Below are 109,034 nucleotides of genomic sequence, written 5' to 3' on the forward strand. Positions count from 1 at the left end.
CGTGCTCATCGAAGGCATGGCAATTGCCGGGCTTGCGACGGGTGCTGCGAAAGGCTTCGTCTATACGCGCTCGGAATATCCGCATGCGATCGCCACGATGACGGAGGCGGTGAAGATTGCCCGCAAGGCCGGCATTCTCGGCACCTCGGTGCTCGGCTCCGGCAAGACCTTCGACATGGAGATCCGCACCGGTGCGGGCGCCTACGTCTGCGGCGAGGAGACGGCGCTGCTCAACAGCCTTGAAGGCAAGCGGGGCGTCGTGCGCGCCAAGCCGCCGCTGCCGGCGCATCAGGGCCTGTTTGACTGTCCGACCGTCATCAATAACGTCATCTCGCTCGCCTCTGTGCCTGTGATCATGGAAAAGGGGGCTGTCTTCTATCGCGATTTCGGCATGGGCCGGTCGCGGGGCACCATTCCGCTGCAGATCGCCGGCAATGTGAAATATCGCGGTCTCTATGAAACCGCCTTCGGCCTGTCGCTCGGCGATATCGTCGAGAAGATCGGCGGGGGTACGGCGTCCGGCCGGCCGGTGAAAGCGGTGCAGGTGGGCGGGCCGCTCGGAGCTTATTTCCCGCGCGCGCTCTTCGACACGCCGCTCGACTACGAGGCCTTTGCAGCCAAGGACGGCCTAATCGGCCATGCCGGTCTCGTCGTCTTCGACGATACTGCCGATATGCTGAAGCAGGCGCGTTTCGCAATGGAATTCTGCGCGGTGGAAAGCTGCGGCAAGTGCACGCCCTGCCGCATCGGCTCGACACGCGGCGTCGAAACGGCCGACAAGATCGCGCAAGGCATCGATCCGGAAAAGAACCGCGAGCTGTTGGCCGATCTCTGCAATACGATGAAATTCGGTTCGCTCTGCGCGCTCGGCGGCTTCACGCCCTATCCCGTCATGAGCGCCATGACGCACTTTCCCGAAGATTTTGCTCCGACTCCTCTGATAGAAGCGGCCGAATAGATCATGTCTCTTGTTCACGAAATCGACTACGGAACGCCGGCTTCGAAATCCGAAACGATGGTGACGCTGACCATCGACGGCCGGCAGGTGACGGTTCCTGAGGGGACCTCGATCATGCGCGCCTCGATGGAGGCCGGCATCGAGGTGCCGAAGCTCTGCGCGACCGATATGGTCGATGCCTTCGGTTCCTGCCGTCTCTGTCTGATCGAGATCGACGGCCGCAACGGAACGCCGGCCTCCTGCACCACGCCGGTGGCTTCGGGCATCGTCGTCCATACGCAGACGGAGCGGTTGAAGAATATCCGCCGCGGCGTCATAGAGCTTTATATCTCCGACCATCCGCTCGACTGTCTGACCTGTGCGGCCAATGGTGATTGCGAGCTGCAGGATATGGCAGGCGCCGTTGGTCTTCGCGACGTGCGTTACGGCTATGAGGGCGACAACCACGTCAAGGCCCGCAATAATGGCGAGATCAATCTGAAATGGATGCCGAAGGACGAGTCCAATCCGTACTTCACCTTTGATCCGTCGAAGTGCATCGTTTGCTCCCGCTGCGTGCGCGCCTGCGAGGAGGTGCAGGGTACCTTTGCACTGACGATCGAAGGGCGCGGTTTCAGTTCGAGCGTTTCGCCTGGTATGCACGAGCATTTTGTGGATTCCGAATGCGTATCCTGCGGCGCCTGCGTGCAGGCCTGCCCGACGGCGACGCTGACGGAAAAATCGGTCATCCGCATCGGCCAGCCGGAACATTCGGTTGTTACCACCTGCGCCTATTGCGGCGTCGGCTGCTCCTTCAAGGCGGAAATGCGCGGCGAGGAGCTGGTGCGCATGGTGCCGTGGAAGGACGGTCAGGCAAACCGCGGCCATTCCTGCGTCAAAGGCCGCTTCGCCTACGGCTACTCGACGCACAAAGACCGCATCCTCAATCCGATGATCCGCGAGAAAGTGACTGATCCCTGGCGTGAGGTGACGTGGGATGAGGCCTATGCGCATGTCGCCTCCGAATTTCGCCGCATCCAGTATCAATATGGCCGCGAAGCGATCGGCGGTATCACATCGTCCCGCTGCACCAATGAAGAGACTTATCTTGTCCAGAAGCTGGTTCGCGCCGGCTTCGGCAACAATAATGTCGATACCTGCGCCCGCGTCTGCCATTCGCCGACAGGTTATGGTCTCGGTCAGGCTTTCGGCACCTCGGCCGGCACGCAGAATTTCGACAGCGTCGAGCAGTCCGATGTGGTCGTCATCATCGGTGCTAATCCGACCGATGGCCATCCCGTCTTCGCTTCGCGTCTGAAGAAGCGGCTGCGGCAGGGTGCCAAGCTTATTGTCATCGATCCGCGTCGTATCGATATTATTCGCTCGCCGCATGTGGAGGCATCTTTCCATCTGCCGCTGAAGCCCGGCACCAATGTCGCAATCATGACGGCGCTTGCGCATGTGATCGTGACCGAAGGTCTCTACGATGAGAAATTCATCCGCGAGCGCTGCGACTGGTCAGAGTTCGAGGATTGGGCGGCTTTTGTCGCCGAGCCGCAGCATAGCCCGGAAGCCGTGGAGAAGTTTACCGGCGTGAAGCCGGAAGATCTGCGCGGTGCTGCCCGGCTTTTCGCGACCGGCGGCAATGGCGCCATCTATTACGGTCTCGGCGTGACCGAACACAGCCAGGGCTCGACGACGGTCATGGCGATCGCCAATCTTGCCATGGCGACCGGCAATATCGGCCGTCCCGGCGTCGGCGTGAATCCGCTGCGCGGCCAGAACAATGTGCAGGGCTCCTGCGACATGGGATCCTTCCCGCATGAGCTGCCGGGGTATCGCCACATCTCAGACGATGCGACGCGCGATATTTTCGAAAAGCTCTGGGGCGTGAAGCTCAACAACGAGCCGGGCCTGCGTATTCCGAATATGCTGGATGCTGCCGTCGACGGCTCCTTCAAGGGTATCTATATCCAGGGCGAGGACATCCTGCAGTCCGATCCCGATACCAAACATGTCGCCGCCGGTCTTGCCGCGATGGAATGCGTCGTCGTGCAGGATCTCTTCCTGAACGAGACGGCGAACTATGCGCATGTCTTCCTGCCGGGTTCGACTTTCCTCGAAAAGGACGGCACCTTCACGAATGCCGAGCGCCGCATCAACCGCGTGCGCAAGGTCATGACGCCGCGCAACGGCTATGCCGACTGGGAAGTGACGCAGAAGCTCGCTCAGGCCATGGGCCTCGACTGGCACTATGCGCATCCGTCCGAGATCATGGACGAGATTGCCGCGACGACGCCGAGCTTCGCTTCGGTCTCTTACAACTATCTCGAAAAGATGGGCTCGGTTCAATGGCCTTGCAACGAGGCGCATCCGCTCGGTTCGCCGATCATGCATGTGGACGGGTTCGTGCGCGGCAAGGGCAAGTTCATCCGTACGGAATACGTCGCGACCGACGAGCGCACCGGTCCGCGCTTCCCGCTGCTTCTCACCACCGGGCGTATTCTCAGCCAGTATAATGTCGGGGCGCAGACACGGCGCACCGATAATGTCGTCTGGCATTCCGAAGACAGGCTGGAGATACACCCGCATGATGCCGAGCAGCGCGGCATCCGCGATGGCGACTGGGTAAAACTTGGCAGCCGCTCGGGCGATACGACGCTTCGCGCATTGATCACCGATCGCGTAGCACCGGGAGTCGTCTATACGACCTTCCATCATCCGGATACGCAGGCAAACGTCATCACAACCGACTTCTCCGACTGGGCAACCAACTGCCCGGAATACAAGGTGACGGCGGTGCAGGTCTCGCCCTCCAATGGCCCGTCCGAGTGGCAGGTCGAGTATGACGAGCAGGCCCGTCAGTCCCGCCGCATCGCCAGCAAGATGGAGGCGGCGGAATAATGACGCAAAGGCCGACCCGCATAGGCGTGACGGAGATCGCCCGAAGGGACGGCATCATGGTGCGGGGCGAGCGCATCGTGCCCGAGGAAGTACCGATCGCATTTTCCTATGGCGGCAGCTCGCATGCGGTCATGATGGGCACGCCTGCCGATCTCGAGGATTTTGCTGTCGGTTTCAGCCTGACGGAAGGCATTATCACTGATCGCAGTCAGGTCGCCGGTATCGAACTCCTCGAAGACGAGAAAGGTATCGACGTCCAGGTGACGCTTCTCGACGACGTCGAGGATGCGCTGAGAAGGCGCAGGCGGAGCATGGCCGGCCCCGTCGGTTGCGGCCTCTGCGGTATCGAATCGATCGAGCAGGCAGTCCGCAAAGTGCCTGACGTTTCCAAGGTCGGGCTGTCATTGTCGCATGCCGATATTGTGCAAGCGATCGCGCTGCTCAACGATTCCCAGCCGCTGCATCGCGAGACGCGGGCAGTTCATGGGGCTGGCTTCTATGTTCCCGGTAAGGGATTGATCGCCGTGCGTGAGGATGTCGGCCGGCACAATGCGCTCGACAAGCTCTGCGGAGCCGTCATCAGAGCCGGCGGTACGGGCGCGTCAGGCGCTGTCGCCGTTACCAGCCGCCTCTCCGTCGAAATGGTCCAGAAGACGGCGATCCTCGGCGCGCCCGTACTGATCGCCATTTCCGCGCCGACGGCACTTGCCATCCGCACTGCCGAGGAAGCCGGCATGACGCTTGTCGCCCTCGTGCGCGGCGAGGATTTCGAGATTTTCACCCACCCACATCGCCTGTCGCCCGGAAGCATCGCCGATGTCGCATGATACCAAGACCAAGCTTGTCTATATGGCAAACCAGATCGCAACCTTCTTCAAGACCCAGCCCGAAAGCGAGGCTGCGCAGGGGGTGGCGACGCATATCAACAAATTTTGGGAGCCGCGTATGCGGCGACAACTCTTCGAAATCCTGGAAAAGCAAGACAATGGCCTCGACGCGCTCGTGCTGCAGGCCGTTCCTCTGATCCGCAAACCGGAGCCGGCAGAACAACCGCTTCGATAAACCAACATCGGCGCATGAAAGAGGCGAGGCCGGATAAGCCCGCTTGCATGTGCGCTTGTGACAGCAAGGTCTGAATCAAGGAGGAGTTGTTCATGACTGCAGCGGATACAAGTTCAGGCGGAATTCCGGCAGGCGCGGGCCTGCTGGATCGCGAAAGGATCATCGCAAGGCCCGGCTTCAACCGGTGGCTCGTACCGCCGGCCGCGCTCGCCATCCATCTTTGCATCGGCATGGCCTATGGCTTCAGCGTATTCTGGCTGCCGCTGTCAAAATCCCTCGGCATTACCGCTTCGACGGCCTGCCCGGATCTGACGCTGGTATCGGCGCTCTTCACCACGACCTGCGACTGGCGCGTTGCCGACCTCGGCTGGATCTATACGCTCTTCTTTGTACTGCTCGGTTCGTCCGCTGCCATCTGGGGCGGCTGGCTGGAACGGGTCGGTCCGCGCAAGGCGGGTGTCGTCTCGGCCTGCTGCTGGTGCGGCGGCATCATCATCGCAGCTTTCGGCGTCATTTCGCATCAGCTCTGGATCATGTGGATCGGTGCCGGTGTGATCGGCGGCATCGGCCTCGGTCTCGGCTACATTTCACCGGTTTCGACGCTTATCAAATGGTTTCCGGACCGACGCGGTATGGCAACCGGCATGGCGATCATGGGCTTCGGTGGTGGCGCGATGATCGGCGCTCCGCTGGCCAACCTGCTGATGAACAGCTTCAAGACGGATACGTCCGTCGGCGTCTGGCAGACTTTCCTCGTCATGGCGGCCATCTATTTCGTCTTCATGATCGGCGGTGCCTTCGGCTATCGCATTTCCGCCGGCCGGCTGGCGTCCGGAAGGCTGGACACCACCTGCCGCCAAAAGCACGATGATCACGACCAAGCACGTGCATCTGCGCGATGCCCACAAGACGAAGCAGTTCTGGTTGATCTGGGCGGTGCTCTGCCTCAATGTATCGGCTGGTATCGGCGTTATCGGCATGGCTTCGCCGATGCTGCAGGAAATCTTCGCCGGTTCGCTGATTGGGTTGCCGGATATCGGCTTTGCGCAGCTTGATGCCGGTCAGAAGGCGTCAATTGCGACGATTGCTGCCGGCTTTGCCGGTCTGCTCTCGCTCTTCAATATCGGCGGCCGGTTCTTCTGGGCTTCGCTGTCCGATAAGATCGGCCGCAAGAATACCTATTATACTTTCTTCATCCTCGGCATCGTGCTTTACGCCGCGGCTCCGACACTGGCAGATATGGGCAACAAGGCCCTCTTCGTGCTTGCCTTCGGCATCATCCTGTCGATGTATGGCGGTGGCTTCGCAACTATCCCCGCCTATCTCGCCGATATCTTCGGCACGCAGTTCGTCGGCGCTATTCACGGCCGCCTGTTAACGGCCTGGGCAACAGCGGGGATCGTCGGGCCTGTCGTCGTCAACTATATCCGCGAAGCACAGATCGCTGCTGGCGTGGAGCCCGGACCGGCGCTCTATACGGGCACGATGTACATTCTCGCCTGCATGCTGGCGCTCGGCCTGATCGCGAATGCGTTCGTCCGGCCGCTCTCCGACAAATGGTTCATGTCGGATGATGAAGTCGCTGCATTTCAGGCGAGGAGCGCTGCGGCCAACGCAGGCCCCACAGGCTCTTTCGGCATTGGCACGGGCGGCCTCGACGCCAAGGCGGCGCTTGCCTGGGCTGTGGTCGGCATTCCGCTGCTCTGGGGCGTCTGGGTCACACTGAAGGCGACCCTGGCATTGTTCGGCTGACAGCTCCCTTGCGGGAGCTGTAGGGAGATTGGAGTTGGAGGAGACCGGGCGGGAGGCCTGCTTCCCGCCCGGTTTTTAGGAGGATCATTTGCAGGAACGATCTTGCAAAGCTTGACGAGGTTGGCGTCGAAACTGCTTGTCTCCAACGACATTGCGAGAGCGAACCGCCGGCACACAAGAGAGCTTGAACAACAAAAACCGCCCTCGTGGGGCGGTTCCTCGTTCATGTATATCGCAAAGCGATCAAGCGGCCAGTTCGTCGGTCTCGTTTTCCTTGAACATCTTTGCGAGGTTCAGGAAGCAGATCATGCCGTTTTCGGAAGCGATGATACCTTCGCAGAAAGCACGGTCGAAGGAAGCAGTTACTTCCGGAACGGGTTGTACCTGGCTGGAAGAAATCGTCAGAATGTCGGATACGCGGTCGACCAGCATGCCGATGACCATATTGTGCACTTCGGCGACGACAATGGCGCTGCGCTCATTGGCGACAGTGCTCTTCATGCCGAGCTTATAGGCGAGGTCGATAATTGGGATGACCGAACCGCGCAGATTCATGACACCGATGACGTCTGCCGGAGAGTGCGGGATCGGCGTTGACGGCGCCCAGCCACGGATTTCGCGGATGGTCGTGGTCTTGACGCAGAATTCCTGATCATGCAGGCGGAAGGCAATGATTTCGAGCGTATCGCCGCTGAAGCTAGTGGAATTGATTGTGGCCATTAGAATTCTTCCCAACTGTCGTAAGCCAGGGCAGAAGCGGATGCGCCACCATTGGCGCGGACGAGCTTTGCCTTCACCCCACGCGATGGCTTTGCACTTAGCGAAGCATCGTTACGGTTATCGAAGACATTAACGGAAGAGTGTTGCCCAAATCTAAACTGTAAGACGATATCGCGAAGGTTTTCTGTCTCGGACGAACGTCGGGCGCTTGCCGCCGTCGCCTCCTCCACCTGTGGCGGCATTCTGCTGCGCGCTCTGATCCATAACGTTGATGGCCTTATTGATTTCGGCAAGCCCAGTCGATTGTTCGCGCGAGATTTGACGATTGCCGTAATATATTCTGCTTTACTTCAGGTGAGGGTTTTTTCGATCTGCTCTACCGCCCAATCCACCTGTTCCTTATTAATGACGAGTGGTGGTGCAAAGCGAATCGTGTGGTCGTGCGTATCCTTGGCGAGAAGACCGCGATCCTTCAACGCATAGCAATATTGCCGGGCACCACCGGCCTCCGGCTCCAATTCGACCGCGAGCATCAGGCCACGGCCGCGCACATCTTTGACGATGTTGGAGCGAATGGAGCGCAGACCTTCGAGGAAATAGTCGCCCATCGTCTCGGCGTTCTGGATCATTCCTTCTTCGGTCAATACCTTCAGCGCCGCGCGGGCGACCGCACAAGCCAGCGGGTTGCCGCCGAAGGTTGAGCCATGTTGGCCGGGCTTGAGCACGCCAAGGACTTCCGAATTCGAAAGCACTGCCGAGACCGGATAAAAGCCGCCGGAAAGCGCCTTGCCGATGAGCGTCACGTCGGCTTCGATGCCTTCATGTTCTTCGGCGAGCAGCTTGCCGGTGCGTCCAAGGCCGGTCTGAATTTCGTCGAGGATGAGCGTGACGTTGTTTGCCGTGCAGAGTTCGCGCACGCGGGTGAAGTAACCGGCCGGCGGAATGATGACGCCAGCCTCGCCCTGGATCGGCTCGATCAGTGTTGCGACGGTGTTGGCATTGATGGCGGCTTCGAAGGCCTCGACATCACCGAAGGGAACGATGCGGAAGCCCGGCGTGTAAGGGCCGAAGCCGGTACGGGCGTCAGGGTCAGTCGAGAAGCTGATGATGCTCAGCGTGCGGCCGTGGAAATTGTTGGCGCAGACGATGATCTCCGCCTTGCCCTCCGGGACGCCCTTCACCTCGTAGCCCCATTTGCGAACCGCCTTGATGGCGGTCTCGACGGCTTCGGCACCCGAGTTCATCGGCAGGATCTTGTGGGAGCCGGTCAGTGCCGCCAACTCCTCATAGAGATAGGCGAGCTGGTCGTTGCGGAAGGCGCGCGAGGTGAGCGTCAGGCGGCCGGCCTGCTCGACCATGGCGGCAAGGATCTTCGGATGGCAATGGCCCTGGTTGACGGCCGAATAGGCCGACAGGCAATCGAGATAGCGCTTGCCATCCGTATCCCAGACATGAACACCTTCCCCCCGCGTCAGCACGACATCGAGCGGCTTGTAGTTATTGGCTCCAAGACGCTGTTCGGTGGCGATGAGGTTCGACGAGATGTTCATGGCCAGTGCTCCCTTATGCGGCGCGTGTAGGACGATCGAAGATACGGCGGCCGAAGAGGCTTGCCGTCATCTCTACCATGATGCGGGCGCTCTTGCCGCGGTCATCAAGGAAAGGATTGAGTTCCACGAGGTCGAGCGAGGAGACGAGGCCGCTGTCGGACAGCATCTCCATGATCAGGTGGGCTTCGCGGAAAGTGGCGCCGCCGGGCACGGTGGTGCCGACGCCGGGCGCAAAATCGGGATCGAGGAAATCGACGTCGAAGCTGACATGCAACAGGCCGTTTGCCTTCTCGATCGTTTCCAGGATCTGGCGGAGGATTACAGCCACGCCCTGTTCATCGAGCGAGCGCATGTCAAAGACGTTGACGCCGTGCTTGCGGATTTCGACGCGCTCGGAGGCATCGACCGAGCGGATGCCCACCTGGAAGATCTTCTGGGGATCGACGAGTGCGCGGTCCTTCGGCAGGATTTCGGCGAAATCCGCCAGGCCGCAGAAGAAGGCGACGGGCATACCGTGAATATTGCCTGATGGCGAGGTCTCCGGCGTATTGAAATCCGAATGGGCGTCGAGCCACAGCACGAAGAGCGGGCGATCCTCTTCGGCGGCATAACGCGACATGCCCGAGACGCTGCCCATGGAAAGGCTGTGGTCGCCACCGAGGATCAGCGGGAAGTGGCCGGCTTTCGCTGCATCATAGGTGGCTGCTTCGAGCGCACGCGTATAGGCGCCGACGACGCGGAGATTATGTGCCTTCGGATGATTGGGAAGGTCCCTGGCCGGGACGATGCTGAGATCGCCGGTATCAACAACGGTGTGGCCGAGGTCGGCAAGCGCCTTGTCGATACCCGCGATGCGCAATGCTGTCGGCCCCATGCCCGCGCCTCTGCGGCCGGAACCCTCTTCAAGGGGAACACCAATAAGAGCGACAGATTGAGTTTGTACTTCCATTCCTAGGGCTCCGTTGTGAGGCCTGTTTCGGCCAATAGTGGGATAAAGTGGCGGCGGCAAATAGATGGAAAAATGTCAGAAATGGATTATGATTGCGCAGATTGATAAAGCTAATTTGACAAAGTGAAAACGTGGACGACCTCGACAACGAGCTTTTGAGTGCGCTTCGGCACAATGCACGAATCTCCGTCTCCTCGCTTGCCGCCATGACCGGTGCTTCACGGGCCACAGTGGCCACGCGCATCGACCGACTGGTCGAAAACGGCACGATCGCCGGCTTCACGATCCGCACCGGTCACGAGACGCGTTCGGCCGGTGTTCGGGCGATCGTCATGATCGAAGTGCACGGCAAGCTTGCCGACAAGGTCGCTACCCAACTGCGCGGCTTGCCGCAGGTGCGCGCGCTGCACAGCACCAATGGCAAATGGGATTTCGTCGCCGAGCTCGAAGACCGTGACCTCGTCTCCTTCGACGAGACGCTGCGCCGGATACGCCTCATCGACGGGATCAATACTACCGAAACCAGCATTCTGCTGAAGACCAGCAAGACAAGCTTTTAGGCTTCTGTCTTCCAGGCTGGCCTCAATATTCATGCTCGTAGACGATGCCGGCTTCGCCTGCGCCGTTGCCGCCGGCAGCACCCCGCAGCTTCACGCCGCGGCCGACATCCAGATTGATGATGGCCTTGGCGCCGGCTTCTCCGCCCTGCTGCAGCTCGAAATAGGTCCGTTCGTTGAGGTAACGGCCGACACTGACGCTGGTCCGTCCCTTTTCATCCGTGCTGATGTCGAGGTCGTCGACGCCGAGCTGGTTGCGGAGCCCCTCGAAGAGTGAGGTTGAGCGATTGCCGGCGAGCTGGCTGACAGCATCGGCAAGCTGGGCGATCTGCACCGGCGACAGCCGGGACATGGATTGACCGAAGATGAGCTGGGCCAACACTTCGTCCTGCGGCAGGGCAGGCGACGAGGAGAAGGTTATGGCGGGGTCGGTCGCGAGGCCTGCGACATCCACCGTGAGCGTCGTCGTACCTGACGTGGACGTGGCCTCCAAGTCGAGGGCGGGTGTCAGGTCGCCGGCAAATGTGATGCGGCTGCGATCGGAGAAATTGAGACGGCGATTGAGGATCGTCAGACGGCCGCGGCGCATGGTGAAGGCACCAGCAACTTCGGGCGCGGCAGCCGAGCCGTGGATCGTGATGTTACCGCCGACTTCCGCATCGATGCCACGGCCGCGCACGAAAATCTGCGAGGGTGCATCGAGCTCGATATCCAGCATGATGGTCGAGGATTTTTCCCGGGGCTGCTGTTGAGCATTGTCTCTGAGCTGGGCGAGCACGGCGGGCGGCGCGTGGATATGGCGGATATCGATTTCACGCAGCGATGTCGGCAGCCTCTCCGGCACGGTGATCGAAGCCTTGTCGATGTGAAGCCGGCCGTTCAACGTGGGATTGGAAAGCAGCGGTCCCTTAAGGCCGAGCGTGCCGTCGACCGTTGCGACTACCAGCGTGCCGTCGACATAGACCGCTCGGTCCAGGCGGATGGAAAGATCGGCGGGGAAGGTACCGCTGATACCAACCGAGCCGCTCGCCGAGATCGAGCCGCCGCTTGCGAGCCTGCCGTTCAGCCGCGAAATGACAGCCTGCTGGCCGTTGAACGTGATGGTCGCGCCGAGGCCTTCGAGGGCGAGGTTGCGGCGCACGTCGATCAGCTTTGCGCCATCAGTGGTGACCGTTCCGTTGATGACAGGGGCAGCCGTCGTGCCGCTGACTTCCAGGTTCACATTGGCGACGCCTTCGGCAACGAGACCCTGCTGGGCGAGCTGTGCGCCGAGAACGGCGAAGGGGAGGCTTCCGTTGAAGCGCATCGACATGGCGCGGTTGCCTGTCATTGTAAGAGTGCCGCCGCCTTTCAGCGACAATCCGCCGTCGCCGGCAAGGCTGGTATCGACCGTCAGCTTGTTGTCGGCCAGCTTGCCGTTGGCGCCGAGGGTGAGCGGCGCAAGGCCGGCGCCTTTCGTTTGGCTCGTTTCGGCATTTTTCCAGTCGACCTTGAAATCGACCGACGGAAGGGGAAGCGATCCCGAGGCGGTTGCCGTTGCCGAGATGGCGCCGGCTGCACCCAGGTTCGGAACAAAGCCATTGGCGACGGCCGCCGGCAGATTAGTGACATCGGCCTTGGCATTGACGCCCTTTATGGTCGTTCCGGCTATATCGAGATTGCCCGATGCCTTCAGCGACACACTGCCATTGCCGTTGAGATTGGCATCGAAATCCAGCCGGTCCTTACTGAGTTTGCCCGAAGCGGCGAGCGTCAGACCGGAGAGGCCGGCGGTTCTCGTCTGTTTCGTCTCCGCGTTTTTCCAGTCGATGCTGAAATCGGCGGAGGGAGCGGTCAGCGATCCTGAGGCCGTGGCCGTTGCCGTGATGGTGCCTTCTGCTCCAAGATCCTGAACGAAGCCATTGGCGATGGCAGCCGGCAGATTGGCAATATCGGCCTTTGCATCGATGCCCTGGATCGTGGTGCCAGCCAGCGCAAGATTACCAGAGGCCTTCAGCGAGACGCCGCCCTTGCCATTGAGATTGGCATCGAAATCCAGTCGGTCGCTGACGTATTTGCCCGAGGCGGCAAGCGCCAGGCCAGAGAGACCGGCGGTCTTCGTCTGGTTTGTTGCTGCGTTTGCCCAGTCGAGCTTGAAATCGACCACCGGTTCTGTCGGCGTGCCCGAGGTGATGGCAGTGCCGGAGATTATGCCCTCGGCGCCAAGACCAGGCATGAAGCCATTGGCGAGGTTTGCGGGCAGGCCGGCAATGTCGGCGTTGACGGCGAGGTCGCGAATGGCGGCGCCATCGATCGTCACGCCGCCGTTCGCCTTCAACAGCGCGCCATTGCCGCTGCCGAGATTGGCATTGAAATCGACCCTGTTATTTTCATATTTGCCGGTGGCCTTGGCGGAGAGATCGGTAAGGCCGTTGCTCCTTGTCTGGCGGGTTGCCGCATTCGCCCAGGCCAGATCGAAGGTGACTGCCGGTGTGGGCAGCGAGCCGGAGGCTGACGCCTTGCCGGAAATCGTGCCTTCAGCGCCCAGATCGGGAACGAAGCCGTTGGCAAGGCCGGCTGGAAGGTTTGCGAGATCGGCATCGACCTTCAGATTGCGCACTGCCGTCCCAGCAAGCTCGACATTGCCCGTCGCCTTCAGCGACAGGGCCTTCGGTCCGATGAGGTTGGCATCGAAATCGAGTTTCTGGTCGGCAAAATGGCCGGTTGCCGCAAGGTCCAGTCCAGTCAGGCCGGCCGTCTTGGTGTGCCGCGTCGTGGCGTCCTGCCAGCTGAGCTTGAAATTCGCAGCCGGTGCGGCAGGCGTCCCTGATGCCGAGGCAGTGCCGGAAATCACACCGCCGGCATCGAGATCCTTCACGAAACCGTTGGCGATATTAGCCGGAACATTCGCAAGTTCGGCATCGACCTTGATGTTGCCGATCGTGGTTCCGGTAATAGCGACATTACCGAGCGCTTTCAGCGATAGCCCGCCCTTGCCGGTGAGCGCCGTATCGAAATCGAGCTTGTTATCCGCAAACCTGCCGGATGCATTGAGCGACAGACCAGCAAGCCTGGCTGCCTTTGTCTGGCTTGTCGCGGCGCCTTTCCAGTTCAGCCTGAAATCGGCCGCTGGTGCTGCGGGCGTGCCCGTTGCAGTGACCGCACCCGAAACCGTACCTTCGGCAGCAAGATCGGGAACAAAGCCATTGGCGACCTTCGCCGGCAGGCTGACGATGTCGGCGTTGATGTTGAGGGTCGGGCTGTTCGAATCCGCAAGACCGACGTCGCCCGCCGCCTTCAGGGAAAGACCGTCAGGGCCGCTAATGTCGCCATCGAAGTTCAGCTGGTTGTCGGCGAACGTGCCAGATGTCGAGATGCCGAGAGGAGCGATGCCGGCCCCCCTTGTATGGCTGGTGGCCGCATCCTTCCAGTCGAGCTTGAAATTGACAACGGGGGTGGCCGGTGTCCCGGTTACGTTCACCGTACCGGAAATCGTGCCGTCGGCGGCAAGATTAGGAACGAAGCTGTTGGCAAGGCTTGTCGGCAGGTCAGTGATGACGGCATCGAGCTTCAGGGTCTCACCAGCCGAACCGGTGACCGATACCGAGCCGCTGCCGGTCTTGACGGTCAGACCGTTCAAGCTGGCAACTCCCTTGGTGATGTTGACCTGTGCGGGTGACGCCAGCTCGACCGGAATGTTGTGCGGCTTGGCGGCGAAACGGTCGAGACTGAGATCGATCATGCCGCCTGCCGACTGCACGTTGCCGGCGGCCTGCAGCGGATTGCCGTCATAGCCCGCATCCAGATTGAAGTCGGTGCGGGTCTGCTGCTGGACGAAATCGAGCGCAATGCCGGTGAGCTTATTGGTCCCGACGCCGAACTCGTCGGCCCTTATTGTTCCGCTGGCTGCAAAAGCCTTGATATCGCTGACGGTCACGTCGATCGTCGGCCTGGCGATCGTCAGCGTGTCGCGGCGGATGCCACTGCCGCTGGCGGCGACCTTGAGCGCAATCTTGCCTTCAGTGCCGGTAATGTCGACTGAACCCTTGAGGTCGCCTTCCGCCTTCTGGCCGCCGAGAGCGGCAAGCAGGCTGATATCGGGGAAGTCGAAGGTCAGTGCACCCGCCGGCGTCATGCCTGATGAAAGCGTGAGGTTGCCCGCCAGGCGATTGCCGCCGACATCGGCTGTCAGCGCGGGGACGGAAATCGTTCCGTTCTCGGATTTGACGTCGCCATTGATGCCGATCGGCTGGCCGTCGATCGTGCCGGTCGCGGCAATTTTCGCCTGCGGAGCGGCGGGATCGGCGAAGCCAGTCAGGTCGATGTTGAGATCGCCGACCTTGCGATCGGCCATCTGCAGGCTGGCGGCCTTCACATTGGCGGTAAGTGCAAGGGCTGGAAGCGTGCCGCTTGCCTTGACGCTGTAAGCCGCTTCCCCGCTCGTGCCTGACAACAGCTTGCCGATATCGGGAAGCTTGCCGGCGAGATCGGCCGTCAGCACGTCATCATCGAGCGCGACGTTGCCGCCTGCCTCGATGGTCGGGGATTTGATCGTGATGTTCGACAGCGTCACCTTGGAGGGGATCGTGCCGGCAACCTGGGTTTCGAGGTCGATCGGCGCGTCGAACTTTCCGGCGATAGCCATCGGCAGGGCGGCGGGCTGGACGGTCAATTTGGCATTGCCGGTCAATGCGTTGTCAGCCAGGCGATAGGAGCCGTTGAGATCGGCGCCGATATTAGCGCTTTCGATCGTCGTACCGTTGAAGCCGATGCCGTTGCGTGAAATCTGAAGCGGAGCGACAAGCGTAATCGGTCCCTGAACCGCGCGGCTGAGGTTGGGCTCGGTGAATGTCGCGTCACCCGCGACGAGGCGCAACTGGATATCGCCGGCACTGTTGGCGAGATTGAAAGCATCGCTCTTGGCCGTGAGCTTGACGTTGCCGATATCGGCCTGCGGCATCGTGGCTGAATCCAGCGATCCGCTGGCATTAATGCGTACAGCCTGCGCCTGTCCGGTCATCGCCAGATTGAGACCTGAAATCATGAAGCGCGCTTCGCCATCGGCAAGCGGCCAGCGGAAATCGACTGGACCCGAGGTGCCGAGCACATTGGCATTCAGGCTGTTATTGCCGGCAGGATCGAGCGTACCGGACGCGGCGATGACGACGCTGCCGGTCGCCAGATTGCCGGTCTGAATATCGATCTTGCCGTGATCGTTGAAGGTTGCGGATACATCGATATTCGTCTGGCCCGCAAAAAGCGGCCGGAATGCCATGGGAAGCAGGGAGCTCACATCGCCGCCGCCCTTGAGATCGAGATGATGCAGGCCGTCAGGCGTGATCGCGTGCTTGCCTTCCAGGGAGGCGCGTTGCTGGCCATCGAGGGCAGCCTGCAGCTTGCCGTTCCAGTCTGAAATCGGACCTTCGCCGTCGAGCGCGATATTGACGGCCGGGCTACCGGGCAGGCCGAGAAAGCCAGCGAGGAGGCCGCCCTGCGGTTCGGCAAGCTGGGCGTTCAGCCGCAGGCGGCTGTTTGCCGGGGTAAAGGCGACATCGGCGGAGAGTTTTGCGTCCGGAACCTGGTGGCGGTTGACGTTAACAACCCCTTCACCGCCATCACCATCGGCTCTGAGGTTGCCGGTAGCGGCAAGCGAGAACGCGCGGCCGGTCAGAGGTGCTCCAAGCGCGATATCCGGCAGGGCAATATGCTCGATATCGATCTTCAGCGGCAGCCGGAAGCCCCCGCCGCTTTCTTCCTCCGGAGTAGTTGGCCTCGAAGGCAGAGTGCGGACCGGCCGGCGGCGCACGTCGATGGAGGCGATCGAGACCTGTCTGGCGTGGAAGGTGCCGGTCAACAGCGCCAAGGGATTCCAGTCGACGGAAATGCCGCGGATTTCTGCAAATGTGCCACGCGTGTCCGACAGGGTGATCTCGGCTGCGCGCAGCCCGCCGGTCAGCAGGCCCTCGGGTTCGCGCACCGATATCGTCATATCGCGGTTGGAAAGCGCTGAAGCGACATTTTCAGTGATGATGCGGGCACCGAAGGAGGTGAAGCCGAAGATCGCCAAAGCAATGACGGCAAGGATGGTCGCCGCGCCGAGGCCGTAGCCGATGAGCCGCATCATCCAGTTCATGATTTTCGCCAACATTTGCATAAGAGCGGACACTATCCCGTTTTCATGACAGCTCACAGGTCGGAAAACACTGCGAAATCGGCATTGCTGATAACTGGCCTAGAACGACTGGCCTATGCCGGCATAAATTCCATAATCCGTCCCACCATCGTACTTGTTCAGCGGTACGGCAAAATCAAGCCGGAGTGGGCCGAAAGGGGTTGCATAGCGGACACCAGCGCCCGCACCGGCTCTGATATCGGAAAAATCAGGCGCGATGCCGTCCGAAACCGTGCCCACATCGATGAAAGGAACGATGCCGATCGTGTCGGTGATCTTGATGCGCGCCTCGAAGGAGCCGGTCACGTAGGAGCGGCCGCCGGTCGCGTCATTGTTTTCGTTATAGGGCGAAATCTCCTGATAACCGTAGCCGCGCACAGAGCCGCCGCCGCCGGCAAAGAAACGCTGGGTGGCGGGAATATTCTCGACACCGCCGCCGCCGATCAGCGTGCCGGCTGCGAGCTTGCCGGCCAGGACGACGCCGTCTTCGGCACCGAGACCGAGATAACCTGATATCGAGCCCTCGAAAGCCGAATAGACCGTGCCGTTCATGAACTCATAGCCCGGTTTTGCGGACAGCGTGGCGTGGTAGCCCCCGGTCGGATTGTATTTGTCGTCGCGGGCGTCGCGATCGTAGGTGATCGGCAGCGTGAAGGTCAGATAATTGTTGTTGCCGAACGCATCGTCGTCGTTCTCGAAGCTCACCTCGCCGGCTGCGGAAATAGTGTCCTGATCCGTCAATTCGTAGGAGAGGCCGAGCGAGGCAGTGACAAGCTTTGCATTATAGGCGTCCGGATTTTCCGTCTTCGCGACGATGCCGGCCTTCAAGGTGGCGGACGGATGGATGAAAGCCGGTTTCGTGAAGAGGATTCCGGCGGAGTAATCGAGATCGCCGAGGTCGGACGCTTCGCCGAGCCGCGAAACGGCGCCTTCGATGCGCAGCGATTCTGCCCCCCCGAACAGGTTGCGATGGCCCCAGTAGCCGTTGACGCCGAAACCGTCGATCGTCGAATATTGTCCGCCGATGCCGAGGTAGCGCCGCTTACCTTCGGAAACTTCAATCGTCATGGGCAAGGTACCATCGGAGGCCAGTGCGTCACCCTCGTGGATCGTCACGCTGGAGAACACGCCAAGCGCCCGCAGGCGCTCGCCCGCCTTCCTCAGCGCTACGGGCGAATAGGCTTCGCCCTTCCGCAGGCGGGAGTAGCGCTGGATGAATTCCGGCTTGACCCTTTCCTCGCCAGTCACGCCGACGTCGCCGATCGGTGCAACCGGACCACCTTCGGCAGCGAGAACGATATCGACGGTATTCTTGCTATGGTCGGCGACCACGCGTCGTTCGGTCAGTTTGGCAAAGGGCCTTCCTTCGCTTTTCAACTGGTCGACGATCGTATCGCCGGCCTTGATGATGGCCAGTGAACCAGCCTGCTCGCCGGGAGCCAGATCGTAATCGGCGGGATTGCGGTGCGCAGCATCGCCGCCGAATTGCACTTCATTCACGGTGAAGATCGGGCCAGGGGCTACATCCACTTTCACTGGGACGGGCTTTGAGCGGTCAAAAGTCGGGTTCGGCGGCAGATCGTCTATGTTGCGGCCGTCGATGGTGATCGTCACCACGCCGCCGTAGCGCGCCTTTTCGTAGAGTGTGGCGATCAGCCTGTCGCGGTCGTCGCGGGCTTTCACGACGACGCCTAGATCCCCCGAAACCGGACGGTTCTTATCGCCGACAAGACGAGAGCTGTTCTCCAGCGCCTCTTTGAGGTCGCTATCTGCCGTTCCAGTTTCGAGGGCGACGTCATAGCGCACAGGATCGGGCACCTGCAGGTTCTCGTCCTCGTCCTTGCCGAATATGGTGATGCCAAAAAGCTTGAATGCGTAAGCGTTGCCCGCGAGGACGGGTGAAAACGCAGCCGCAGCTGCGACCACCATCACGGCGCCTGCTCGATACGCAATACCAGTTTTCAGGCCCGTCCCTCTAATCCGCATCCGCCGCTTTTGGGTTATATTAAAATCAAGCTCTGCGTTGCCCAGCCGATAGCAAGCTTAGCGACAAAATCGCGCCACGTGTACCAATTTAATCTGCTGGCGCACTAATTTAGTACAAAAAAATCCCGGACGTGGGTCCGGGATTTCCATCTTTTCCATTCTGATTGCAGATATCAGCGGCAATCGTCGATGTAGCGGCGACCATACTGGTCTCGGTAATAGCATTGGCCGGGCTGCTCTGCGACCCTGCCTATCAACGCACCCGAAACGCCACCGATCGCCGCACCGACCGCCGCGCCGCGCACATTGCCGGTGACTGCGCCGCCGATGATGGCGCCCGACGCCGCGCCGATACCGGCACCTTGTTGTGTGGGCGTGCAGCTTGCGATCGAAAGGCCGACCAATGCGAGTACGAGGATTTTTTTCATCTCTTCTCTCCGAGGTTTTTTGGCGCCCCAGTGGGCGGATGTCGTCCCTAACCTGTTTTTTGTCAGGCTAGCCCGGAAACTATGTCGCAAGAAAGGCTTGTCCACTACCGCGGAGCTTTTTTCGTAAGGCGCGGGTTTCTTTCCACGATTAAAAGCGGATTTTCCGCCGGAATTGACGTCGATCAATTTCCCCGATCACGGCTCGCATATTTTTTATCTGGAATCATTCAAAAGTCGGCGCCTTTTGCCGCAGTTGATGTTAAATCAGAGACGTAAGGGTTGACGTCCGGTTGTCGTCTCAGCAAGAAACAGCCGTACGAACTGGAGCATATGATGGATTTCGAAGCGTTTTTCAAAAACGAGCTGGATGGGCTTCACACTGAAGGCCGTTACCGCGTTTTTGCCGATCTGGAACGCCATCGCGGTAACTTTCCGCGTGCGACGCGCCACACGGCGAACGGCGAACAGGAAGTGACCGTCTGGTGCTCCAACGATTATCTCGGGATGGGCCAGCACCCCAAGGTGATCGAGGCGATGAAGGAGGCCATCGATCACTGTGGCGCGGGTGCGGGAGGCACCCGGAATATCTCTGGCACCAACCACTACCATGTTCTGCTCGAGCAGGAGCTCGCCGATCTGCACGGCAAGGAAGCCGCGCTGACTTTCACGTCAGGCTATGTTTCCAACTGGGCAGCGCTTGGCACGCTCGGTGCCAGGATCCCTGGCCTCATCATTTTCTCCGATGCTTTCAACCATGCCTCGATGATTGAGGGTATTCGCTACGCCAAGTGCGAGAAGGTCATCTGGAAGCACAATGACGTGGCCGACCTCGAGGCCAAGCTGGCCGCTGCCGATCCTAAGGCGCCGAAGCTCATCGCCTTCGAATCCGTCTATTCGATGGACGGGGATATCGCTCCAATCAAGGAAATCTGCGATCTTGCCGACAAGTATGGCGCCATGACTTATCTCGATGAAGTGCATGCCGTCGGCATGTACGGTCCGCGCGGTGGCGGCATTGCCGAGCGTGAAGGCCTGATGGACCGCGTCACCGTCATCGAAGGCACGCTTGCCAAGGGTTTTGGCGTCATGGGCGGTTACATCGCAGCTTCCGCGGCGCTCTGCGATTTCATCCGCTCTTTTGCATCGGGCTTCATCTTCACGACGTCGCTGCCGCCGGCCCTCGCTGCCGGCTCGGTCGCGTCGATCCGGCATCTCAAGGCGAGCCCCTTCGAGCGGGCTCGTCATCAAGACCGCGTGCGAAAGTTGCGCACGCTGCTTGACCAGCAGGGTATTCCGCATATGCCCAACCCGAGCCATATCGTACCGGTCATGGTCGGCGATGCCTCGAAATGCAAGTGGATCTCAGATCTGCTGCTCGACAATTGCGGCGTCTATGTGCAGCCGATCAATTACCCGACGGTACCGAAGAAAACCGAGCGCCTGCGCATCACGCCGACGCCGCTGCATTCGGATGCCGATATCGAGCATCTCGTCGGCGCGCTGCATTCGCTCTGGTCGCGCTGCGCGCTTGCCCGTCACGTCGCCTGAAGTCACGTCGCCTGATTTTTCAGGAAAATTTCTTTATCGGATGAGCCCGGCAGCCCGCTGCCGGGCTTCCTTATCTGCGGCGAAGACATCGTCCATCGTCGCGGCCGCCGGCAGATCAATGAGATCGTCCATCACTTTCTCAGTAATCTCGGCCATGGCGAGGAAGGGCAGGCGGCCCTCGATAAAGGCTTCGAGCGCGACTTCCTTGGCGCCGTTGAGCACCGCGCCCTGCACGCCGCCGCGCGTCATGGCCAGCCGGGCAAGCCGCAAAGCTGGGAAACGTTTTTCATCGGGCGCCTCGAAATCCAGCCGCGCGAGCTTGGCGAAATCCAGCCGCTCGATCGGCAGGTTCGCCCGGCGCGGGTGGGAAAGGGCATAGCCGATTGCGGTGCGCATATCCGGTGCGCCGAGCTGGGCCAGCACGGAGCCATCCGTATAGCCGACCATCGAATGGATGACCGATTGCGGATGGACAATCACCTCCACCTGCTCGGGGCGCAGGCCGAAAAGGTGCTTCGCCTCGATCATCTCCAGCGCCTTGTTGAACAGCGACGCACTATCGATGGAAATCTTCAGGCCCATCGACCACCTCGGATGGGCGCGTGCGGTTTCCACCGTGACATCGGCCATTTCCTCCAGCGAGGATGTGCGGAACGGACCGCCCGATGCCGTCAGAATGATACGTTCAACGGCATGGCGCTGGTTTTCCTCCAGCACCTGAAAGATCGCATTGTGTTCGCTGTCGACTGGCAAGAGCTTGCCGCCGCCTTTTTTCACCGACTCGATGAAAAGATCGCCTGCCGAAACGAGACATTCCTTGTTGGCGAGCGCGATATCGGCACCGCGGCGCGCCGCGGCAAGCGTAGGAGCAAGACCAGCCGTGCCGACGATAGCTGCCATCACCCAGTCGGCCTCGCAGTCTGCTGCCTCCATCATGCCGGATTTGCCGGCAGCGACCGCGATGCCGCTGCCCGACAGTTCGCTCTTCAGTGATTCGTAATGGCGGTCATCGGCGATGACGGCAAGGCGCGCGCCTGATGATCTTGCTTGCTGCGCCAGCAATTCGACATTGCCGTTGCCGGTCAGGACGGAGATTTCGAAATTTTCTCGGCCGCCCAGATGATCGACGACATTGAGCGTATTTTGGCCAATCGAGCCGGTCGAACCGAAGATACTAAGGCGCCGAGGCGCAATCATGCTCGTCATCATAGTCGATTTCGCAAGAAATTGCATATCCGGCATCGGCTCTACAGGGGATCGAAAGTGGCAGCAAGTGTGCGATGCAGCAAATTTCAACTCCAGAGGGGTTTACATAGCTTCGCCACGGTGTGATCCTGATAACATTCCTCACGGGGATGATCATTTGCTGAGGCCGGTTACGGTCGAAAGGCAAATCCGCTGGGCGCTGATGCGTCCAACGAGCAACCGGCAATTTGCGTCACCGGCCGCGGGCCATACCAAATCGAAGACGGAACCGGGATTGCGTGCATGCGCCGTCCTTCATTGCGTTCGACGCGAGCGCTTCCACGTCCGCTCTGCGCTTGTCGGTGCGCGATCGATGTGCAAGCTCAAACGGTGCGATATTATGACGAAAATAAAGATCGCTTGCTTTGTTTTTGCCCTTCTGTCTCTGGCCAATCCGGTATTTGCAGATGATCTGGTGATCTGGTCGCCGGTGAAGGTGTCCGCCCGTTCCTACAAAACGACGGTCGGGTTCCGCCTGCCGATGGAATGGGAGACGAGCGCCGGCGCAGATCTCGCGCTGGCCTCGAACAAGAACGGGGCACCTCTGCCGGATTCCGGCCAGGCGATGCTCTGGGGCAAGCTGCAGAAGGTTAGCGTTACGCCGGCCAGCCGTGCGCAGCAGGATGTGACGCTGCAGGTCGACACGTTGCGCGGCAGCGGTGCGCTTATGCTTAGCCGCTCGCGCAGTTGGATACTCTCCGACTCGCTCGACATGCAGACGACACGTACGGTAAGCCTCGGTTACAACGCGGTCGATGCGCGGCAGGCGACGGTATCGGCTTCGCAGGCGGTCAAGTTGATTTATCCGTGGACCGGCACATCTATCTCTGCCGGCAGCAGCATCAGTGATACCAATGCCGATTTTTCCAGCACCGTTGGCGTCAACCAGAATATCCTGCCTAATCTCGGACTGAGCGCGTCCGTGTCCGATCCGCTTTCGACCGGGCGGACGGGAAATGTCAATTTGAATTATCAGCTTCACTGGTAAGCGAAACCAAAGCCCGTCAGACGCGTTTCTACCACCAGCAAGGAGGACAGAACGATGGTCTTCAAGGAACAAACATTTCATGGTCATCAGCCAGAAGCTGAGGCCGAATATGCCAATCGCGCCACGTTGGAAGCTGCGGTTGCAAATGCGCTGGCTGTCGCCGGTGGTATAGATGCCGCCGATGTCGAGGTTACGGCCGAAGGCGACGAGATCGTTTTGAGCGGCAGTGTCGGTACAGTCGATGAAATCGAGCGGGCAACTGTCATCGCCAGAGCAGTTGAAGGCGTGCACACGGTTCGAAATCGCATTTTGCTTGCGGGTTCGATGAGCAACGTTCGGCATTAGCCATTAAACAAACATTCGACTTCTCGTATTCAGTATAACGGTATCGGCTCCGTCGATGTCGGGGTTGCAGATCGGTCCTTATGAGGCAGACGGCGCATTTGTCTTTCGACGCTCAATCGCCACTGATGGTCTGGCGAAAAGCGCGCCCATTCCATTGCTGTAACCCTCCGATGGACCTGCGCATCCGGCTCCCCACCTACGCAAGAGGCTTCAAGCCATGGCTCAGCTGATCAGCCGAAGCGCTCGGTCAGGAAATCGGCAGGGGCTTTTTCACCGACAAGCCGATCGGTCTTCGGCGTCGCGACCGAGCCATGAGGCTGGTAGCTGATGGCTAGCAGCAGGCTACCGGCGATTGCACAGCCAATTGCAAGCAGGGTCATTCGAATACGCATGACGGGCACTCCTGTTTTTCCGTTAAAACGCGGGGGAAATTCCGAAGTTCCTCGTGCTTCAGAACAGCAAACCCTGGCTGGTCTCCAGCCAGGGTTTTCATGCCTTAGCGGCAGACACGGGTCTTTTCGATCACGATATGGCCGTGCCTATGGAAGCGTTCCATGCGGGTAAAACAATCATGCGAAACACGGCGCGGCGGCAGGTGGCGGCGGTAGTAAGGACGTTCCATCACGCGGTGATATCCGTATCCGTCGTTGTCGGTTGTGATGGTTACACTGGCAGCCTGGGTAGGAAGAGCACCTGCGAGAATGGTAGCCGCAACACATGCGGAAGCGATGACGATATTCTTCATGACTAGCCTCTCTTTCTAAGTTGGTCGGGAGATGAACTCGAACGAAGCGCAGTCAGTTCAATCACATAGCGTTACCAATTATGTCGATGGCAACCTTTGCCCGCCCGAAATCGTTCTCGTGTCGAAGAAGCCGGAGACATCGTCATGGGACAAATCGGAAGGGCCGTCACACTGGCCGTCGCACTTGCCGGCGGCACGCTTTTCTCGCAGGCGCCGGAATTCGCCCAGCAATATCGCCAGCGCATCGGTGGGGCAATCGATGAGCTCAAAATCATCGTCGACGACTTCACGAAACAGGCGGCCCACCATCATCTCGATCGTCAGCAAGCACTCGAGGTCTATGCCCGTTCTACCGACGACTTCCTGCGCGATCGCGGCCTTTCGATGCGCGGTACGCTGGAGCGCTATGAGCGTCTCGTCACCCAGCAATCGGATCTAGGCAGCGCGACGCCGGTCGCCAAGCCCCTCATTCTCATGGGCAGCGCTGATGAAGGGATACTTGCCAATACATGGCGTGACTTCGTGCCCGGGGTCCCCGTAAGCTTCGCCGGCCTCGTCTGGGCAGCGATCGGCTTCTGTGGCGGGTGGATCGTCGCGGCGCTGTTTGGGAAGGGCGTAAAGCACGCGGCCCGATGGCAACCTGCTTATCGGTAAGAGGCTCTCGCGCGGAACTATCGCGCAGTTTCTTCCGAAGTCACCGGCGGCTTGTGAGGAGGAAGGAGATGGATTTTCTCGGCTTTAGCGTTCAACCAGTCAAAGCCTCGGAAATAGCCCTCATCTCCATTCGTTCGCTTCAAAATCTCTTTTCGGTATGGCTCCAAGATCTGATAGCACTTCTGAGTGCTACTTGCGTAACTTGGAATGAACATCTGCCGGAGCGCGAAGCGTCTTTGAAGCAGCAATCCGGCGATATCGTAGCTGGCCGCAACATCTCTTGCCGCAGCCCAATCATCCCATTCCATTCTTCAAATGACTTGTCGGCTAAATCGAGGATGACGCGCGTTCCAGCTGCTTGAATCCTTGGTTCCTGCAAGAGCTTAACGAGCTCCAGGTTGCCGGCTGTTTTCACTTGATTATAGGCGAAGCGAGCCGCCGCAATTGCCACGACAAAAAGGGCCACTTGTGAAAGAAAGTAGGCCGCTTCCAGGTAATCTCGTGATCCTTTGATAATCTCCAGCATGGCTTTTTATAGGCTCTCAGTTGATTTTGCGGCAAAGATCAACCGCGGCGAATCGGCCTGGCGCGGATTCTGTTCATCATCGCAGCTGCGCGCCAGAATTTTTCTCTGTGTCGCATGGATATCGCCGATATTGCAGGGAATCACCGGGAAATGCAGGCAACCTGACTGCAACTTTAATGCGATGCTGGGGCAGATGTTCTCGGCTAGGCGCTTGAAATCAATGGTGATCCCGGCGCGATTCGAACGCGCGACCCCCAGATTAGGAATGTGGGGGAGACCATTGAAACAATTGGCTTGGCGTTCCTCAACAAGGCGTTTCCCGGTGATCGGCCGGGGAACGTCATGGATCAACGAGGAACATCGAAATGAACGATCTTACCAGGCCGATTATCGGCATCGAGAACCGCACCGCGCAGGAGGTTTTCGACATTATGGTCAGTCGCATCAACTCGACCGCCACCCCACCGCCCTCATCACATGTGCGGGGGATCATCGAAGCTGCCGAACGCTTAGCTAATGCAGTTGATGATATGGCGAATGCTGCAAATATGGGCATGTGCGATGAAGCTATCGCTCAGGTACGGGAAGCCATTGCCGCATATCGCGAGAATGGCGGTGACGCATGAAGCTGATGCACGGCGACTGCCTCGACCGTATGCACGAAATCGCAGACCGGAGCGTCGATATGGTGCTCTGTGATCTGCCCTATGAGACGACGCGCAACGAATGGGACTTCGAAGTTCACCTCCCGGCGCTCTGGGCTCACTACAAGCGGATATGCAAGGGCGCGATCGTCCTTACGGCCCAGACACCATTCGACAAGACGCTTGGCGCATCAAACTTGCGAATGCTGCGCTACGAATGGATATGGGAAAAGGGCAATGCTACCGGCCACCTGAACGCCAAAAAGATGCCGATGAAGGCGCACGAGAACATTCTCGTGTTCTACGATCGCTTACCTACATACAACCCACAAAAGACGTTCGGACACGTCCGCAAGACGGCGCTGCGCGAGGTAAACGCTAAGCAGAGCAGTAATTATGGGCGCGTCGAAAGCAAGACGCCATACGACTCGACCGAACGCTATCCGCGCAGCGTCCTTTTCTTCTCGAGCGACAAGCAGCGATCGAAACTCCACCCGACGCAAAAGCCGGTCGACCTGATGGAATATCTCATCCGGACATACACCAATCCCGGCGACGTGGTGCTTGATAACTGCATGGGAAGCGGCACGACAGGCGTTGCATGCCTGAAAACGGGCCGCGAGTTTATCGGCATCGAAAAAGACCTCGGATATTTCGCAACCGCGCAGCAGCGCTTGGCTGCGGAGAGTGAGGCGGCATGAAGATCAGGCCAATCTTCGCTTGGTACGACCTGTGGGTTGGTGCGTTTTACGATCGCGCCAAGCGCCGCCTGTATGTGTTCCCGGTCCCGATGTTCGGCTTTTACGTTGAACGCCGGACCCCCGCACCCATTGAGGGGGAGGTGGGGAGCGACTGACCTCTTGTAGGACTTCCGGCGATCGTCATAGAACGATGGCCGATGACCCCACGCCAACAACTCCTAGCTCTTGCCGCGCTTGAGGCACGGCGCAAAGCCGAGATCAAAAGAATCGAGAGAGAGGAGAAAGAGGCCTCAAGCCGTGTGGCGGACAACCAGCGCAACACAGGCGACATCGACAGTAGGGAATGATGTCGATGCGTGGGTGTTGCGGAACCGGACCTTGACCGTATCGTTCGCCGTAACCACAACGCCCATGATGCCGATGTTCGCCGGCAGCACCGCGGCCAGGTTGAACAGCACATTATCGCCCACCAGCGCGCCCGGAATGGTAATGGTGCCGTCAGCTTCTGCACCAGCCGCAAGAGTCGGGATCGTGATGTTGTTCTGATAGCGCAGGTAATTTGTGATCTTGGCGCCAGTCGGTCGAAGCTGGGCGCCAGTAATCTTCTTATCCGGGGTGGCAGTGTCCGACGTATCGCGCACATAGAGCAGATCGTTGTCGGCGAGCGCATCGATTGCGGGGAGGTTGGTGACGTTGGTCATTGGTCTTTCCTCAGTTTATGCGGAGCCAATGCCGCAAAGCCGACACCGCACCATCGCTCGCCCATGTGACGACAGCGCCGACAGTGAGCCCGGCGAAGGCAATCAGCCCTGAGATGCCGTAGCCGATGGTCTTCATCCGCTTCCACTCTTCAAGAGCCGGCTGAGTGGCAGCATGATTTTTGTCCACGGTCTCCTTCAGGGCTTTTATCTCCTCGCGAAGAGTTGCATCGACTCCGCTGCTTATTTCCACCACCTTGTCGAGAAGGTTGATCTGCCTCATCTGCTCATCGAGCCGTCTGTGGATCACGGCGCGGCTATCGTGGGCATTTTCCTTCTCTTCTTGAAAGTCTTCTCGTATTCGCCTCACGCCCTCTTCAACACGTCCGAGCGCACGCATGATGTCGTCATTGGATGTGGGTACCATCGTTCTTCAATTCTGCCTTGCGTTCGGCGCTTGCCTTGGTCTGAAGATCGCACTGACTTGGGGAGAGTAGGCCGACCGAGCATGAGCCTGCGACGGATCTATCGATGTTGCGCTGATCCTGCAGGGTCTTTCCTTGGGTGCCAGGTAGGCTATTCACCACCACCGACAGTTCCCGCGAGTTGACAGGCGCTCTTTCGGAAGTCCCACATGCCGCCAGCGCGATCGCAGGTATCGTAATTGACAACGCCCTTATTAACGCGAACACGGAATCGAGCATTTTCCTTCTCCTGCTTTGCGCGCTCGCTGCTGGCGCCGATATCTCGCTGGTGCTCAGACCACGCGAAATAAAGACCAGCGATAATCATCACGCCGACCGCGCTAACGATGAGCTTTTCAACAAGACCGAACTGCATCATGCCGGCGCCTGTGCGGACGTGGGCGCCGTCGGTAGGTCGAGCACGTCGGCTCGCCTGTTCCGTTTGCGGGTGGCGTACCAGCGCCATGCGGCGCCAGCTCCGAGCAGGCCGAGAGATGCGAGCGTGAGGTAAAGAAGCGCGTTGTCGACAAACTGATTGCCCGCGAACTGAGCGAGCTGATCCTTGGCGTAAGCGATCGAGCCGGTGACACCGCCACCAGATACGCCGGCACCGCTGGAAATGTCGGCGAGCGCCATTACTGGCGCGGGCTTGGCGTCAGAGATGAATGCCTTGGCATCGCCGCCGGCCACATAGGCGATATCAGGCCCGACCGAGCCGCGAGCCCATGCCTGCCCGACAGCGAGCACGCCGGCAACGCGAGCCATCCAGCCCTTGCCGAATGTGCTGAAGGTCTTCAGAGCCTTGAGGAATGCTTTGCGCCGCTCGATGATGGCAGCAATCAGCGCGTCATCGTCGTTGACACTGGCGGCCGCCAGAAGCGTGCCCTGCCCAATCACGCCATCGATTGCACCCTGATAAAGCCCCATGCCCTGAAGAGCGCGCTGGAGCCACTTCACCGACTGCGAAACTCCGGAATTCACCGAGCCGTCGAACACGACATAGGAGACGCCAGAGCGCAGCTTGTCGCACTTGGCCTGCTCCCAATACCGCTTGCGGTAGATCGCCTGCAGCTCGTTGTCGCGGATGAGTTGGACAGATTGGGGTTCGAGATTGATCGACTGCCGGTACTCATCGTAGACGCGCTGCGTGACGCCCTTCATGGTGGCGCCGCCGGGGTCTTTGGGATGATTACTGAAACCACCCTCATGCACGAGAACCTTCTGAAGGGATCGCTGGAATTCGTCTACCATCGCTTGATCATCCGGCCGTAAGAGATGGCCGAATATCAGCGCTGCAACCATGCGCCGCAAAGCACTGGCAGGAGATGGTCAGCTAGATTGCTTTAGACCGATCTGGAATTCATATTGATGGTTCCGGCCGTCTCGCGCGACATCGTACCAGCCGAGGTAAAGCTTGATGTAGAAGCTGCCGAACAGCGGCACGTCGCGCTTGATGCAAAAGAACTTCTGCCGGCGGCTGTTCTTGAAAAGGAACCACTGCCGGCCCTTCTCGACGCTCATCTGCAAGGTGACCAAGCCATCGGTGGACATGCCCAGGACTTCAGCCTGCCAACCGTGCGCGGGATTGCGGCAGATCCAGCAGGTTCTTTGCCACCAGAGCCGCCAGCCTTTCAATCCATCCTTGTATCCCGCCACGTTCTGGGCAATGCCGCCGTCAAGGTCAGCATCCGTGGTCGAGAACCACTGCAGGAAGCCGGGAAGCTTCGGGCCCGTGAGCAGAGATAATGCCGCGAGCAATGGCGACAGGACGAACGCCAGCAGCACGAGAACGATGTTCGGGAGCCAGTAGGCAATATATCGCGTGATCATAGCTGCGCTGCCGCCTCAAAGAATGCATCGATCTGCTGGGGCGTGAACCCCATGGCAGCGAAACCGGTCTGCATCATCGGGCTGTCTTTGACGAAGGTGCCAGAATACTCATAGGCAATCTGGACATCGCGCGCCTGCAACGCCACCCAGCCGTTCACCTTGTCGAGCAGCCCCTGCTTGAGGAGCTGAAGCTTGAACTGGCGGGAGGAGACGGATTCGACCTTGGGTGTCGGATGCAAGAATGCCTGCACTTCTGCATCATCTTCCGGCAGAGCTTGAAGATCCATGTCAGGCTGAGGTGCCCAGTAAACCTCGCTAATCTTCCCCTCGCTGTTCGTCTTCACATAAACGGTGGTCATGCCCAAAGCCTCTTGCACTGGTAGTCAATCCAGCCGTTGAAGTTGAAGGTTAGGAGGAAGGAGCCCACAGCATCAGTGTACCGTGCGATCTGCCCTGAGGAATTGCATCTCACCGGCCCGTAGGAGGTGAAGGCCTTGTCCGCGCCGTCACTGCCCATGCGAGTGCCAACCATTATCGATTTGTACCCATCTATTGTGGACCCGAAGACGGAGAACCCCTGTGCCGGTCCTGCTGATGCGGTAACATCGGGGGAGCCACCAGCATTGCTAACGGTGAGCTGGAGTGAAATCAGCATATCCACAGAGAAGTTATTGAGGATGCTGCTCACCACTGTCAGTGCTGGCCCAGAGGCGAAAGCTCCGCCGCCATTCGATTGGGTCAAGAAGCTGCCTCCGACGAGATTTACCTTGTTTCCCTCTTGTGAAAACTGGATGATCTGGCCGGAGCTGTTCGTGCAGATGATGCCAACCCGGCCGCCGCTAAAGACTTCCCACCCCGTTAGGTTCGTCATGTTGACGCCGCCGGCCGTAGTAGACAGCGAGGCGACAACATCAAAGGCCCCGTCACTCAGTCGCCGAACGGCGTAAAGGAAATAGGGCTTTGATGCCTGAACGACTCCGGTGTCGAGGATGCCATTGCCCACACCGAAGACCGCGCCAAAGCTACGCGTTATCGGGGCGACAAGCTGGCATCGCTTGCCATTGAGGACGCCATAGCCTGCCGATATGGAGATCTGCGACGTAGAGACGTAGCCCGGAACAAGACCAACGAACCAGTCAAGTGAGGCAAGCTGGGCCGTCACTTCATCCAGCGCGGCATCGACATCGGTTGAGCCGTAGCCGATCATCGCAGCCGTATAGTCTGTGTTCCCGGGCACCACAGCGCCGACGCGGCCATTGAAGGATGACACCCCTGCAACACCGCTGCTGACTGCATCGAGCGCGACCTGCGCCCAGTGGTAGGCCGAGAATAAGCCAGGCTCAACAGCGACGTTCTGTGGGTTGGTAGCCCACTTCTCTGCGAGATCGGCGAACGCTTGAGCGATCTCTGCATTAGCCTGGGCGTTGCCGATATCGGACGCTGTGAAGACGCCCCCCTCTTGGCCGAGGGGAGCCTTGTGGGATCGCACAACGTCTCGAGCTGTTTCCTGCAATTCAGCCTCGACGGTATCGAGCGCGAGGTTCTGGTCTTTTGTCGGGAGCGGCGCGCCATCATTGAAGCGGCTGATGCGGCGAGGCGCGCGCTTGCCGTAGACGACGACAGTCCCAACAAGGCCGGATGCGAAAACGGCTTTTGCGTTGATCGAGACGCCATTGATATAGGTGGCAGTCACCACAAAATCGGTGCGCGGCTGCCCGTCGTGGAGCACCGCAATATCCGCATTGTCGAAAATGGGAAAGCCGGCCGCAAACTCTGTCGTTGGCGAGACCGGAGTGTAGGTGCTGGTGCGCAGATCGGGCGTTGTCGTGGACATGGCGGGAGAGTGCCGTTGCCAGCACGCCCCCGCAAAGCACTCACCGGCCGCCTACAGCCCGCCCCAGATCCGGCGCCCGCGTCGGCAACGCATCGCCTGGCGCCCACCAGAAGGTTTGCCCAAACTCGCGCTTCATGCGCCGTGCATAGCGGTCGAAAGACTGCCGGTAATTCGGATCGATCATCGCCTGGATGTTATCAAAGATGAGGCGATCGGTTGCTGCCTTCGTGTACCAGAGCGATGAGCCGGGAACCCACGCCTTGATATGCTGGGCAAGCGTTTTTCCGTTCACATCCTTGTTGCCCGCAAGCCACTGCGCCACATCGCCTGTCGCGGAAATGATCTCGCCCGGCCCCGGCCCGGTCAGGTATTGGGTGATGCCGTCGCCGCCGCGTGTAACCGAGGAATTGACGAAATCGCCGAGCATGCCGCCGCCGCCACCACGGATGAAAGCCTCAGTCCAGAATCGCGGATCATCCATCGGATTAGGATCGCGGCCGGCGATGAGAGATTGAGCCTGCATGGTCGCAGCGCCGGCAAGCGTCATGGTGAGCAGGAGTTGCGTGGTGCGGTAAGCACGATTTGCCATGCTCCCCTGTGTCAGAACGCGCATCAGGTGCGTCATCATGTAGGTCATGGGGAAGGACTTGAACTGTGTGGCCGATCGCACCGCCTCGCCCAGGATCGTGCCGCGCTGAAGGCCGCCGGTCATTGCCCCGCGGATTCGCGCATCGGGCTCGACCACCGCGAAATGCCGCTCATCGATGATGGCAGACATCAGCCGGTCAGCAAGCCGCTGATCTTCGACGGCATTCACGTCGAAGAAGCGGGCGCCCTCTGCCTCGATCTGTGGCGCGACCCTCAGCTTGTCCCAGTCTTCAGGCGTGAAGCCGTAGCGATCGAGGAACCCCTTGAACATCGGATCGAGCTTCTCGAACGTATTGTCAGCCTGGCGGGCGATGGCACCCATGAACTCCATCGAGAACGCCCGCTTGAGCCCTTCCGTCCACACATTGATGCCGGTGACGCGCATGAGACCATCGGCGATGCGGCCGGTGACACCCTGCCCGATCACCTCATCATCGAAGCGCTTCGTACCAATGGCGGTATCGAGCACCGTGGCGGCGGTGAGGTTGAGCTGCCGCGCCAGTTCCTCAGCGCCGTGCCGGTTGGTGGTCAGGTCCGTGACGAGGCGCGCGAGCACGTTCGCAGCCGGGATGCCGTTATAGTTCGAGGCTAGAATTGCCGTCATGGAGTCGCCGGGCAACGCCGAGATGGTGGCCGAGCCGAGGCGGGCCGCTGTCTGGATGTTGCGAATGCCGCCGCCGATGCCTGCCAGCAGTTCGGATTGAGCAACGCCGAGCCGGCCGGAGAGCGCATCGAATGTCCGCTGCACCGCGGCCGGGCTATTCATCGTGATGCGGTTGGCAATCTTCTGTCCGACGCTCTTGGCGGCATCATCCTCCCGCGCGAGCTGCAGCAGCTTGTCGAAGTTCTGCGCATAGTTCGGGCCGAGCACTTCGGTGAAGGCGATCTCTTTCGCCATGCCCTGGATATGGCCCATCAGGGTATTGAAGAGGCCACCCGAGCCGACGCCGTATTTCTGCATCAGCCGCTTATAGGTGTCGGGATTCTCGAAGCGGAAGACGCGGAGCTGGTTGGAGAAGCCGCCCGCCCCAGTGCCCTGCCCCTTGCCGAGCGTGATATCCTTGAAGGCATTCTGGATAATGCCGGGCACCGCAGCTTTCGGAGCCTCGCCATGTGCGCCGGCATCCATGACCTTCAGGTTGCCGCCCTCATATTCCCGCATCAGGTCATTGAGGAATTCGCGCTCGCCAGCCTTCTTGACCTGCGTGGCGTCCCAGCTTTGCGGCAGGCGCCAGTCTTCGAGAATGGACAGCGGCTTGCCCTCACGCTTCACACGCTCGACGGCATATTTGGCCGTATCGGAAAATGCCTGTGCGGCTGCCTTGGCATCAGCATCGCCAGTATCGACACCATAGATCTCGTCAACCACATTCCAGATGGATTCCGTGTCCTGCCGAAGACCGGCCATCGTGGACCGGTATTTGTCCATCGTGCCATTCATGATGCCGAGCAGCTTCTTGGTGACGGCTTCAGCATGGCTTTCGACGTTGATGGCATCGCCAGTGGTCGCGCCGCCTTCCCAATTATCGCGCACCAGCGCCGACATAAGGCCCGTCGCCTTGCCTTGCGGGTGCAGCTCCATGCGGTTCGCGATCTCGGCCTGCCGGATCGCCTGCTTGGCGGCCATCAGCTTTCGCTCTTGTGCGGCCTGCATCATCACGCGGGCAGCTTCGAGCGCGCTGGCCGCTTCTGCTGACGCCGGTCCCATGTTCGGATAGAGCCGGCCCTGCAAGCCCTCATGCAGCGCAAGGGCATCATCTGCCTGCTTCTGGGTGATGCGCTTCGCCGTGACCAGGCGCGTGAGGCAGTTCTGTATGCTCATTCCGCAGCACTCCCGATGGTGCAGGCTTCAATTTCCTTGCCGGCGGCAATCTCCTCGTCAGCCTCGCGCAGAATGTCGGCAAGGTCCCGCTCGCCTTGGCCGTCGCCAAGATCGATCATAATTGGCGTTGAGGACGGCGGTCGCGCTGCGTTTTCCGTCGGCTCCCCGCTAGACTCGAACTGGTCGAACTTTGATCTGATTTGATCTTTGTCGAAAACAACATAGATGTCATCGACCGGGCCGCCATCGACGGTGTTTTTCAGGATCACGCCATCATGCCCTGACTCCTTCGCCCGCGAGATGATTGATGCGTAGGTTTCCGATCTATAGGATTCACCGCCGAAATCGTATTCAAACGGGTTCTTCATCCGCAACATGACGTTATGAATGTTGTTGCCGGCTTGCAAATACTCGGCGGCATCAGAATGCGCCTTGTCCCAAAGCTTGGCGGACTCATCGGCATAATGCTCATAGGCATCGTCATCACCACGAGCACCTGCCTCTTGAGCTAGATCATTCATTTTCTGCGCGTCTCTGATGGTCTTGCGGACAGACGAAGGGAGCTTCTGGGCGTCTTCTGGTGCAAGGTCATGGAGATCGTCATAAATCACCAGCTCGCCATCACTCAGATATGAATTAGCCGTCGCTGGATTTTTCGCGAAAAAGAACCCCATTTTTGCCGATGGTACCCCGGTATTCCCGCCTAGTTTAAGCGGGTCGAACTCATTGAAGACGGCATTCGTGCCGTGGAAACCCTCAATGGTGAACCCCTGCTCTTTAGCCCGAGCTAGTCGCTTCCTCTCGGCAACGGATAATTCTTCTCGATCGGCAATCAGCCGCTCTGCATCCATGATGGAAGCCTCAGCCGTTTGCGGATCGGCGGCCAGCTTGTCGGCAGCCTCTGGCGTCAGGCGCTCCTCAGCCACACGCAGCAGATCATTGCGGCCGACACGCTCCAGCGACGACTTGAGGATATCCGGAGCTTCGAGAGCATCACCGAACAGACGCGGGCCGGCGTCGTTCTTGATGGCCTCGTCGGCGAAATCCTTGAGGAAGGCACCGAGCCGAGCGCGGCCGACGGGGCGTTTCATCGCCTCATCCGTAAACATCGCGCGGGCCATGATCTTCGCCAGTTCGCCCGGGCCACCGAACATTTCGGCCTGATTGACCAGATCGGAGACGGTGCGCCCCTCATCGCGGGCACGCATAACCAGCGACACGGCATCGAGCAGATCCTGCGTGACATCCATGCCGGCCGGAATTTCACCACGAGCGACGGCATCACGCATCTTCGCCCATGAGCCGGAAGCATCGGCGAGCGCCCCACCGATGGCCTTGATGTTGTTGTCGGTGTCTTCGAGGGTGCGGCCGAGTAGCGTTGGCTCGCCATAGGCCCGGCCCATCAGGGCGGCGGTCACACGGCGCTCGCCCTCCTGCGACAGGAATCCATCCTTGTCGATGAGAGAACCCTGCTCCGCGCGCGGAAGCTTCGACATGAAATCGCGGGTGAACGCAGCATTGCCGGCAGCGCGGACATCACCGCTTTCCAGCCGATCGAGCATCGGGCCATCGATGAGGCGACCATCCGCAATAGCCTGCTCTGCGGCGCCCATCTTCATCGCCGTGGAGCGATTGGCTGCCGTGACAAATGCAACCCGGTCTTCCAGATCGGTGACACGGCGGGCGATCAGCACCGGGTTCTGCATGCCCTCAATGTCGAAATTCTGGGCGCGCAAGAAATTGCGGTAGGACTGCGCTTGTGGGCCGTCCTGCTGATAGGCGCGGCGCAGGGCCAGGACTCGGCCATTGCCGGACTCCACCAGACCATCAGGACCGACGACAGGAGCGCCCGAACCGGCATCATTGGAGAAGCCCAGCCGCTCGGGCTGTAGGTTCGAGGCAATGCCCGCGATCTGATCCTGCGACAGCGCCCGGGTGCGATCGCGCGGCTGAAGTTCCTGCGGGAAATCAGGATTGATGGAGAGGTCATCTCGGTTCGAAGTGACGAGGCTCGACGCATCGACCACCTCATAGCGAACGCCCACCGAGCGGCCGTCGGCATCATAGACCCGGCCTGGCCGCACGTTCTGCTGCACGAAAACTTCTGGCGGAAGCTCTACAGGCCGACCATTGATAATATCATCGAGCGACTTCTGCAGCGCGGCGCGGTGTGCATTGTCGCCCGGCATGGATTTCTCGAACCGGCTGTCAGGCACGGCAGCTTCGCGCATGACAACATTGGCGGTATCGCGGACATGCGACGGCCATTCGCCCGTGCGGGCGCGATGCCAGATGTTCGCCAGGCTTTTGAACCCGGCACCCAGCACCGCGCCGCCGGCCGCCGCAGCCGCAACCTCACCCAATGCATCATCAACGCTGAACGTCGGATCAAGCCTGCTCTTGCGGTCGAAGGTAGCACCCTGCACCGCAGCCTCCGATCCGGCATTGACAGCGGCCTCTACCAGAGCCGTACGCAGGATGCCGGCAGAGGCAGAAGCACCGAAGCCAGAGGAAAGCAGGTTGATCGGATCGGTAATCGCGCCGCCAATGGTGCCAAGAATGCCGCCGGCCGTAGAACCTATCCCCGTCGATCGCCGTGCCAGATCCTCAGACCTATTGCGGGCGGCAAGGCCAAGATCATCCGCATTTTTCTGGAAATCCTCAGGACTTGGGAATGTAAGCTTGCTGTCGGGGTTTTGCTCTTTCCACTGATTGAAGATCTTTTCGGCTTCATCTTTCCGACTGGCAATCACGCTGTCGATCCAGCCAGGCAAACGCTGGCCGGACGCTTGATAGAACTGATTCTGGAAATCGGTCTGTGCCTGCAGCGCATTGCGATGCTCGGCATTCGAGTTCGAGAAATCCTGCATCGCATTGAAGTCGGCTTTCATTCGCTCGACAAAACCGGGATCAACGCCCTCGAAAGGATGCGCCGCGGCGGCCTGCAATGCGCCGTCAATGTCTTTCTGCTCAACAAGGAATCCCATCAACGCCCCCTCAGATCGAGCACGAACGCCGATGGCGCGCGGTAATTCCCAGGCGATGGCTGGCGCATGACATATGTGGGCGCATCGGTGGAACCGAACTCCAGCACATAGCGACCGTCAGCGATCGCGCGCAGCCGGCCCTCATTGCGGAGATCGCTGGCCTTAACCGGCTGACCGGTGGATGTGATGGCGCCCTGCAGATCGGCATCCGTCAGCGCCGAAAGGGTCTGATCGAAATCATCCTGCGACATGCCGTAGCGCGGAGCTATGGTGTAGCCGCCATTCATCTCCAGAATACCGCCCGTCACTTCCTTGATGGCCTGCTCCATGCGGGTGTCGTTCAGCTCGCCCGACGTATCGCCAACCTGATTGGAGAGATCGGCATAACGCGCTGTCGCAGCATCGAGCAGCGTCTGACGCGCTCCCTCGATGTTCGGAGCGAAGGCTTTCGGCGGCAGAAGGTCATCGATCGCCTGGGTGTTGCTGTCGGTCTTCTTTGGCGCAAGGAGTGGATTGGCCTTGAGAAGCTGCTGACCGCGCAGAACGCCTTCAGCCGCTTCCGGATTGTCCGTAACCAACGCTCCAGCAGCGGCAGCCGCGGGGGCTTGCCCAGACGAATAGAGGCCGTTCAGCGTGGCCTTGAAGGTCTCCGGGCTCAGGTTCGATGCCATGGAGCCAAGCAGCTTTACCGCATCCTGCGGCGTCGAGTTGGTCAGCGCGCGTGCGACCTGTCCCTGCATTTCCGGCCTCAATGCTGAAATGTTGCCGACCATATTGCGGGAAGCCAGAACATCGACCGAGTTTTGCAGGCTCTGGAATGTGCCCGCCCAGGAATCTGGATTGGCGAGGTCGAGCGCGGGCGGTGGTGTCACCATCCCCTTGCGTGCTGCGTATCCAATCGGATCATCCTTCAGCGCCTGGGCCTGCGCCTTCTGGGCATCCTGCAAGCCGGTGAGGATTTGCTGCTGGGCAAGCGTGGCACCGTCAGCTGCATCAGCCTGCAATGACGTGATCAGGCTCTCGACCTCGGCCGGAGCAGCATTGCCAATCGCCTGAACCGCGCTCTGGCTACTGAAGTAATCCGAGACCTCTTTCTTGAAGTCCTGGTCATCGACAATGGCGAGCTGGCGCGACAGCAGGTTGAGATCGGAGACGGCTGGCGTCATGCCCTTGTCGAACCCGGCCTTGATGGCCCTGAAAATGTCTTTGGCGTCTGAGGTCATCTCCTGCCGGTATTCCTTGACCACTTCAGGATCGACCGTCGGGCTGGTGACACCAGCGCCGCCCATCTTCTTGTCGGCCCATGCAACGAGATCGGAAACGGTTTTGCCCTGAAGGAAGGAGTTTGCGTTGACCGCATCCTGGCCGATGATCGAGGCAACGGATGCATTCGGATCTGCCTTGAGCACCTGCGCCGCGCCGCGTGGGCCGAGGAAATGCGCTAGGTAGACATTCCCGTCTGTCGTCGCGATTCCCTGATTGCGCAGAAAATCAGCGTTCTCCTGAGCGTAACGACCTGTCATCTCTCTGGAGAGATCACCGTTGTTTTTGAGGGCAATGATATCCTGCGCCGACTTTCCGGCCGCAACATCGGGCCGGTACTTCTTGACCATCGAAAGCCAGGTGGAATCGATGAACTGCCCAGCACCCCCAGCAGATGACGTGGGGTTCTGGGCATTGTCGTTGCCGCCACTTTCGACATGCACGATCTTGTCGACAATGCCGCCGCCGACACTCCCGCCTTTGAGGGCATTTTCAGCCATGGCAACCTGCTGATCGTTTGGCGCCAATCGAAATGACTGAACCGCTCTCGCGTTAGCCCGAGCGTCGTAAAGATCCATTGCGCCGGAAAGATCACCATTGGCTGCCAATTCGCGCGCAGTGGTGTCAATCTCGTCGCTGTCTATTCCTACTCCTTCCTTGAGAAGCCCTTTGAGCTTGGTGCTTCTATCCTGTACCGGCTTGAGGTTCGCCTTTGTCTGGGCGATGAAACCATTGATGCGCTCGTTGGCGAGACCGGCATACTGACGGCGCTCGGCTGGTGTCAGCGATATGCTCGCATCTGTCGTGATGGCATTGGCAAGTTGGCGAGCCTTTGCCAAACCACCCGGCGAGTTAAGGGCGCTATCGACCTGACCGAGCATGGACTCCGACATATGCCGGCCCTCCATGCGCTTCAGGGCAATGTCGGCCTCCTGCTGCCCAACCGTGAAATCGGGATTGTCCGCGAGCTGCTGATAGAGCGTGCGGATCTGCGCCTGCTTTTCTCGGTAAGCCGCTGTGTTGACGCCCCCAGCACGCGCCAGCGCTGAACCGTCATCATCGAGCAACTGAATCTGAGCCTTGATATTCCCCTCAGATTCCTTGAGATCAGCCACGCGCTTCTGTTCAGAAACGCCCAATCGATATCGCGGCCCTTCGGAATCGAATAGAGTTTCAACAGCGCCGCGATAGTCCTCTGGCACTGCCTTCAGCGTCTCATCCTTAAAGGCTTTGAACGAGGAATCGAAGGAGTCGATATTCCCTTTGGAATCGTTGGAAAGGGTCGTAAGCCTTGTTCTGAGATCACCAGAAAGGCGAGCCATATACCCCTGTTGCACGGCACTGTTATAGGCGCGTCCGGAAGCAGACAGGTTCGATCGCGTGTCCACCTTCAGGTTGCCGTCGGCATCACGATAGACGCCATCCTGCCCCTGTATCGAGGCATCGGCTACGGCCTTCTTCTGGAAGACCTCAGCAAAGCCGCCGAGGCCGTCGGCGATCTGCTTATATGGGTTGGCGATATCGGCGGGGGTCACCGACGACTGAGGATTCCGGGTGATTGCCCCGCGGGACTGAATTTCAGGAAGACGCGCCATAGCTTACGATCCGAAGAATGCGGGAAGAGAGCGAACGACCGGGCCGAGCAACGCCGACTTGGCGGAATGACGATAGAACCGCGCATCCTCCTCATCCTGCGTGGACTGCATGCGCTTGTTCCCAACCTCGATAATGCGGTCTCGGTCGCTCCGGCGCTCCTGCTCAGCATCGATCGCCATGCCCGTCGGGCTGTTGGGATCGACGCCGGCAGATGACCGGATGGCGCGAATATTCGCGATCGTGGAGTTAAGCTCCGACCGGTACGAGGCATCGACCTGATCAGCCTGGATCTTGCCAATCTGGGCCGCGCGCTCGGACTGCTGCGCCTTATAGTTCTGTGCGGCCTGATCGCCTTTGCCGCTGATGAAGCCGCTGGCAAGAGAGAGGCCGCCGACGATGAGGGAAACGGGATCTGCAGACATCAGACCGTGATCCTTGTGAAAAGCTCGATGAGGTTGAATGTGCCGGGGAAAGTCGATCCGATCTCGACATCGGGGTCATAGGATCGGCCCATCTCACGATATCGATAGGTGTCATCCCGCGCCGGGACTGGCAGGCTCATATCCTCGCCACCCCGGTAAGAGCCGAACGTGCGATTGCCGCACCGGAACTCCTGGGTGCCGTGGACGGTCAGCAGCATCTTCTCGATTTTGCGGCGGCGCTCGCCCTGCCCGACCGGTTGCCCATCGTCAAAGCGGGTGAACAGCGGATGCAGCGACCATTCATAATCGATGCCGATGATGATCTGGTCATAGTCATCAAAGCCGGAGACGACGCCGTTATCGGCGACTTCGACACCACTGTAATAGAACCCGCCTGCGAGGACAGAAACGGTCTTTCCGGCATAGAACCCGGTGGCGATGCCGCTTAAATCGAGCTTGAGACCGTTGACCAGCAGCAGAGGTGCGCCGTTGTCGAGCTGAAGGAAATCCCCGAAGCTGCTGCCGGAGAAGGTTTGGGCGCAATCCAAAAGCAGACCATAATCCAGCTCTTCCGCCACACCATGCTCGACGCCATCGAAAACATAGGCGCTCATGAACATGACCGACGAGTAGGCGCCGGAGACGCTGAGAATGCGGCCGACGCCCTCCTGCTTCAGCCAGCCGACATAATCCTTGTCGGGATTGAATTGGCCGGTCACATAGGTGCCATCGGCATTCACCGCATAGATCTGCCTTGTGGGGAAGTCGCTGCTGCCGGACGTAGCGGCGATGGACTTCACCCCATTGAACAGGTGGCGGTGCAGCCTGTTAATCTCGTTTGCCACATATGGCCGCGCCGTCTGCCCAGTGGCCGAGATCGCATAGATGCCGGTAGTGGACCTATCGACAAAGATCAGGCCCTCGGTGACCTCGATCGGGCGAACATCCGAAAGCTCCGACGAGAAGACCGGGCGAAACTCCACCGAGCCAGGCTGCAGCGGCGTGCCGACCGATACCGGGATATAGAATACACCACGATCGGTAACGGCAAACTCATCATAGCCGCCGACCACATGATAGACCTGGCACTCGGCGCTGATGAACTCGAGGATGGCATTATCCGGCTCGGCGCCAACGGAACCGTCACGGTTCTCACCGGCCGCCATCCACATCACGGCGTTCTTCTTCTGCTTGAAGTTCGTCATGATAAGCCGTTGACGATCCTTGGAAACGGATCGAGGCCAGCCGCGATAGTCGGAGATGAATTGCTCATCCCACTGCACCACCGCGCCATTCGAAGAGGCGGCGACAGCAGTGATCTTGGCAGATGCCGTCGGGCCTACCAGCGTCTCGCCAACCTGCGGCAGCGTAAGCTTGCCGAGGCCGGTCATGTAAACATTGTTGCCAGAGACATTGACCACCTCGCCCTTGGCATTCGACGTGTCCGTCTGCACGATCTGCCCGACCGAGAAGCCATTCCCATTGTCAACGGTGATCTGGTAGGTATCCGGCAGACGTTCGATCACGCTTGCCCGCGCTTGCGTCGATGACAGGTATTGCGTGATCTTCAGCTGACGGCCGGCGTAACGGAAGATCACGCCGACATGCAGCGGGTTGAGGACTGGCGCATTGAAGGTCACGGTGATGTTGCTGCCGGTCAGCGCCGAAACCACCATCGTAATATTCTGCGTGGACTCGAAGCGATAGAACGGCATGCGGATCGAGCCATCGAGACCGATGGAGAAACTGTAGGGCGTGATGCTCCAGGTAAGCGATCCTTCGGTCACCTTGATGACCTGCGTGTGGCCGCTCCAGGCAACGAAAATCTCGTTGTCCATCGGCTCGAACACAAGGGAATCGAGGTCAGCTTCACCCCACGGCGCCGCAAGACTGGCGACAAGTGCCCCCGTAGGAGTGCGGATCTTCACGCCGCCTGGGATAAATATGATCTTGTAGGCGATACCATCGAACGGCTTAAAATCGCCGCCTATGCCATAATCCTCGAAAAGCAGACGCCGGCCAGGCCGACGCATGAGGCCGCCATTGTGGGTTGCCACAAGGTTTCGGGCATAGCGCACCGCCGACTTCAGCACATCGATGTCATCGCGGCGGATCGCATCGGGGTGGATCTCGCCCGACGAAAAGTCACGCTGGCGGATGATCTGCTCTTGAATGCTCATACCCGGCGTCTCCGACGGGCATCAGCGATCTTCGATTTGTACATATTGCGGGCGGGATTCTGCTGATCGACGTGGGTGCGCGTCTCTTCAAGCAGCGCCTCAGCCCCAGCCTCGCGGGCGGTAGCCTCGCGGAAATCCTCGTTGAGCGATCGAAGGCAGCCGGCCTCGACGTACCGAGTGATGATCTCCTCAGCCATCGGGTGCCAGTTGGCATCGGCCGGCGCCTTTACGACAGCGGCATAGATCTCGGAGTCGTAGCAGCAGGACAGGACATCGCCGATGATCTCATAATCGGTGAAGATATGCGTGCCGTGATAGACTTCCTTGAGGTGGAACATGTCGGGCGGCAGGCGGAAACCGTTCTTCGAATATTTCCGGGACTTATTGTCCGCGTCAGGAACGCGGGTGAGAGCTTCTGTCGTCATCGCGAACGGCCATGTGTGGCGAGACGCGAGGAACCTCACGGCGCGGTCGAAAGCGGTGTTCGCGGCGCGGTATTCATCGGAAGGATCATTGAGGACGTTGACCGTCTCGTTTCCGGTGGCAACCAGCGCATTATTGATGATGGTGAGCTTGTCCATGGCGGCGAGAATGGCGGCATCATCATGCCCCGGCAAAGCACTGCCAGCACGGCACAGAAAAACCCCGGAGCAACGAGAACTCCGGGGTTTCCATCAACCGACCCGTCGCGATGGTGAGGGCGGTTTCAGCCTTTAGCCAGTTCGGCCTTGACGGCTTCTGCCTTCTCGTCATCGGACTTGGCATTGAATGCATCAGCTTCAGGCTTGCGCATGTTGCCGCCGACCTGGGCATTGTTGGCGTCGAAGATCGCCCACCAGCCGCCGGTCTTTTCCTTCGCCATGTAAGGCGCGACCGGTTCCGTGGTCGAGCTAGCAGCCGGCTTGGGAGCATCGACAGGCTTCTTCCACTTCTGCTGACCTTCCCAGGCATGCCGGGCACGCTCGATCTCGCGATCCGTCTTGCCTTCTGCGGCCAACTTGTCGAGGTGATCGCGCATCGCCTCATAGTCCGCCTTCGATGCCTTCTGCACCGATTCAGGGAATGGGCTGGTCTGGTATTCTTCCGGATGATCGCGCAGCGTCTTGCGGGCATCAATCGCGTCCTGCTCGATAATGGAGCCATCGCGGAAGTGGATTTTCATTTTCTCGGGCATCGTACCGATCTCCGGTGGAAACTGAGGATGCCGGGCGCTTAGTAGCGCTCGGCGATCCATGCCTTGAACTGGATGGAGGGAGTGGTGCCGCCGAGGTCCACATAAAGCCGGACATCGGTGTAAACCGTGTCATGCTGCTCTGACGTGAACGGGATTTCGTAGCGGCCGATCACCGAGTTGGCCGGCGCGCCGGGACGTGCAGCGCTCGCACCGAGCGAATACTGCGCCAGCGTTTCCTTCGTGGCGAAGGAATCGTTCGAGCCCTGCAGGAGCAGGTGATAGACCTCATCGGCGGATGAAATATCGATCGCGGAAACGTCCACGATCAGAACGCCTTCGAAGCGGCCAGGGCCGAGCTTCTTGGAGACGTTGGCGGATGCGACCTGCGTGATGCCGTCCGCCGTCATGGCGGCAGCGCCATCGGCAAGAACCAGCTCCAGGTCCTGATTATAAACTCTCTGACCCATTGGTCATTCTCCTCTGCGAAGTTGGCGAAAGCCCGCGCGAGGCGGGCCAACATGGATCAGGCGACGAACGGAGCGTCGGTAATGGAGGTCAGGCGGGTGATGCAGAAATCCGCCTCGTCAACCAGACCAACGTCCCAAGAGACGTTCGTGCCGTAATTGACCGCATCTTCCAGCAGACCCATGTCGCGGGCTTCCATCGGCTTCAACTGAATACCGTGCAGGCCATCGGCGCTGATGTTGGCAACGAACAGCGACGTGCACTGCGCAGCACCACCACCCTGGCCGACTTCGGTGAAGGGCAGAATGACGCCATCGCGGCCCTTCGGATAACCGAAGAGAATGCGCTTGCCGGCATAGCTCATCTTCGGCGTGCCAACCTCATCCCACGACTGGATGACGAAACCGGCGACCGAGGTGTTGCGGGCTGCCTGAATGAAGCGCGGCACCAGATCGAGACCTGCAATGATGTAGTTCGCATTGCGGGTGTTCATGATTGCCTTGTCGAGATTGTAGAGCGACAGGGCAGCGCCGCCGGAAGCGACGGAATTGTGAAGCAGCCGGCCGTTGGCGGCAGTGCAGCGCGCCTTGATGCCATTCGGTTCCTTCGGGTTCGACACGTTGTCGCCGGCAATGAAGGAGTTGGTGAAGAGCCGGGACTGCGCCTTCATCTGCATGGCTTCTTCCTTCGCGCGGCGGCTTTCGCCGTGACGCAGAAGGATGGCCTTATCGACCTTCAGGATGGTGTCGATCGGAAAGCTGGTTTCCTGGAAGGGAGCAATCTTGCCCTTCGAGGAACCGGCACCTTCATTGATCGCGCGGAAGGCGGCACTGCCAACGTCGGTTTCGCGGTAACCCTCGAACGCTGCGCCGGAGAAGCCTTCGAACGGCAGGACTTCGAGGATGTCGGATTCCTTGGCGAATGTCTCGATGAGCGGGCGCTCGATGCTGGTCTTCTCAAGACCCTTGGCATATTCCGGAAGCGTCATAACTTCGGGCATTTCGTCTCTCCTTCAGGCCGTCACTTCTTCGAAGCTTGGCGCGCGTAATTGATGCGTTCCGCGGGAGACATCTTCTCGTACTCCGCATCGGAAAGTTCCTGTTTCCCACCATCGCGACCCGCGCCGGGATTGCCCGGCACGCCACTCCTGTTGAGGCGCATGATCGCCTCAAAGGCTTGGATCTGCTTCGCCGTGAACATCATGGGGGCCAGGGCCTGGGCGAATTCGCCGCCGAGCTTGGCGCCGAGCCATGTGGTGACGGCATTGATGCGCTGATCGGCTTTGTCGCCGAGAGCGGCCCGCTGCTTTGTCGCGGCCTCCTTCAGCGCCGTGGTCTCTGCAATGTCCATCTGCGCGCCGAGGGCAATCAGTCCCTCGAACTGCGCCTGGCTGAAGCCGTTGGCGTGGGCATATTCTCGGGCAGCGCCGATGCGGGGATCGTTTTCATCGATCGGGCTTTCCTGCCCTTCCGGCAGCTCGTACCCTTCGGGGAGCTGAAAATCCTTCGGAAGCGCCACGACATAACCGTCGGCCTTCTCGGGAACCTGGGCGGCGTTGGCATCATGCTCCGCTTTGAAGGCGACCAGCGCGTTGAAGTCGTCGGCTTTGAAACCTTTGTCGGGGTCCCAGAAGTTCTCGGGGATATAATCGGGGCGAGCGGGCTTATCGCCGCCACCCTCACCACCGTTATTTTCACCGCCTGCGTTCTGATCGCCGCCCGCGCCGGAATTATCGCCGCCGGCACCACCGTCACCACCGCCGCCGGCACCTTCATCAGGGGCCAGCATGATGCGGGGACCGCGCATGGTGGCAAAGACGAATGCACCGGGGCTACGCCCGGCCGGCCGGCCCATGCCGCCGATTTCGTCTCTGTTGTGCTCTCGGTCCATTCCGTCGCTCGGGTTCAATGCCTTCGGGTCCATCGCGTTTTTCCGCCTCTGCCATCGCAATCAGATCGGCTGCGAATTTGCGGCGCTCATCATGACGGTGCAAAGCACTGGCATCTTGAGGCCCAGCGATCTCTTCGAGGATGGACTGAAGCGCATCGAAAAACGGCTGTCCCTCGGGCTGGCGGGCGAACCAGCGGACGGCGTGTTTCACTTCTTCGTCGGAAAGTTTGAGCTTTGTCATGAGCGCAGGCTATGAATGCCGTTGCGCACCGGCAAAGCACTCCCCATCAAATGATGATGGGGCGATGGGGTGTCAGTTGACCGTGATCGGAGCAGTAGCCTCAAGCGGGAAGCTCACAGCGCCGGTTCCGTCACCGGCAACGCCGAGCGTTGGGAATTTTGATGCCGCATTATCCATCGGCACCGTAGCGGGGTCCCATCCTCTGCCAAAGAGGAACTGCATCGTAGTCGCGCCAACACATGCACTGTTCAGTGACAACAGAACCGATGCTGCGCTTTCCTTCGTCGCAGTGACGGTCTTGGCGCCGACGCTATCTTTGACATAGAAGCCGCAATCGCCGGCTCCCATCGTGATATCGTCACCGCCGCAACCAACTGGATACTCGATCGCCACACGGACGGCGGTCTTGGCGCCGCTGGTGAAGACCGCGCTCGCAACGCGAGGACCGCGCCAGTATGGAACACTGCCTGGCTTCAGGATGTTCGCCTCGATCAGGGCAAGACGACGAGCATAGCGCTTCATGCTGGCGTCGTCCGGATGAACCACGTCGAGCAACACTTCATCATAGGTGATGTGCGCCAGCGTCAGGTTGGGCACTTCCGCAGCGAGCTGCAGTTGGGCTTGACGAACTGCCTCGGCTCCGGCGTCATTTCCGCCGACCTTCGCAAGTACCGCCATGACGATTGGGGCATTAGGACGGCCGGCATTGGCGCGCATCAGCGACCATGTGTTTTTCATGCCGTCCTTGTATTTCTGGACCGTAGCCGTTCCAAAAAGCGGATCGCCAGAAGCGCCGTTCGCCGTTGAAGCGTCAGCTCCTAGGCCAAGTGCCTCCTGCTGTCCGTGATCAGTAAATATGATCGAAGGGCGTCGGCGATGCGCAGAGGCAAGCACAGCCGCTTGGGCTGCGGTAAGATCAGGGCCGGCACCAGCCATGTCCGCAAGGCTCGTGTCTTCATACCAGTAGTTCTGGAACGAGGTCGTACTGCGAGCTGCCTTCTGAACAGCCGATCCGCCATAGAACGTGCCATTGATATCTGGAGCTCCGTTCGCCCCGTTGTTCGATCCGCCGGGGTTAAGCGGGACCGCGCGGAAGTCGTCGGTAGCGGTATGCCCAATGTAAGCTCGCACCAGCGTCGGGAAGTTGGAAAAGCCAGAAGCGTTCGCAACGTTATAGGCCTGGGTCCAAAACAGCCCGGCAAGGCTCTGGCCGAGAACGAATTGGTTCCAGATGCTGGGGATCACCGGATCGCCAAGCGCATTGAAGAACGTTCCGCAGTTCTTCATGATACCGAGGATTTCAGCGTCCGCAAGCGCGGCCTGATAGAACAGATACTCTTTCCATTCCACATTGGCCGTATTGCCAACGGCGGCACTTGTGCCGTTACATGCGAGCCACACCTTGACCGACGTCAGCTGCGGGACCGTCAGCGTTTCTTCACCGATCTTGGTCTGGCCGCAGAACATCGAGACCTTTTGACCTTCGAAGCGTAGTGCAAAGGTACGCAGTCGATTCCACGTCGTAGACCTTTCGATAAGGCCGCCCGAAACATCACCGACCGCGCAGACATCTCCATATCGAGGGTCTGACGAACTTGTCGCATCTGTTGCCGCTGTCGCAAGGAACTGATGCGATTTGTCGCCCGTCGTCGGAGCCTGGCCAAAGCCTAGAAGCGTGCCGCAAAGGGTTGAAACCGAACCTGGTTGCGTCGATCCGAAAGCTGTGCCACCCCACCCACGGATCGACGCAACAACGATAACCGTAAGGACGTCAGTGGGGTTGCCGATGCTAAATGGACCGGCTGAGTTTGCAACTACAGGATCAGTAGAAAGCCCGTAACCATTGACCGTCATGCGATGGCCAGGTGAGCCGCCGTCGCCCGTCGCGGCCCGCTGGGTTCTAGGCCCGGTTGAACTGGCGCCCGGCGTAACATGAAATCCATTGCCAGACTGGTCATAAACCTGCCGCGTGCGGAACTCGGTTGCGCCAGCCGTCAGGTTGAAGCGCGTTGCCATTGCAGCGTCATCAACGAGACTGTTCAGGCTGGCATCCGTGAAGTTGATGTCGGTGTTGGTCGTGTTGTTGTCTGTCGAAACCTTCATCGCTGGGCCGGCATAGCCAGTCTTCACGCGACGGACGCTATATGCAGCCCTGAGCGGCGCCGAGGCAGCGTCGGGCGCTATGGCTACAATGGGAGCCGGCCCCCCACCGCCCTTACCTGGGGAGGCGAGGCCGAGGCCGAGATTATGGCCGAAGAGAATCCCCGTCATCTCAGCCCACCAGCCATTCGGCCGACTTGCCGTCAGTGCCCTGATCGATGACGACTGCCGTGAGGCCCTGATATTGAGCCGTGGTCGAAGGCGAACCACGCAGCGTTCCACCGGCCTGCGCCGAGAACGTCACAGCCCCAGCCCCATACTGCACGCCGCGCACGGCATAGCCGATCGGCAGATCATTGCGCAGTGTCACAGCAACAGCCGTCGCATCCGAGAGCAGCTTGATCTTCCCGTTGTCGGAATGTGCTGGAGTCCAGGAATTCGCGGTCAGTTTCTCGACAACGGCGAGCGCCGACATGCTGCCCTCATTGCCGGAGATATCCTTGCCATAGAGCCGGTGAAGATTGCGAGGTGTCGCATAGCGCTCGGCATCGCTCTGATAGTCGCCCATCACTGGCCTCCTTGTCCGCCTGGGATGGCGCCGGCATCCTGTGCCGCGCCCAAAACTGTTTGGAGAAGCTCATCGACAGTGGCCTGATCGCGCAGCACCACCAGCTCATCCTTCATCGCGTTCTTGAAGTTCTCGGCAGTCTTGCGCTCATCTATCGCAGCGGCAGAGGTCTGCGGGAAATATGTCTTCATCATCGTCAGCAGATTACCGGCGACCTGTATTTTCTGATTGTCCGCTGCCTGCGTAGCCGGATTGTTCGGCACCAACGTGAGCTTCCGGCCGCCGATCTTGATGTCATCGATTTTGCCGTCTTTGGTCAGCAGCCACTCGAAGCGGCGATAGACCTGATACGGACCTTCCAGCCAGAACTTCTTCCCAGGCGTACCGATGCGGCGCTGGGCCTTGACCATCTCGTCAGCCCATTGCGTGGCTGTCGGCGGCGTGTCGCCCTTCTGCTCGGGATAGTCGGCGAAATGCTTTCGCTTGATGCGGCGTTCCAGATCCGAGGCTGCATAGAACCCCAGATCAGGATCGCCCTCGAAATAGAGCTTGGCGACATCGCGGCCGGAGCCGGGGCGCATCGGGTATGCCTTGCCGGCCTCGATGCCACCCTCGAAATCCATGACACCATCATCGGGATAGCCGATCGGCGGCGCAATGGCGATATCGACGCGATCCTGCGTGGCTGCCGTGATGACATCGAGGACGCGATATTCCTGCAGCGCCTTGATCGATGGGCCAAAACCCCACGAAAAGCATGGATCTGGGGAGATGCGCGCCACGATCAGCGGTAGGCAACCCTCGCCTTCGAGCAGGACGTGGTGAATTGCAATCTTGTCGATCAGGACAACATGTTCCCAGCGGTCGATCTCTGGATCTGACCAATCGCGCCAGAAGCACCACACAACTTCGAACGTGCTATTCTTCTCATCCGCAAGCTTTTTTGTGATCTTCGCTGGCAGCGCCATGCCAGGCAGCACGGACTTGAGCTTTGCCCCCTTTACCCAGCGGACGCGGAAACGGTCACCAACGGAGCCGTCGGCCTCGACGTTGATTTCGAGCTCGTTCGGCGGTACCGCCGAAACCTGCACTGGTTTCGTGTTGAACGGCTTGTCGATCCACCATGAAACGGTACCGACGGCTGCGTGAGGATCGAGGACCGTACCGAGTTCGGCCTCAAAATTCGAGGCCCGGATAGAGCTGAAAATCTGATTGTCTCGATCGCGAATTCTCTGCTCAATATCAGGGCGAGCGCCTTCCTTGATTTCGGCGGCCTCGCTATCATCAAGGCTCGCCTCAACCCATTTAGTGCCCTGCGGGAAGAACGCGGCAACGCATTCGGTCGCGAAATCTTCCGACACTTCAGGCCCGATGCCGGTGGCGAGATCGTCAGCCTCGTCATCGCGCTTTTTCTTCGCCTTGCTGGTCGATGTCAGATTGTAGGCCAGCCGGGTTTTCGTGAAGAAATAGGCTTCCTGAAGGTCTTTCAGAGCCTCGGTCTTCTGCGCCCTCGCCTCGGCAAGACGCCGGCAAGCCTCTTCGCTGACTTCCTTGTCGGGGAACTCAGGCGGTTTCGGCGCAAGCTTTGCGGGAGCGCGGGCCAATCCGGATTACCTCGCCAGCGACACGAGCGGCGACTGCGTGACGCCCGCAAGCGCCTGGCGCGTGCCGAAGTAGCGCAGCGCCTTGTCGGTCTGCGTGGACAACGTGTCCTGGATGGTGTCGATTTTTTCCTGCCGCGCGGCTTCCTGCTGGCGCTGTACTTCAGGATCAGGAGCTGCGGGCTTGGGTGTTTTCTGCTTCATTTCCCTGTCCATTCGGCTCGATAATCTGACCGCCGTGGGCCAGACATTGCCGAAACAGGGCATCAGGGCGCAAAGCACTGGACCGGAGACCGACCAGATGCGCGATCGACGGGACGCACCAGCCGCCGACGGCAAAATTGACCGCCATATCCTGCCCGATGGGTTTTGCCATGCGCACCACCGTGTTTCCGGTGGCATATTCGCCGATCAGGATATCGGCCTCATGGTTGCCGACGACGAAAATGTGCGACCGGTCCAGATTCCAGTCGTAAAACACCCACGACTGCGCCCTTTCCACGAATCCGAAGGCGGAAACGTGCTTGAAGCGCCCCGGCACCAGCCATTTGATCCAGCGCCGCGAGGCAACGGGGCAAAAAACCAGAAACCAGTCCTTCGGCTCGCACTCGGAGAGCCGCAATCCGCCCGGAAAAACGTCAGAAGCCACCGCGCCGCCTCGATTTCTTGTGAAACTTGATATCGATCGGTGCTTTTCGCCCGTTATGGCTGCCGCCGATCACCGCTCTGCCCTCGCCAGCGCCCAAAACCATGTATTGGCAGGCATCTGCGATGTCGGAATAGCGATCCTTGAACGGCTTTTCATCATGCCGTGACGTGCCGGAAATGCGCTTGAAGTGGTAGCCGCCGGCCATCGCCACTTTCAGCGTCCGGCAGTTTGTGCCACACACCAGCAAGCGCGGCTGCCCGTTCACCATGGTGATCATGGCATACTCGACTGCCTCGATGCGGGTCTGGATGTGGTTGTTCTTGACCGGCGCCGGCCGCACCGGCATGCCGTGATGGCGGAAAACGTCATATGCCGTCGTTTCGTCAGCCTGCGTGCCGTCCTCACCCTTCGGATCGCCGAAGAACTCGACCGCATAGCCGTCCGTCTCGCCACGATTTCCGGCCGGATGCCAGTTGCCCAGCCGCCGATCGAGCAACTGCTTGACAAGGGGCGCAAAGATCGATGCGCCGGCATCGCGGGCCGTCAGCTCGGCGAAGATCCGCCAGCGATTGTTGACCAGCTGCCCGACGACACACGCGGGATTGCGCCCGAAGTCGAGGCCCACATAGACCGGCCAGCCGGCGATTGGCTCAAGCGGCTGCTTCGAGACGTGACTATCCTCGTTGAACTGCTGCCAGACCGCCTTGCCGTCTACATAGACCGTGATCTTGTTCAGGACGCGGGAATCGATCCATTGCTTGGTCTTGCCCTTGATCTTTTCCGCGTAATAGCCCGGCTTCAGCCATTTCGTGTTCTCGGCGCGCGGGTTCATCTCGTACCCGATCAGCATGCCGGCGGCATCCTTGATCTCCAGCATCGATGGCGGCTGCACGTGATAGCCCCAGTTATCGGGCTTTCGATAGGCAAGCCGCTCCTCTTCCGTCCAATCGTCCGGAAGAGGCACCTCGCCCATCATCAGCGGAATGAAATGATCCTCGCGCGGCGCGTTCATGTCGGCAATCACGCCGTCCCACGTCGCCCCGCCGTCCTTCACCGCCGGATATCGGCCGGTACGGGACTCGGCCTCATCCAGGATCGCCTTCTCGATAAACTCGAGCTCGTTGAACCATATGCCGGTAAATTCGAACGATCGCAGCTTGCGGATATCGTCCTCGCTGTCGAGCGCGAGGAAGATCACCTCCATCTCGACATCGCCTATGCGGATGATGTGACGGAACGGACGATCCCAGTAAAACCGCCCGTACATCTCCTCGGGAAACCAGTCGAGCCAGGATTTGACCGTGGTGTTCTTCAGGTCAGGAAACGTGTTGCGGCAGACCGCCCAGCGCGTTCTCCGCAGCCCGTCGGCATTCGGCCGCTGCTCACACGAGATCATCCACATTTTCTGAATGCAGGCCGTCGATGTGCCCGACCCGATCGAGCCGCGGACGATGCTCACATGCTTGCGGCACCGCATGAACTGACGCAAAACCCGACCGTCGGGCCGGTAAATCTTCCGGCCCTGCGGGTCGAGCTGGATGGTGGGGAGTTCAGCCGGGCGATCCGGCTCGATAATCTGCATGGTCAGTCGGCGAGCTCGAACTGGCTTTCGAATACGCCATGCCGCAGCGTCGTCAGCATCCCGTCGCCGCGGTGAATGATCCAGTCGCCCTCATCGATCTGCACCAGCGAACCGAAATCGGACGCCATCACATACCAGCCGCCGGCCTGCTTCGTGATCATGTCGGCGCGCAACGCTTCCAGATACCAATCCGGCGCCGGGTCAGTCGGCTCTTCCAGAAACTGCCATGCTTCGACCGTCTCGGCAGCATCCTCAATTCTGCGGTAAGTGGGCATCGTCGTTCTCCATCGCTGAGATGCCCAATCATCACGATGGCGGCTTATGCTGACAAAGCACTCAGGTCAGTATCGCCCAGATCAGCCACGCGATGAGCGAGACGATCAGCGCCGCTCCCAGAACGACAAGCCCGACAACCGCGTTTCCAATCGACGCGTAATCGCCGTGGCCGCCCTCAGTCCGGCACATCCCACCCGCAACGATGAAAGCGATAAGCGTGATCGCCATCGGCAAAATCCACCAGCCCAAACTAATCGTCACGGTCATCGCGTTTCTCCAATGGATGAAAAAAAATCTGAGGCCGAACGTTCCTAGATGCGCCTCTTGTTCGTGAGGGTGGAACTGGGAAACTCGCGGCCAATTTTGCCCCCACCCCGCCATCTGAGGCTCGAAATCGAGAACAGACCGGGTACGGGGCCGCGTTCCTCACTCATCGTCGGGAACGTCACGCTGATACGGTAAGGCGTTATCGCCATGTTGCTCCAGATGCCTTATCTGAAGCAGCTCATCCGCATCATCCGGCCTCAGGTCGATCACGTATCCCGGCGTCACGTTCAGCGTGTTGTTGATCTGCGTGTTGTTGATCACGGTCGCACCCACCTGATGAGCGCCTCTATCCATACCGTCCAAGTACTTAGAGGCGTCCAGCGCCACACGCTCACTGCCCGCTTTCTCGCTCAGATCGATGATCTTACGCAGCGCGCGGGGTCTCGCGCTGGTTCTCAACACCTCCTGGCACTGATTGAAGTAAGCAAGCACATCCGGCTTGATGAAGGACTTGCGGAGGTATTCGTCGGAGACGCCGACGCTTTTGGCGGCCTCGCTGCGTGTCTGTCCCTCGAACACCATCAGTTCGACGGCGGCCTGAACGTTGTCGCTCATGACCGGCTCTTTTTTTTCTTTGCGGAGGATGGCTGCTGCCTTCTGGCCTGCTCTTGAGAGGGACTGCGCTGTCTGCTTGGAGGGGAAGGCCATCGCTTGCGCTCCGTCCTTTCTGGAGAGGTCTGTGGGTGGGGATTGCGAGGGGAGAGCCGCGCGATGGAAGCATGCCGCCGGAAACGTTGTCAAAGCACAGGTTTTTAGTGTTGAGTTATCAATAGGTTGGCTGACGGGCTATTTTGGGCCGAAAATGACGCCCTCCAAAACGATGCGATTATTGCATGTTGGGCCTTTGCGAGTCGGTGCAATTGTTACATTGATTTGCGGATGTTTCGATGCGATTATCGTATGCCGCATTTTGAGGATTACATGACCGAGAAGCCGGATAAGAGCGAGCCCGAGCACGTGCGGGCCAGATATTGGCGTGAGCATGTGGCGAAGATGTCTCGCCCTGCGTTGGCTGAGGCGATCGGGTATTCTGTGTCGACCATTGGCGACATGGAAGCCGGGATGAACAGGATCACGAAGAAGCCCATAGAGCCGGCAGCCATGAAGCGATATCGCCTGCTGTGTGCGACTGTGGGGCTGGATATCGAGTTTGATTGGGATGAGATGGAAATGATCATCGTTGAGCCGGTACTGCTCAGGATGTGGGGCAAGCTGAAGGCGAAAGGGAAGAAGAAATGACCATGATCGAGCGCATTGCTGCCTTCCTGAAGGATCGCGATGAGTGCCTGACACCAGATGAGGCAGATGATGCGGAGCGCATCGAGAGTGCGCGAGAGATACTGCGGGCTGTCATTGGGCCGGAGCGATCGATTGACCTTGCTGAGATCCTGGCGGCGATCGGCGAGGAAAGCATGATCATGCAGCCTGGCATAACCATGACAATGAAGCACGAACCGCGGCCGAAAGGCGCATGCCGGGCATGTGGTGCCACGCAGACGCTACGGGGGAAGCCGTTGACCGGCCGCTATTGCTCGCCACGATGCAGAGAGGCAGGGCCATCACGCTATACAGGCCCATTTGAGGTGCGCAGATGACCATTCCCGATTTCTGGCTTGGACACCACCAGAGCCAACAGGTGAAGGCACAGGAGATACTGGATCGCATCAAACCGACGATCATCGGCATCGATATTGGCACCATAGATGCGTCATGCGAGGCAGTATTTGAGCAGCAGCCGGATGGTTCGCTCAAGCTGATCGAGATGCACACCTATTACCGCACGATCGACGGCTGAACGTGTTCAACCGCTACACGCCACATCTTATCATCATGGTCATGCTCGGCCTTGCGGTGCTGCTATATCACCTGTCGATGTGGCTGTGGTCGTTGCTGCCGAGTTGATGGCATGATGAGAACACGCTTTTCACGCCTCGACCTGCTTCTTCTTGCGCGGACGGCGCGGCAGATCCACCAGCACGATTCCAACCTTTAGCCCGCCGATCCACAGCGGGAATATCTCAGGACCGAGCCCGCGGCCTTGCGGCCGGCCGAAATTCTCCAGCTTCGACGTGTAGCCCTCCTGCATGCCTGATCGTGCATCCAGCTCGATCGAGGAGATGCCGAGCTTGTTGCGGCGATCGGTCAGCGCGGACACGAGCTGATCGTAATCGGTGATGACGCCGGATACCGGCTTGAGGCCGACAAGCTTTCCGTCGAGATCCGGATCATGGCCGCCGCGGGCCGCTTCCCACTTCGCCAGATCATATTCGCTGAAGTACCGGCGCTTGTTGATGATGACCGGCTCCGGGAATGTGGCATCGGCCTTCATCCACCGCCAAAGGGTGTTGCGAGCAATGCCGAAACGCGCACAAACATCCTCGACCGGCAGATATTTTTCGTTTTTCGCCAACGCGTTCATGTTCCAAACCGTTCCAATGCGTTCCACTACGTCTCAGAATTCCACGTCCTGAAATTCAGGCTCTGGAGATGGCAGGGGCTGCTCTTCAGCGACCGGATCAGGCTCGAACATGTCGGCGCGAAGGATCTCCTGCATTTCGTCGTCAGGGATCGGCTGAGGCTCAGGCGCATAGAGCGAGCCAGGCGGCCCATACCAGGCGCCGAGGATGCCGACATACGTGCTGCCCGGAGGCACTTTGCCCTTGCTCGACGTACCAGCGCTGAAGCTTTCGCACTCGAACAGAAACTTGCGCCCTTCTGCCTGCATCCTCGCCTTGGCAGCATCGATGCGGTCCAGCAGCTTGAGCGTCGGGAGAGCGACCAGCCGGTTATCCTCGATCATCTGCCGTTCGGCCGCGAGATCGACCTGCCGCTGTACCGCCTCCATCTCGTCGCGGATTGCCGTGGACAGCTCGGCCGGCGATGGCGCCCAGGCTTTCGGCATATCCTTCAGCTCGCCCCGAATTAGCTTGACCACCACAGCCTCGATGGCATGCTTGGTGCACTTGTGGCAGGCGATGAGGTAGCTTTCCATCAGCTCCTCAGGGTTAGCCTTTCGAGGCGGCAAGGCGCGGAAGAGCTTGCCGAGGGCCGTCGAAATCTCGATGCTCGTAGCTGGTCTCAATCGTCCGTCCGTCATCGTCGTAATCCCTGAATTCTCTGGCTTTGGCATTGAAAAGATCGGCTAGATCCGGCTCACGCTGTGGCGGTGGCTGGCCGCGAGGCATGGTGCGATTGTCCAGCCATTCCGGCTCGAAGCCCTGCCAGCCGTTGGCGATCATCGCATCGGCCGCCGAGTTCGGATCAGCGCAACGAGCAAACTTTCCGGCGAGCAGCTTAGCGGCGTGGGCTGTGAGCGGCTTGCCTATCCGCTGGCGATGCTCGAACACGGCATCGACGTGGATGGGGTCGAGAACAACCATCAGCTCTGACCGGGGCGTTGGTTTTGCCGTGGGGGAAGAGCCCCCTTTAGGGGGCGAAGGGGGTATGGATTGATGGGGTTTAGGAGAAGGGGGTGTGGGGGAAGAACCTTCAGGGGAAGAAAGGGCGTCACCAGCGTCACAAACCGTAACGCGTGACGCCTTGTTACGCCTGTAACGCTCCTGACGTAACGCCGCAGATGAGCGCTTCTTCTCCGGCGGGTTGGATTCGTAGATCTCGGCAGCCTTCAACGCATCCTCGAGAGAGAACCCGGCATCGACCATCTGGCGGATGAATGTGACTGTGCTCATTCAGCGGCCTCCAACGCAAGGCTGGCTGACCTCGCCATAGAAATGAGCAGATCGCGGAAAGGTGCCGGCGTACCGATGCGAGGCGAGCTGTCCGTACCGCCGCCGCGGGCGCCTACCTCTCCGAGCCGCTTGGCTCGCTGTAGCCCCATGCGAGCGACAACTGCGGGGTCGAACGATGGCTCGCTGTAGCCCCATGCGAGCGACGGCAATTCGACACCGAAGGCATAGATGAGCGTAGGCTTGCGAGCATAATGCCCGTATCGGCCTTGCTCGACACAGCATGTCCATCCGCCGAGGAAATCAGCCATGATCCAACCACCGGCACGATCAGGCGTGTTTAGATCGAAGTGTGGCCACGCCAAAGAGCCCCACGGATGCTCAAGCACGCCGCCATAGGTGCGCACCGCGGAGAGCGCGGCAGCGAAGCATCCAGCATCGTCCCCGAGCTTCTTGCGCGCGCCTGTAGTCTTTACGGTCAGAGGCTGTCCGAACCACATCTTGCCCCAGCGCTGGCATGGAGGATGAGCCACAACAGGCCATGGGCCGGCATATTGACGGGCATCGCGCTCCTCATCCCAAGGATCGACACCATCAAGACCGTAATAGGAACCGTTCTTCTGGACGTAGAGGGCTGAGATCATCAATCCACCTCAGCCAACCGTCGATCGCGGTTCTTGAATTTGCCCTTGGAGCGGCGATTGCGTTTGAGGATCTCGCGCCGCATGCTGTCACGGCTCTGCTGCTTGATCTTGCCGAGCTGACCAATGCGCTCGTCTCGTTGTTCGTCGGTGAGGATCGTGACGACGAAGCCCTGGCGGATGATGTAGGCAAACCCATCGAGGCGAACGCAGACGTTCTGGAAGCCCGCCATGCACATGAGCATGACAGGTTTTGACATGATCAGTTCTTTGACAGCATCCACCGGCAGCTCGGCACGCTCGCAGCAGAACGCCACACGCTCCCTGTCGCATGAGAACGGCTGCCCGGCGCACCAATCATCCACCGGTAGGTTGAGCACGCGCTGCAGGTAGCGGAGAACGGCGTGGTTGGTGACCCTATCGAGCATCCACCACCTCCCGCCCGATGAACTTCGGCCCGCCGGTGTGCTGGGCGTGGAAGCGGTACCAGCTAACGTTATCGAGGCTCTTGTGCTTCGAGCCTTCAATCCAGCGAACCTTGCCGACACTGACGATATGGCTGCAGCGGTTCAGAAGGTCCGGCGTCTTCGGCTGCACGCCGGGACGCGTATCCATGGTGGTGTGCGCCCAGTCGGCATCGAGGATGATCCATGTGGGCGCGATCTTCATGCACCGCACGATGAGCGGATGGAGGATTTCCCGCGTCCAAGGGAAATTGCTGATGATAGCATCGAAGGTCGCTTCATCTTCGAAGCGATGCGTCATCGCATCATAGCCATATGAAATGTCGCCCTCGTAGGCGCAAACATAGCCATGCCGTTGCAGATGGCCGACCAGATGCCCCTCGCCGGCACAAGGCTCCGCGAATGTCTCGACGCCGTGCAGATGCGGCAGGAGAGGCAAGACGGCCTCATACGGCGTCGGATAGAAGTCTTTCTCGACGCGCGCGAAATTCGACCTTTTGCCCATCACGCCACCTTCCTGATGAGGTGATCGACCAGCCGTTCAGACTTGGTGCCGGGACCGTGGCAGAGCTTGTGGTGATAGGGGCAGTAGGAGGAGTCGCGATCGGTGGTGTTGCCGCAGAACAGTGTGTGTTCTTTCTCGCCACTGACAGCGTAGCGGCAGTCGTTCCATTCGAGATCGAGCAGCGACAGGTTCTTGGGATTGGGCCGGTAGACATCATCGAAGGACACCGGCTTCGGTGCCTCCATGAACTTGACCACCTCGGCCACCATGACCGGGTTATCCTTCGGCTTCGGCTGCCGAGGAGCGCGCATCAGCGGCTTTTTCACCGCCGCTCCGGCGTGCGGGCCACGAAGCGGAATATCCTTCAGCTTCTCGCCATGGCGAGCATAATAGCCAATCACCGCATTGCGGCTGACCTTGTGGCCGTGCAGCTCGAACAGCTTACGGGCGATGGTGGCGGCGGTACCGGTGCATTTCGGATATGCCTCGCGGATAGCCTCAAGCTTCTGCTCGATCTTCAGTAATTGCCAGCTGCTCATGGTGCCCTCACAGTTCAATGACAGGCGCCGGCACACCCGCGAGGCTGATAACCTCAACGATGAGACCGGCTTTGTTTCCGAGAATTTTCCAGCAGGACGAAAAGGAAACCTGCGCGTCGTCGGCGTAGGCGATCGTGTTCAGAGCGTCCTTCACGATCTTGGTGATGTTATCGCAGTCGGGCTTGGTCATCTTCCAGCCACCATCAACGGCATTGCGCCGCGCCTTGGTGGTGGTCTTCGGCCAGAGGTAAACCGCGACAATCTTGAGCTGCAGCGGACCTTCGAGCGGCCCGGGAAATGCTTCCATCTGCCGAAAAGCCTCGGCGCGGATCATGCCCATGTAATCCTGCTGACGCTTGGGCGTGAACTTGTGGGTGGTCTTGCCGCCACCAGCACGAGCCCATGGCACCACATCGCCAGGAATGATGAACTTGATCCGCGCCGCTACTGCCATCGTCAGGCCGCCTCAGGTGCGTCTGACGGGTCCGCGTCTGGCAGTGTCGGGTCGAGCGGCGCCACGAGGATTTCGCGCTTACCGCTGGTGTCAGCCGGGCCAACGACGCCTTCCTTCTCCATCCGCTCGATGAGCGATGCGGCACGGTTGTAGCCGATCGACAACGTGCGCTGGATGAACGAGGTCGATGCCTTGCCGCTTTGCCTGATGGCGACAACGGCGCGGTCGTATTGCTCGTCCTCGGCTTCCTCGTCATCCGACGTGCCGGGCAGCTCAGGCTGATCCTTGTCGGCCTTGGCCTCTGCCTTCGCACCCATGAAACCCTCAGGGCTGGCAAAGATGATAATGGCGGGCTGGCCGATGTTTTCGGCGATCTTCTCGATGTTCGCGACGGAAGATCCGGCAATCAGTTCTGCCTTGATCTCATCCTTGACCGTGAACTTTGCGATCCGGCCGAACATCGGTTCATTGCCGTTGCTGGCGACGATCGCCACGGCCTTGCGCACGAGGGTTTCGCATGCATTTCCGATGGCATAGATCTTATCGGCCTGCGCCTTTTCGCTCATCTTCGACCATGGTGTTTCCATGCTCCTGACATGCATCAGCATGGCATCGCGGAGATCGCCGAAAAGGGTATCTGCTGCGAGATCGAGGGCATCATCCTCGTTGTTCTCTTCTGTCATCGTCCATCGCTCCTGATGCTCTTCAGTCGGTTGACCTGCGGACGCATGAAGAGCTTTGCGCCGGGCAGGTGCTCGACCGCCATCTGGCAGTCGATATCGGTCTGGTTGGGAACCACGCCGCAGCAATCGCAAATGAGGCCGGCGTTGAGCACGGCATCACATTCGGGGCAGCGTGGGAGACGGCGAAGGGCGGCGGGCATCAGAACACCCGATGGCGGCGTTGGCGGGTGACAGCGAGAGCATCGCGCACCAGCACCAGGCCGAAATAGAAGTTGATCGACAGCCAGAGACCGACAGCGCAGATGATGAGCGTGCTCATTCCTGCCCCCGGATGTTCTCGTGCTTGGTCACGATGAGATCGGCGCTCGAGCGACCACGCAGTGGCGAAAGGTCCGGACGCTTCCAGAGCATCAGCCCGCAGTTCTTGAAGAACACCGACAGGGTGTTGCAGGCAGATGAGGCCCGAAGAAAGCAGTCGACTATGAAACCTCGCATCACATCTCCTCCTTGAGCGCGTCGAGCTGCTTGCGAAGAAACTCCTGCTTCGCTTCGAGCTCGGCGATGTGGACACCGCGGCGGAATTCCTTCCACCAGCGAGTGCCGGAACCGGCCATGATCTCCTGAAGAAGCTCGAACCCGGCGTCAGACCGCAGCAGGTTCACGAGAGCGTCGGCGCCCGGCTCAGTGCGCCCTTCGAGCCACAATTCAGCGGCTCGCATGCTGATTTGCGCGCGACCAGCAAGGTTTGCGGCGGTCTTTGAGGGCCAGAGACGGCGAGCGAGGCCACAAACGGCGTCAACATACCGAATCCCACTACGACGGTTCCCGAATCCACCTTCGGAAAAGAAAGACGATTGTGAGGACATCAAGCGGCCTCGACCGAGGAAGCTTGATCTGGGGCGTCAAACAGATCAGGCCGAAGTATCCACTTCGGTACCTTTCCTTCAGAAGCCTTGTGAATTGCGACTGCCACCTCAGGAGAGGTTTCAGCCTCGCGGTTCAGGAATCTCGAAATCGACTGCTGAGAAGAGCAGCCGATCGCTTCAACAAGTTTCGCCTGCGAGCCAAAAAACTCGATGGCAGAAACCATTCCAGGGTGCTGTTCAGCCTCTTGCATGAACTACTCGCTGTAACGGGATTGGTCTTAAAACCCGTTATAACTCTAAATCGAGTAACTTGCAATCGAGTTGGATTGAGTACCCGAAATCGGGTAGATTATTTTTATGGACAAGAGCTTCGGACAAATAGTTAGAGCAGAACGTGAGCGCCGCGGCCTCAGTCAGGTCGAACTTGCGCAGCTCACGAATACCACGCAGCAATCGATCGATCGCATTGAGCGTGACGTGGTGGCGCGCTCCAGATCTGCGCCTGAGGTGGCAGCCTTTCTCGAAATCCCGTTCCCCTTCTCGGGGCAAAGCACCATGCCGGATGCCGTGATCCGCCGAACACTCCCTGACGGCACCATTGACACCCAGATCGTCCAGATTAAAAATCCATCTCCGATCCCGCGCGAAAATCTCATAGGCCTGCCGGATCTGCCGATTTATTCCGCCGTCCGAGGCGGATCGTGGAGTGATTCAGTAGTCGTGTCCTCAGACCCGATCGATTATGTAAAGCGTCCTGAACCTCTCGCCCGAGCCAAGAACGGGTACGGTCTGTATGTGCTAGGTGACTCTATGGTTCCGGCCTTCCGCAATGGAGACTTGGCGCTGGTGCACCCAAATTTGCCTTACAGCGCAGGGGATGAAGTCATTATCAGCACGCATGACCATCACGGCGAGCACTATGCAATCCTGAAGCAGCTGGTGCGTGCGACAGCCGACACCTGGCACCTTCGCCAATATAATCCGCCGGATGGGGAGCCGGCAGAATTCTCCCTACCAAGGGAGAAATGGCCGACATGTCATCTTGTCGTCGGAGCATATCGGAAACGCTGATCGCAACCGCCTTGATATTGCTCTCTGTGGCGCAGCCGGGGCGATCAGAAGAGGTTGACTCGAAAGTTAAGGATGCGGTGAAGTGCATCCGCATGGCTATCCTATCGGTTGCAGATCAAGAGAGCGAGACAGCCGACACAATCGCCTCATATTCCCTAGAGACCTGCCATAAGTATGTCGATGAAGCTGGGAAGCGCTTCCATCAGATCCTGATACGAAAGGGCAACGACCTGTCAGAAGCCGAGCATAGGCTTCAACTCAAGGACCTCATGCTTCGTGATGCGAAGCGTTATGTTATTGAGGCTCGTGCCGTCGCCAAAAAACTCGGTCCAGACGGTTTCAAATTACTCGCTATGGAATTGAGCGGCAAATAACTCACATTCGAGTTGACATTGGCACTCGAAATCGAGTAGCGTTCTCCCATCAAAGGAGAGCGCCATGTTTTCTATCGCCTCACATGAAACCTCAAGTCAGCCGGCAGACGATCTCTATCTCTGGACCGATGAGGGCTATGACCACCTTCACGGCCATTCCAATGCTTTCGAGCATGTCCTTCCCACCATTCTGATTGACGATCGTCGCACCCCTGATGAGCTTTTGGAAGCGATCGCCGCGCGCGGTGCGCTTTTGGTCGCGATTGCGGCTGTTGTCGTCGCCGGCCTGATCGGTCTGGCGGGTTCCGTAGGTCTGGAGCGCACCGAACGCGCCACAGAGATCGCGGCGAGGATCTGACCGATGGTCAAGATGATCAAGCCCAGCACGATCAGCTTCCGAGCCGTCGTTACGGAGCAGGAAATCCGCGACCGCATGGCGCTGGAAGTGCTCGAACAGATCGGCGGCGTCGATGCCGACGGCAAGCCCCTCCCAGGTATCCACGTCAATGTCAAACGCGGCGATGGTCGCGCTGGCGGCTACACAATCGACATCAGCGGCCCAGCGCCGGCCCGCATCTATCTCCCAAAAGGTGAAGCATGATCCGCACCAAGATCACCCGCAAATTCATTAATCCGCGCGAATGCCTGCTCATCCGTACCGGTCACACTCTGACCGGCGGCAGCTATTTCATGGAAACCGACGTGCTGCCGAAGTGCTTCGACACGGCGGCCGACGCGATCCGTGGCAACGACGACTTCATTCAGGCCGTGCGCTTCGACATGGAGACGCTGACCGGCGAGGACGTTACCGAGGACTGCGCCGAGGCATGGCTGTCGGACTGGACCGGCACGCCCGACGAAAGTGTTCCCGAGTTCGTAAAGCACTCGGATGCCTTCGAGCGCTACTGCCAGGCCTTCAACGACAAGCAACCGGACCCGGACCAGCAGCGGCAGGAATGGCTCGATGACGAATATCGTTACGAGCACCTGAACCGGCAGGTTCCCGTGTTTCGTCAGCGTCGTGGCTTGCCGCCATTGCTGCGCGGCTCAGATCTTCTTTGAGGCGTCAAATGATCGACGCTAGAACCCTCCGCAACGTCATCGCCGTGATGCGAAATATCGACCGGGACCAGATCGAAACCGAAGTTGGCCGGATCACTGACGTGTTCTGGAATGAATTTCAGGCCAACCCGTACCGCTCATTTCTGCGCATGAATGACCACGGTCAGGCAGGGATTGCGCGGGTTGTGTCCGCGAGGATGCCAGAATGAACATCATCACCGCCGAGACCGCGACCGAGCAGGGCCTCTACCGCATGACCGAGAAGGCGTACCATGCCGATCCGTGCCCGACGCCCAGCCTCAGCCGATCGATCGCTGAAAAGCTCATTCTGGAATCGCCGCTTCATGCCCGCGCAGCTCATCCGAAGATGACGAAGCAGGAAGAGGCCGAGGAAAAGAACGACCGCAAGCGCGAGATCGGATCTGCCGGCCATGCCATGCTGTTGCAGCAGTCGACCGAGATTGCCGTGATCGACCACGACGATTTCAAGACCAAGGTGGCAAAGGACGAACGCACGAAAGCGCAGAAGCGCGGCGCAATCCCGCTCCTGACAGCAGACTACGAGCAGACCGTGGCGATGGTCGAGAAGGCACGCGCCACGCTTGCACAGCACGATCACCCGGCTATCCGCGCTCTGGCATCCCCGGACGCCGAGGCCGTGCGCATGAACGAAGTGACCGCCGTCTGGAAAGACCGGTGCGGCGATCTGTGGGCACGAGCTCGCATGGACCGGATCAGCATTACCGGCGATCGGCTGACGATCATCGATTACAAGACCACGGAATTGAGCGTAGAACCTGATGCCGTCGCCCGCGCTATCTACAACAACAACTATCATTTTCAGGATGCGTTCTATCGCCGGGCCGTCCGCGCACTCTTCCCCGAGATCGACCGGCACGAACTGAAGCTGGATTTCCTATTCATCCTGCAGGAGCAGGAACCGCCGTTCGAGATCACCGTGGCGCGCGTCGATGCTGCCGGCCGCGTGATCGGCGAAAAGATGGTGTCCGACGCTTTCCTGCTCTGGCGCAAGTGCATGTCCGAAAACTGGTGGCCCGGCTATCCCGGCGGCATCGTTGAGGCGGAAATGCCAGCCTACATCGATACGCGTTGGACCGCCCGCGAGCTTGAGCACCCTTACTTGCAGAAGCTCGGCCATGACCCGATGCCGGTCTACGAAGCCCAGCCCTACAAACCCCGCCAGATCATGGAGCCGAACTGATGGAACTCAACCAGGAACGTATTGAGGCGGCAATCGTCGCCGAAGTGGCCGACAAGATCATCGGCGAAGAAGAGCTTTTTAGCCGAGTCCGCACCGCTGTCGATGCCCGCATCGCGCAGCTCTTCAAGGATCAGGCAGATGCCCAGATTCGATCTGCTATCGATGCTGCCATCCAGAGCGGCTTTGACCGCGAATATACCCGCGTCAATTCGTGGGGTGAGCGAGAGGGCAAGCCGACCACGATCCGCAAGGAACTGGAAAAGGTCATCGGCAACTACTGGAACGAGAAGGTTGGGAAGGACGGGAAGCCATCCTCCTATGCCTCTGATCGAGACATAACCCGCGCCGAGTGGATTATGGCGAAAATGGTAGCTGCCGACTTCAATGCTGAAATGCAGCAGCATGTTGTCAATGTCGGAGGCGCCCTCAAGGATCAGCTTCGCGCATCGTTGCACGGGACGGTCAACGAGCTCCTGTCTGGCATCTTCCGGGTGAATAGCCATGGAGATCAGGAAATCAAAAAATCGGATGGCCGCACCGGCTATGTCGGCAATCTTCCTACCGGTGGCGCAGCATGACCGCGACCTTCACTGATGGCGTGCGCGACGACACGTCTTTGATCATCGGCATTGCCGGGCCTTCCGGATCTGGCAAGACCGTCAGCGCGCTCCTTCTCGCGCTCGGTTTGGCTGGTGATGAGCCGATCGCCTTCATCGACACCGAGGGCGGCCGGGCGCGGCACTATTTTCCGACACCATCCGACACCCGCCCGCAGTCCGAGCTTCTGAAGGAATTCCTGTTCCGGGTGAAGTACATGGACATGCGCCCGCCCTTCACGCCGAAAGCGATCTGGGATGCGATCAACCAGGCGGTCGATAAGGTTGGCGCCCGCGTCGTCGTCATCGACTCCGCTTCGGATGAATGGGAGGGCGTGGGCGGCCTGCATGACATGCATGTTGCCGAGATGGCCCGACTGGCGAAGAAGCCATATGACAGCCTTCAGGATTGGGAGCTGCACAAATTCAACTTCCCAGCATGGGCGGTTCCGAAGGCCGAGCATAAGACGCACCTGATGAAGAACCTGCGGCAGGTTCGCGCCCACGTCGTCTTCTGCTTCCGCGCCCGCGAGGTAACGAAGCCGGTCGAAATCACCGACGACAATGGCCGCAAGCGCACCACAGTGCAGAATGTCGGCTGGCAACCGATTTGTGAGCAGAACATGCTCTATGATCTGACCATCAGCTTCATGGTCACTCCCGATGCAAAGGGCGTGCCGCTGATGCAGAACGGTCAGTTCTACGGAAAGCTCAACCCGCCCTATTCGCAGTTCTTCCAGCCTGGCAAGCAGGTTTCTATGGAGACCGGCGAGCGACTCCGCGCATGGGCACGCGGCGAATCCACCAGTTCCCAGCCTGTTACCCCCCGTTCCCCGCGGCAGGCTGAGAAGGAGACCGGCTCCGATACGCCTCCCAAGCCGGAGTCGGTCTCCGATAATGACAGCCAGGCGCTCCTGCGCGAGTATCACAACAAGCTCGCAGCCGAGATCGACCCCGCCGACCTGAAAGCCGCCCACGAGCTTTTCAAGCCCCGGCTGACCGATAACACCACCGAGACCGCGAAACGCATCCTGCGGGCGCACAACGACCGCCTGAAGGGCGTGGTGGATGCCGATGCGACCAACACGTATGTCGATGGGCTGATTGAGGATCTGGCGTGATGGCCGAAAACAGTGGAATTTCGTGGACACGCCACACTTGGAATCCGTGGATGGGCTGCACCAAAGTCAGCCCTGCATGCGATGGTTGCTATGCTGAAGCCCTCATGGACAAGCGCTATGGAAAGGTGCAGTGGGGCAATGCTCCTCGTGTTCGTACCGGCGCCCACACATGGAACGATCCATTCCGCTGGCAGCGACAGGCTGAAAGGGATGGCGACCGCCCATTCGTCTTCTGCGCCAGCCTCGCCGACATCTTCGACAACCAAGTTGATCCGCAGTGGCGTTCCGACGCGTTCGAGGTCATGCGCAAGACGCCGCGCCTCGTCTACCTGCTGCTGACGAAGCGACCGCAGAACATCATCAAGCTAGCGTCAGCCGCCGGTGGCTTGCCGAGCAATGCCGCGATCGGAACGACGATCGAGGATCAAAAGCGGGCCGATATCAACGTTCCCGCCCTTATCGCGGCGAAACATATCGTCAGGCCTGAGTTTGCATTCGTGTCTTGTGAGCCACTTCTTGGGCCGATCAATCTCCGCGAAATGATCCTTGATATCGAATGGGTGATCACCGGAGGTGAGACAGACCAAGGTGGCCATTTGGCTCGCCCTACGCATCCAGAATGGTTTCACGACCTTCGACGGCAGTGTGTCGTTTCAGGGGCAGCATTCCACCATAAGCAAAATGGCGAATGGATGCCGTGGCGTCCGCTGGATGGAAACCCTGGGAACAAGCCGATACAGCACGTCATGGCCGACGGGAGCGAATACTATCCAGGCAATTACGGCTCATCGCTTCAGTCCATGATCAAAGTCGGCAAGAAGGTCTCCGGTCGCGAGTTGCGAGGCGTGACTTATGATGCGTTCCCGAAGGTGGCGCCGTTATGACCAAGGCCAGCTCACTCTTCCTTACCGAGGGCGAGCTTGCCGACCGTATGGGCATCAAGCTCGATATCCTGAAGACAGCATTGCCGGCACTCGCCCAGGCTGGTTTCCCGCAGCCAGATCCGCTTTTCGGCGGCCGAAGGTATTGGCCGGCCTGCGAGGCGTTCCTTGACCGTCGATATGGACTCTCGTCATCATCCGGTCAGGGCAATCCCGCCCTTGATGAGGAAGAACCATGGAAACGGAAAAAATCGGCCTGAAGCGGCGGCCGAGGCAGGACGGCACCACCGCCTATTATTGGGTGGCATCGGCGGTCTCGCGCAACACTGAAGGCTATCCGATCAAGACCGTGCGCGTGCATGGCAACACCATGGATGAGATCGCGGCAAGGTGCCGCGTGCTCACGTCAGAGCTTAAGCAATGGCTTGCAGAGAAGGGGCAGGGGCCAAAGGTGCAGTTCGACGGCACCTTGCGCTCGCTCATCCGCATGTATCGCACGACAAAGGGCTCTGGCTATCTCACGGTGAAGAGCAACACCCGCGAGATGTATGATTTCAGCCTCGACATTCTGGAGAAAGAATGCGGGATGCGTAGGCTTGAGAAGGTGACAGGTCTCGATATCAGGGGTTGGTACGAGCATTTCAGCGAGCCGGCAGAGGATACCGAGAAGCAGGCCGAGCGCCGAGCGGAAGCCTTGAAGCAGGGCATCACTTTGCCGCCGAACCCAGAGCGGCCACGCCGAGCTTATCAATGCATGCAGCTCCTGCGGATCGTCGTCAGCTTCGGAGTCGTCGCCAATATCACCGAATGCTTCCGGTTGAAGGCGGTTCTGGAATCGATGACGTTCCACGTCCCACGCGGGCGCACCGAGCAGATCACCTTCGAGCAGGCAGAGGCCATCTGCAACAAGGCGATCGAGAAGGGGCTGCATTCCATTGCGCTCGCCCAGGCTCTTCAGTTCGAGCTCACCCTGCGGCAGATCGATGTTATCGGACGCTGGGAGAAGGTGGACGATCACCGGGACGGCGGCATTATGGATCGCGGCCAGCGCTGGCGTGACGGTCTGCTCTGGTCGCATCTCGATAGCAATGGCATCCTCAAGAAGCCGACCAGCAAGGTTGATGATGTGACGGCCGAGCATGACACGATGCAATATCCGTTCCTTCGGAAGATCATCGACATGGTGCCATCCGAGAAGCGTTTCGGCCCGATGATCAAATCAGAGAAGACCGGCCTGCCATATCGCCAGCGATACTTCTCCGATGTCTGGCGTGAAATAGCGGATGATGCAGGCGTGCCGAAGACGGTATGGAACCGTGACAGCCGAGCCGGCGGCATCACCGAAGGCTCAGATGCAGGGGCGGATCTCGAACATCTGAGGCATCACGCCAATCACAAAAACGCGGCGACCACGCAGCGCTATAACCGCAAGACGCTGGAGAAAACCCAGAAGGTCGCACAGTTGCGTGTCGCTCACAGAGGCACCGGGAACGCACCGGAAACAGACGTGTAGGAACGCTGTTGGAATGCGTAGGAACGTCAGGATAGACTATCAGATTGATTTCATTGGTGATCCCGGCGCGATTCGAACGCGCGACCCCCAGATTAGGAATCTGGTGCTCTATCCTGCTGAGCTACGGGACCACTTGGATGCCATGCATACAAAAGGCTTGGCGTTAAGCCAAGCCCTTTCAGTATATCCAATGTCGTTTCGCTTCAGGCGCCGAGGCGCTGTTCGGCGAGGCGCACCCAGTAGGAAATACCGTGGGCGATTGCATCGTCGTTGAAGTCGTAGGCGGGGTTATGCAGGCCGGCAGTGTCGCCATTGCCGATGAAGATGAAGGCGCCGGGGCGAGCGTTCAGCATGTAGGAGAAATCCTCGCCGCCCATCATCGGATCGACCTCAGGATTGACGTTGGCTTCGCCGGCTATGTCGCCGGCGATGGCGACGGCATGTTCCGTTTCATCCGCATGGTTGAAGGTGACGGGGTAGTTGCGGTGGAAGTTGATATCGGCTTCCGCGCCATGGGCGACGCAGATGCCATCGACCACTTGGCGCAGGCGTGCTTCGGCTTGGGCGCGCACCTCGTCATCCAGCGTGCGGATCGTGCCGGCGAAGGTTGCGTCATTGGGTATGACGTTATGGGCGAAGCCGGCATTGAACTTGGTGACGGAGACCACGACCGAGCGCAGCGGATTGACGCTGCGCGAGGCGATCAGTTGCAGGTTTGTGACGATCTGTGCGCCGATGGCGATAGGATCGATCGTACGGTGCGGCTGGGCCGCATGGCCGCCACGGCCCTTGATGGTGACGGTGAACTCGTCGGTCGCCGCCATGATAGGGCCTTTGCGGGTGGCGAACTGGCCGACGGGCAGACCCGGGAGATTGTGCATGCCGTAGACCTCTTCGATGCCGAAGCGCTCCATCATGCCGTCCTTGACCATCAGGTTGCCGCCGCCGCCGCCTTCTTCGGCGGGCTGAAAGATCACAGCGACATTGCCATTGAAGTTGCGGGTCTCGGCGAGATACTTCGCTGCACCCAGCAGCATGGCCGTATGGCCATCATGACCGCAGGCATGCATCTTGCCAGGTGTTTTCGATGCCCAAGGTTTGCCGGTGATTTCGGTGAGCGGCAGGGCATCCATATCGGCGCGCAGGCCCACCGTGCGGCTGCCGTCGCCTTTGCCCTTGATGAGACCGACAACGCCGGTGCGGCCGATGCCGGTGACGATTTCGTCGACGCCGAATTCTTTAAGCTTTTCAGCAACGAAGGCGGCCGTATTTTCGACTGCGAAGAGAAGTTCCGGCCGTGCATGGATGTGACGGCGCCACTCTGCGACTTCGTCCTGAAGTTCGGCGGCTCTATTCAGAATCGGCATTCTTGGCTTCCTGTGAGTGAAATGCGTGGGGCCTGTCTGAAAGCATCACGAGGGCGTGATGCCTTGGAAATAACTTAGTCAATGACCTTTGCCATGTCATAGCCATATAGGGTAAATAGGGGAAGGTTTCGAGATAATTCCCTGAAGGACGAGCACTTGTCGACGCGCCACGATCGTTTGTTCGCCGCTTTGCGGCCCTTTTCTTTTATAGCGACAGCAACGGCGGTTCTTGTCTCGTCCGTTACACTTGCTCACGCCAATCCGCATATTCTCGTCGACGTGCAGACCGGCCGCGTGCTGGAGCATGAAGAAGCCTTCCGCAAGTGGTATCCGGCTTCGCTCACCAAACTGATGACTGTCTATACGGTTTTCGATGCGATCCGATCCGGCCAGATCAGTCTCGACACCCCCGTTGTCATGAGCAAGCGGGCCGCGTCTGCGCCGCCGGCAAAGATGGGTTTCAAGCCGGGCCAGAAATTCACGCTCGACAGCGCGTTGAAGATCCTGATGGTGAAGTCGGCCAATGACATCGCCGTTGCCGTTGCGGAAGCGGTCGGCGGCACCCAGGAAGCTTTCGTCGTGCGTATGAATTCCGAGGCGGCGAAGCTCGGCATGACGGATTCGCATTTCGTCAATCCGAACGGCCTGCCGGGCAACGGGCAATATACAACGGCCCGCGACCTTGCGATTCTGACGGTGGCGCTGCGCCGCGACTTCCCGCAATATGCCGGCTATTTCTCGCTGGAAGGTTTTACGACCGGCAAGCAGAACGTTCCGAACATCAACATGCTGATCGGCCGCTTTGCTGGCGCCGATGGCATGAAGACCGGCTTCATCTGCGCGTCTGGCTTCAATCAGATCGGTTCTGCGACACGTAACGGTCGTACGCTGGTGTCGGTCGTTCTCGGTACCGACAGCCTGGCGGCCCGCGCCGACGCCACCGCAAATCTGCTCCAGAAGGGCTTTACCACGCAATTTGCGGCGAACGATACGCTGGGCTCGCTGAAGCCTTACGGTCCCGGGCAGGACCAGGTGAATGACATCACGGCCGATATCTGCAGCGCAAAGGGCGCAAAAGTGCGTAGCGAAACGCGCGACGAGGTTGGCCGCATGAAGGTGCAGTCACCCTATATCCACGAGATGGATCATGAGCCGCAATTCGTGTTCGCGGGCCTCATTCCGGGCCAGGATGCGCAGCCGGTCGCCCAGAACGACAAGTCTGCCAAGGGCGATGCAGTCGAAGCACTCGCCAACGTACCGGTTCCGCTTCCGCGGCCGACATCCTTCTAAGGAAAAACCATGAGCACGTTTAGCGACAAGATTCCGGTCACCATCCTGACCGGCTTTCTCGGCGCCGGAAAATCGACGCTGCTGAATCGCATCCTCAAAGATCCCGCCATGAAGGATGCAGCCGTCATCATCAATGAATTCGGCGATGTTGGTATCGACCATCTGCTGGTCGAAAGCTCAGGCGATTCCATCATCGAGCTCTCCGATGGCTGCCTCTGCTGCACCGTGCGCGGAGAACTGGTCGACACGCTGGCAAACCTCATGGATGCGGTGCAGACGGGCCGCGTGAAGCCGGTTAAGCGCGTGGTCATCGAAACCACCGGCCTTGCCGACCCGGCTCCTGTCATGCAGGCGATCATGGGCAATCCTGTCATCGCGCAGAATTTCGAGCTGGATGGTGTGGTCACTGTTGTCGATGCCGTGAATGGCCTGCAGACACTCGACAATCATGAGGAGGCACGCAAGCAGGCGGCTGTTGCCGATCGGCTGATCGTTTCGAAACGGAACATAGCCGGCGATACGGATGCACTGATGGCACGTCTGCATGGCCTCAATCCGCGCGCCGCCATCATGGATGCCGACAGCGATGCGGCAGGCTCGGCGCGTATTTTCGTCAACGGGCTTTATGATCCCGGTACAAAAATCGCCGATGTCCGCCGTTGGCTGCATGATGAGGAAGAGCACAAGGGGCACCATCATCACCAGCATGGCCACGATCATGATCATGGGCATCACCACCATCACGGCCACGAACATCAGGACCCGCACGACGTCAACCGTCACGATGCTTCGATCCGCTCCTTCTCGATCATCGAAGAGAAGCCTATCGATCCCATGGCGCTCGAAATGTTCATCGATCTCCTGCGTTCGGCGCATGGGGAAAAGCTCTTGCGCATGAAGGCGATCATCGCGACGTCCGACCGGCCGGAGCGACCGCTGGTGTTACATGGCGTTCAGAGCATCTTTCATCCGCCGGTTCGGCTTCCAGCCTGGCCGGATTCCGAGGACCGGCGCACGCGCATGGTGCTGATCACCAAGGATCTGCCTGAGGCTTTCGTGAAGGATCTTTTCGACGCGTTCGTGGGCAAGCCGCGGATCGATGCGCCGGATCGGGCAGCCCTCAGCGACAATCCGCTCGCCATTCCGGGCATGCGGATCTGACGATCATCCCTTGCGGATCAGGAAACGGTGGCCGCGCTCGGTCTTTTCGGTGCTGATAAGCTCGTGGCCGTCTTCATTGCAGAAATGCGGGATGTCGATGACGGCAAGCGGATCGCTGGTATCGACGAGGATCGTTGCGCCGCTCGGCATAGACCTCAGCTTCTTGCGCGTCTTGATGACGGGAAGCGGGCATTTCAGCCCGCGCAGATCGTAGAGAACGGCGTCCAAGCCGATCAGTTCCTGGCCCAGAACTTCCAGAACGGCTTCTTGGTGGCGTCGGCGGTTTCCTGCGGCGCGGGTTCAGGCGCGGCATAGGCCAGCGGGTTTTGCATCGGCACCGGAATATTGGCTGGCAGCGCTGCGGCAACGGTCGCAGCCTGAGCCTGCGTCGTCGGCGTAGCGGCAGCTGCGGTCTTTGCAGTCACGCTCTTTGCGGCCTGATTGGCCAGCATGTCTTCGAGCTCGGCAACCTTGACCATGCGGCCGGCCTCAAGCGACGTGCCGGTTGGAGCATAGGCGAGTTCGCGGCCCTTGCGCAGCTTGGCGACGACAGCCTTACGTTCTGCTTCCGTCGGGTCGTACCAGGCAAGCCCGTCATATTTTTTCAGGGCCGCCTGGTATTCGGCATCATAGGTCTTGCCGTACGAAGCGAGAGCGGCTGTCAGCGCCGGCGGCGTCGACATGGCCGGGCACGCGCCGGCCGGATTGAAGCTGCCGCCGTTGATGGCCTGCTGGTTGAAGACGTATTTCTTCTCGCAGACGTTCACTTCCGGCGGGCGCTTGGTGACTTCGAAATTGTCGTAGCCGACCTTCAGCATCTTCCAGAAATCATAGTTTGGGTCGAGGCGGTGCTTGACCATGTTCTCGGCCGTCATGCGGAAGGGGAAGGCCTGAAGCTGGACGCTCTCCTGGCCGCCCTTGAAGGCGTCACGGGCAAAGGCGTAGATTTCCAGAACCTGCTGATCGGTCATGGAATAGCAGCCGGAGGATGAGCAGGCACCGTGGATCATCAGATCGCTGCCAGTGCGGCCGTTGACGGCGTCATAGCGGTTCGGAAAACCGGTATTGATTGCCAGATAATATTTAGAATTGGGATTCAGGTTGGCACGGCTCAGGTTGTAGAAGCCTTCCGGCGCCTGCCGATCGCCGGTCTTGACCTTCGGGCCGAGCTTGCCGGACCAGGCGCAGATCTTGTAGCCGGCGATCTTCTCAAACCGGTTGTCCGTCTTCGCCTTCCAGACTTCCAGCGCACCTTCTTCCTTGAAGATGCGGATCATGATCGGCGAGTTGCGGTCCATGCCCTTGGCCGACATGTCGGCAAGGATATGGGCGGGAAGCGGCTGTTCCACCTTGTTCTTGACGGTCGAAAGGTCGATGCCTTGAGCCGATTCCAATGCGTCATTGCAGCCGGTCAGAGCCAGCGCCATGAGTGAAACATAGGCAAAATGACGTATGCGCATTCAATCAGCCCATCAAAAATGCGACCCAACCCGCTTATGGAAACCGGCGTAGCGCGGAATCATAGGCGGCTTATACTTGATAAATCCTTACCAGCCTATGACTTGCGCGGACGTGTCCTGCAAGCGCAATGTTACAGATAACATTATTGTGGCCAAGATTTGGCCCCAATCGGCTGCGCCGGTTTGTGGAACTTACAGATTGCGGCCCATGGCGAGGAATTTCTGGCGGCGGTCGTTGCGCAACTGTTCGCCGGAGCGGGAAGCCATTTCGGCCAGCGCATTGGCGATGACGTCGCCCGTCGCGGCGATGACGCTGTCGGGATCACGGTGTGCGCCGCCGAGCGGTTCGGGGATGATGCCGTCGATGACGCCGAGCCCCTTCAGGTCTTCGGCGGTGATCTTCATGTTGGTCGCCGCTTCCTTGGCGCGGGTGGAATCGCGCCAGAGAATCGAGGCGGCACCTTCCGGCGAGATGACGCTGTAGATCGAATGTTCGAGCATGTAGACGCGGTTGCCGGTGGCGATCGCGATCGCGCCGCCCGAGCCGCCTTCGCCAATGACGATCGAGATCAGCGGCACCTTGACGGCGAGGCACATTTCGGTCGAACGGGCGATGGCTTCGGCCTGACCGCGTTCTTCGGCGCCGACACCCGGATAGGCGCCTGCGGTATCGACGAGCGTGATGATCGGAAGCTGGAAACGATCGGCCATTTCGAGGATGCGGATCGCCTTGCGGTAGCCTTCCGGACGGGCGCTGCCGAAATTGTGCTTCAAGCGGCTCTTGGTATCGTTGCCCTTTTCCTGGCCGATGACGGCGACCGGCTGGCCGCGGAAGCGGGCAAGACCAGCCTGGATGGCGGCATCCTCGGAAAACTTGCGGTCGCCGGCAAGCGGCGTGAATTCCTGGAAGAGGGTCTTAGCATAGTCGACGAAATGCGGACGCTGCGGGTGGCGCGCGACCTGCGTCTTCTGCCAGGCGTTGAGCTTCGAATAGATCTCGACAATTGCCTCGCGGACGCGGACTTCGAGCCTGCCGACTTCGTCGGAGGTGTCGATGCTTTCGTCTTCCGTCGCCAGCTTCTTAAGCTCGATGATCTTACCTTCGAGGTCGGAGATCGGCTTTTCGAAGTCGAGATAGTTGTGCATGAGGTGCGTTTCCGTTCCTTGTGCGCGGGGCAGTTTCCTGGTTCCGTCCCTTGTCGCCGGTCCTATTCGTGCTTTTTCGCCTGTTTTGCAAGGGGGTGGTGCGTATGGACGAGTTGCTGGAGCCGTTCTTCCAGAACATGCGTATAGATTTGTGTCGTCGAAATGTCCTGATGGCCGAGAAGTTCCTGCACCACGCGCAGGTCCGCGCCATTGGCCAGAAGGTGGCTCGCGAAGGCGTGTCGCATGACATGCGGAGAAATCATGGAAGGCGTCAGGCCGGCGCGGATCGCCAACATCTTGAGATCTCGGGCGAAGACCTGCCGCGGGAGGTAGCCTTCCTTCGAGGCAGCGGGGAATAGCCAGGGGCTGTCCTGAGGCTGTTTTGATGCGGCGTTTTCGGCCGCCAGCATGCGGCCGTAGGCTTTCAGCGCGGCAATTGCCGATTGGGAAAGCGGTACCAACCGCTCCTTGTTGCCCTTGCCGCGGATCATCAGGAAACGTCCTTCCTGATCGAGAACGCGGGCGGGAAGCGAGACGAGCTCGCTGACACGCATACCGGTGGCATAGAGCAGTTCCAACAGTGCCAGCATGCGCATGCGGTGAAGCTGGCCGGCGGCAGGGTCAGCGGCCTCGGTTTCTGCCTGAGTAAGCAGCTTGGTCACTTCATCGACGCCCATCGTCTTCGGCAGGGAGCGGCCCTTCTTCGGTGCGTCGAGAATGCTGGTCGGATCGTCGGTGCGTAGGCCCTCGGCATAGAGAAACTTGTAGAACTGGCGCATGGCGGCAAGGCGGCGGGCCTGCGAGGAAGGCTTGAAACCCTGCGCGGACAGCGAGCCAAGATAAGCGCCGAGATCGCCGGATGCCGCCTCTGTCAGGCGGATGCTGCGGCCGTGCAGGAAGGAGCGCAGGTCGTCCAGATCGCGTTCGTAGGATTGCAGCGTATTGACTGCAGCACCCCGCTCGGCACTCATCATTTCCAGGAATGACTCCACATGGACGCGGCCGAGGTCCTTCATCGCGTCACTTCTTCGTGGTGTTGATGGTGCCTGTCGAGGGCGGGTTTACCCGCTCGGAAGGGATGCGGATCGTCACATCCCGCTCCTGCGGCTCGACGAAGGTGACGAGCGCCCACATCGCTCCATAGATCAATCCGGCAATGACCGCCAGGACGGACAGGAAACGGATCAGGCTCGGCATCCGGCTACTCCTTAGAACTGCTTCTGTTATAAGAAGCATGTTTGCAAGTGCAAGAAGGCGCAGTGAGACCATGATTCCCTTGCCCGCGACTTGACGCTACACCCGCATTTGTCGATACCGTTTGCAAACAAAGTGTGAATGGACCGATGAGTGAACCCCCAGTTTCCGTTGCAGACAGCCTGAGAGATAGAGCTCGCGCCGCGCTCGGTTCACGCAATCTCATCCTCGTCGGCCTCATGGGAGCCGGAAAATCCTCGGTCGGTCGCCTCGTTGCGCACCAGCTCGGCATTCCCTTCATCGACAGCGATATAGAAATCGAGCGCGTCTCGCGCATGACGATCACCGAGCTTTTCGCCGCTTATGGGGAAGAAGAGTTTCGGGCGCTCGAAGCTCGGGTGATGAAGCGTCTGCTGAAGGGCGGCCCGCGTGTCGTCTCTACCGGTGGCGGCGCCTTCATCAATGCCCGCACGCGCAAGCATATCAAGAAGGGCGGCCTTTCGGTCTGGCTGAAGGCAGATCTCGACGTGCTCTGGGATCGGGTCAATAAGCGCGATACACGTCCGCTGCTGAAGACCGAAAACCCGAAGCAGACGCTCGAAAATCTGATGAATGCCCGCTATCCCGTTTATGCGGAGGCCGATCTCACGGTGCTTTCGCGCGACGTGCGCAAGGAAGTCATGGCTGATGAAGTGCTGAGAGCCGTGGTCGAGGCCCAGAAAGAAAGTGCAGTATCATGAACACGATCACGTCAGCTTCCGCCGTCCGCAAGGTGCATGTGCCGCTTGGCGAGCGAGCCTATGATATTATGATCGGGCCGGGGCTGATCGCCCGCGCCGGCAGTGAGGTCGCCTCGCGGATCAAGGGCCGCAAGGCCGCGATCGTCACCGACGAGCATGTGGCACCGCTTTATCTCGATGCCTTGAAGGCAAGTCTGGATGCTGCAGGCATCGCCTCGGCGTCAGTCGTCTTGCCGGCCGGCGAGAAGACCAAGAGTTTCGAGCATTTGATCAATGTCTGTGATAAGGTTCTGGAAGCCCGCGTTGAACGCAACGACTACGTCATCGCGCTCGGTGGCGGCGTCATCGGCGACCTCTCGGGTTTTGCCGCCGGCATCGTCAGGCGTGGTGTGCGTTTCGTACAGGTGCCGACCTCGCTGCTCTCCCAGGTTGATTCTTCCGTCGGCGGCAAGACCGGCATCAATAGCCGCCACGGCAAGAATCTCATCGGTGTGTTCCATCAGCCGGATCTGGTTCTTGCCGATACCGATGTCCTGAATTCCCTGAGCGAACGCGAATTCCGCGCCGGTTATGCCGAAGTCGCCAAGTATGGCCTGATCGACAAGCCGGATTTCTTCGCCTGGCTGGAGAACAACTGGCAGGCAGTCTTTGCCGGTGGCTCGGCTCGTATCGAAGCGATTGCGGTGAGTTGCCAAGCCAAGGCAGATGTCGTGGTTGCCGACGAGCGGGAAAACGGCCAGCGGGCGCTGCTCAATCTCGGCCACACCTTCGGCCATGCGCTGGAGGCCGCGACCGCCTATGACAGCAGCCGGCTGGTCCATGGTGAAGGCGTTTCGATCGGCATGGTGCTGGCGCATGAATTTTCGGCGCGCATGAACCTTGCAAGCCCCGACGACGCCCGCCGTGTCGAGGCGCACCTGAAGGCCGTCGGCCTGCCGACACGCATGTCGGAGATCCCAGGGATCCTCCCGCCGGCCGAAGTGCTGATGGATGCGATCGCGCAGGACAAGAAGGTCAAGGGCGGCAAGCTCACCTTCATTCTCACCCGTGGCATCGGCCAGTCTTTCGTCGCCGATGACGTGCCGGCTTCCGAAGTGATCAGCTTTCTCAAGGAAAAACATCCCTGATGTCAGTCGAGGGCACCCTGGCGTTTTTATCGGTCTACTGGCCGGAGATCATTTCGATCGCGGCCCTGGTATTGATGTCTGCCTTCTTTTCGGGATCCGAAACCGCGCTGACCGCTGTTTCGAGAAGCCGGATCCATACGCTGGAAGCCAATGGCGATGAGCGTGCCGGTCTCGTCAGAACCCTCATCGAGCGTCGTGACAGGCTGATCGGTGCGCTGCTGATCGGCAACAATCTCGCCAACATCCTGTCGTCGTCGCTGGCTACAAGCGTGTTTCTGGGAATCTTCGGCAATTCCGGTGTGGCGCTGGCAACTCTTGCCATGACCATTATCCTTGTCATCTTCGCGGAAGTCCTGCCGAAAAGTTGGGCGATCTCGACGCCGGAGCGTTTTGCCCTCACCGTTGCGATACCGACGCGGATATTCGTCGCCGTGGTCGGTCCGATTTCTTCCTTCGTCAATGGTATCGTTCGCCGGATCCTCGGCCTTTTCGGAATCAATCTGTCGCGCGAAGTTTCGATGCTGTCGGCACACGAAGAGTTGCGAGGCGCTGTCGACCTGTTGCATCGCGAAGGCTCGGTGGTGAAGGCGGACCGCGACCGCCTCGGCGGTGTGCTCGATCTGGGTGAGCTCGAGCTTTCCGATATCATGGTCCACCGGACGGCGATGCGCGCGATCAATGCCGACGATCCGCCGGAGTCAGTGGTTCGGGCGATCCTCGAAAGTCCCTATACGCGTATGCCACTGTGGCGCGGTACGATCGACAACATCATCGGTGTCGTGCACGCCAAGGATCTGCTCAGGGCGCTCGCCGAGCCGAACATGGAGCCACAGCAGCTCGATATCGTGAAGATCGCCCAGAAGCCCTGGTTCGTGCCCGACAGCACCAAACTCGAAGATCAGCTCAATGCCTTTCTGCGCCGCAAACAGCATTTCGCCGTTGTCGTAGACGAATATGGTGAGGTGCAGGGCATCGTTACGCTCGAGGATATTCTCGAAGAGATCGTCGGCGACATCTCGGACGAGCATGATATCGACATGCAGGGCGTACGACAGGAGGCCGACGGTTCCATCGTCGTCGATGGCGGCGTGCCGATCCGCGATCTCAATCGTGCGCTCGACTGGAACCTGCCGGATGAAGAAGCGACGACGATCGCCGGTCTCGTCATCCATGAATCGATGACCATTCCCGAAGAGCGGCAGGCCTTCACCTTCTATGGCAAGCGTTTCGTCGTCATGAAGCGGGAGAAAAACCGCATCACCAAGCTGCGCATCCGTCCCGCTGAGGAAGACGAGACTAAACTCGCCTGAACAAGATTTCCGTTACCGGCACCATTTCCGTGCGCCGGCTCATCCTAGAGGAACTGACATGTTCGACATTCTCTGGCGATCCGTCGCCATCGGCATCGGGGCGACAGTCCTCATGGATATCTGGGCGATCCTGCTCGCAAAGCTCGGCGTGACGCCGTCGCCAAACTGGGCGCCGGCCGGACGCTGGTTCTGGCACCTCGGCAAGGGCAAGGTCTTTCATGATAATATCGCTGATGCCGCGCCCTACGCCAGCGAGCTGGCGCTCGGCTGGATCGGCCACTATGCGGTCGGAATCCTCTACGGCATCCTGCTGGCGATTTTCGTCGGCCCGGCCTGGTTTGCTGCGCCGACTTTCCTGCCGGCCTGGATCCTAGGCATCGTCACCGTCGGCGCGGGTTGGTTTCTGATGCAACCGGGCCTCGGCCTCGGCTGGGCGGCATCGAAGACGCCGAATCCCACGAAGGCCCGTGTGTTCAATCTGCTCGCCCATACCGTCTTCGGCTTCGGGCTTTACGCAACGGCGCTCATTATCCGCTAGAGCAATTCCAGCAAAAGCGCGCGGCGATTTGCGCCCGGAATTGCATCAAAAGCAAGCGCTACCAGCGCGTCGGTTCGTCCGGCGCTGACGGCTCGACGGCCAGTGCGTGAAGCCCGGCATCCAACTCGGGCTTCAAGAGGTCGGTGATCGCCCTATGCCGTTGCAGCCGCGACATGCCGACGAATTTTGCAGAGACGATACGAACGCGCATATGCGTCTCGCCGGTGCCCGTGATGTCCGGCTGGTGACCGGCGTGCAGATGGCTCTCGTTGATCACGGAGAGGCGTTCGGGCGCAAATGCCTCTTTGAGCTTCTCTTCGATGCTGCTCTGGAGTGTCATCACCGGGTCTTTTGAAAAAGGTTTCCACCAAGCCAGCAACATTCCCGTTTGTCAATTCTTGTTGTCGTCAGTCAGCAGCCCCATAATTAGCGCCGCCATGAGACTTGATTCCAAATATTTCGATCGCATCCGAACGCGCCGCAGGCGAGAGCAGGAGCCCGAACAGGCGCCCCCAAGCTGTCAGTGGGACGGCTGCGACAAAAAAGGCACGCATCGCGCTCCTGTCGGACGCAATGCGGAAGGCCAGTTCTTCTTGTTCTGTTTCGAGCACGTCAAGGACTACAACAAGGGATATAATTATTTCTCCGGCCTCTCGGACGGCGAAATTGCACGTTACCAGAAGGAGGCGATCACCGGGCATCGCCCCACCTGGACGGTCGGCGTCAACAAGGATGCCAAAAATAGCCCGCTGCATGCCGAGGTCCGCTCCGGCGCCTATTCGCGCGTGCGCGATCCGTTCGGTTTCGTGAAGGAAGGTGGCGGCAAGGGCAGCGGCCCGCGCTTTCCGCAGGCCCGCAAGCTGAAATCGCTGGAGGCCAAGGCTTTCGATACGATGGGACTTGCAGCGAACGCCACTTCGGCGGAGATCAAGAGCAAGTACAAGGAACTGGTCAAGAAGCATCACCCCGATGCGAATGGCGGCGATCGCGGCTCGGAAGAGCGTTTCCGCGCCGTCATCCAGGCCTATCAATTGTTGAAGCAGAACGGTTTTTGTTAATTCCCGTCCTTGCTCTTAAGCTTCAATCGGGTATGGTCCACATCGGCTGAGGCCGCAGGCAACCGCGGCATATATATTTGTGCGTTTTCCCGACATCGCCTCTGCCGACCTTCCGGACGCTGCGTTTCTTGTCCGGGACTCTTTCAAGAATGCTCGCCAGCGGTCATTATCCCGCCGAGGTTTCGTTTCAGTCCCGGAGAAGTATCGCCGACGTTCCGACCCTTGGAGAACGCGGAAACGATACTGCGGCGCCATGGTCGCGCAATGGCTGAGATAGTGTGGTCGGGTGGCCGTCACCCGCCTTGGAGACATGATGAGCAAGATTGACCTTGATATTTCCGAACTGCCCGACACCACCGTTTCGGTCCGGGAGGTCTTCGGCATCGATTCCGACATTCGTGTGCCCGCTTACAGCAAGGGCGATGCCTATGTTCCGGATCTCGATCCCGACTATCTCTTCGACCGCGAGACGACGCTCGCGATCCTCGCCGGCTTTGCCCATAACCGACGCGTGATGATCTCCGGCTACCACGGCACGGGTAAGTCTTCGCATATCGAGCAGGTTGCCGCGCGCCTCAACTGGCCTTGCGTGCGTATCAACCTCGACAGCCATGTCAGCCGTATCGATCTCGTCGGCAAGGATGCGATCGTCGTCAAGGACGGGATGCAAGTCACCGAATTCAAGGATGGCATCCTGCCCTGGGCCTATCAGCACAATGTCGCGCTTGTCTTCGACGAATATGATGCCGGCCGCCCGGACGTGATGTTCGTCATCCAGCGCGTGCTGGAATCCTCCGGCCGCCTGACGCTGCTCGACCAGAGCCGTGTCATCCGTCCTCACCCGGCCTTCCGCCTGTTTGCAACCGCCAACACCATCGGTCTTGGCGATACGACAGGCCTCTATCACGGCACGCAGCAGATCAACCAGGCACAGATGGACCGCTGGTCGATCGTCTCGACGCTGAACTATCTGCCGCACGACCACGAAGTGAATATCGTCGCTGCCAAGGTGAAGAGCTTAGGCAAGGACAAGGAAGGTCGCGATACAGTTTCCAAGATGGTCCGCGTTGCCGATCTGACGCGCGCTTCGTTCATGAATGGCGATCTTTCGACCGTCATGAGCCCGCGTACCGTCATCACCTGGGCCGAGAATGCCGAGATTTTCGGCGATATCGCCTTCGCCTTCCGCGTCACCTTCCTCAACAAGTGCGATGAGCTGGAGCGTCCTCTGGTGGCCGAGCACTATCAGCGTGCCTTCGGCGTGGAACTCAAGGAAAGCGCTGCCAACATCGTTCTGGGGGCTTAAGGCCAGTCGATCATGGCATCTCGTGGTGACAATTCGAAAGCAAAGCCCGGTGCGCCCGTCGATGTCGAGCCGTTGCGGCGGGCGATAACCGGCTGCGTGCGCGCAATCGCGGGCGATGACCAAGTCGAGGTAGCTTTCGCCAATGAGCGTCCCGGCATGACGGGCGAGCGCATTCGTCTGCCGGAGCTTTCCAAGCGCCCGACGGCGCATGAGCTGGCGGTGACGCGCGGTCTTGGCGATTCCATGGCACTGCGTATCGCCTGCCACGACGAGAAGGTCCATTCCAGCATGGCGCCGCAAGGCTCGGATGCCCGGGCGATCTTCGACGCCGTCGAGCAGGCGCGGGTGGAATCGATCGGTTCGCTGCGCATGGAAGGCATGGCTGCCAACCTGCGTTCCATGACCGAGGAGAAATACGCCAAGGCGAATTTTACCGGCATCGAACGGCAGGAAGATGCGCCGATCGGCGAAGCCGTTGCGATGATGGTGCGCGAGAAGCTCACCGGTCAGAAGCCGCCGGCGTCGGCCGGAAAAGTTCTCGACCTGTGGCGTTCCTTCATCGAAGACAAGGCCGGCAGCGAGCTCGATAATCTCTCCGGTGTCATCAACGACCAGCAGGCTTTCTCGAAGGTCATCCGCAATATGCTGTCGGCCATGGAAATGGCCGAGGAATATGGAGACGACGACAGCAATCCGGATGACGACGACCAGTCCAGCGATGATGATCAGCCGACAGGCGACGAGCAGAACGAGGACGAGATCGACGAGGATGCCGGCAGCGATGCCGCACCGGTCGAAGACAGCGAAGTCGCTGACGAGCAGATGGAGGACGGCGAAACCGAAGGCGCCGAGATCTCCGACGACGACATGATGGAAGAAGGCGAGGACGATTCCGAGACGCCTGGCGAAACCCGCCGTCCGAACACGCCGTTTGCCGATTTCAACGAGAAGGTCGATTACCACGTCTATACGGAGGAATTCGACGAAATCATCACGGCCGAAGAGCTGTGCGATGCCGCCGAACTGGAGCGCCTGCGTGCCTTCCTCGACAAGCAGCTGGCGCACCTGCAGGGCGCTGTCGGTCGTCTTGCCAACCGTCTGCAGCGCAAGCTGATGGCACAGCAGAACCGTTCCTGGGATTTCGATCTCGAGGAAGGTTATCTCGATACGGCCCGCCTGCAGCGCATTATCATCGATCCGACGCAGCCTCTCTCCTTCAAGATGGAGCGCGACACGCAGTTCCGCGATACGGTCGTGACATTGCTGATCGACAATTCCGGCTCCATGCGGGGCCGGCCGATCACTGTTGCCGCGACCTGCGCCGATATTCTGGCGCGCACGCTGGAGCGCTGCGGCGTCAAGGTGGAAATCCTCGGCTTCACGACGAAGGCCTGGAAGGGCGGTCAGGCACGCGAGAACTGGCTTGCGAATGGCAAGCCACAGACACCCGGCCGTCTCAACGACCTGCGCCACATCGTCTACAAGTCGGCCGATGCTCCATGGCGGCGCGCGCGCACCAATCTCGGCCTGATGATGCGCGAAGGCCTGCTGAAAGAAAACATCGATGGCGAGGCGCTGATCTGGGCGCATAATCGCCTGCTGGCGCGCCGTGAGCAGCGTCGTATCCTGATGATGATTTCGGATGGTGCGCCGGTCGATGATTCCACGCTGTCGGTCAATCCGGGCAATTATCTGGAGCGGCATTTGCGTGCCGTGATCGAGCAGATCGAGACGCGTTCTCCGGTCGAGCTTCTGGCAATCGGAATTGGCCATGACGTGACGCGTTACTATCGCCGCGCCGTGACGATCGTCGATGCGGATGAGCTCGCCGGCGCCATGACCGAGCAGCTTGCCGAATTGTTTGAGGATCATGCCGCACAGCCGCGCGGTGGCCGTCTGCGCCGCGCTGGCTGATACCGTCCTGGAGAAGCTCCATATGGCGTTTGAAAACCTGTCTCGCGCCGCTCTGGTCGCTCTCGGCCTTGCGACAGGGTTCTCAAGCGCTCATGCGGGCGAGCCTGCGAAGATCATCAGCCGCAAGATTTCGGATTTCCATATCGGTCGGGACGAAACCCGTTTCGGCCCGCTGGAGTTTATCGGTGGGCTGGAGATGGTATCGAGCAATTCGCTCTTTGGCTCGCTTTCCTCCATCCGCATGCGCCCTGACGGCAAGAATTTCGTCGGCGTTCTCGATACCGGGCACTGGCTGACGGGCAGCATCGAGCGCGATGCCAAGGGCAGGCTGTCCAGTCTTTCCGGTGTCGAAATTACCCCGATGCGGGATCGGGTTGGCCGGACCTATGAGGGTAAGGGGCATATGGATGCCGAAGGCCTCGCGCTGGATGGCGACCGGATTCTTGTCTCTTTCGAACAGTATCATCGCGTCGACGTCTATCCGGATCCCGGTTTTCTCGACTCGCGATCCCTGTCGACGGTCGGGATCCTGATTCCACGTGACGAGATGCGGTCAAACCGTGGAATTGAAACCGTTGTTGTGGCCCCCGCCTCGAGCCCGTTGAAAGGCGCGCCCGTAATCGTGGCGGAGCGCAGCCTCGACGAGGACGGCAACCGGCTTGCGGCTATACTGGATGGGCCGCTGAAGGGGCAGTTCACGGTCGAGAAGGATGGCAGCTTCGATGTGACTGACGGTGCCTTCCTGCCGGATGGCGACCTGCTGCTGCTAGAGCGACGCTTCAATATGGCCGAAGGCATCGGCTTGCGCATCCGCCGTATCAAAGAGGCGGATATCAAACCTGGCGCCGTTGTGAATGGGGAACTGCTCGTCGAGGGTAATTTCAATTACAATATCGACAATATGGAAGGGTTCGATGCCTTCCAGGCGGCCGATGGCACGACGCATGTCATCCTGGTGTCTGACGACAATCACTCCATCCTGCAGCGCAATCTGATGCTGGAGTTCCGGCTGCTCGATTGAGCGGCCGTCGAACGGGTGTCATAACTCTGCGCTATGCGGACCGTCCCTTTCGACATAAGCCTTTGAGAGCGTCTCATGCACATCCACATCACGGGAGCGTCGGGCTCCGGCACGACCACGCTTGGCCTGGCCCTGGCCGAGTTGCTCGGCATCCGTCATCTCGATACCGATCATTTCTTCTGGATACCGACTGATCCGCCCTTCACGACGCAGCGCGAGGTTGGGGCGCGTATCGCGATGCTCAGGCAGGAAGCGTTGCCCCATGCCGGTTGGGTGCTTTCTGGCTCGGCAATGAAATGGGGCTCGGAATTCGAGCCGCTTTACGATCTGGTGGTCTTTCTGAGGATCGATCCCGTCGCGCGTATGGAGCGCATCCGCAGGCGCGAGGAAGAGCGATACGGCCACAGGATCAGGCCTGGTGGCGACATGGCGGTGAAAAGCCGCGAATTCATGGAATGGGCAGAGAGTTACGATACGGCGGGACCGGAACGCCGAAGTCTCGTTGGGCATGAGGAGTGGCTGAAGACGCTGACGAAGCCAATCCTGCGGCTCGATTCATCACGGCCTGTAGGAGAACTCGTTGCGGAGGTGCTGAGCCATCCGGCGGTCATTGCAAGGCGCCCGCAGGTGTCGTGAGATCTCCGGCCGGTGCGCAACGGCTTGTGCGGACTGGCTGCAGCAAGTCTACAGCCAGTCCGTCCAGCATTCATGGTCAGAGCGTTTTCCTGGGTCGCTCAGCCAGAAATGATCCCATCCAAAGTGAGGAGCAAGGTGGGGAATTCAGAGATTCCGATCCGAGGTGGATTGTAAGATGGTCTTTACCGCGCAGCGGCCGACTGCATGGGGCGCAGCACGTTCATGAGCGCGCCATAGGGCAGCAGCATCACCAGGCCGACAAGCATCTTTACCGCGAAATCGCCGAGTGCCCAGGAGATCCAGCGCGGAGCTTCCGTCGAGAGGACACCGAAGATCGGCGCGTTTTCCAGTGCGAAGGGTTCGTTCGGGCCGAGGAAGACGAAGAAGGCGGCGAAAGAGAGCGAGAAGAACATCACCGTATCCAGCGCCGAGCCGATCAGCGAGCCTACGAGCGGCGCGCGCCACCAGGCCTGACGGCGCAGGCGGTTGAAGACAGCGATATCGAGAAGCTGGCCGGCGAGATAGGCGGAGCCGGAGGCGATCGCGATACGCGGAACCGAGGTAAAGAAGGAAAGGGCGACACCAACGACGAAGCCGGCGAAAACCACCTTACGCGCAGCCTGCGGGCCGAACTGGCGGTTCGTCAGGTCGGTGATCAGGAAGGCAATCGGATAGGAAAAGGCGCCCCAGGTGAGAATGTCGGCGAGATTGATGCCGGCAACTGTCGCGTTCAGCGGAAACTGGACGAGGAAGTTGGAGGCGACGACGACGAGCGTCATCAGGGCGACATAGGCAAGCGTATAGCGGGTCTTCAGCATTTTTTTATCCTGGGTGATGCCACCAGTTCGAGCAAAATTTCAGACTGGAATGAGGGCCAGCCTGGCAAAGCAAAAGGCTTGACCGGATGTTATCCGTGCAAGCCTTTCAAAGCTGCAGAAGAACGTAGGCCGAAGCTTAAGCAGCAGCGGCTTCAGCGGTCTTCTTGACGATCTGACGACGCAGCAGACGGGCGCGCATCGAAAGTTCGCCTTCGTTTGCCTTCAGCAGGAAGGCATCGAGGCCGCCACGATGCTCGACGGAACGAAGAGCAGCAGCCGAAACGCGAAGACGGTAACGCTGGCCGAGCGCGTCGGAGATCAGCGTAACCTGGCACAGGTTCGGGAGGAACCGGCGCTTGGTCTTGTTGTTGGCATGGCTGACATTGTTACCAGTCAGGACTGCCTTGCCGGTCAATTCGCACATGCGGGACATGGAACACCTATTCTTGTTTTTCTCGGGCCATTGAATGACAATCCGGCAACAACCGGCTGCGCAATCCATCAGGCCATGATTGGAAAGTTGCGGTTCTATAGTCAGACCGGTCGCGCGCGTCAAGCCAAACCTTGGCCTTTCCCGCAATTCTGTCAAAAAGCTGCTGTTTTCTTCGCAATGCTGCAGGAGTATAGACCGCAGTGCAAGGGCGCAATCGGCCCGGCAAGACAAGGCTCTCACCATGGCTCATCTGGGCAGACGGATTTTAGTTTCGGCATTCGCGGCACTTCTGGCCCTGCCGGCCGGTGCGAGTGAAGTACAGCACCGTACCGAATATAAGGTGGCCCTTGCCGGCCTGACGATTGCGCGGGCAGCCTTCGTGACAAAGATCGAAGACGATCGTAGCTACAATATTGACGGAGATATCAAGTCGGCCGGTCTTGCCGATCTGGTGACCGATATCCTGGCCAAGACCAGTGTCACAGGCGTGGTGCGCAACGACCGGCTGCAAGCTGCGAAATACGTTCTCTATTACAAGACCGGCAAGAAGGTGCGGACTTACGAGGTGAGCTACCGCAACGGCAACATCGTGTCGGCTACCACGACGCCTGAGCCGCGCCGGCCGAAGGAGTGGATTCCGGTAACAGAGGGCGATATGCGCTCCGTGCTTGACCCGATCTCGGGCCTCATCTTTACCGGTGATACGAATGTCTGCTCACAGAAGCTCCCGATCTTCGACGGCGAGACGCGCATGGACTTGGTTCTTTCGCCGAAGGGCGATGAGGATTTTTCGACCGATGGATTCAAGGGCAAGGCGATCGTCTGCGGCGTGCGCTTCATTCCGCGCTCCGGTTACAAGAAGGGTCGCAAGGATCTCGTCTACCTCAGCAAGAGCAATCGCATGGAAATTTGGTTTGCCAAGGCGGAGGCGGCAAATGTATATGCTCCGGTCTACGTCCGCATTCCCACGGAATACGGTACGGTGACGATCACGGCTGTGAAATACGGCCGCGTGAACAGCTGACGGAGCTTGCGCAGTCTCCGCGAGGGGGGACGGCGTGAAACTTCGGGCAACGTTGATCGGTTTTACGGCCATTGTGATGTGGTCGTTCCTGGCGCTCTTTACGGCTGCGTCAGGCAAGATGCCGCCATTCCAGCTTTCGGCCATCTGCTTTGCCATTGGCAGTCTTCCCGGCATTCTCGTGCTTATCCTCAACCCATCGCGCATCGCCCTCCTGAGGCAGCCGGCAAAAGTCTGGATCACCGGTATTGCCGGTCTGTTCGGCTACCATTTCCTCTATTTCACGGCGCTCAGAAACGCACCGGCCGTCGAGGCAGGCTTGATTGCCTATCTGTGGCCGCTGCTGATCGTGGTCGGTTCGGCACTGCTGCCCGGCGAGAGACTGCGCTGGTATCACATCATCGGTGCATTGGCGGGTCTTTGCGGCACCTTCCTGATTGTCGGGCGCAACGGAATCGACTTCGACGGCGCTTATGCCGTCGGTTATGGGGCGGCCTTCCTCTGTGCCTTCACCTGGTCCGGCTATTCACTGCTGACGCGGCGTTTCGATGCCGTCTCGACCGATGTGGTCACTGGCTTTTGCCTTGCGACCTCAGTGCTTTCGCTGATCTGCCATCTGGGACTGGAGACGACTGTCTGGCCGGAGACCGGCTTCGAATGGCTTGCCGTGGTCGGCCTCGGTCTCTTTCCGGTCGGCGCGGCCTTCTATGCGTGGGACCATGGGGTCAAGAACGGCGACATCCAGATCCTGGGTGCCGCAAGTTACGCCGCGCCGCTACTGTCGACACTAATCCTGACCGTTTTCGGCATTGCCGAGCCGAGCTGGCGTATCGCGCTTGCCTGCCTCCTGATCACTGGAGGTGCAGTGCTGGCAGCGCAGGAGATGTTCCGCCGCAAGCCGCAGATGCAGACGGTCGAGGCTGAGCGGGCTTAGCTAATACCGGGCTTCCAGCCCGGTGGCGCCATCTCGAATTTGGAAAATTCAAAGCCAGGGGCCACCGTACAACCGACCAGCGTATAGTCGCCCAGCGTCTCAGCCGATTGCCACCAGTTGGCGGGGATGATCGCCTGCGGCCGCTCGCCGCCCGCAATATCCATCCCGAGTTTCAGCGTCTCGCTGCTGCCACCATCTTCGGAGCGATGGAGAGCCAGCGGCGCGCCGGCATAGTAGTGCCAGACCTCTGCCGCGTCGTGTACACGATGCCAATGCGAGCGCTGGCCCTTGGCCAACAGATAATAGATCGCCGTCGAATGGCCGCGCTCCCCGCCATTCGTGTCGCGGAAGGTCTGGACATACCAGCCGCCTTCGGGGTGCGGCTGCATGCTGAGTTCGCGAATGATCTCCTCGGAAGTGAGTTCTTTTCCGGCCATGCCTAAAAATTGTCCTTGCGCTTACGGATCTCAGCGAAGACCTCTTCGTTCGTCTTGCCTTCCATCAGCAGGTTGCGGCGGATAGCGGGATCGGCCGCGCGCAGAAAGGGATTGGTTTCTTTTTCGAGCGCCAGCGTTGTCGGAATGGTGAACTTGCCTTCGGCGCGTAGTGCCTCGATTTCCGCAGCGCGGCTTTTCAGACGCTCATTGTCCGGGTCGATGGTGACTGCGAAGCGGGCGTTGGAGAGCGTGTATTCGTGGCCGAAATAAACAGCGGTCTCATCCGGCAGGACCGCAAGCTTCTGCAGCGAATGCCACATGTCGGCGGCAGGTCGTTCGAACAAGCGGCCGCAGCCGAGCGCAAAGAGCGTGTCGGCGGCAAAAAGCAGCTTATCGTCGGCAAAGTGGTAGCAGATATGGCCTGCAGTATGGCCCGGCGTTTCGATGACGTTCACCGTATGGTCGCCGAAGAGGAAGCTGTCGCCGTCGCTCATCGTCTTGTCGAGGCCGGGGATTGCCACGGCTTCATTAACTGGGCCGATGATCTCAAGGCCATACTGTTCCTTCAACGACAGATTGCCTTCCACGTGGTCGATGTGGTGGTGGGTCGTGAAGATATGAGTGACGTTCCAGCCGCGGCGTGCAGCAGCGGCTTCGACGGCTGCCGCATCGGGCGCATCGATCGAGGCAGTCTGCCCAGTCTCCGTATCATGGACCAGAACGCCGAAATTGTCGCTGCGGCAAAGAAAAACTTCTAATTCCAAAGGTTTCATCGCTCAAATAATCCCTTATCCCTCGAACTGACCGGGAATGTAGAGGTTCCGGCCTTGAAGTCCAACCGGTCGCTGATAACATTTGAAATAATGCACGCCGATATCGTCGATCTTCGCCAATTCTATCATTCCGAACTGGGGCGCATGGCCGAGCAGTCGATCGCCATGGCGTTGTCGTCGCTTTGGGTCCGATTGCCGCAGGAGCGGCTTGTGGGCATCGGCTATTCCGTGCCTTTCCTCGACCGGTTCCAGGCCGATACGGAGCGCACCTTCGCCTTTATGCCGGCCGGCCAGGGGGCGGTTAACTGGCCTGTCGGCTCGCTTTCCTCCACCGCGCTGATTTTTGACGAGGAACTGCCGCTGCCGGATTCTTCGATCGATCGCGTCCTGATGGTGCATTCGCTGGAATTTGCGGAAAGTCCACGCGAGACGCTGAAGGAACTCTGGCGGGTACTGGCGCCGGGCGGCCGGCTCATCATCGTCGTGCCGAACCGCCGCGGTGTCTGGGCACGCATGGAGCATACGCCCTTCGGCTCCGGTCGGCCATATTCCCGCGGCCAGCTGACCCATCTGCTGCGGGAGACAAATTTCACACCGGGTGCCACAGCCGAGGCTCTGTTCTTCCCGCCATCGAAACTGCGCGCCGTGCTGCGCTTGCGTCGCGGCTTCGAGCGGATCGGCCGCATGCTCTGGCCGGCTTTTTCCGGCGTGATCATCGTTGAGGCACAGAAGCGGCTTTACCAGGGCCTGCCGGTCGCCGCCCGCGCCTCCCGCCGCGTCTTTGTGCCTGTGCTTGCGCCGCACGGCGTGCCGACGACGCGCAGCCGCTAGAGCATTTCCTGGTCAGAATGCTGCAATCTGACCAGGAAATGCTCTAGGCTTGCAGCACTCGACAAAATCGTCGTTCCGCTTTAATTGCACTCAAGTCTTTCGCCGGCTTTCCGGCAGTTTCCAAGGTCGATCCATGAGCGTTGAGATGAGCAAACCCGTTCCGCGTCCCGGCATTCTCGATATCGCAGCCTATGTGCCGGGCAAGGAGCATGCAGCGGGTGTTACCCGCGTCTACAAGCTCTCCTCCAACGAGACCCCGCTTGGCGCGAGCCCCAAGGCGATCGAAGCATTCAAGGCGGCCGCAGGCAATCTTGAGCGGTATCCTGATGGACAGGCGCTTGAGTTGCGCGAGGCTATCGCTTCGGTACATGGGCTCAACCCGGCAAACATCCTGTGCGGCAACGGCTCCGACGAATTGCTGGGCTTGCTCTGCCACGTCTACCTCGGCCCCGGTGACGAAGGCATTATCACCGAGCACGGCTTCCTCGTCTATAAGATCCAGATCATGGGCGCGGGCGCAACACCTGTCGTGGTCAAGGAAAAGAACCATACGGTCGATGTCGATGCGATCCTTGCCGCGGTGACGGACAAGACGAAAATCGTCTTTATCGCCAATCCCGGCAATCCGACCGGCACTTATATTCCGGTCAGCGAGATCCGCCGCCTGCAGGCCGGCCTGCCGAAGCACGTCGTCCTCGTGCTCGATGCAGCCTACGCGGAGTATGTCCGCCGGAATGACTACGAATCCGGCATCGAGGTCGTCTCCTCGAACGCCAACGTTGTCATGACCCGTACTTTTTCGAAGGCTTACGGTCTTGCAGCTCTACGCGTCGGGTGGATGTATGCCCCCGTCGAGATCATCGATGCGCTGAACCGTGTGCGGGGTCCGTTTAATATGAATGCGCCGGCAATCGCGGCGGGTGCGGCAGCCATTCGCGACCAGTCCTTCATTCAGGAAGCCGTGTCCTTCAACCAGATGTGGATCGAGAAGCTGACGAACGCATTAGAGGCCATTGGCCTCAAGGTCACGCCCTCGGTCGCCAACTTCGTTCTCATTCATTTCCCCGAAACCGACGGTAAGCGTGCGGCAGATGCCGATGAATTCCTGACGAGCCGCGGCTATATCCTGCGCGCAGTACGCAGCTATGGCTTTCCGAATTCGCTGCGCATGAGCGTCGGTCCGGAAGAGGCCAATCACGGTGTCATCGAGGCGCTCGGCGAATTCATGGGGCGCAAGGCATGACGGCGCAGTTCGATCGCATTACCCTGATCGGTATCGGCCTGATCGGCTCCTCCCTTGCTCATGATATCAAGCGGCTCGGACTTGCCAAAGAAGTCATCGTCGCCACGCGCAGCGCCGAGACGCTGAAGCGCGCTGAAGAGCTGAAGCTTGGCGATCACTATACGACCTCCTCGGCCGAGGCGGTAAAGGATGCCGATCTGGTTATCGTGTCGGTGCCGGTCGGCGCCTCCGAAAGCGTGGCGAAAGAGATCGCCGGCAGCCTGAAACCCGGCGCGATCGTCACGGATGTCGGTTCCACCAAGGCTTCCGTGATCGCGCAGATGCAGCCGCACATGCCCAGCCATGTGCATTTCATTGCCGGCCATCCGATCGCGGGCACGGAAAAGTCCGGCCCGGATGCAGGCTTCCCCGGCCTGTTCCAAGGGCGCTGGTGCATCCTGACGCCGCTCGAAGGAACGGACCCGACGGCGCTGAAGACGCTGCGCAGCTTCTGGGAAGCACTCGGCTCCCGAGTCGACGAGATGGACGCCCAGCATCATGACAAGGTGCTCGCCATCGTCTCTCATCTGCCGCATCTCATAGCTTACAATATCGTCGGCACTGCCGACGATCTGGAAACCGTCACGGAATCGGAGGTCATCAAATATTCCGCCTCCGGCTTCCGCGACTTCACCCGTCTTGCTGCATCAGATCCGACGATGTGGCGGGATGTCTGCCTGCACAATCGTGACGCGATCTTGGAAATGCTGGCGCGTTTCTCGGAAGATCTCGCCTATCTGCAGAGGGCGATCCGCTGGGGCGAGGGCGACAAGATCTTCGAACTCTTCACGCGTACCCGTGCCATCCGCCGCTCGATCGTCCAGGCAGGGCAGGATGTGGATGCGCCGGATTTCGGCCGCCCGCATCCGCTGGAAAAGAAATAGTCATGATCGAGATCGCGAAGCCGGGCCGGACGGAGAAGGAATGGCTGCTTCGCGAAGATCATCATGTCGGCGAAGCCTGGGTTTCCCGCTGCATCGATCTCGGCGAATACCTGATCGCCCGCGAGCAAGATGAAATCGTAGGCTTCCTGCGCTTCTCCCGTTTCTGGGGCCGGATTCCCTATATGGAAATGATCCTGGTGCTGGATGGCCATCGTCGGTCCGGCATCGGCACGGCGCTGTTTCTCGCCTGGGAAACCGAGATGCGCGAGAGCGGCGCGCGTCTTTTGATGACGTCGAGCGAGTGTGATGAAAGCCATCCGCAGGATTGGCATCGCCGCAACGGCTTTTCCGAAACGGGGTCGATCGAACTGCCCGGCATCCAGATGGTGCCGGAAGTCTTTTTCCATAAAAAACTCGATTAAACCGGCGGGATCTTGCCGAGCGGGATGAAGCCGCTCACCGTTGCATTGCCGTGATCGACGACGAGATCGACGGAAACCTTATCGCCGCCGCCGGCAAGCGCCTTCAACAGCTTGGTCGCGGTATCGACGGTCGAGGCGATATCGGGGAAGGCCTCCTTGATGCTTTTGCCCCAGGGACCGAGCTGTTCGATCTCCAGCTTGAACTTGCCGGATAGGAAGCCCTGCTCGTCGAAGGAGAAGGGGCCGGAGACGGTCATCACCTTGCCATCGCCGATATCGGCGACGATGCGGCGAAGCTCGCCCTGAGAGCCGTGGATGCCCTGTTCGTCGGTGCCGTCGATCATTCCGGCTTTGCCAATCAAGGTCAGGTCGGCGCTGGCGGAGAATTTCGGGAAGACCTGCGGCCAGTCCTTGATTACAGCATCGGCGTTTTCCACGGAGATTGCGCCGTCAAGATCCGCTCCGTTCTGCCGCAGGTGGATTTCGGTGCGGGCGGCATCGAAATTGACGGTCTGGCCGGTAAAGGAGGAGATGGCCACGGCCTTCAGTCCGTCGATGACCGTCGAGGTACGGCCGATGCCCTGTGCCTTGGTGACGAGGCTCGATTGCAGATTGTCCCATTGGGCATTGACGGTCAGGCCTTGCGCGGTACGGATTTCTGCCGGGGCGTCGAGTTCCCAGACGATATGGCCGGGGGCATAGACCTGAGCGGCGGAGCGAAGCGCGCCGAAGGTGGCGGAAATACCATTTACATTGTCGTCCACATCCACCTTGGAGCAAAAAAGTCCGATGCGGAAAGGAAAGCCGCGGAATTCGATATCGGAGCACTCGCCGCTCACGCCGACATCGGCGCGGGGCGCGATCGCGGTCAGTACGGTCTGTTTCAGCGCGGAGGCCGCATAAAGCCAGCCGCCCGTATAAAGAGCGATCACCAGAAGAATGGCGCCGCCCAACAACCAGAATTTCCTGCCGCTGCTGTATTGGCCGCTGCCGGATCGGCTTGACGCTGCCATGATGTTCTCCAATGGTGAGAGCGAAATCTGATTTGATCTGGCGTGCGATATGGACGAATTTTGGGTATTTGGCTACGGCTCGTTGATGTGGAATCCTGGCTTCGAATTCGTCGAGCGATCACAAGCCCTGGTTTATGGCTATAGGCGCTCGCTCTGTGTCCGCTCCTTCGTCCATCGCGGCAACCGTGAAAATCCCGGTCTCGTTCTCGGCCTCGACCGGGGCGGTGCTTGCCGCGGCATGGCCTTCCAGGTCGCGCCTGACAATTGGGACGAGGTGATCGACTATTTACGCGCGCGCGAACTCGTCACCAATGTCTATCTCGAACGGCACCTGCCGCTGCAGCTTTCCGATGGTCGCAACGTGCGGGCCGTCGCCTATGTGGTCGATCGTGCCCATGAGCAATATGCCGGCGCGCTGGATGCGCTTGCCGCCGCGCGGATCGTCAACGTTTCGGTCGGCCAGTCGGGGCCGAACGATGCCTATGTCTTCAACACGCTGGCACATCTCAAGGAGATGGGTATCCGCGATCAGTGGCTGGAGCAGGTGGTCCAGGAAGTTACGCGGCTGCGTAACACAGCTTAAGCAGTAACAGCCCTTTTTTTGCGCAGTTCAGCCAGCCGTTCAACGGCGGTCGGCGGCAGCGGAACATGCGGATTGCGCTCCACGGTATCGATCAGAAGCTGATCGCTGGCGCTTTCCGTCACGTCGATCAGATGGGCGAAGAAGGCGTCGGGATCCATCCCGGGCATGATGGGCGGCAGGATCTGCACCTTGAAATGACCGGGATAACGCATGGTGCTGCGGCGCGGCCAGAACAGGCCGGGATGCATGACGATGGGTACGACCGGGAGCTGCAGATCGCGATACATGCGGGCGATGCCGTATTTGTACATCGGCTCGGCACCCGGTGGGCGGCGCGTGCCCTCGGGATAGATAATGAGCTGGCGGCCGGTGGCGAGCTCTTCCTTTGTGCGCTTCAGCACCTCCACCATCACCTTGCCGCGCGCGCCGCGATCGACCGGGATCATGCGCTGCCTCTTGGCGTACCAGCCAAACAACGGAATCCACATAAGCTCGCGCTTGAGGATATAGACCGGGTCCTTGAGGTTTGGCAGCAGCGCATAGGTGTCCCAGAAGGACTGATGCTTTGGCGCAATGATGTAGCTGCCGTCAGGCAGGTTCTCCAAGCCCTCGATCTCGAAGGTGGTGCCTACGATCACCCGCATCAGCCAGTGGTTGGAGCGCGCCCAGTTCTTGGGGACGTTGTAGGCGAGCTTGCGCGGCGCGATGAAGTAGAAGGGGGAGAGCACGATCATCCTGACGATGAGGTTGGCATAGAAGATCGTGTTGAACAGAACGGAACGCAGAGCGATCATGAAACTTTCCCGAAGCACGGTCACGCGACCGGCCTACACGATATTGTCTATCAGAAAAAGCGCCTGATTGCCGCTAGAGCGCCGTGCGTCCATTCGAACGCACAAAGGACGCTCTAACTCTTTGAATCTACGCATCACGCTTTCTGAAAATCGATTCCGATTTTCAGGCCGGTGCTGTAGCGCGTAAAAGCCTCAGCTCTGGCTGGCCAGGCTGGCTGAACGCAGGCCGGTATGGCGCAGGCCGAGGATGTTGCGCGCGCCGGCCAGCAGCAACTTGGCGTATTCGGCCAGCATGACGCGCAAGGCGTTCGGATCGGTAAACCAATCGCGTGTCTTCAGATCGGAATTGACGACAGGATAGGGGATGAATTCGATGTCGGGATCCACATATGCGAGTTCGGCGAGGCTGCGCGGCATGTGGTAGTTATTGGTGACGACAAGTATGCTCTTGTAGCCTCTGTCGTGGATCCAGTTCGACGCCTCCTCCGCATTGCCGATCGTATCGAGAGCGTCGTAGCCGATGTCGACACAGCAGGAGAAAAGATCGGCCGGCCCTTGAGTCATCTTGCGGATCTGCGTCGGCGTCGTGGACGGATGCGCCCCCGAGATAAGCAGCCGCTTGCCGGCGCCTTTCTGCAGGAGCTCGACGGCCTGATCGATGCGCTGATAACCGCCGGTCAGCACGATGATTGCGTCTGCCCGCGGCTCGGCGGGAGGCTTCAGCGTCGTCACCGAATCTGCGAAGCGCAAAAAGCCGCCAAAGATCAGCGCTACGAGCAACACGCAGGAGAAGCCTATCCAGCGCAATAAGCGACGGACCGGGCCACGCCGCGGCGAAACGCTCTCGGGGCGTTCAAGCTCCGGGTCCGGGCGAATCGGATTGCGTGTCGTATGGCCCATCGTCATGAGTCGTGATTATACGCTGATTGCGGCGCGGAACAGACGCTTTCATGGCAAAAAGGCATGGCTGCGGCTAATTCACGATGCCGTCCGCGCGTGTTGGATCGGAACGCAATGTGTCGATTTCATAGATCGTGCGCATGACGGTGAGCCGCGCCGTGAGCGTCGTCAGCAGTGCGATGACGATCATCGTCGCGAAGATGCCGAGATAGCCGAGGACACCGACCGAAAAAGTACCGAAGAGGGCCGTTGCCTGATCGGTTTCTGGCGTGGCCAGTGTCTTGCTCTGCAAGAAGCCGGCGCCGGCGAAAAAGAGGGCGGCCAGTGTACTGCCGATTGCCGAACCCTTGAGGCTGATCTTCAGGAAATGCTTCTGGAATTCCGTTGCGACGAAGGAGCTCTCGGCACCGACGAAATGCAACACTTCGACGATGTGGCGGTTGCCCGAGAGCACGCCGCGCGTGGCAAAGACCACCGTCAGCACCATGGCGGCAAAAACAAGCAGCAGGATGCCAGTACCGATCATGACCGTGGTGCGAGCCATCGCTACCAGCCGGTCGACCCAGGTGCGGTGATCGTCGAGGAAGGCTTGCGGAACGCTTTCCTTCAGGAGATCCCGCATTGCCGCAAAGTCGGGCGGATGGTTCTCGTCGATGGTGATGATCACCAGTCGCGGCACGGGGAGTTCCCTGATGTCGAGGCCGCTGCCGAGCCAGGGCTCCAGAAGGCGCGCGGTGGCGGCTTCATCGACGATCTGCCCACTCTTCGTGCCGACGAAGGTCAGCGCGATATCGCGGGCTTGAACGAGAGTTTTTTCCATATCCAGATTGTCGTCTGGCTTGATCTGAATGGTGATTTCGCGGGAGATCTGGCTTTCCCAGCTCGCTGCCGTCGAGCGAACCATGCTGACGCCCCCGAGCGTCAGGCAGGCGAGGAAAGCCATGATGGCGATGACGACCATCAGCGCATTGCCTTGAATGTTTGATGGCGGCAGGATCGGCGCCGTCGGGCGCACGCGCATCTCCGGGCGCTTGGGCTGCTGGGCAGGAGCAGCGGCGGGCGTTTTTGCTCGGGTCCTGGTCGGCGTTTTAGTCATAAATATCGAGATGCCCTTCCGAGAGGATCATGCGGCGGGCTTCTACCTGGTCCATCAGCGAGAGATCGTGAGTGGCGATCACCACGGCGGTGCCCAGACGATTGAGTTCCATGAAAAGGTTCAGCAGGCGCTTGGCCATAGGCGGATCGACATTGCCGGTCGGCTCGTCGGCAAGCAACACTTCCGGTCGATCCATCAATGCGCGGGCGATTGCAGCGCGCTGTTTCTCGCCACCTGAGAGCACGGGCGGCAGCACGTTGATGCGTTCGCCGAGACCGACCCATTTCAAAAGTTCCAGCACGTCAGTCTTGTAAGTACTTTCATCCTTGCCGCGCACGCGAAGCGGCAGGGCCACATTTTCATAGGTCGTCAGATGGTCGAGAAGACGAAAATCCTGAAAGACAAGGCCAACGCGGCGACGCAGCAGCGGCAGTTCAGGACGCGGGATTTCGGAGATGTCGCGTCCGAACATGCGGATCAGGCCGCGGGTCGGCTGCAGTGACATGAAGAGCAGGCGCAGAAGCGTCGTCTTTCCGGCGCCGGAGGGGCCAGTCAGAAACTGAAACGACTTTTTCGGGATGTCGAAGGTCAGGTCCCGGAGGATTTCCGGACCCATACCATATCGCAAACCGACATTCTCGAAGTGGATCAACGGGCAGCTCAGTCTTTCGTGGTTTCACCGCATGACTTGTTAACCAACACCGTTAACAGCCGGTAAATTTTGCCGGAAAGACGCCCGTTTGATGGCGATCTTTGCGAAGCATTAACCATTTAAATTTACGACTGGGCTGGATTCGTTTCAATGCCAAGATTGTCTCAGGCAGTGAAACCATGTGGACATCCGAGAGGCCGCCACCATGGAAGCATCCTTCTTCAGACGACAGGCCGCAGGCCGGGCCTATGATTTTCTGCTGCCGGAGCCTGTTATCCGCCAACCCCGCCGCATGCCGCGCAGGGATGACGTTGCCGATGCCGAATTCATTGTCGTCGGCAAAGTGCGGCAGCAAGGTGCATCTGTCAGAGCCCGTGATGCGACCCATAACGACAATCGCCGTCACGTCCCATCCAAGGCTCGGCCTCCAATCTTGCTTGCCACCGCTGCCGCAGTCGTGCGCGGTATAGAGGTCTGGCTGCAACGGGCGTCGCGACCGGGCTTTGCGGCACTGGTGATCTCGCTCTTCGTACTGGTCTTCGGATTTGCCGGCGGATTTTCCGGTCTTTCGAACAGCGGAGCGTCGCCCGCTGCTGCACTCCACTTCTCACATGTGACGATTACCCCGCGCGACGCCAACGGCATGCGCATTCTGCTGATCAATGGCATCATTGAGAACGCAAGCGGTGTGACACAACAGGTCAAACCGATCCGTGCCGACCTCGTCGCAGACGAGCGGCTGACTGCCAGCATCGTCATTGAGCCGCCGACGGACGCCATCTATGCCGGGCAGAGCCGGGGTTTTTCGACCCGCGTGCAGCATGCCGGCGGCAAGCTGCCGGAGGTTCGGCTTTCCTTCATGCCGTGATCGCCGGCAGGCGCTTTTAGCCTGATTGAGAGGAAAACCTTTCCTTGCGGGGTGTGTCGCCGAAATTAATGTGCTAACGGCTTACCCTTCATTTTATGGAGCAAGCCTTTATGCCTGTCGTGCGCGGAAAAAACATCGAGCCGCTCTTCACCGCCGAGCAGATAGCCGAGCGCAATCACTCCATGGCGCAGGAGATCGCCGCCGGTCCAACGAAGGACCTCCTGGTCATCGCTATACTCAAGGGTTCTTTCATTTTCGCAGCCGATCTGCTGCGCGCCCTGCACGATACCGGCCTTGCTCCCGAAGTCGAATTCGTCACGCTCTCGAGCTATGGCACCGGTACGGTGTCGCAGGGGGTGCGTATCGTGAAGGATATCGACAGTGACGTGAAGGATCGTGACGTCCTGCTGATCGACGATATACTCGAATCCGGCCGCACGCTGCTGTTCGCCAAGGAACTACTCTATGAGCGTGGGGCGCGCAACGTCACCATCGCCGTGCTGCTAGACAAGAGTGTGAAGCGCAAGGAAAAGCTGGAAGCTGATTATGTCGGTTTCGAGTGCCCTGACTATTTCGTCGTCGGTTACGGCATGGATGTCGCTTATGCCTTCCGCGAGCTGCCCTTTGTCGGCGTGGTTACCGGCGACGCGTAAGCGTCCTCCTTCAAGACGGCTTGTTAACCATTCCGTCGATCGGCCTGATATGTTTACCGATCGCTAGGGAACCGCATGCGATCTCCGTCGCGGGGCATGACGACGGAGCAATGCACAGATGGCAAAAATTCTGATCACGGAAGACGAAGATTCCCTTCGTATTTTCGTAGCCCGGGCACTACGCCTTGACGGTCATGAGACCGATGAAGCCGCCGATGGGGCGGAAGGGCTGGAAAAGCTGAAGGGCGGCAGTTACGATCTGCTGCTCTCGGATATTCGCATGCCGGTCATGGACGGCATCGAACTTGCGCATCAGGCTAAGGACGCCTTTCCCGCGCTGAAAATCCTGCTGATGACGGGTTATGCCGAGCAGCGCGAACGGGCCGACGATCTCGCCGAAAAGATCATCGATGTCGTGCCGAAGCCGTTCGCCCTGCCTGACATCCGCAAGGCCGTAGCGCGGGCGCTGGTGGCTTAACATTTTGTAGGGTGGGCGTGCTTTAAGGCACGCCAACAGCTCCCACATCTTCAAGCATCACTGAATATCCAGCAGACGCTCGAGATATTGACGTTCGATCGCCTGGGTCGGATTGTTGCCTAGCTTTTCGCGAATAGCGTCGAGAATCTCTCGGGCACGCTGAACATCGATCTCGTCGGGTATCTTCACATCGTTGTTCATATCCGGCCCGAGATCGGTCTGGCGGGGGCGGCCGAGCGGATCGCGGCCGTTCTGGTTGCCTTGGCCGAGCTGGCCGTTCGGACCCTGCTGTCCGTGTTGACCTTGCTGCGCCTGCATCATCTGGCTCATCATGTCACGGGCGCCTTGCCGCAGGGCTTCAAGCGCCCGTCCCTGGCCTTCCACGGCGCTGCTGCCATTGCCTTGGCCGAGGTCACGGCCGGCGCCTTCCATTTCGCGCTGCGCCTGACCGAAGCCTTCGCCCGGCTTCATACCCATATCGCCAAGGCCCTTCTGCAGTTCCTGCAACTGCTTGCCGAGCGCATCCTGCTGGGTACGGAGTTGTTTTAACGCTTCGCGCAGTTGCTCGGCCGTCATCTGGTCACCGGGCTGCTGGCCTTGCTGCTGCTGTTGACCCTGCTGCTGTTGCTGCTGGCCTTCCTCGCCGGGCATCATGTCGTCCATGTTGGGATCGCCGCGCTGCATGCGGTCGCGTAACCGCTGGTCGAGGCGGAAGGTCTCATCCATCAGCTTCTGCTGGTCGCGCAGGATTTGGCCGAGTTTATTCATCTGCTGAGTCAGCTGGCTGTTTTCCTGCTGCTGACCGCGCTGCGGGCGCGCCGTCTGCAGGTTGTTCATCAGACGCTGCAGATCGGAGAGCATCTGCTGGGCGGCATCGCGATTGCCGGAGCGTGCCAGATTTTCAATCTGATCCATCATGCGCTGCAAATCCTGCTGGCGCAGGAAATTCTGGGCATTCTGGTTCGGCTGCATCGGCATGTTCTGCAGGCGCTGGGCGAGCTCGCTCATATAGTCCTGCATCGCTTTCCGAAGCTCGTCCATCAGCTTCTTGATTTCGGCGTCTGGCGCATTGCGGTTCAGCGCATCGGCAAGGTTCTGCTGGGCGTCGCGCAGCCGCCGTTCGGCAAGCGAAAGATCGCCTTCCTCGATTCCAAGCGCGATGTCCCAGAGATATTGAGCCGTATCCTTGAGCTGCTCATCACCCTTGGCGAGCTTCATGCGGGTCAGTGCGGACTCGATCAGCAGGTAATGGGTGGTGTTCGGGATCGTCTCCTCGGGCCGGATCGTCAGGGCTTCGTTGAGGGCGATCGCCTCGGGCATCTTGCGGGTATCGAGAGCGAAGGTCTGGCGCTCTTCGGCGACGGCGGCAGCCAGCGGCTCGCTGAACGGACGCGACGGCATGATCATCTCATAGGGCGGGCTGCGACCGGTCTGCCCGGCGGCATCCTTGGCGACGAGGGTGATGCGCACGCGTTTGCCGGCCAGCGGGTGTTCAGTCAGGTTCTTGCTGGTCAAGCCCTTGCCGTCACGTGCATTGCGGCGGGGAATGTCCAGCCGGAATTCCGGCAGCGGAAAGAGTGGTGTTGCAGACGGATCGGATTCGACCGGCCCAATCTCGGCACGGGCTTCCTGCACGCCGTAATCGTCCTTCACCATAAAGCCGATTTCCAGCGCGCCGTTGACAGTGCGGCGCGGCATGCCGTCGAAGCCGATTTCCGGCGCCTTGTCGGGCAGCACGTCGAAATTCCAGGTGCGGCCGTTTGCCTGCAGCGCGCCATTTTCCTCGAGCTTCATGACGTGCGTCTGCGCCATCAACTGAGGTGTAACTGGAGTACCCGACGCCTGTTCGGTATTGGCATTTGTGGCCGGCTGCTGCGGCCGGGTGTCTTCCTGAACGGCGATTTCCTGGCTTTCGCCATCGGCCTTTCTGAACAGCACCTTTTCGGTCGATTGGCCGCCACTGACGCGCACCGTCAGGCTGGAAAACTGCGGAACACTGATCGGCGCCTGCTCACTGCCGTCAGTCGTCAGATAGATCGGTGCGCGGCCGGTATAGGAGGGAGGGGTCACCCATGCATCGATACGCACGGCCGGATTGCTCGTTACGTGCGCGGGTGCAGGCTGGAATGCGTCGGCGACGGAGCCGCCGTTGATCGACAGGGAATAACCGAATGCGGTGACGACCAGCAGCGCCGGAATGGCACGCAACGCGAAGCGATCGTGTCGGGCGATATCTGGTCGCGGCAGACCGGCGTCCAATGTCGCGATCTTCCGCGCCATGCGCGTCTGGTGTTCACGCCACAGGGTGCGGGAGAAGGGTGTATCGAAGGCGGGTTCATCCTCCTGCACCATGACTGGCTGATGCGGCAGGCCGTTGCGTTCTTCCAGCATGCGGTCGGCATCGACAATCCGCGGCCAGCGAAGATTGCGGAACGGCAGCAGAGAAACAAAGAAGCCGGCAGCAAAGGCGATCAGAAGGAGGATCCGCAGCCAGTCCGGTAGGATGCGGAAGAAGCCGAACCAGGAGACCGAGAGATAAATCGCGATGACGGAAAGAGCGGGCACCAGCGACGGAAGGACCTGCTCGGCGAAAAGCACGAGCCTGGCCAGGAAACGTTTTGCAGCCACCAGCCGCGCAAGAGAGGGTTGAAACGCGAATGCGCCTTTCTTCTGCCTTGCGGGGCTTGTCATCAATCCGGTCTCCGCGATCTGGTGTTCAGGGAACAGAGGGCGCTTCCGGCGATTGCTGGGCAATACGCTCACGAAAGAAAAGGATAACACTCTTTGTGGCGAAGGCGAGGGCGAGCACCCGTCAATACCGGTATTTCGCGTGTGGTCGCCAAAAAGTGATTGCGGCTTTTAGTCCAGCCAGGCTGGAACGGAATCGAGACCGATCAGCTCCGAATAGGTACGGCGGGGGCGAACCACATGGAATTCATCACCCTTGACCAGGACTTCGGGCACCAGAAGGCGGCTATTATAGGTGCCTGCCTGAACTGCGCCATAGGCGCCGGCCGTGCCGACGGCGAGGAGATCGCCCGGCTTCGGGGTCGCCATTTCCCGGTCGAGCGCGAGGTAATCGCCGGTCTCGCAGACGGGGCCGACGATATCGGCGCGGATGCGCGGCGCGTTGGCGGCCGAAATCACCACGGGGCGGATCTCATGATAGGCCTCGTAGAGTGTCGGACGGATGAGGTCGTTCATCGCGCCGTCGACGATCACAAAGGTCTTCTCGCCGCCATCCTTCACATAGATGACCTCGGTCACCAGGATACCGGCATTGCCGACGATCAGCCGGCCCGGCTCGGTAATGATCTTGCAGTTCAGAGCGCGAAGCTGGTTCTTGACAACAGCGGCATAGGCATCCGGCAAGGGCGGCGGGTTGTTATCGTCCTTATAGGGAATGCCGAGACCGCCGCCGATATCGACGTGGTGGATATTGTGGCCATCGGCGCGCAGCGTGTTGACCAGATCGTGCAATAGCTTGAAGGCGTCATCGAAGGGCTGCAGCTCAGTGATTTGGCTGCCGATATGCATGTCGATGCCGGTTACTTCGATGCCGGGCAGGCTGGCGGCGCGGGCATAGATGGCCCGGGCGCGCTCCCAGGAGATGCCGAACTTGTTTTCCTTCTTGCCCGTCGAAATCTTCGCATGAGTGCGGGCATCGACATCGGGATTGATGCGGAAGGAAACGGGCGCTTGTTTGCCGGCGCGCACGGCACGCTGGTTCAGCACTTCGAGTTCCGGTTCGGATTCGACATTGAAGCAGTAGATGCCGGCGTCCAGCGCGTAATCCATCTCATTCGGCGTCTTGCCGACGCCGGAGAACATGATGCGATCGGCGGGAATTCCGGCCGCAAGCGCGCGACGCAGCTCGCCTTCGGAAACCACATCGATGCCGGCGCCGAGCCGGCCGAGCGTCTTCAGTACGGCCTGGTTCGAATTGGCCTTCATCGCATAGCAGACCATGGAGTCAACATCGCCGAAAGCCTCGGAGAAAACCCGGTAATGGCGCTCGAGCGTTGCTGTCGAATAGACATAGAAGGGCGTACCGACCGCTTTAGCGATCTCGGGAACGGGAACGTTCTCGGCGTAGAGAATGCCGTCGCGGTGCTGGAAATGGTTCACGGGAGTCGGGCCTTAAAGAAGGGGATCGAGGAGGAAAGGCTTATCGACGGTACCGGGCTGTTTCGTCGGCTTGGAGATATCACCGCCCTTCGAGGCGTTCGCGCTCGGAGGATCGAGATCACCTTTGCGGCCGCATCCGGCAACGGCAAGGCCGATGACGGCAAAAACCACCGTAAGGCGGATGAAATGCGGCAAGCTCGTCTGCATAGAGATCCTCATATCGGCACTGGCTGGCATCTTCATAGCGAAGTTTATCAGCCTTGTGCACCCTGATTGTTGAAGCTTCGTGCTGTGCGCATTCCGGACGAACCGTTTTCCGCTCCGCCGGGAAATGCGTTAGTTACGGGTGCGCCAATAGGCGATCTGCTTCCTCACTTCGGACGGTGCCGTACCTCCGAAGCTTTTGCGGCTGGCGACCGAAGCTTCGACCGTCAGCACGTCGTAGACCTTGTCGGTGATGGCGGGATTGATCGCCTGCAGATCGGCGAGCGGAAGCTCCGAGAGATCGCAGCCCTTGCTTTCGGCAAGTGCGACGGCACGGCCGGTGACATGGTGGGCGTCACGGAAAGGAAGGCCCGCTTCGCGCACCAGCCAGTCGGCCAGATCCGTCGCGGTCGAATAACCGGCTCCGGCAGCCGCTTTCATTCTGATCGTATTGATCGTCATGTCACGCACCATGCCGGTCATGGCGGCGATCGCCAGTTCCAGGCTCTCGGCAGCGTCGAAGACCTGTTCCTTGTCTTCCTGCATGTCCTTGGAATAGGCAAGCGGCAGGCCCTTCATGATCGTCAGCAGAGCGATCAGCGAGCCGTTGATGCGACCGGTCTTGGCGCGCACCAGCTCGGCCGCATCCGGGTTCTTTTTCTGCGGCATAATGGAGGAGCCGGTCGAAAAGGCATCGGAAAGGCGCACGAAGCCGAATTGCGGCGTCGACCAGATGACGATTTCCTCGGCAAGGCGCGACAGATGCACGGCGCAGATAGCGGCAATTGCCAGGAATTCGATGGCGAAGTCACGATCGGAGACCGTATCGATCGAGTTGCGGGTCGGTTCGCGGAAGCCGAGGGCCTTGGCCGTCATGTGGCGGTCGATCGCGTAGCCGGTGCCGGCAAGTGCCGCCGCACCGATCGGGCTCTCATCCAGATGTTCGATCGCGTGGCGAACGCGGGAGCGGTCGCGGCCGAACATTTCCACATAGGCCATGCAGTGATGGCCGAAGGTGACCGGCTGGGCTGTCTGCAAATGCGTGAAGCCAGGCATGACGCTGTCTGCATGTTCCTCGGCGCGATCGAGGAAGGCTGCGATCAAATCGGTCAGCATGGCCTCGGTTTTTTGCAATTCTTCCTTCACCCAGAGGCGAAAGTCGAGCGCCACCTGGTCATTGCGCGAACGGGCCGTGTGAAGGCGGCCGGCCGCTGGGCCGATCAGGGTCGCAAGCCGGGCCTCGACGTTCATGTGAATGTCTTCGAGCTGACGCGAAAATTCGAAATTGCCGCTTTCGATTTCTGACAGGATCGTGTTTAGCCCGTGAACGATCTTGTCCTTATCGTCGGCGGAAATAATGCCCTGATGGGCGAGCATCGTGGCGTGGGCGATCGATCCGCGGATATCCTGGGCAAACAGCTTCTTGTCGAAACCGATCGAGGCATTTATCTCCTCCATGATCGCATCGGGGCCGGAGGCGAAACGTCCGCCCCACATCTGGTTGGAGGATTTGGTGTCCGTGTTGTCCTCGGCCATGGAAGATGCCCGTCCTGGAGAATGAAATGACGACGAAAAAACCCTTCGGCCTGCCGTCCGTGAAACTGATCGCAATCGCTGCCGTTGCTGGCATCGTTGCCGGTGCGGCAGCGGTATACGTGAAGGAGGCGGGCATTGGCAATGGTATCGGCGATACGGCCTCGGCCGAATGCCCGCTGACGAAGGAACATGCTGCCAACCTGACGCCGCTCATGAAGGGTCAGGTCGCCGCGATGGTCGCCGCCAACCAGCCGAAAAAACTCGAGACGGTGGCCTTCAACGGTCCCGATGGCAAGCCGATGACGCTCGATCATTTCTCGGGCAAGACCGTGCTTCTCAATCTCTGGGCCACATGGTGCGTGCCCTGTCGCGAGGAGATGCCGGCGCTGAATGCGCTTGAGAAGGAAATGGGCAGCGACAAGTTCCAGGTCGTGCCCGTCAATATCGACACCGGTGACGATGAAAAGCCGAAGGCGTTTCTCAGCGAAATCGGTGTGGATGCTTTGCAGCTCTACCGTGACAATACGATCGGTGTTTTCAATAGCCTGAAAAAGGAAGGACTTGCCTTCGGTCTTCCGGTCACGCTGCTGCTCGATGACAAGGGTTGCCTGATCTCGGCGATGAATGGACCGGCCGCCTGGGACAGCGAAGACGCCAAGGCACTGATCAAGGGCGCAGTCGGATCATAAATGATCGTCAGGGATCGCCGGCGCCGCGAATGAAGAAGACGCCGGCAAGCCCGATGAGGACGCAGCACTGCAGCAGAAACATCGGCAATTCGCTCGACATGATATTTCCTTCCGTTCACGGCAAGGAAAGCATTTCGCGGGCGCTTGTTCCATTCGCCCGTTCGGGCGATGGCCCGGCTTAGCGGGTCGGAACAGGTGTCTCGCCGCGATAGTCGTAGAAGCCGCGGCCGGATTTGCGGCCGAGCCAGCCGGCTTCGACATATTTCACCAGCAGCGGGCAAGGGCGGTATTTGCTGTCGGCGAGGCCGTCATGCAGAACCTGCATGATCGACAGGCAGGTATCGAGGCCAATAAAATCGGCAAGCTGCAGCGGCCCCATCGGATGGTTGGCGCCGAGCTTCATGGCGGTGTCGATGGCATCGACCGTGCCGACGCCTTCGTACAGCGTATAGATCGCTTCGTTGATCATCGGCAGCAGGATGCGGTTGACGATGAAGGCTGGGAAATCTTCAGCCACCGTCACCGTCTTTTCCAGCGATGCGACGAATTCCCTGGCGGCAGAGAAAGTCGCTTCCTCGGTCGCAATGCCGCGCACCAGCTCCACGAGCTTCATGACCGGAACCGGGTTCATGAAGTGGATGCCCATGAAGCGCTCGGGGCGGTCCGTTGCGGCCGCAAGACGCGTGATCGACAACGAGGAGGTGTTGGTGGCAAGGATCGCTTCCGGCTTCAATACCGGACAGACCTGCGCGTAAATCCTGCGCTTGACGCTTTCATCCTCGGTCGCCGCCTCGATCAGAAGATCGGAGGGGGCAAGATCGTTGACATCGGCTGAGCCGGTGATGCGCGCAAGCGCTGCGCTGCGCTCTTCATCGGTCATCTTGCCGTTCGTCACCTGACGGGCAAAATTGCCGTTGATGGTGGCAAGGCCGGATTCGATACGATCCTGTGACAGATCGTAGATGTGAACCTTGTATCCTGCGGCGGCCGAAACATGCGCGATGCCGCAGCCCATCTGGCCCGCACCGATGATACCAATATTCTTCAACACCGCACTCATCTCCAACCCCCGCCCGGCATACACCTCCGCGCTGCCGGTATTCTTATATGAAATTGCCGGACGAAAGATCGCCCGGCAAAAGTAGTAGACCGATAGAAGACAATTTTCCAGTCATTCGCAAGTGCGAAAAGAAGGCAATCTGCCCGATCAGAGGGCTTTTTCGAGTTCCGGCAGGACGTCGAAGAGATCGGCGACAAGTCCATAGTCGGCAATCTGGAAGATCGGAGCTTCCTCGTCCTTGTTGATCGCGACGATGACCTTGGAGTCCTTCATGCCGGCGAGATGCTGGATTGCACCGGAGATGCCGCAGGCGATGTAGAGCTGCGGGGCAACGACCTTGCCGGTCTGGCCGACCTGCCAGTCGTTAGGAGCGTAACCGGCATCGACGGCGGCACGCGAGGCGCCGACGGCTGCACCGAGCTTGTCGGCGACCGGCAGAATGACTTCCTTGAACTTTTCCGCCGAACCGAGCGCACGACCGCCGGAAATGATGATCTTGGCGGAGGTCAGTTCCGGACGCTCGGATGCCGACAGCGCGTCGGATACGAAGTTCGAAAGGCCCGGATCGGAAACGGCCGGGATTGCATCGA

120 protein-coding genes, 1 tRNA gene and 2 pseudogenes (2 of these 123 only partly in view) are annotated in these 109,034 nt (G+C 59.7%); 50 read left to right on the plus strand and 73 right to left on the minus strand.

The genetic code is table 11. The features are described 5' to 3' along the window. From FHT78_RS26340 to FHT78_RS26360, 5 genes and pseudogenes are all read left to right on the plus strand, one after another. Positions 1-958, plus strand: partial view of an NADH-quinone oxidoreductase subunit NuoF gene (locus FHT78_RS26340; RefSeq protein ID WP_183749507.1) — the 3' portion only. 599 nt of this gene lie to the left of the window's left edge; only the last 958 of its 1,557 coding nucleotides appear in the window; its start codon lies beyond the left edge, outside the window; the stop codon is at positions 956-958. A 3-nt stretch (positions 959-961) separates the two neighbouring features. Then, on the plus strand, positions 962-3,841 hold the full coding sequence (gene fdhF / locus FHT78_RS26345) for a formate dehydrogenase subunit alpha (protein WP_183749508.1): 2,880 nt from the start codon (positions 962-964) through the stop codon (positions 3,839-3,841). Beyond that, positions 3,841-4,668 (plus strand): formate dehydrogenase accessory sulfurtransferase FdhD, encoded by an 828-nt coding sequence (fdhD, locus tag FHT78_RS26350; RefSeq protein ID WP_183749509.1) that lies wholly within the window; start codon positions 3,841-3,843, stop codon positions 4,666-4,668. The genes fdhF and fdhD overlap by 1 nt, the downstream gene beginning before the upstream one ends. Beyond that, positions 4,658-4,903: a formate dehydrogenase subunit delta gene (locus FHT78_RS26355; RefSeq protein ID WP_183749510.1), complete on the plus strand. Its 246-nt coding sequence runs from the start codon at positions 4,658-4,660 to the stop codon at positions 4,901-4,903. The genes fdhD and FHT78_RS26355 overlap by 11 nt, the downstream gene beginning before the upstream one ends. A gap of 92 nt (positions 4,904-4,995) precedes the next feature. Then, positions 4,996-6,655, plus strand: a pseudogene (locus FHT78_RS26360) (OFA family MFS transporter). Between the two features lie 243 nt (positions 6,656-6,898). Here FHT78_RS26360 and FHT78_RS26365 read toward each other — a convergent pair. The 3 genes from FHT78_RS26365 to rocF form a co-directional block, all read right to left on the minus strand. Continuing rightward, on the minus strand, positions 6,899-7,375 hold the full coding sequence (locus FHT78_RS26365; RefSeq protein WP_029868938.1) for a chemotaxis protein CheW: 477 nt from the start codon (positions 7,373-7,375) through the stop codon (positions 6,899-6,901). Between the two features lie 350 nt (positions 7,376-7,725). Then, on the minus strand, positions 7,726-8,925 hold the full coding sequence (gene rocD / locus FHT78_RS26370) for an ornithine--oxo-acid transaminase (RefSeq protein WP_183749511.1): 1,200 nt from the start codon (positions 8,923-8,925) through the stop codon (positions 7,726-7,728). Between the two features lie 13 nt (positions 8,926-8,938). Further along, on the minus strand, positions 8,939-9,874 hold the full coding sequence (gene rocF, locus FHT78_RS26375; RefSeq protein ID WP_183749512.1) for an arginase: 936 nt from the start codon (positions 9,872-9,874) through the stop codon (positions 8,939-8,941). Between the two features lie 131 nt (positions 9,875-10,005). Between rocF and FHT78_RS26380 the strand changes: the two genes are divergently transcribed. After that, positions 10,006-10,434: an Lrp/AsnC family transcriptional regulator gene (locus FHT78_RS26380; protein WP_183749513.1), complete on the plus strand. Its 429-nt coding sequence runs from the start codon at positions 10,006-10,008 to the stop codon at positions 10,432-10,434. 22 nt (positions 10,435-10,456) lie between these two features. On the opposite strand, the gene FHT78_RS26385 is transcribed toward FHT78_RS26380, so the two are convergent. The 3 genes from FHT78_RS26385 to FHT78_RS26395 all read right to left on the minus strand — a co-directional run bounded on the left by FHT78_RS26385 (position 10,457) and on the right by FHT78_RS26395 (position 18,996). Next, positions 10,457-16,564 carry a translocation/assembly module TamB domain-containing protein gene (locus tag FHT78_RS26385; protein ID WP_183749514.1) on the minus strand — a complete coding sequence of 2,036 codons (6,108 nt, stop codon included), beginning with the start codon at positions 16,562-16,564 and terminating at the stop codon, positions 10,457-10,459. A gap of 78 nt (positions 16,565-16,642) precedes the next feature. Next, positions 16,643-18,568 carry an autotransporter assembly complex family protein gene (locus tag FHT78_RS26390; protein ID WP_183749515.1) on the minus strand — a complete coding sequence of 642 codons (1,926 nt, stop codon included), beginning with the start codon at positions 18,566-18,568 and terminating at the stop codon, positions 16,643-16,645. 173 nt (positions 18,569-18,741) lie between these two features. Next, positions 18,742-18,996: a YMGG-like glycine zipper-containing protein gene (locus tag FHT78_RS26395; RefSeq protein WP_183749516.1), complete on the minus strand. Its 255-nt coding sequence runs from the start codon at positions 18,994-18,996 to the stop codon at positions 18,742-18,744. Positions 18,997-19,329: 333 nt separating this feature from the next. Here FHT78_RS26395 and hemA point away from each other — a divergent pair, with 333 nt between their 5' ends. After that, a complete protein-coding gene (hemA, locus tag FHT78_RS26400; RefSeq protein WP_183749657.1) occupies positions 19,330-20,544 on the plus strand; it encodes a 5-aminolevulinate synthase in 1,215 nt (404 codons plus the stop codon). A 33-nt stretch (positions 20,545-20,577) separates the two neighbouring features. On the opposite strand, the gene dxr is transcribed toward hemA, so the two are convergent. After that, the gene (gene dxr / locus FHT78_RS26405; RefSeq protein ID WP_183749517.1) at positions 20,578-21,753 is read right to left on the minus strand and encodes a 1-deoxy-D-xylulose-5-phosphate reductoisomerase; all 1,176 of its coding nucleotides are present in this window, start codon (positions 21,751-21,753) and stop codon (positions 20,578-20,580) included. Positions 21,754-22,102: 349 nt separating this feature from the next. Here dxr and FHT78_RS26410 point away from each other — a divergent pair, with 349 nt between their 5' ends. Continuing rightward, a complete protein-coding gene (locus tag FHT78_RS26410) occupies positions 22,103-22,777 on the plus strand; it encodes a hypothetical protein (RefSeq protein ID WP_246715428.1) in 675 nt (224 codons plus the stop codon). Positions 22,778-22,831: 54 nt separating this feature from the next. Continuing rightward, positions 22,832-23,122: a BON domain-containing protein gene (locus FHT78_RS26415; RefSeq protein WP_183749518.1), complete on the plus strand. Its 291-nt coding sequence runs from the start codon at positions 22,832-22,834 to the stop codon at positions 23,120-23,122. A 230-nt stretch (positions 23,123-23,352) separates the two neighbouring features. Here FHT78_RS26415 and FHT78_RS26420 read toward each other — a convergent pair whose 3' ends face one another. After that, positions 23,353-23,514 carry a hypothetical protein gene (locus tag FHT78_RS26420; RefSeq protein ID WP_183749519.1) on the minus strand — a complete coding sequence of 54 codons (162 nt, stop codon included), beginning with the start codon at positions 23,512-23,514 and terminating at the stop codon, positions 23,353-23,355. A 104-nt stretch (positions 23,515-23,618) separates the two neighbouring features. Further along, the gene (locus FHT78_RS26425) at positions 23,619-23,867 is read right to left on the minus strand and encodes a hypothetical protein (RefSeq protein ID WP_183749520.1); all 249 of its coding nucleotides are present in this window, start codon (positions 23,865-23,867) and stop codon (positions 23,619-23,621) included. A 144-nt stretch (positions 23,868-24,011) separates the two neighbouring features. On the opposite strand from FHT78_RS26425, the gene FHT78_RS26430 reads away from it, so the two are divergent. Further along, complete coding sequence (locus FHT78_RS26430) at positions 24,012-24,521, plus strand: DUF2937 family protein (protein WP_183749521.1); 510 nt, start codon at positions 24,012-24,014, stop codon at positions 24,519-24,521. Positions 24,522-24,660: 139 nt separating this feature from the next. On the opposite strand, the gene FHT78_RS26435 is transcribed toward FHT78_RS26430, so the two are convergent. Further along, positions 24,661-25,047, minus strand: coding sequence for a hypothetical protein (locus FHT78_RS26435; protein ID WP_183749522.1), 387 nt, complete (start codon positions 25,045-25,047; stop codon positions 24,661-24,663). Positions 25,048-25,053: 6 nt separating this feature from the next. After that, a complete protein-coding gene (locus FHT78_RS26440; RefSeq protein ID WP_183749523.1) occupies positions 25,054-25,398 on the minus strand; it encodes a hypothetical protein in 345 nt (114 codons plus the stop codon). Positions 25,399-25,412: 14 nt separating this feature from the next. On the opposite strand from FHT78_RS26440, the gene FHT78_RS26445 reads away from it, so the two are divergent. Together FHT78_RS26445 and FHT78_RS26450 are read left to right on the plus strand one after the other, a co-directional pair. Then, positions 25,413-25,673 (plus strand): hypothetical protein, encoded by a 261-nt coding sequence (locus FHT78_RS26445; protein ID WP_183749524.1) that lies wholly within the window; start codon positions 25,413-25,415, stop codon positions 25,671-25,673. Next, positions 25,670-26,392, plus strand: a complete 723-nt coding sequence (locus FHT78_RS26450) for a site-specific DNA-methyltransferase (RefSeq protein WP_210289944.1) — start codon at positions 25,670-25,672, stop codon at positions 26,390-26,392. Before FHT78_RS26445 ends, FHT78_RS26450 begins: the two co-directional genes overlap by 4 nt. Positions 26,393-26,682: 290 nt before the next feature. On the opposite strand, the gene FHT78_RS26455 is transcribed toward FHT78_RS26450, so the two are convergent. The 17 genes from FHT78_RS26455 to FHT78_RS26535 all read right to left on the minus strand — a co-directional run bounded on the left by FHT78_RS26455 (position 26,683) and on the right by FHT78_RS26535 (position 45,698). Then, complete coding sequence (locus FHT78_RS26455) at positions 26,683-27,093, minus strand: hypothetical protein (protein ID WP_183749525.1); 411 nt, start codon at positions 27,091-27,093, stop codon at positions 26,683-26,685. A gap of 10 nt (positions 27,094-27,103) precedes the next feature. Then, positions 27,104-27,517 (minus strand): DUF1515 domain-containing protein, encoded by a 414-nt coding sequence (locus FHT78_RS26460; protein WP_183749526.1) that lies wholly within the window; start codon positions 27,515-27,517, stop codon positions 27,104-27,106. A 149-nt stretch (positions 27,518-27,666) separates the two neighbouring features. After that, complete coding sequence (locus FHT78_RS26465) at positions 27,667-27,933, minus strand: hypothetical protein (RefSeq protein ID WP_183749527.1); 267 nt, start codon at positions 27,931-27,933, stop codon at positions 27,667-27,669. Beyond that, entirely contained in the window at positions 27,930-28,805 is an 876-nt protein-coding gene (locus FHT78_RS26470) for a glycoside hydrolase family 108 protein (RefSeq protein ID WP_183749528.1), read from the minus strand. The genes FHT78_RS26465 and FHT78_RS26470 overlap by 4 nt, the downstream gene beginning before the upstream one ends. Before the next feature lie 78 nt (positions 28,806-28,883). Continuing rightward, positions 28,884-29,339, minus strand: a complete 456-nt coding sequence (locus FHT78_RS26475; RefSeq protein WP_348644766.1) for a hypothetical protein — start codon at positions 29,337-29,339, stop codon at positions 28,884-28,886. A gap of 41 nt (positions 29,340-29,380) precedes the next feature. Continuing rightward, on the minus strand, positions 29,381-29,743 hold the full coding sequence (locus tag FHT78_RS26480; RefSeq protein ID WP_183749530.1) for a hypothetical protein: 363 nt from the start codon (positions 29,741-29,743) through the stop codon (positions 29,381-29,383). Beyond that, entirely contained in the window at positions 29,740-31,218 is a 1,479-nt protein-coding gene (locus tag FHT78_RS26485) for a hypothetical protein (RefSeq protein ID WP_183749531.1), read from the minus strand. The genes FHT78_RS26480 and FHT78_RS26485 overlap by 4 nt, the downstream gene beginning before the upstream one ends. A 40-nt stretch (positions 31,219-31,258) precedes the next feature. Next, the gene (locus FHT78_RS26490; protein WP_183749532.1) at positions 31,259-33,688 is read right to left on the minus strand and encodes a hypothetical protein; all 2,430 of its coding nucleotides are present in this window, start codon (positions 33,686-33,688) and stop codon (positions 31,259-31,261) included. Next, complete coding sequence (locus FHT78_RS26495; RefSeq protein WP_183749533.1) at positions 33,685-36,675, minus strand: hypothetical protein; 2,991 nt, start codon at positions 36,673-36,675, stop codon at positions 33,685-33,687. Before FHT78_RS26495 ends, FHT78_RS26490 begins: the two co-directional genes overlap by 4 nt. Next, complete coding sequence (locus tag FHT78_RS26500; protein WP_183749534.1) at positions 36,675-39,533, minus strand: hypothetical protein; 2,859 nt, start codon at positions 39,531-39,533, stop codon at positions 36,675-36,677. Before FHT78_RS26500 ends, FHT78_RS26495 begins: the two co-directional genes overlap by 1 nt. A gap of 3 nt (positions 39,534-39,536) precedes the next feature. Then, positions 39,537-39,956, minus strand: coding sequence for a hypothetical protein (locus FHT78_RS26505; protein WP_246715429.1), 420 nt, complete (start codon positions 39,954-39,956; stop codon positions 39,537-39,539). Further along, positions 39,956-42,136: a hypothetical protein gene (locus FHT78_RS26510; RefSeq protein ID WP_183749535.1), complete on the minus strand. Its 2,181-nt coding sequence runs from the start codon at positions 42,134-42,136 to the stop codon at positions 39,956-39,958. The genes FHT78_RS26505 and FHT78_RS26510 overlap by 1 nt, the downstream gene beginning before the upstream one ends. Next, the gene (locus FHT78_RS26515) at positions 42,133-42,753 is read right to left on the minus strand and encodes a hypothetical protein (protein ID WP_246715430.1); all 621 of its coding nucleotides are present in this window, start codon (positions 42,751-42,753) and stop codon (positions 42,133-42,135) included. Before FHT78_RS26515 ends, FHT78_RS26510 begins: the two co-directional genes overlap by 4 nt. A gap of 89 nt (positions 42,754-42,842) precedes the next feature. Further along, complete coding sequence (locus FHT78_RS26520; RefSeq protein WP_183749536.1) at positions 42,843-43,310, minus strand: hypothetical protein; 468 nt, start codon at positions 43,308-43,310, stop codon at positions 42,843-42,845. A 38-nt stretch (positions 43,311-43,348) separates the two neighbouring features. Continuing rightward, positions 43,349-43,777, minus strand: a complete 429-nt coding sequence (locus FHT78_RS26525; RefSeq protein WP_183749537.1) for a hypothetical protein — start codon at positions 43,775-43,777, stop codon at positions 43,349-43,351. Between the two features lie 56 nt (positions 43,778-43,833). Continuing rightward, positions 43,834-44,775 (minus strand): major capsid protein, encoded by a 942-nt coding sequence (locus FHT78_RS26530; protein WP_183749538.1) that lies wholly within the window; start codon positions 44,773-44,775, stop codon positions 43,834-43,836. 20 nt (positions 44,776-44,795) lie between these two features. Then, positions 44,796-45,698 (minus strand): hypothetical protein, encoded by a 903-nt coding sequence (locus tag FHT78_RS26535; RefSeq protein WP_246715431.1) that lies wholly within the window; start codon positions 45,696-45,698, stop codon positions 44,796-44,798. 58 nt (positions 45,699-45,756) lie between these two features. Here FHT78_RS26535 and FHT78_RS26540 point away from each other — a divergent pair, with 58 nt between their 5' ends. Next, positions 45,757-45,921, plus strand: coding sequence for a hypothetical protein (locus FHT78_RS26540; RefSeq protein WP_183749539.1), 165 nt, complete (start codon positions 45,757-45,759; stop codon positions 45,919-45,921). 57 nt (positions 45,922-45,978) lie between these two features. On the opposite strand, the gene FHT78_RS26545 is transcribed toward FHT78_RS26540, so the two are convergent. The 9 genes from FHT78_RS26545 to FHT78_RS26585 all read right to left on the minus strand — a co-directional run bounded on the left by FHT78_RS26545 (position 45,979) and on the right by FHT78_RS26585 (position 53,657). Next, positions 45,979-48,177 (minus strand): hypothetical protein, encoded by a 2,199-nt coding sequence (locus FHT78_RS26545; RefSeq protein WP_183749540.1) that lies wholly within the window; start codon positions 48,175-48,177, stop codon positions 45,979-45,981. 1 nt (position 48,178) lies between these two features. Continuing rightward, positions 48,179-48,574: a hypothetical protein gene (locus FHT78_RS26550; RefSeq protein ID WP_183749541.1), complete on the minus strand. Its 396-nt coding sequence runs from the start codon at positions 48,572-48,574 to the stop codon at positions 48,179-48,181. Next, on the minus strand, positions 48,574-50,178 hold the full coding sequence (locus tag FHT78_RS26555) for a portal protein (protein ID WP_183749542.1): 1,605 nt from the start codon (positions 50,176-50,178) through the stop codon (positions 48,574-48,576). Before FHT78_RS26555 ends, FHT78_RS26550 begins: the two co-directional genes overlap by 1 nt. Positions 50,179-50,184: 6 nt before the next feature. Further along, positions 50,185-50,379 (minus strand): hypothetical protein, encoded by a 195-nt coding sequence (locus FHT78_RS26560; RefSeq protein WP_183749543.1) that lies wholly within the window; start codon positions 50,377-50,379, stop codon positions 50,185-50,187. After that, on the minus strand, positions 50,345-50,797 hold the full coding sequence (locus tag FHT78_RS26565; protein WP_210289945.1) for a hypothetical protein: 453 nt from the start codon (positions 50,795-50,797) through the stop codon (positions 50,345-50,347). Before FHT78_RS26565 ends, FHT78_RS26560 begins: the two co-directional genes overlap by 35 nt. A 16-nt stretch (positions 50,798-50,813) precedes the next feature. After that, positions 50,814-52,406 (minus strand): hypothetical protein, encoded by a 1,593-nt coding sequence (locus FHT78_RS26570; RefSeq protein WP_183749545.1) that lies wholly within the window; start codon positions 52,404-52,406, stop codon positions 50,814-50,816. A 2-nt stretch (positions 52,407-52,408) separates the two neighbouring features. Continuing rightward, positions 52,409-52,681, minus strand: coding sequence for a hypothetical protein (locus FHT78_RS26575; RefSeq protein WP_183749546.1), 273 nt, complete (start codon positions 52,679-52,681; stop codon positions 52,409-52,411). A 61-nt stretch (positions 52,682-52,742) separates the two neighbouring features. Continuing rightward, entirely contained in the window at positions 52,743-52,949 is a 207-nt protein-coding gene (locus tag FHT78_RS26580) for a hypothetical protein (protein ID WP_183749547.1), read from the minus strand. Positions 52,950-53,108: 159 nt separating this feature from the next. Then, the gene (locus FHT78_RS26585) at positions 53,109-53,657 is read right to left on the minus strand and encodes a hypothetical protein (protein ID WP_183749548.1); all 549 of its coding nucleotides are present in this window, start codon (positions 53,655-53,657) and stop codon (positions 53,109-53,111) included. A gap of 273 nt (positions 53,658-53,930) precedes the next feature. On the opposite strand from FHT78_RS26585, the gene FHT78_RS26590 reads away from it, so the two are divergent. From FHT78_RS26590 to FHT78_RS26600, 3 genes are read left to right on the plus strand one after another with little or no spacing between them, the layout of a single operon-like run. Beyond that, positions 53,931-54,248 carry a helix-turn-helix transcriptional regulator gene (locus tag FHT78_RS26590; protein WP_183749549.1) on the plus strand — a complete coding sequence of 106 codons (318 nt, stop codon included), beginning with the start codon at positions 53,931-53,933 and terminating at the stop codon, positions 54,246-54,248. Then, positions 54,245-54,604 carry a hypothetical protein gene (locus FHT78_RS26595; protein WP_183749550.1) on the plus strand — a complete coding sequence of 120 codons (360 nt, stop codon included), beginning with the start codon at positions 54,245-54,247 and terminating at the stop codon, positions 54,602-54,604. Before FHT78_RS26590 ends, FHT78_RS26595 begins: the two co-directional genes overlap by 4 nt. After that, entirely contained in the window at positions 54,601-54,804 is a 204-nt protein-coding gene (locus FHT78_RS26600) for a hypothetical protein (RefSeq protein ID WP_183749551.1), read from the plus strand. Before FHT78_RS26595 ends, FHT78_RS26600 begins: the two co-directional genes overlap by 4 nt. Before the next feature lie 129 nt (positions 54,805-54,933). On the opposite strand, the gene FHT78_RS26605 is transcribed toward FHT78_RS26600, so the two are convergent. The 13 genes and pseudogenes from FHT78_RS26605 to FHT78_RS26665 form a co-directional block, all read right to left on the minus strand. Next, the gene (locus tag FHT78_RS26605; RefSeq protein ID WP_348644767.1) at positions 54,934-55,455 is read right to left on the minus strand and encodes a helix-turn-helix domain-containing protein; all 522 of its coding nucleotides are present in this window, start codon (positions 55,453-55,455) and stop codon (positions 54,934-54,936) included. A 6-nt stretch (positions 55,456-55,461) separates the two neighbouring features. Beyond that, positions 55,462-56,091 (minus strand): hypothetical protein, encoded by a 630-nt coding sequence (locus tag FHT78_RS26610; RefSeq protein ID WP_183749552.1) that lies wholly within the window; start codon positions 56,089-56,091, stop codon positions 55,462-55,464. Further along, entirely contained in the window at positions 56,015-56,698 is a 684-nt protein-coding gene (locus FHT78_RS26615; RefSeq protein ID WP_183749553.1) for a hypothetical protein, read from the minus strand. The genes FHT78_RS26610 and FHT78_RS26615 overlap by 77 nt, the downstream gene beginning before the upstream one ends. Beyond that, positions 56,695-57,339: a hypothetical protein gene (locus FHT78_RS26620; RefSeq protein ID WP_183749554.1), complete on the minus strand. Its 645-nt coding sequence runs from the start codon at positions 57,337-57,339 to the stop codon at positions 56,695-56,697. Before FHT78_RS26620 ends, FHT78_RS26615 begins: the two co-directional genes overlap by 4 nt. After that, the gene (locus FHT78_RS26625; RefSeq protein WP_183749555.1) at positions 57,339-57,764 is read right to left on the minus strand and encodes a hypothetical protein; all 426 of its coding nucleotides are present in this window, start codon (positions 57,762-57,764) and stop codon (positions 57,339-57,341) included. The genes FHT78_RS26620 and FHT78_RS26625 overlap by 1 nt, the downstream gene beginning before the upstream one ends. Then, positions 57,754-58,305 (minus strand): hypothetical protein, encoded by a 552-nt coding sequence (locus tag FHT78_RS26630; protein ID WP_183749663.1) that lies wholly within the window; start codon positions 58,303-58,305, stop codon positions 57,754-57,756. The genes FHT78_RS26625 and FHT78_RS26630 overlap by 11 nt, the downstream gene beginning before the upstream one ends. Continuing rightward, positions 58,305-58,844 carry a GcrA family cell cycle regulator gene (locus FHT78_RS26635; RefSeq protein WP_183749556.1) on the minus strand — a complete coding sequence of 180 codons (540 nt, stop codon included), beginning with the start codon at positions 58,842-58,844 and terminating at the stop codon, positions 58,305-58,307. Before FHT78_RS26635 ends, FHT78_RS26630 begins: the two co-directional genes overlap by 1 nt. Positions 58,845-58,851: 7 nt before the next feature. Next, positions 58,852-59,298, minus strand: coding sequence for a RusA family crossover junction endodeoxyribonuclease (locus FHT78_RS26640; RefSeq protein ID WP_183749557.1), 447 nt, complete (start codon positions 59,296-59,298; stop codon positions 58,852-58,854). 2 nt (positions 59,299-59,300) lie between these two features. After that, positions 59,301-59,537 (minus strand): annotated as a pseudogene (locus tag FHT78_RS29500) (DNA translocase FtsK); the annotation flags it as partial. 440 nt (positions 59,538-59,977) lie between these two features. Beyond that, positions 59,978-60,181 carry a hypothetical protein gene (locus FHT78_RS26650; RefSeq protein ID WP_183749559.1) on the minus strand — a complete coding sequence of 68 codons (204 nt, stop codon included), beginning with the start codon at positions 60,179-60,181 and terminating at the stop codon, positions 59,978-59,980. Positions 60,182-60,296: 115 nt separating this feature from the next. Then, positions 60,297-60,476: a hypothetical protein gene (locus FHT78_RS26655; protein ID WP_183749560.1), complete on the minus strand. Its 180-nt coding sequence runs from the start codon at positions 60,474-60,476 to the stop codon at positions 60,297-60,299. Next, complete coding sequence (locus FHT78_RS26660) at positions 60,476-60,700, minus strand: hypothetical protein (RefSeq protein ID WP_246715432.1); 225 nt, start codon at positions 60,698-60,700, stop codon at positions 60,476-60,478. The genes FHT78_RS26655 and FHT78_RS26660 overlap by 1 nt, the downstream gene beginning before the upstream one ends. A 146-nt stretch (positions 60,701-60,846) precedes the next feature. Next, positions 60,847-61,098 carry a YdaS family helix-turn-helix protein gene (locus FHT78_RS26665; protein WP_183749561.1) on the minus strand — a complete coding sequence of 84 codons (252 nt, stop codon included), beginning with the start codon at positions 61,096-61,098 and terminating at the stop codon, positions 60,847-60,849. Between the two features lie 106 nt (positions 61,099-61,204). Between FHT78_RS26665 and FHT78_RS26670 the strand changes: the two genes are divergently transcribed. The 12 genes from FHT78_RS26670 (at position 61,205) to FHT78_RS26725 (ending at position 68,687) form a co-directional block, all read left to right on the plus strand. Further along, positions 61,205-61,918, plus strand: coding sequence for a LexA family transcriptional regulator (locus FHT78_RS26670; RefSeq protein WP_183749562.1), 714 nt, complete (start codon positions 61,205-61,207; stop codon positions 61,916-61,918). Beyond that, positions 61,873-62,292, plus strand: coding sequence for a hypothetical protein (locus FHT78_RS26675; protein WP_183749563.1), 420 nt, complete (start codon positions 61,873-61,875; stop codon positions 62,290-62,292). The genes FHT78_RS26670 and FHT78_RS26675 overlap by 46 nt, the downstream gene beginning before the upstream one ends. Before the next feature lie 64 nt (positions 62,293-62,356). Beyond that, positions 62,357-62,650, plus strand: coding sequence for a hypothetical protein (locus tag FHT78_RS26680; RefSeq protein WP_183749564.1), 294 nt, complete (start codon positions 62,357-62,359; stop codon positions 62,648-62,650). Positions 62,651-62,653: 3 nt separating this feature from the next. Next, complete coding sequence (locus tag FHT78_RS26685; protein WP_183749565.1) at positions 62,654-62,893, plus strand: hypothetical protein; 240 nt, start codon at positions 62,654-62,656, stop codon at positions 62,891-62,893. Continuing rightward, complete coding sequence (locus tag FHT78_RS26690) at positions 62,890-63,354, plus strand: hypothetical protein (RefSeq protein ID WP_183749566.1); 465 nt, start codon at positions 62,890-62,892, stop codon at positions 63,352-63,354. Before FHT78_RS26685 ends, FHT78_RS26690 begins: the two co-directional genes overlap by 4 nt. 8 nt (positions 63,355-63,362) lie before the next feature. Then, a complete protein-coding gene (locus FHT78_RS26695; protein ID WP_183749567.1) occupies positions 63,363-63,563 on the plus strand; it encodes a hypothetical protein in 201 nt (66 codons plus the stop codon). Then, positions 63,560-64,576, plus strand: a complete 1,017-nt coding sequence (locus FHT78_RS26700) for a PD-(D/E)XK nuclease-like domain-containing protein (RefSeq protein ID WP_183749568.1) — start codon at positions 63,560-63,562, stop codon at positions 64,574-64,576. The genes FHT78_RS26695 and FHT78_RS26700 overlap by 4 nt, the downstream gene beginning before the upstream one ends. Next, positions 64,576-65,154, plus strand: coding sequence for a hypothetical protein (locus FHT78_RS26705; protein WP_183749569.1), 579 nt, complete (start codon positions 64,576-64,578; stop codon positions 65,152-65,154). The genes FHT78_RS26700 and FHT78_RS26705 overlap by 1 nt, the downstream gene beginning before the upstream one ends. Beyond that, a complete protein-coding gene (locus tag FHT78_RS26710) occupies positions 65,151-66,293 on the plus strand; it encodes an AAA family ATPase (protein ID WP_183749570.1) in 1,143 nt (380 codons plus the stop codon). The genes FHT78_RS26705 and FHT78_RS26710 overlap by 4 nt, the downstream gene beginning before the upstream one ends. Further along, a complete protein-coding gene (locus FHT78_RS26715) occupies positions 66,293-67,177 on the plus strand; it encodes a phage Gp37/Gp68 family protein (protein ID WP_183749571.1) in 885 nt (294 codons plus the stop codon). Before FHT78_RS26710 ends, FHT78_RS26715 begins: the two co-directional genes overlap by 1 nt. Beyond that, positions 67,174-67,434 (plus strand): winged helix-turn-helix domain-containing protein, encoded by a 261-nt coding sequence (locus tag FHT78_RS26720; RefSeq protein ID WP_183749572.1) that lies wholly within the window; start codon positions 67,174-67,176, stop codon positions 67,432-67,434. Before FHT78_RS26715 ends, FHT78_RS26720 begins: the two co-directional genes overlap by 4 nt. Beyond that, a complete protein-coding gene (locus tag FHT78_RS26725; protein ID WP_183749573.1) occupies positions 67,410-68,687 on the plus strand; it encodes a site-specific integrase in 1,278 nt (425 codons plus the stop codon). Before FHT78_RS26720 ends, FHT78_RS26725 begins: the two co-directional genes overlap by 25 nt. A gap of 54 nt (positions 68,688-68,741) precedes the next feature. On the opposite strand, the gene FHT78_RS26730 is transcribed toward FHT78_RS26725, so the two are convergent. Both FHT78_RS26730 and FHT78_RS26735 read right to left on the minus strand, forming a co-directional pair. Continuing rightward, positions 68,742-68,818: transfer RNA gene (locus tag FHT78_RS26730), tRNA-Arg, on the minus strand. A 72-nt stretch (positions 68,819-68,890) separates the two neighbouring features. After that, the gene (locus tag FHT78_RS26735) at positions 68,891-70,054 is read right to left on the minus strand and encodes a M20 aminoacylase family protein (protein WP_183749574.1); all 1,164 of its coding nucleotides are present in this window, start codon (positions 70,052-70,054) and stop codon (positions 68,891-68,893) included. A 156-nt stretch (positions 70,055-70,210) separates the two neighbouring features. On the opposite strand from FHT78_RS26735, the gene FHT78_RS26740 reads away from it, so the two are divergent. Further along, positions 70,211-71,344 carry a D-alanyl-D-alanine carboxypeptidase family protein gene (locus tag FHT78_RS26740; RefSeq protein WP_183749575.1) on the plus strand — a complete coding sequence of 378 codons (1,134 nt, stop codon included), beginning with the start codon at positions 70,211-70,213 and terminating at the stop codon, positions 71,342-71,344. A 9-nt stretch (positions 71,345-71,353) separates the two neighbouring features. Continuing rightward, positions 71,354-72,505, plus strand: coding sequence for a GTP-binding protein (locus tag FHT78_RS26745; RefSeq protein ID WP_183749576.1), 1,152 nt, complete (start codon positions 71,354-71,356; stop codon positions 72,503-72,505). A 3-nt stretch (positions 72,506-72,508) separates the two neighbouring features. Here FHT78_RS26745 and FHT78_RS26750 read toward each other — a convergent pair whose 3' ends face one another. The 5 genes from FHT78_RS26750 to FHT78_RS26770 form a co-directional block, all read right to left on the minus strand. Beyond that, the gene (locus tag FHT78_RS26750; protein ID WP_183749577.1) at positions 72,509-72,733 is read right to left on the minus strand and encodes a sulfurtransferase TusA family protein; all 225 of its coding nucleotides are present in this window, start codon (positions 72,731-72,733) and stop codon (positions 72,509-72,511) included. A gap of 5 nt (positions 72,734-72,738) precedes the next feature. Further along, the gene (locus FHT78_RS26755) at positions 72,739-73,965 is read right to left on the minus strand and encodes a murein L,D-transpeptidase family protein (protein ID WP_183749578.1); all 1,227 of its coding nucleotides are present in this window, start codon (positions 73,963-73,965) and stop codon (positions 72,739-72,741) included. Between the two features lie 192 nt (positions 73,966-74,157). Further along, on the minus strand, positions 74,158-75,111 hold the full coding sequence (locus tag FHT78_RS26760) for an acetyl-CoA carboxylase carboxyltransferase subunit alpha (RefSeq protein WP_183749579.1): 954 nt from the start codon (positions 75,109-75,111) through the stop codon (positions 74,158-74,160). Positions 75,112-75,173: 62 nt separating this feature from the next. Next, positions 75,174-76,127, minus strand: coding sequence for a site-specific tyrosine recombinase XerD (gene xerD / locus FHT78_RS26765; protein ID WP_183749580.1), 954 nt, complete (start codon positions 76,125-76,127; stop codon positions 75,174-75,176). Positions 76,128-76,131: 4 nt separating this feature from the next. Continuing rightward, complete coding sequence (locus tag FHT78_RS26770; protein ID WP_007822234.1) at positions 76,132-76,308, minus strand: hypothetical protein; 177 nt, start codon at positions 76,306-76,308, stop codon at positions 76,132-76,134. Between the two features lie 146 nt (positions 76,309-76,454). Between FHT78_RS26770 and FHT78_RS26775 the strand changes: the two genes are divergently transcribed. The 4 genes from FHT78_RS26775 to FHT78_RS26790 are packed head-to-tail and all read left to right on the plus strand — an operon-like array spanning position 76,455 to position 80,020. After that, entirely contained in the window at positions 76,455-77,045 is a 591-nt protein-coding gene (locus tag FHT78_RS26775) for a shikimate kinase (protein WP_183749581.1), read from the plus strand. Next, complete coding sequence (aroB, locus tag FHT78_RS26780) at positions 77,042-78,172, plus strand: 3-dehydroquinate synthase (RefSeq protein ID WP_183749582.1); 1,131 nt, start codon at positions 77,042-77,044, stop codon at positions 78,170-78,172. The genes FHT78_RS26775 and aroB overlap by 4 nt, the downstream gene beginning before the upstream one ends. Beyond that, complete coding sequence (locus FHT78_RS26785) at positions 78,172-79,482, plus strand: HlyC/CorC family transporter (RefSeq protein WP_183749583.1); 1,311 nt, start codon at positions 78,172-78,174, stop codon at positions 79,480-79,482. The genes aroB and FHT78_RS26785 overlap by 1 nt, the downstream gene beginning before the upstream one ends. A gap of 58 nt (positions 79,483-79,540) precedes the next feature. Continuing rightward, a complete protein-coding gene (locus FHT78_RS26790) occupies positions 79,541-80,020 on the plus strand; it encodes a DUF2938 domain-containing protein (RefSeq protein ID WP_183749584.1) in 480 nt (159 codons plus the stop codon). Positions 80,021-80,078: 58 nt separating this feature from the next. Here the strand turns inward: FHT78_RS26790 and FHT78_RS26795 are convergent, their stop codons facing one another. Next, positions 80,079-80,360 (minus strand): BolA family protein, encoded by a 282-nt coding sequence (locus FHT78_RS26795; protein WP_183749585.1) that lies wholly within the window; start codon positions 80,358-80,360, stop codon positions 80,079-80,081. Between the two features lie 97 nt (positions 80,361-80,457). On the opposite strand from FHT78_RS26795, the gene FHT78_RS26800 reads away from it, so the two are divergent. From FHT78_RS26800 to FHT78_RS26820, 5 genes are all read left to right on the plus strand, one after another. After that, a complete protein-coding gene (locus FHT78_RS26800; protein ID WP_007822228.1) occupies positions 80,458-81,078 on the plus strand; it encodes a J domain-containing protein in 621 nt (206 codons plus the stop codon). A 313-nt stretch (positions 81,079-81,391) separates the two neighbouring features. Beyond that, positions 81,392-82,384 (plus strand): cobaltochelatase subunit CobS, encoded by a 993-nt coding sequence (cobS, locus tag FHT78_RS26805; protein WP_183749586.1) that lies wholly within the window; start codon positions 81,392-81,394, stop codon positions 82,382-82,384. Between the two features lie 12 nt (positions 82,385-82,396). Further along, positions 82,397-84,298: a cobaltochelatase subunit CobT gene (gene cobT / locus FHT78_RS26810; protein WP_183749587.1), complete on the plus strand. Its 1,902-nt coding sequence runs from the start codon at positions 82,397-82,399 to the stop codon at positions 84,296-84,298. 22 nt (positions 84,299-84,320) lie between these two features. Continuing rightward, on the plus strand, positions 84,321-85,319 hold the full coding sequence (locus tag FHT78_RS26815) for an esterase-like activity of phytase family protein (RefSeq protein WP_183749588.1): 999 nt from the start codon (positions 84,321-84,323) through the stop codon (positions 85,317-85,319). A 75-nt stretch (positions 85,320-85,394) separates the two neighbouring features. Next, complete coding sequence (locus tag FHT78_RS26820) at positions 85,395-85,955, plus strand: AAA family ATPase (RefSeq protein ID WP_183749589.1); 561 nt, start codon at positions 85,395-85,397, stop codon at positions 85,953-85,955. A gap of 182 nt (positions 85,956-86,137) precedes the next feature. Here the strand turns inward: FHT78_RS26820 and FHT78_RS26825 are convergent, their stop codons facing one another. Both FHT78_RS26825 and rpmB read right to left on the minus strand, forming a co-directional pair. Then, positions 86,138-86,773, minus strand: a complete 636-nt coding sequence (locus tag FHT78_RS26825) for a VUT family protein (protein ID WP_183749590.1) — start codon at positions 86,771-86,773, stop codon at positions 86,138-86,140. 136 nt (positions 86,774-86,909) lie between these two features. Next, the gene (gene rpmB / locus FHT78_RS26830) at positions 86,910-87,206 is read right to left on the minus strand and encodes a 50S ribosomal protein L28 (protein WP_007822210.1); all 297 of its coding nucleotides are present in this window, start codon (positions 87,204-87,206) and stop codon (positions 86,910-86,912) included. Positions 87,207-87,447: 241 nt separating this feature from the next. On the opposite strand from rpmB, the gene FHT78_RS26835 reads away from it, so the two are divergent. Further along, entirely contained in the window at positions 87,448-88,230 is a 783-nt protein-coding gene (locus FHT78_RS26835; protein WP_183749591.1) for a DUF3108 domain-containing protein, read from the plus strand. A 34-nt stretch (positions 88,231-88,264) separates the two neighbouring features. Then, positions 88,265-89,161, plus strand: coding sequence for an EamA family transporter (locus tag FHT78_RS26840; protein WP_183749592.1), 897 nt, complete (start codon positions 88,265-88,267; stop codon positions 89,159-89,161). On the opposite strand, the gene FHT78_RS26845 is transcribed toward FHT78_RS26840, so the two are convergent. Beyond that, positions 89,158-89,598: a cupin domain-containing protein gene (locus tag FHT78_RS26845; RefSeq protein ID WP_183749593.1), complete on the minus strand. Its 441-nt coding sequence runs from the start codon at positions 89,596-89,598 to the stop codon at positions 89,158-89,160. The genes FHT78_RS26840 and FHT78_RS26845 overlap by 4 nt on opposite strands. A gap of 2 nt (positions 89,599-89,600) precedes the next feature. Then, complete coding sequence (gloB, locus tag FHT78_RS26850) at positions 89,601-90,371, minus strand: hydroxyacylglutathione hydrolase (RefSeq protein WP_183749594.1); 771 nt, start codon at positions 90,369-90,371, stop codon at positions 89,601-89,603. Between the two features lie 54 nt (positions 90,372-90,425). Here gloB and FHT78_RS26855 point away from each other — a divergent pair, with 54 nt between their 5' ends. The 4 genes from FHT78_RS26855 (at position 90,426) to FHT78_RS26870 (ending at position 93,790) form a co-directional block, all read left to right on the plus strand. Next, the gene (locus FHT78_RS26855) at positions 90,426-91,202 is read left to right on the plus strand and encodes a class I SAM-dependent methyltransferase (protein ID WP_183749595.1); all 777 of its coding nucleotides are present in this window, start codon (positions 90,426-90,428) and stop codon (positions 91,200-91,202) included. A 145-nt stretch (positions 91,203-91,347) separates the two neighbouring features. Then, on the plus strand, positions 91,348-92,445 hold the full coding sequence (gene hisC, locus FHT78_RS26860) for a histidinol-phosphate transaminase (RefSeq protein WP_183749596.1): 1,098 nt from the start codon (positions 91,348-91,350) through the stop codon (positions 92,443-92,445). Then, the gene (locus FHT78_RS26865; RefSeq protein WP_312858781.1) at positions 92,424-93,368 is read left to right on the plus strand and encodes a prephenate/arogenate dehydrogenase family protein; all 945 of its coding nucleotides are present in this window, start codon (positions 92,424-92,426) and stop codon (positions 93,366-93,368) included. The genes hisC and FHT78_RS26865 overlap by 22 nt, the downstream gene beginning before the upstream one ends. Before the next feature lie 2 nt (positions 93,369-93,370). Continuing rightward, positions 93,371-93,790 carry a GNAT family N-acetyltransferase gene (locus FHT78_RS26870; RefSeq protein ID WP_183749598.1) on the plus strand — a complete coding sequence of 140 codons (420 nt, stop codon included), beginning with the start codon at positions 93,371-93,373 and terminating at the stop codon, positions 93,788-93,790. Here the strand turns inward: FHT78_RS26870 and FHT78_RS26875 are convergent. Beyond that, complete coding sequence (locus FHT78_RS26875) at positions 93,787-94,803, minus strand: DUF2125 domain-containing protein (RefSeq protein ID WP_183749599.1); 1,017 nt, start codon at positions 94,801-94,803, stop codon at positions 93,787-93,789. The two genes, FHT78_RS26870 and FHT78_RS26875, sit on opposite strands and share 4 nt — an antisense overlap. A 49-nt stretch (positions 94,804-94,852) precedes the next feature. On the opposite strand from FHT78_RS26875, the gene FHT78_RS26880 reads away from it, so the two are divergent. Continuing rightward, positions 94,853-95,386 carry a gamma-glutamylcyclotransferase gene (locus tag FHT78_RS26880; protein WP_183749600.1) on the plus strand — a complete coding sequence of 178 codons (534 nt, stop codon included), beginning with the start codon at positions 94,853-94,855 and terminating at the stop codon, positions 95,384-95,386. Here the strand turns inward: FHT78_RS26880 and FHT78_RS26885 are convergent. The 4 genes from FHT78_RS26885 to ftsE all read right to left on the minus strand — a co-directional run bounded on the left by FHT78_RS26885 (position 95,383) and on the right by ftsE (position 98,828). After that, positions 95,383-96,180, minus strand: a complete 798-nt coding sequence (locus tag FHT78_RS26885; RefSeq protein ID WP_183749601.1) for a 1-acyl-sn-glycerol-3-phosphate acyltransferase — start codon at positions 96,178-96,180, stop codon at positions 95,383-95,385. The two genes, FHT78_RS26880 and FHT78_RS26885, sit on opposite strands and share 4 nt — an antisense overlap. Positions 96,181-96,372: 192 nt before the next feature. Then, positions 96,373-97,086, minus strand: a complete 714-nt coding sequence (locus FHT78_RS26890) for a YdcF family protein (RefSeq protein WP_183749602.1) — start codon at positions 97,084-97,086, stop codon at positions 96,373-96,375. A 67-nt stretch (positions 97,087-97,153) separates the two neighbouring features. Further along, positions 97,154-98,176: an ABC transporter permease gene (locus FHT78_RS26895; RefSeq protein ID WP_183749603.1), complete on the minus strand. Its 1,023-nt coding sequence runs from the start codon at positions 98,174-98,176 to the stop codon at positions 97,154-97,156. Continuing rightward, positions 98,169-98,828: a cell division ATP-binding protein FtsE gene (gene ftsE / locus FHT78_RS26900; protein ID WP_183749604.1), complete on the minus strand. Its 660-nt coding sequence runs from the start codon at positions 98,826-98,828 to the stop codon at positions 98,169-98,171. Before ftsE ends, FHT78_RS26895 begins: the two co-directional genes overlap by 8 nt. A 181-nt stretch (positions 98,829-99,009) precedes the next feature. Here ftsE and FHT78_RS26905 point away from each other — a divergent pair, with 181 nt between their 5' ends. From FHT78_RS26905 to FHT78_RS26915, 3 genes are all read left to right on the plus strand, one after another. After that, the gene (locus FHT78_RS26905; RefSeq protein WP_348644768.1) at positions 99,010-99,696 is read left to right on the plus strand and encodes a hypothetical protein; all 687 of its coding nucleotides are present in this window, start codon (positions 99,010-99,012) and stop codon (positions 99,694-99,696) included. Positions 99,697-99,806: 110 nt separating this feature from the next. Then, positions 99,807-100,349: a hypoxanthine phosphoribosyltransferase gene (gene hpt, locus FHT78_RS26910; RefSeq protein WP_183749605.1), complete on the plus strand. Its 543-nt coding sequence runs from the start codon at positions 99,807-99,809 to the stop codon at positions 100,347-100,349. Between the two features lie 118 nt (positions 100,350-100,467). Next, positions 100,468-100,827 carry a response regulator gene (locus FHT78_RS26915; RefSeq protein ID WP_183749606.1) on the plus strand — a complete coding sequence of 120 codons (360 nt, stop codon included), beginning with the start codon at positions 100,468-100,470 and terminating at the stop codon, positions 100,825-100,827. Positions 100,828-100,884: 57 nt separating this feature from the next. On the opposite strand, the gene FHT78_RS26920 is transcribed toward FHT78_RS26915, so the two are convergent. From FHT78_RS26920 to argH, 4 genes are all read right to left on the minus strand, one after another. Then, positions 100,885-103,518, minus strand: coding sequence for a TIGR02302 family protein (locus FHT78_RS26920; protein WP_183749607.1), 2,634 nt, complete (start codon positions 103,516-103,518; stop codon positions 100,885-100,887). A gap of 168 nt (positions 103,519-103,686) precedes the next feature. Further along, complete coding sequence (gene lysA, locus FHT78_RS26925; protein WP_183749608.1) at positions 103,687-104,955, minus strand: diaminopimelate decarboxylase; 1,269 nt, start codon at positions 104,953-104,955, stop codon at positions 103,687-103,689. A 12-nt stretch (positions 104,956-104,967) separates the two neighbouring features. Then, a complete protein-coding gene (locus FHT78_RS26930; protein ID WP_183749609.1) occupies positions 104,968-105,162 on the minus strand; it encodes a lipoprotein in 195 nt (64 codons plus the stop codon). Between the two features lie 129 nt (positions 105,163-105,291). Beyond that, positions 105,292-106,695, minus strand: a complete 1,404-nt coding sequence (gene argH, locus FHT78_RS26935) for an argininosuccinate lyase (RefSeq protein WP_183749610.1) — start codon at positions 106,693-106,695, stop codon at positions 105,292-105,294. 26 nt (positions 106,696-106,721) lie between these two features. Here argH and FHT78_RS26940 point away from each other — a divergent pair, with 26 nt between their 5' ends. Next, positions 106,722-107,384: a TlpA disulfide reductase family protein gene (locus FHT78_RS26940; RefSeq protein WP_183749611.1), complete on the plus strand. Its 663-nt coding sequence runs from the start codon at positions 106,722-106,724 to the stop codon at positions 107,382-107,384. 178 nt (positions 107,385-107,562) lie between these two features. Here the strand turns inward: FHT78_RS26940 and FHT78_RS26945 are convergent, their stop codons facing one another. Next, positions 107,563-108,444: a 3-hydroxybutyryl-CoA dehydrogenase gene (locus FHT78_RS26945; RefSeq protein ID WP_183749612.1), complete on the minus strand. Its 882-nt coding sequence runs from the start codon at positions 108,442-108,444 to the stop codon at positions 107,563-107,565. Positions 108,445-108,591: 147 nt separating this feature from the next. Then, on the minus strand, positions 108,592-109,034 hold the final stretch of the coding sequence (locus tag FHT78_RS26950) for an electron transfer flavoprotein subunit alpha/FixB family protein (protein ID WP_183749613.1). 487 nt of this gene lie beyond the right edge of the window; 443 of the gene's 930 nt are visible here — the last part of the coding sequence; the start codon falls outside the window, past its right edge; the stop codon is at positions 108,592-108,594.

The sequence above is a fragment of the Rhizobium sp. BK196 genome (assembly GCF_014193255.1).
In the GTDB taxonomy this organism is placed as follows: domain Bacteria; phylum Pseudomonadota; class Alphaproteobacteria; order Rhizobiales; family Rhizobiaceae; genus Rhizobium.

What these genes read in the sequence shown, in the direction of transcription:
- FHT78_RS26845 (WP_183749593.1), bottom strand. Translation starts at nt 89,598, where the DNA reads ATGGCCGGAAAAGAACTCACTTCCGAGGAGATCATTCGCGAACTCAGC.
- FHT78_RS26420 (WP_183749519.1), bottom strand. Translation starts at nt 23,514, where the DNA reads ATGCGTATTCGAATGACCCTGCTTGCAATTGGCTGTGCAATCGCCGGT.
- FHT78_RS26870 (WP_183749598.1), top strand. Translation starts at nt 93,371, where the DNA reads ATGATCGAGATCGCGAAGCCGGGCCGGACGGAGAAGGAATGGCTGCTT.
- FHT78_RS26425 (WP_183749520.1), bottom strand. Translation starts at nt 23,867, where the DNA reads ATGAAGAATATCGTCATCGCTTCCGCATGTGTTGCGGCTACCATTCTC.
- FHT78_RS26885 (WP_183749601.1), bottom strand. Translation starts at nt 96,180, where the DNA reads ATGATCGCTCTGCGTTCCGTTCTGTTCAACACGATCTTCTATGCCAAC.
- FHT78_RS26540 (WP_183749539.1), top strand. Translation starts at nt 45,757, where the DNA reads ATGACGGTGCAAAGCACTGGCATCTTGAGGCCCAGCGATCTCTTCGAG.
- FHT78_RS26665 (WP_183749561.1), bottom strand. Translation starts at nt 61,098, where the DNA reads ATGCAAGAGGCTGAACAGCACCCTGGAATGGTTTCTGCCATCGAGTTT.
- FHT78_RS26490 (WP_183749532.1), bottom strand. Translation starts at nt 33,688, where the DNA reads ATGAGCATACAGAACTGCCTCACGCGCCTGGTCACGGCGAAGCGCATC.
- FHT78_RS26690 (WP_183749566.1), top strand. Translation starts at nt 62,890, where the DNA reads ATGATCCGCACCAAGATCACCCGCAAATTCATTAATCCGCGCGAATGC.
- FHT78_RS26675 (WP_183749563.1), top strand. Translation starts at nt 61,873, where the DNA reads ATGGCCGACATGTCATCTTGTCGTCGGAGCATATCGGAAACGCTGATC.
- FHT78_RS26815 (WP_183749588.1), top strand. Translation starts at nt 84,321, where the DNA reads ATGGCGTTTGAAAACCTGTCTCGCGCCGCTCTGGTCGCTCTCGGCCTT.
- FHT78_RS26495 (WP_183749533.1), bottom strand. Translation starts at nt 36,675, where the DNA reads ATGGGATTCCTTGTTGAGCAGAAAGACATTGACGGCGCATTGCAGGCC.
- FHT78_RS26655 (WP_183749560.1), bottom strand. Translation starts at nt 60,476, where the DNA reads ATGCGAGGTTTCATAGTCGACTGCTTTCTTCGGGCCTCATCTGCCTGC.
- FHT78_RS26545 (WP_183749540.1), bottom strand. Translation starts at nt 48,177, where the DNA reads ATGACGGGGATTCTCTTCGGCCATAATCTCGGCCTCGGCCTCGCCTCC.
- FHT78_RS26390 (WP_183749515.1), bottom strand. Translation starts at nt 18,568, where the DNA reads ATGCGGATTAGAGGGACGGGCCTGAAAACTGGTATTGCGTATCGAGCA.
- FHT78_RS26560 (WP_183749543.1), bottom strand. Translation starts at nt 50,379, where the DNA reads ATGAAGCAGAAAACACCCAAGCCCGCAGCTCCTGATCCTGAAGTACAG.
- fdhF (WP_183749508.1), top strand. Translation starts at nt 962, where the DNA reads ATGTCTCTTGTTCACGAAATCGACTACGGAACGCCGGCTTCGAAATCC.
- FHT78_RS26570 (WP_183749545.1), bottom strand. Translation starts at nt 52,406, where the DNA reads ATGCAGATTATCGAGCCGGATCGCCCGGCTGAACTCCCCACCATCCAG.
- FHT78_RS26470 (WP_183749528.1), bottom strand. Translation starts at nt 28,805, where the DNA reads ATGGTAGACGAATTCCAGCGATCCCTTCAGAAGGTTCTCGTGCATGAG.
- FHT78_RS26520 (WP_183749536.1), bottom strand. Translation starts at nt 43,310, where the DNA reads ATGCCCGAGAAAATGAAAATCCACTTCCGCGATGGCTCCATTATCGAG.
- FHT78_RS26385 (WP_183749514.1), bottom strand. Translation starts at nt 16,564, where the DNA reads ATGCAAATGTTGGCGAAAATCATGAACTGGATGATGCGGCTCATCGGC.
- FHT78_RS26940 (WP_183749611.1), top strand. Translation starts at nt 106,722, where the DNA reads ATGACGACGAAAAAACCCTTCGGCCTGCCGTCCGTGAAACTGATCGCA.
- FHT78_RS26760 (WP_183749579.1), bottom strand. Translation starts at nt 75,111, where the DNA reads ATGCACAACTATCTCGACTTCGAAAAGCCGATCTCCGACCTCGAAGGT.
- FHT78_RS26585 (WP_183749548.1), bottom strand. Translation starts at nt 53,657, where the DNA reads ATGGCCTTCCCCTCCAAGCAGACAGCGCAGTCCCTCTCAAGAGCAGGC.
- cobT (WP_183749587.1), top strand. Translation starts at nt 82,397, where the DNA reads ATGGCATCTCGTGGTGACAATTCGAAAGCAAAGCCCGGTGCGCCCGTC.
- FHT78_RS26600 (WP_183749551.1), top strand. Translation starts at nt 54,601, where the DNA reads ATGACCATTCCCGATTTCTGGCTTGGACACCACCAGAGCCAACAGGTG.
- FHT78_RS26640 (WP_183749557.1), bottom strand. Translation starts at nt 59,298, where the DNA reads ATGGCAGTAGCGGCGCGGATCAAGTTCATCATTCCTGGCGATGTGGTG.
- FHT78_RS26825 (WP_183749590.1), bottom strand. Translation starts at nt 86,773, where the DNA reads ATGCTGAAGACCCGCTATACGCTTGCCTATGTCGCCCTGATGACGCTC.
- FHT78_RS26615 (WP_183749553.1), bottom strand. Translation starts at nt 56,698, where the DNA reads ATGAGCACAGTCACATTCATCCGCCAGATGGTCGATGCCGGGTTCTCT.
- FHT78_RS26930 (WP_183749609.1), bottom strand. Translation starts at nt 105,162, where the DNA reads ATGCAGACGAGCTTGCCGCATTTCATCCGCCTTACGGTGGTTTTTGCC.
- hisC (WP_183749596.1), top strand. Translation starts at nt 91,348, where the DNA reads ATGAGCAAACCCGTTCCGCGTCCCGGCATTCTCGATATCGCAGCCTAT.
- gloB (WP_183749594.1), bottom strand. Translation starts at nt 90,371, where the DNA reads ATGAAACCTTTGGAATTAGAAGTTTTTCTTTGCCGCAGCGACAATTTC.
- FHT78_RS26620 (WP_183749554.1), bottom strand. Translation starts at nt 57,339, where the DNA reads ATGATCTCAGCCCTCTACGTCCAGAAGAACGGTTCCTATTACGGTCTT.
- FHT78_RS26685 (WP_183749565.1), top strand. Translation starts at nt 62,654, where the DNA reads ATGGTCAAGATGATCAAGCCCAGCACGATCAGCTTCCGAGCCGTCGTT.
- FHT78_RS26530 (WP_183749538.1), bottom strand. Translation starts at nt 44,775, where the DNA reads ATGCCCGAAGTTATGACGCTTCCGGAATATGCCAAGGGTCTTGAGAAG.
- dxr (WP_183749517.1), bottom strand. Translation starts at nt 21,753, where the DNA reads ATGATGACGAGCATGATTGCGCCTCGGCGCCTTAGTATCTTCGGTTCG.
- FHT78_RS26580 (WP_183749547.1), bottom strand. Translation starts at nt 52,949, where the DNA reads ATGACCGTGACGATTAGTTTGGGCTGGTGGATTTTGCCGATGGCGATC.
- FHT78_RS26355 (WP_183749510.1), top strand. Translation starts at nt 4,658, where the DNA reads ATGTCGCATGATACCAAGACCAAGCTTGTCTATATGGCAAACCAGATC.
- FHT78_RS26880 (WP_183749600.1), top strand. Translation starts at nt 94,853, where the DNA reads ATGGACGAATTTTGGGTATTTGGCTACGGCTCGTTGATGTGGAATCCT.
- cobS (WP_183749586.1), top strand. Translation starts at nt 81,392, where the DNA reads ATGAGCAAGATTGACCTTGATATTTCCGAACTGCCCGACACCACCGTT.
- FHT78_RS26770 (WP_007822234.1), bottom strand. Translation starts at nt 76,308, where the DNA reads ATGCCGAGCCTGATCCGTTTCCTGTCCGTCCTGGCGGTCATTGCCGGA.
- FHT78_RS26695 (WP_183749567.1), top strand. Translation starts at nt 63,363, where the DNA reads ATGATCGACGCTAGAACCCTCCGCAACGTCATCGCCGTGATGCGAAAT.
- FHT78_RS26435 (WP_183749522.1), bottom strand. Translation starts at nt 25,047, where the DNA reads ATGCTGGAGATTATCAAAGGATCACGAGATTACCTGGAAGCGGCCTAC.
- FHT78_RS26465 (WP_183749527.1), bottom strand. Translation starts at nt 27,933, where the DNA reads ATGATGCAGTTCGGTCTTGTTGAAAAGCTCATCGTTAGCGCGGTCGGC.
- FHT78_RS26410 (WP_246715428.1), top strand. Translation starts at nt 22,103, where the DNA reads ATGTGCAAGCTCAAACGGTGCGATATTATGACGAAAATAAAGATCGCT.
- FHT78_RS26920 (WP_183749607.1), bottom strand. Translation starts at nt 103,518, where the DNA reads ATGACAAGCCCCGCAAGGCAGAAGAAAGGCGCATTCGCGTTTCAACCC.
- FHT78_RS26365 (WP_029868938.1), bottom strand. Translation starts at nt 7,375, where the DNA reads ATGGCCACAATCAATTCCACTAGCTTCAGCGGCGATACGCTCGAAATC.
- FHT78_RS26455 (WP_183749525.1), bottom strand. Translation starts at nt 27,093, where the DNA reads ATGACCAACGTCACCAACCTCCCCGCAATCGATGCGCTCGCCGACAAC.
- FHT78_RS26715 (WP_183749571.1), top strand. Translation starts at nt 66,293, where the DNA reads ATGGCCGAAAACAGTGGAATTTCGTGGACACGCCACACTTGGAATCCG.
- FHT78_RS26735 (WP_183749574.1), bottom strand. Translation starts at nt 70,054, where the DNA reads ATGCCGATTCTGAATAGAGCCGCCGAACTTCAGGACGAAGTCGCAGAG.
- FHT78_RS26800 (WP_007822228.1), top strand. Translation starts at nt 80,458, where the DNA reads ATGAGACTTGATTCCAAATATTTCGATCGCATCCGAACGCGCCGCAGG.
- argH (WP_183749610.1), bottom strand. Translation starts at nt 106,695, where the DNA reads ATGGCCGAGGACAACACGGACACCAAATCCTCCAACCAGATGTGGGGC.
- FHT78_RS26785 (WP_183749583.1), top strand. Translation starts at nt 78,172, where the DNA reads ATGTCAGTCGAGGGCACCCTGGCGTTTTTATCGGTCTACTGGCCGGAG.
- FHT78_RS26705 (WP_183749569.1), top strand. Translation starts at nt 64,576, where the DNA reads ATGGAACTCAACCAGGAACGTATTGAGGCGGCAATCGTCGCCGAAGTG.
- FHT78_RS26720 (WP_183749572.1), top strand. Translation starts at nt 67,174, where the DNA reads ATGACCAAGGCCAGCTCACTCTTCCTTACCGAGGGCGAGCTTGCCGAC.
- FHT78_RS26590 (WP_183749549.1), top strand. Translation starts at nt 53,931, where the DNA reads ATGACCGAGAAGCCGGATAAGAGCGAGCCCGAGCACGTGCGGGCCAGA.
- hpt (WP_183749605.1), top strand. Translation starts at nt 99,807, where the DNA reads ATGCCTGTCGTGCGCGGAAAAAACATCGAGCCGCTCTTCACCGCCGAG.
- FHT78_RS26790 (WP_183749584.1), top strand. Translation starts at nt 79,541, where the DNA reads ATGTTCGACATTCTCTGGCGATCCGTCGCCATCGGCATCGGGGCGACA.
- FHT78_RS26680 (WP_183749564.1), top strand. Translation starts at nt 62,357, where the DNA reads ATGTTTTCTATCGCCTCACATGAAACCTCAAGTCAGCCGGCAGACGAT.
- fdhD (WP_183749509.1), top strand. Translation starts at nt 3,841, where the DNA reads ATGACGCAAAGGCCGACCCGCATAGGCGTGACGGAGATCGCCCGAAGG.
- FHT78_RS26895 (WP_183749603.1), bottom strand. Translation starts at nt 98,176, where the DNA reads ATGACTAAAACGCCGACCAGGACCCGAGCAAAAACGCCCGCCGCTGCT.
- FHT78_RS26445 (WP_183749524.1), top strand. Translation starts at nt 25,413, where the DNA reads ATGAACGATCTTACCAGGCCGATTATCGGCATCGAGAACCGCACCGCG.
- FHT78_RS26635 (WP_183749556.1), bottom strand. Translation starts at nt 58,844, where the DNA reads ATGAGCAGCTGGCAATTACTGAAGATCGAGCAGAAGCTTGAGGCTATC.
- FHT78_RS26700 (WP_183749568.1), top strand. Translation starts at nt 63,560, where the DNA reads ATGAACATCATCACCGCCGAGACCGCGACCGAGCAGGGCCTCTACCGC.
- FHT78_RS26395 (WP_183749516.1), bottom strand. Translation starts at nt 18,996, where the DNA reads ATGAAAAAAATCCTCGTACTCGCATTGGTCGGCCTTTCGATCGCAAGC.
- FHT78_RS26460 (WP_183749526.1), bottom strand. Translation starts at nt 27,517, where the DNA reads ATGGTACCCACATCCAATGACGACATCATGCGTGCGCTCGGACGTGTT.
- FHT78_RS26525 (WP_183749537.1), bottom strand. Translation starts at nt 43,777, where the DNA reads ATGGGTCAGAGAGTTTATAATCAGGACCTGGAGCTGGTTCTTGCCGAT.
- FHT78_RS26820 (WP_183749589.1), top strand. Translation starts at nt 85,395, where the DNA reads ATGCACATCCACATCACGGGAGCGTCGGGCTCCGGCACGACCACGCTT.
- FHT78_RS26745 (WP_183749576.1), top strand. Translation starts at nt 71,354, where the DNA reads ATGAGCACGTTTAGCGACAAGATTCCGGTCACCATCCTGACCGGCTTT.
- FHT78_RS26535 (WP_246715431.1), bottom strand. Translation starts at nt 45,698, where the DNA reads ATGGACCCGAAGGCATTGAACCCGAGCGACGGAATGGACCGAGAGCAC.
- FHT78_RS26575 (WP_183749546.1), bottom strand. Translation starts at nt 52,681, where the DNA reads ATGCCCACTTACCGCAGAATTGAGGATGCTGCCGAGACGGTCGAAGCA.
- FHT78_RS26500 (WP_183749534.1), bottom strand. Translation starts at nt 39,533, where the DNA reads ATGGCGCGTCTTCCTGAAATTCAGTCCCGCGGGGCAATCACCCGGAAT.
- FHT78_RS26625 (WP_183749555.1), bottom strand. Translation starts at nt 57,764, where the DNA reads ATGCTCGATAGGGTCACCAACCACGCCGTTCTCCGCTACCTGCAGCGC.
- hemA (WP_183749657.1), top strand. Translation starts at nt 19,330, where the DNA reads ATGGATTTCGAAGCGTTTTTCAAAAACGAGCTGGATGGGCTTCACACT.
- aroB (WP_183749582.1), top strand. Translation starts at nt 77,042, where the DNA reads ATGAACACGATCACGTCAGCTTCCGCCGTCCGCAAGGTGCATGTGCCG.
- rocD (WP_183749511.1), bottom strand. Translation starts at nt 8,925, where the DNA reads ATGAACATCTCGTCGAACCTCATCGCCACCGAACAGCGTCTTGGAGCC.
- rpmB (WP_007822210.1), bottom strand. Translation starts at nt 87,206, where the DNA reads ATGTCCCGCATGTGCGAATTGACCGGCAAGGCAGTCCTGACTGGTAAC.
- FHT78_RS26670 (WP_183749562.1), top strand. Translation starts at nt 61,205, where the DNA reads ATGGACAAGAGCTTCGGACAAATAGTTAGAGCAGAACGTGAGCGCCGC.
- FHT78_RS26875 (WP_183749599.1), bottom strand. Translation starts at nt 94,803, where the DNA reads ATGGCAGCGTCAAGCCGATCCGGCAGCGGCCAATACAGCAGCGGCAGG.
- FHT78_RS26775 (WP_183749581.1), top strand. Translation starts at nt 76,455, where the DNA reads ATGAGTGAACCCCCAGTTTCCGTTGCAGACAGCCTGAGAGATAGAGCT.
- FHT78_RS26630 (WP_183749663.1), bottom strand. Translation starts at nt 58,305, where the DNA reads ATGGGCAAAAGGTCGAATTTCGCGCGCGTCGAGAAAGACTTCTATCCG.
- xerD (WP_183749580.1), bottom strand. Translation starts at nt 76,127, where the DNA reads ATGAAGGACCTCGGCCGCGTCCATGTGGAGTCATTCCTGGAAATGATG.
- FHT78_RS26795 (WP_183749585.1), bottom strand. Translation starts at nt 80,360, where the DNA reads ATGACACTCCAGAGCAGCATCGAAGAGAAGCTCAAAGAGGCATTTGCG.
- FHT78_RS26480 (WP_183749530.1), bottom strand. Translation starts at nt 29,743, where the DNA reads ATGACCACCGTTTATGTGAAGACGAACAGCGAGGGGAAGATTAGCGAG.
- FHT78_RS26660 (WP_246715432.1), bottom strand. Translation starts at nt 60,700, where the DNA reads ATGCGAGCCGCTGAATTGTGGCTCGAAGGGCGCACTGAGCCGGGCGCC.
- FHT78_RS26595 (WP_183749550.1), top strand. Translation starts at nt 54,245, where the DNA reads ATGACCATGATCGAGCGCATTGCTGCCTTCCTGAAGGATCGCGATGAG.
- rocF (WP_183749512.1), bottom strand. Translation starts at nt 9,874, where the DNA reads ATGGAAGTACAAACTCAATCTGTCGCTCTTATTGGTGTTCCCCTTGAA.
- FHT78_RS26450 (WP_210289944.1), top strand. Translation starts at nt 25,670, where the DNA reads ATGAAGCTGATGCACGGCGACTGCCTCGACCGTATGCACGAAATCGCA.
- FHT78_RS26945 (WP_183749612.1), bottom strand. Translation starts at nt 108,444, where the DNA reads ATGAGTGCGGTGTTGAAGAATATTGGTATCATCGGTGCGGGCCAGATG.
- FHT78_RS26510 (WP_183749535.1), bottom strand. Translation starts at nt 42,136, where the DNA reads ATGAGCATTCAAGAGCAGATCATCCGCCAGCGTGACTTTTCGTCGGGC.
- FHT78_RS26835 (WP_183749591.1), top strand. Translation starts at nt 87,448, where the DNA reads ATGGCTCATCTGGGCAGACGGATTTTAGTTTCGGCATTCGCGGCACTT.
- FHT78_RS26725 (WP_183749573.1), top strand. Translation starts at nt 67,410, where the DNA reads ATGGAAACGGAAAAAATCGGCCTGAAGCGGCGGCCGAGGCAGGACGGC.
- FHT78_RS26890 (WP_183749602.1), bottom strand. Translation starts at nt 97,086, where the DNA reads ATGACGATGGGCCATACGACACGCAATCCGATTCGCCCGGACCCGGAG.
- FHT78_RS26755 (WP_183749578.1), bottom strand. Translation starts at nt 73,965, where the DNA reads ATGCGCATACGTCATTTTGCCTATGTTTCACTCATGGCGCTGGCTCTG.
- FHT78_RS26505 (WP_246715429.1), bottom strand. Translation starts at nt 39,956, where the DNA reads ATGTCTGCAGATCCCGTTTCCCTCATCGTCGGCGGCCTCTCTCTTGCC.
- FHT78_RS26430 (WP_183749521.1), top strand. Translation starts at nt 24,012, where the DNA reads ATGGGACAAATCGGAAGGGCCGTCACACTGGCCGTCGCACTTGCCGGC.
- FHT78_RS26710 (WP_183749570.1), top strand. Translation starts at nt 65,151, where the DNA reads ATGACCGCGACCTTCACTGATGGCGTGCGCGACGACACGTCTTTGATC.
- FHT78_RS26550 (WP_183749541.1), bottom strand. Translation starts at nt 48,574, where the DNA reads ATGGGCGACTATCAGAGCGATGCCGAGCGCTATGCGACACCTCGCAAT.
- FHT78_RS26415 (WP_183749518.1), top strand. Translation starts at nt 22,832, where the DNA reads ATGGTCTTCAAGGAACAAACATTTCATGGTCATCAGCCAGAAGCTGAG.
- FHT78_RS26650 (WP_183749559.1), bottom strand. Translation starts at nt 60,181, where the DNA reads ATGCCCGCCGCCCTTCGCCGTCTCCCACGCTGCCCCGAATGTGATGCC.
- FHT78_RS26485 (WP_183749531.1), bottom strand. Translation starts at nt 31,218, where the DNA reads ATGTCCACGACAACGCCCGATCTGCGCACCAGCACCTACACTCCGGTC.
- FHT78_RS26915 (WP_183749606.1), top strand. Translation starts at nt 100,468, where the DNA reads ATGGCAAAAATTCTGATCACGGAAGACGAAGATTCCCTTCGTATTTTC.